This window comes from Staphylococcus pseudintermedius (genome assembly GCF_034042775.1).
In the GTDB taxonomy this organism is placed as follows: Bacteria; Bacillota; Bacilli; order Staphylococcales; family Staphylococcaceae; genus Staphylococcus; species Staphylococcus pseudintermedius.
Window position 1 is genome coordinate 689292 of sequence record NZ_CP120150.1, and the last position, 115343, is coordinate 804634.

Consider the following 115343-nt stretch of genomic DNA (forward strand, 5'->3'; position numbering starts at 1 on the left):
GAACTAGATCAAGCCGGAGAAAATTATATAGAAAGCATCTTCTTCGAAAATGAACAAGATGCTGAAATTTATATTACGTTAGTATTAAAAGGTAATAAAAGTTTTGCTGGCATCGCAAAAGATATTGGCGTAATCGAATAATAAATCACCCCGCCTGCAATAGGTGGGGTTAATGATAGTTATGTAACAAGCGCGACATTAGTAGTCCCGTTTATATTTATGTGGCTGTCTAAATCAAAACGTAATAAAGCAATTGGGCGTGCCTCAGTTGTACCTACATTTTTCGGTGTAAATGAACCTATTTTATTTGGTGCACCCATCGTATTAAATCCTATATTCTTTATACCATTTATCATGGCACCCATTATTAATGTGTGGATTTTTAAGTTTTTTGTTGATGTCATTGGTATGAATAGTTTTAGTGTGTTCTTACCTTGGACGACTCCAGGTCCATTAGGAATCGTGATGGGGACAGGATTTGGTGTGTGGTCATTTGTTTTAGCAATGACTTTAATCGTTGTTGATACTTTCATTTACTATCCATTCTTCAAAGTCTATGATAATCAAATTTTAGATGATGAGTTGAAAGGTATTGACAGTACGAACGAATTACATGCAAAAGTGGGAGAAAACTTTAATACGTCAAAAGCAGATGCTATTTTAAATGCGTCTACAAATCAATCCGTCGCTGATATGACTCAAGAAGCAAACAGTTCAAACCCTATTACTAAACCTATTAATGTACTTGTACTATGTGCTGGAGGAGGAACAAGTGGTTTACTAGCCAACGCTTTAAACCAAGCTGCTACGGAGTACGAAGCACCTGTTAAAGCTGCTGCAGATAGTTATGGCGCACATATGGATATTATGAAGGATTTCGATCTCGTCATTTTAGCCCCACAAGTTGCTTCAAACTATCAAGATATTAAACAAGATACAGATAGGCTCGGAATAAAGCTTGTTAAGACACAAGGTGGGGAATACATTAGCCTTACTCGTGATGGCCAAGCAGCTTTGAAATTTGTGCAAGATCATTTTAGATAAAAGGAGATCAAAATCTAATGAAAAAGTTACCAGAAGACTTTATTTTTGGTGGTGCTACAGCAGCATATCAAGCTGAAGGTGCGACAAATATAGATGGTAAAGGTAGAGTAGCGTGGGATACTTATTTAGAAAAAAATTATTGGTACACAGCAGAACCAGCTAGCGACTTTTATCATCGCTATCCTGTTGACTTAGAGTTAAGTGAAAAATTTGGTGTGAATGGAATACGAATATCAATCGCATGGTCACGTATTTTTCCTAAGGGCTATGGAGAGGTTAATCCTAAAGGTGTAGATTATTATCATCGTCTTTTTAAAGAATGCATGAAAAGGAACGTTGAACCTTTCGTAACATTACATCATTTTGATACACCAGAAGCTTTACATTCTAATGGTGACTTCTTAAACAGAGATAATATTCAACATTTTGTTGATTATGCTGAATTTTGTTTTAACGAGTTTAAAGAAGTGAATTATTGGACAACATTCAATGAAATCGGACCTATTGGGGATGGCCAGTATCTTGTAGGGAAATTCCCACCAGGTATTCAATATCATTTTGAAAAAGTGTTTCAATCACATCACAATATGATGGTTGCACATGCAAAAGCAGTTGCTTTATTCAAGGAACAAGGTCATCAAGGTGAAATCGGTGTTGTTCATGCCTTGCCTACAAAATATCCTTTTAACCCGGACGATCCTGAAGATGTTCGCGCGGCTGAATTAGAAGATATTATCCATAATAAGTTTATATTAGACGCAACGTATTTAGGGCATTACTCTAAAGAAACGATGGATGGCGTTAACCACATTTTGAGTATTAACGGTGGGGCACTGGATTTAAGACCAGAAGATTTTGAAATACTAGAAGTTGCCAAAGACTTAAATGATTTCTTAGGAATTAACTATTATATGAGTGATTGGATGCGTAGTTTTGAAGGTGAAAGTGAAATTACGCATAATTCTAAAGGTGACAAAGGCGGTTCAAAATACCAACTGAAAGGGATTGGGCAACGTGAATTTGATGTAGATGTCCCTAGAACAGATTGGGATTGGATGATTTATCCTCAAGGTTTGTATGATCAAATTATGCGTGTAAAAAAAGATTATCCTAATTACAAAAAAATTTATATTACAGAAAATGGATTAGGTTATAAAGACGAATTTATTAATGATACAGTTCAAGACGATGCACGTATTGATTATGTCAAACAACATTTAGAAGTGATTGCAGATGCGATTGAGGATGGAGCTAATGTAAAAGGTTATTTCATTTGGTCATTAATGGACGTGTTCTCATGGTCCAATGGCTATGAAAAACGTTATGGTTTATTCTATGTTGACTTTGAAACACAGCAACGCTATCCGAAAAAGAGTGCATATTGGTATAAGAAACTCGCAGAAACACGAATCATTGAATTATAGTATGAAAAACCGAGACTTTTAAACGGGTCTTGGTTTTTTGATATTAAAAAACCCCACTGACACAGTAGGGTGTTAATAAAATATTACATTGACGCTTTAAGCTTGTTTTAACTTAACTATGTTTATTTAGAAAGAAGTAAAAGCTTCAATGTAATAATATCATAAGTATTCACAATTATCAAATGATTTGCGATAATATTAATAAATAAATTAAATGGAGGTAAGTGTAATGGGTCGAAAACCTTATATTTTAAGTCTCGATATTGGTACGGGAAGCGTCGGATATGCGTGTATGGATAAAGGTTTTAATGTTTTAAAATACCATGATAAAGATGCGTTAGGTGTATATTTATTTGACGGTGCACTAACAGCTCAAGAACGGAGACAGTTTAGGACATCAAGAAGAAGAAAAAATCGTCGGATTAAACGTTTAGGACTACTTCAAGAATTATTAGCGCCATTAGTTCAAAACCCTAACTTTTATCAATTTCAAAGACAGTTTGCGTGGAAAAATGACAACATGGATTTTAAAAATAAGAGTCTTTCTGAGGTTTTAAGTTTCTTAGGCTATGAGTCAAAAAAATACCCAACGATTTATCATTTGCAAGAAGCACTTTTATTAAAAGACGAAAAATTTGACCCTGAACTTATCTATATGGCGTTATACCATTTAGTGAAATATAGAGGACATTTTCTTTTCGATCATTTGAAAATCGAGAATTTAACCAACAATGATAACATGCATGATTTTGTAGAACTGATTGAAACATATGAAAACCTTAATAATATCAAATTGAACCTTGATTACGAGAAGACAAAAGTCATCTATGAAATTTTAAAAGATAATGAAATGACTAAAAATGATCGAGCCAAACGTGTGAAAAATATGGAGAAAAAACTTGAGCAATTCTCAATCATGCTTTTAGGCCTTAAATTTAATGAAGGTAAGCTATTCAATCATGCTGATAATGCAGAGGAGTTAAAAGGAGCGAACCAATCGCATACTTTTGCTGATAATTATGAGGAAAACTTAACGCCATTTTTAACGGTAGAGCAATCGGAATTTATTGAGCGTACCAATAAAATTTACTTATCGTTGACACTTCAAGACATCTTAAAAGGTAAAAAATCGATGGCAATGTCAAAAGTAGCGGCTTACGATAAATTTAGAAATGAATTAAAACAAGTGAAAGACATTGTATATAAAGCGGATTCAACGAGAACACAGTTTAAAAAGATTTTTGTTTCGAGTAAGAAAAGTTTAAAACAATATGATGCGACTCCGAATGACCAAACCTTTAGTTCACTCTGTTTATTCGATCAATATTTAATTCGACCTAAAAAGCAATATTCATTATTAATTAAGGAACTCAAAAAAATCATCCCTCAAGATAGTGAATTATATTTTGAAGCGGAAAATGACACGTTGTTAAAAGTTTTAAATACAACAGATAACGCAAGTATTCCGATGCAAATCAATTTGTATGAAGCTGAAACCATTTTGAGAAACCAACAAAAGTACCATGCTGAAATTACTGATGAAATGATTGAAAAAGTTTTAAGTCTTATTCAATTTAGAATCCCTTATTATGTTGGACCGCTTGTTAACGATCATACAGCTTCCAAGTTTGGTTGGGTGGAACGAAAATCAAATGAAAGCATTAAGCCATGGAACTTTGACGAAGTTGTGGATCGTTCGAAAAGTGCTACTCAATTTATTAGACGGATGACGAACAAATGTTCATATTTAATAAATGAAGATGTATTGCCGAAAAATAGTTTGTTATATCAAGAAATGGAAGTATTAAACGAATTAAATGCGACCCAAATTAGACTCCAAACAGATCCAAAAAATCGCAAATACAGAATGATGCCTCAAATTAAATTGTTTGCAGTTGAACATATCTTCAAGAAGCATAAAACAGTTAGTCATAGTAAATTTTTAGAAATCATGTTGAATTCAAATCATCGCGAAAATTTTATGAATCACGGTGAAAAGCTGTCTATTTTTGGAACGCAAGATGATAAAAAGTTTGCTTCGAAATTATCTTCCTATCAAGATATGACTAAAATTTTTGGGGATATTGAAGGTAAAAGAGCACAAATTGAAGAAATCATTCAATGGATTACTATTTTTGAAGATAAAAAAATATTAGTCCAAAAATTGAAAGAGTGCTATCCAGAGTTAACGTCAAAACAAATCAATCAATTGAAAAAGTTGAATTACTCGGGGTGGGGAAGATTAAGTGAAAAACTATTAACGCACGCGTATCAAGGACACTCAATAATTGAATTGTTGAGACATTCTGATGAAAACTTTATGGAAATTTTAACAAATGATGTTTATGGCTTTCAGAATTTTATAAAAGAAGAAAATCAGGTACAATCAAACAAAATTCAACATCAAGATATTGCAAATTTAACAACTTCTCCAGCATTGAAAAAAGGTATTTGGTCAACAATTAAATTGGTGAGAGAATTGACTTCAATATTTGGTGAACCAGAAAAGATTATTATGGAATTTGCGACAGAAGATCAACAGAAAGGGAAGAAACAAAAAAGTCGGAAACAACTATGGGATGACAATATCAAGAAAAACAAATTAAAATCAGTGGATGAATACAAATATATTATTGACGTCGCTAATAAATTGAATAATGAACAGTTACAACAAGAAAAGTTATGGTTGTACTTATCTCAAAATGGGAAGTGTATGTATTCTGGACAAAGCATAGATTTAGATGCACTATTATCTCCAAATGCGACAAAACATTACGAAGTGGACCACATCTTCCCTAGAAGTTTTATTAAAGACGATTCAATCGATAATAAAGTGTTAGTCATTAAAAAAATGAACCAAACAAAAGGGGATCAAGTTCCGTTACAATTCATCCAACAACCTTATGAAAGAATCGCTTACTGGAAAAGTTTAAACAAAGCGGGATTAATCAGTGACAGTAAATTGCATAAATTAATGAAACCAGAATTTACTGCAATGGACAAAGAGGGATTTATCCAACGTCAGCTTGTCGAAACGCGGCAGATTTCTGTTCATGTGAGAGATTTTCTTAAAGAAGAATATCCGAATACGAAAGTGATACCAATGAAGGCTAAAATGGTGAGTGAATTTAGAAAGAAATTTGATATTCCTAAAATACGTCAAATGAACGATGCACATCACGCAATTGATGCTTATTTGAATGGGGTTGTATATCACGGAGCGCAACTTGCTTATCCTAATGTAGATTTATTTGATTTCAATTTTAAATGGGAGAAAGTAAGAGAGAAATGGAAAGCTTTAGGTGAGTTTAATACGAAGCAAAAGTCGAGAGAACTGTTCTTTTTTAAAAAGCTCGAAAAAATGGAAGTGAGCCAAGGTGAACGGCTTATTTCAAAAATCAAGTTAGATATGAATCATTTTAAAATCAATTATTCTAGAAAGTTAGCAAATATACCACAACAATTTTATAACCAGACAGCAGTATCACCAAAAACAGCAGAACTAAAGTATGAATCCAACAAAAGTAATGAAGTTGTTTATAAAGGACTCACGCCTTATCAAACTTATGTTGTTGCAATTAAAAGTGTGAATAAAAAGGGAAAAGAGAAAATGGAGTATCAAATGATTGATCATTACGTATTTGATTTTTATAAATTTCAAAACGGTAATGAAAAAGAATTAGCATTATACTTAGCACAACGTGAGAATAAGGACGAGGTATTAGATGCCCAGATTGTTTATTCACTAAATAAAGGTGATTTATTATACATTAATAATCATCCTTGCTATTTTGTTTCGAGAAAGGAAGTAATTAATGCAAAACAATTCGAGTTAACTGTTGAGCAACAACTTTCTTTATACAATGTGATGAATAATAAAGAGACAAATGTTGAAAAGTTACTCAAAGAATATGATTTTATAGCTGAAAAGGTAATTAACGAATATCACCATTATTTAAATAGTAAGTTAAAAGAGAAAAGAGTTCGGACGTTTTTTTCAGAATCTAATCAAACGCATGAAGATTTTATAAAAGCATTAGACGAATTATTTAAAGTCGTTACAGCATCCGCCACAAGATCAGATAAAATTGGAAGTCGAAAAAACAGTATGACTCATCGTGCATTTTTAGGAAAAGGAAAAGATGTTAAAATCGCATATACATCAATTTCAGGCTTGAAAACAACGAAACCTAAGTCATTGTTTAAATTAGCGGAGTCTAGAAATGAGCTTTAGAACAGTAATCATAACGAAAGAATCGAAATTGTCACTTAGAATGAATCAATTAATTGTTAAAAGTGAAAATTTAAACCGTATTCCTTTAAACGAAATTCTGTGTCTAGTCATTGAACATCCTAATGTGTCAATGACTGGGCATCTCATGAACGCATTAAGTGATCAAAAGATTGTAACGATTTTATGTAATACGAAACATTTGCCTAATACACTTTTATTACCCCTATACGGTCACCACAGACAAGCAAGACTTATCCAAAATCAAATGAATTGGAAAAACGAAAGAAAAGGTCAACTTTGGCAGTTATTAGTCAAGCATAAAATTTTAAACCAAAAGCAAGTAATTCAAGAGTGTTTTAAAGAAAGAGACAGTGAGTTATTTGACGCATTTGCAAATAATGTAGAGTTAGATGATAGTACCAATCGCGAAGGGCATGCGGCAAAAGTTTATTTTAATATCATATTAGATCCTGGGTATGCACGTGGTGATGACACGGCTCAAAATGCGGCTATGGATTATGGCTATCAAGTATTATTAGCAATTGTAGCAAGAACGATTGTAAGTAAGGGCTATCTTACTGAATTGGGCATTAAACACCATAATGAATTTAATATTTATAATTTAGCGTCTGACTTTATGGAGATTTTCAGGCCACTTATAGATTATTTGGTTTTAAAAAATGTAGAACAACAATTTGAAACCGAACAAAAAAGAGCAATATTGGATATTTTAAACAGAAAGCTCAAGATTGATAACAAAAAATATTATTTTCTGAATGCTGTAGAAATATATGTAGACAGTTTATTTAAATATTTGTCGAATGGGAATAGAGAGGTTATTAAAATACCAACTTGGACCTATTAAGACCATTTTATTCTAATTTATAAATACTATAGAACATTAAGGAGCTATGAGTTGAGGTGAGATATTTGAGATTAATTTTAATGTTTGATTTACCGGTAGAGACATCGAGTGAAAGACGAGCATACCGGCAATTTGTTAAATTCCTAACGAATGAAGGGTATGTGAGGCTCCAATTCTCAATATATTGTAAGTTGATTTTTAACAGTTCTACATTAAATTATCAAATCACCAAATTAAAAAGTGTGGTACCTTCAAATGGTATCGTCCAGACGTTAGTTGTGACAGAAAATCAGTTTTCAAATATGAAGTGTTTAGTTGGAAACCCTCCAAAAGGCCAGATAGGGTTAAGTTCTGAAAGAGTGATTGAATTATGAAAATTGCAAGCCATGTCACCGAGGTTCTCGAAATTAAAGAACAAAGTTTAAATATTATAACATTTGAAGATACCGATCTGTGTGGAATGTTTATACAAAATTTTATGGATTATATGACGAATAAACCAGTCGTAGAAAATCAGTTCGCACATTTTATATCAGATGACTATGAAACGATAAATTCTAAAAACTTTCATCCGATTATTTTAAATGGTGGAGATAGAGATGTATTAGGGCAAAAATTAATAGAAGAAAAGGTGTATCAAATTTTTGAAGAGCAGATCATTAAATGTGAAACAACAAACTATGAATTTTTAAAATTTGAACAAAGTCTAACCCATCTAATAAGCAGTTTAGGTATATATGACAGTGATTATCAAATAGAGTTGCAGTCATCAACATTTAAATTAAGGAAACTTTTGAAATTGTTTGGATTAGATTTTCACAACCAGCTGAAAGATTTAAATGAACTTAACAAGAGAAAAGCATTCATTGATTTACTCATTCATCCAACAAAAGAAAACATTTTAATTATATTATTTCCGGAATCACATCTTGGCATACACGATATTAAAAAGTTTATACACCTTATAAAGAGATATAAATTTACCACGATTATTTTCACTAATCATCCTTCTATCATTATTAACGAGGAAAACATATTTCTTTGTAAAAGTAATAAGAAGTGCCACGACATCGAAAAAATATATGAAGAATTAATGTTATTTGTGCCTGAAGAAGTAGTGAGTCATCAATTAGTTAACATGATTGCATATCACGAATTCGTTGGTGAAAACCTTTCCGAGTATGAGCGATATTTTAAGTTTATCAATCATTACAATTAGGCTATACTATATTTAACATTATATGATAGAGAAAAGTTGATCCAACGATGAAGTAATGACTATGTGACTTCATTCGTGATGAAGAGTGTTAACTTTATCATCGAGTATCATATCTGACTTCTTTTAATAGTGCTAAGCCTCAATTTTGAAAAGGATTGAGTTAATGTTTTTGGATTTGAGGTTTTAGCACTATGTTTATTTAGAAAGAGGTAAAACTTTACCTGATAATCCAATCTGTTGTCCTTGTTTTAGCACTATGTTTATTTAGAAAGAGGTAAAACTGCATGTACAAAATATACTGAATGCAACCTGTTTTAGCACTATGTTTATTTAGAAAGAGGTAAAACAAAACTGGTGTCAAACCCGTGATATTATAGTTTTAGCACTATGTTTATTTAGAAAGAGGTAAAACAAATCTTTGAATAACACATGTGAAAAGTTGTTTTAGCACTATGTTTATTTAGAAAGAGGTAAAACTAAAATCAGAAACGAAAGGGCAAGCAGTAGTTTTAGCACTATGTTTATTTAGAAAGAGGTAAAACCTTTAAACTTATTTCTTAAATCTAAATCAGTTTTAGCACTATGTTTATTTAGAAAGAGGTAAAACTGTCATTTGTTGAAAGTGTTGAGTACTTGCGTTTTAGCACTATGTTTATTTAGAAAGAGGTAAAACGAAGTATTGGGTTTATTGGCCGGTCCAATGTTTTAGCACTATGTTTATTTAGAAAGAGGTAAAACGAACTCTGTTAACACGTGAATGATGTAATCGTTTTAGCACTATGTTTATTTAGAAAGAGGTAAAACAAATAGATGAGGAAACTTTTAATAGTATCAGTTTTAGCACTATGTTTATTTAGAAAGAGGTAAAACATATTGAGCATATTCAATTTGTTTTTCAGTGTTTTAGCACTATGTTTATTTAGAAAGAAGTAAAACCTGTGGAATATTTTGAGTAACTTCTGTTGCGTTTTAGCACTATATTTATTTAGAAAGAAGTAAAACCAACGTGCCATTTGTCATGTTTTTACGCGTGTTTTAGCACTATGTTTATTTAGAAAACATCATCAACCTTCTTTATAATCGTACATCAACCTCACTATGCCTTCAAAATAAATAAGAGGCATTGTGGGCTTTTTGTGTTTATACGAAATGTTGTACGAATCTCTCGATTGTGCCACCATGTTATAATAGGTATAAATTGTTCATAAAATAAATAGAAAGCAGGGGAAATCTATGGAAGCAATTATTGCAACTCAACCGTTCCAATTAGCAGAAGGTCAAAAGTTTGAAAAAGTATCGCGTGAGCTCCCAACACCAGAGGCGCATGATATTTTAATCAAAGTGTACGCAACAGGGATCAATCCGGTTGATACGAAAATGCGGCAAGCCCCGTTAAATGCTGAGGCACGTGTCCTAGGTTTTGATGCGGCAGGTGTGGTTGAAGCGGTCGGCGATGCGGTTACGGATTTCAAACCGGGTGACCGAGTATATTATTCAGGATCGAATCAACGAGATGGCTCAAATCAGACGTATCAGCTCGTGAATGAAAATTATTTAGCGCATATGCCGAAAACATTGTCATTCGCTGAAGCGGCGGCGTTACCTTTAACAGCGATTACGGCTTACGAAACATTGTTCGATGTATTCAACATTTCTCCAAATCCTCAACAGAACCAAGGTAAGACGTTGTTCATCATTAACGGTGCAGGCGGTGTTGGAAGTATCGCCACGCAAATAGCGAAGACGTATGGTTTGACGGTGGTCACTACGGCATCTCGTCCAGAAACAAATGCTTGGTCTAAAAAGATGGGGGCAGATGTTGTGTTAAATCATAAAGAAGATTTAGCTAAACAATTTGATGATCAAAACTTGTCACGTCCCAATTACATTTTCTGTACATATGATACAGACCACTATTACGATGTGATGATTGACTTAGTACAGCCTAGAGGTCATATTGCGACGATTGTTGCGTTTAATAAGAATCAAGATTTGAATGCTTTGAAACAGAAAAGCATTACGTTTACGCATGAATTTATGTTTGCGCGTGCAATTCATGGTGTCGACGAAGGGATGTATCGCAAATATTTAGAAGATGTAACTGCAAAAGTCGATGCAGGTCAATATCAAACGACTTTAAATTCAGTCTTAACAGGTTTAACGCCGGAAAATGTATTGAAAGCGCATGAAATGATGGAAGCACAATCGCATATCGGCAAACTTGTCATTGAAATTGTTGAATAAATTGCACAGAAGAGGGAATATGACTGTTAACTAACGATTAAGGGGAAGTTAAAGTCATGAAACAAACAAAGAAAAAGAAACATGTGAGTCTCGTGTTTTGGATATCGTTACTGTTATGTAGTTTATTCGTCCTAGTTGGCGCAATTTTTCCAAAACAGATGGAAGAAACGACGCAATCGATCACTACTTGGATTGGCCAAAATTTTAGTTGGTACTATTTATTATTGTTATTGGCTATTTTCTTGATTTGCGTTTATTTACTTTTTTCGAGATACAGTCAGATTACATTAGGTGAAGAAGGGGAAGAGCCGGAATTTTCATTAAAATCATGGTTTGCGATGTTGTTTAGTGCAGGAATGGGGATTGGTTTAGTATTTTGGACGACAGCTGAACCTATTTCACATGCCTACACGGCGACACCTATTCATCAAGCTGGAACGCAAGCGGCTATTGATGACAGTTTACAATTCGCCTTTTTTCATTGGGGCATTCATGCATGGGCGGTCTACGCGATCGTTGCGTTGGCATTTGCATATTTCAACTTTCATAAAGGCTATCCTGGATTAGTGAGTGCGACGTTAACACCGCTGTTTGGTGAAAAACAGATGCAAGGACCGCTTGGCAAATTGTTAGACATACTTGCGGTTATTGCGACAGTAACAGGTGTATCGGCAACATTAGGTTTCGGTGCGCTTCAAATTAGTGAAGGTTTAAATTTCATATTTAATATTCCAGCCAACTTCACAACACAAATTTTGATCATCATTATGGCGACGGCGTTATTTATTTGGTCGACATGGTCTGGACTAAGTAAAGGAATTAAAATGTTAAGTAATATTAACATGATTCTTGCTTTTATCGTGCTCGTAGTTGTTTTTATCATTGGGCCGACGCTTTACATATTAAACATGTTTACGAATAGTTTAGGTCATTACATTGCACACTTTTTCGATATGAGTTTACGTTTAACGATTAACAATCCAGAAAAGTCACAATGGATTCAAAACTGGACGGTCTTTTATTGGGCATGGTGGATTTCATGGGCACCATTTGTAGGTATTTTCATCGCGCGTGTTTCAAGAGGGCGAACGATTAAAGAATTTATCATAGGTGTGTTATTCGTACCATCACTCGTCTGTTTCATTTTCTTTTCAGTATTTGGCGCATCAGCTATTTATTTACAGGATAATGGTATTGCGAATATTGCGGGTGAAGCGATTGAGACAGCCACGTTTGCGACGTTGGAACATTTTCCACTTGGCTTCGTCATGAGTATTGTCACACTCGTGGTCGTGATGATTTTCTTCGTGACATCAGCAGATTCAGCGACTTATGTGCTCGGTATGCTCAGTACAAATGGTGACAATTATCCAGGCAGTTGGGTGAAAGTCAGTTGGGGCATTATGCTCGCACTTTTTGCATTCATTATGTTACTGACAGGTGGAACGCAAGCTATTCAAAATTTATTAATTATTGCGGCGCTCCCTTTCTCATTTGTGATTATCTTTATGATTTGGTCATTATTCAAAGCCCTTGCTGCAGAACGACCACGATTAAGTAAAAGAAAATGATCACTAAACATTAAGAAGTGAAATTGTTAGATAACAGTTTCACTTCTTTTTTTAATGGTATCTAATTCTTAAAAAATGACGTGCAATTGATTGACTGCGATTCAATGATAACAATATCTTTTTCAATATTTCTTTTAAGCAAAAAAATGTAAACATAATTATATCGAAAAAACTTAGATACAAAATAACAAATAAATTTTTTGGAAATATGACAAAAATTTAGTTTTTCTGTTAAAAATGAGGGTATATACCTGATGTAAACAATTGAATAGGAGGTGGCATTTGATTATGACACGAATCAAAAATTTTATTCTTGGCTTGTTGATAGTCATTATCGTAGGTTTCTTGTTATTTATGTATATTGATTATCAGCCAATCAAAGAGTATCAAGATTACTTTTATCAGTTTAATTGGTTCCAACCCTTATTAATTGGTCTAGCTGGATTACTTATTCTTATCGGTTTGATTTTATTCTTAAGAGCTTTCAAACCCACATATCGTAAACCGGGGCTTTATAAAGATTATTCAGACGGCCATATTTATATTTCACGTAAGTCTATCGAAAACACGGTTTATGATACGCTTTCGAAATATGATGAGGTTCGTCAACCGAACGTCGTATCAAAACTTTATAACAAGAAAAAGAGCAGTTTCATTGATATTACAACAGATTTTATTGTTCCATCAGAATCGGCGAATGTTCCATCACTCGTTGAACAAGTAAGATTAGACATTAAAGAGAGCGTTGAACGTTTCTCAGAATTGCATGTCAAATCAGTTAAAGTCAATGTCCGTGACCAAAAAAGAGACAATGGTCCACGAGTCGTGTAAAGGAGGGGTCCTATGTCTAATGAAAATCGAAACGGTCAAAGTGAGCGAGATTCAGTAGAGCAATTTGCGAAGCTATTACAAAGCTACAAATGGCGTATCATTGGGTTTTTCTTCTTCCTCATTATTGCCATCTTGTTTTTAACACTTGGCTTTTGGAAAACGATTTTAATCATCGTATTATGTTTAATCGGTATTGGTGTGGGGTATATTAAAGACCGTACACAAGATTTCTTAAATTTACTTAATCGGTTAAGTTAATTCAATAATCATGGAAAAAGAAAAATAAAATAAATAATAAAGGAGTTTTTGAAATGACAGTTGAAAATAATAAAGTAAAAGAAAGTTACAATAGAGAAACAGGCGTGAATGAAAAAGAAAGACAACAACGTGAAGATAATCAAGGACAACAATTTTCAAATAGCTTAACTTTCTCTGATGAAGTTGTAGAAAAAATTGCAGGGATTGCAGCACGTGAAGTTCGTGGTATTTTAGATATGAAAGGCGGCTTTGTGGATAGCATTAGCGGTTCATTCTCAGGTGGCAACAATGTGACACAAGGTGTATCTGCTGAAGTTGGCGAAAAACAAGCAGCAATCGACTTGAAAGTTATTTTAGAATATGGTGAATCTGCGCCGAAAATCTTTCGTAAAGTAACAGAATTAATTAAAGAACAAGTGAAACACATTACTGGTTTAGACGTGGTTGAAGTTAACATGCAAGTGGATGACGTGATGACACGTAAAGAATGGCAACAAAAGCATGAGAAAAACAAAGATCAAAACGAGAACAAAGGTTTACAATAAGATATAAAAAAGGGAGGTATACGCTGGAATATGGCGTATACCTCCCTTTTTTATATCTTTGTTAATCAAGTCTAAGCGACGCGTTTTTTCTTCAACATTACGATAATGATAAAGCCGATGAAGCCAATACCGGCAGCGAAATAAATCGTCGCATGTAAATCGATATGTGACACGATTAAACCACCAAGTAAGGCACCAAAACCGATACCCGCATTCAACGCAGACATGTTCCAACTCATCACTTGACTGTTATCCCCTTCTACTTGATCAATGAGCCCGGATTGTACCGCTGGATTGGTACTCCACTGAATAATATGCCAAATGAATAAAGCAATCAGTAAAATAGTAGATGCTGTCCAAAGTTGATTTAAAACGAGCATGACGATGACAAAGGCTCCACCACTCACTAACAGCCATGTTTTAAATGACAGTTTATCTGTAAAGAACCCCCCCATGGATGTCCCCAGCATGCCCGCGATACCGATTATGAGTAGGGCGAGAGAGACAAATTGGATGTTATGTCCGCCAGATAAAATGAGTGGATTAATGTAAATATAAGCCACTGAATTTGCTGTTAATAATATAAAAGTAATCGATAGGAGTTTTGTCACTTCTCCTTTGTCTAAAATTCGGCTAGTATGATTTTGCGTAGGCTGTAGGGATGATTTTACTTCTTTTGGCAAATAAATCGTGAGCAGTACGCCTGCAATCAATCCGACTAAGATGATGAGCCCGAATGTAAAACGCCATCCTGCCCAATCGCCAATTAATGTACCAATCGGAACACCGAATACGTTGGATGCACTAAACCCTGTATACACAATGCCTAACATTTTACCACGGTTTTCAGGTCGCGCTAATACGACAGTTGTGGAAAGTATTTTAACGACGATCAATGCAGCGGCTGCTGACGAAATGATACGACCGATAATTAAAATCGTAAAGTTAGGGGAGAGTGCAATCATCAAATTTCCTATTACGAAAAAGGCAATCGCTGATAGTAACACACTTTTAGGTGAATATTTTTCGGTAAGTTTCACTAAAATAGGACCTGTTAAAGCAAAAGTAAAAGCATAAATCGTCACGAGTTGACCGATCCATGCTTCTGATATATTTAAATCTGCGCTCATCAGATTCATAATGCCAGCGACAACCATTTCAACCATTCCTACGATAAAAATACTTAACATAAACGTTAAGGTACGCATGATTGTCATAGTCATTCTCCTCAAATGTAATTTTTGTCTATAAGTTATTTTAATACAATTACATAGGATAAGAAATACTTTTGACTCAATCTTTAGTAGAAATATGTTATTGTGCTACTTTTAAATCAATGATTTTGAAAGTGGATTGTCGACTTTAATATATGTGTATTCATGTGCTTCATCCATTAACCGCATCGTTGTCACACATTTATAATCAATCTTTTCATTAAAGAATACGTTTTGCATGTGGGCTAAACGTTCTGGATTAATGTCAGCGGCTTCAAGCTTGTCAAAACATTGTTCGATTTGTTGACGAACGATAGACCATAACGTGTTTTCGAGTGCAACATCATCATAAAAGCGTGAGAGCACTGCGACGAGTTCACCGAGATGATTTTGAATCGTTGAGTAAAAGGCTTTGTTGAACACTGATGTTTGACTCTTCGTCAGTATTCGTGATTTTTCATGGAAATGAGACGTATCATAGCCCATTTGTGCTAACTGTTCTGCATCGATGCGTAAGCCTTCAAAGTCACGGATGAGCATATGTGAAAAGGCGCCAGTACTTGGCTCAAATACAGCAATCGTGTTTTGTAAATGTGCTTCTAATGCGATACCGTATTTCACTAATAGTGGCACGACGTAATCAATGAGTGAAGCGGCGTATGTTTTAAACCACTGTGCACGTACGTCGATGTCTGTTGTGGTGTCATTTGTTTGCCTAAAACGTTCAACCAATTCGACGATAAGTGGACACGCTGTTTCTGGATGTGTGACGACTAGACTTGATGGAATAACTGGCAAGCGCTCACTGTCAATCATGTCATAAATATTTTGTCTAAATAGCGTGCCTAACTGTTCGCTACGTCGTTCTTGTTCATCAGGGTGACTGTCTTTCGGTTGATAAAAATGAGCGCCGGCAATTTCTGGTACTGGTGAAGTTGAGACGTTGTTGAAAAGTGCATCTCGTGCTGAAATGTCGGTTAAAATGTTGGTCATTAAAGGTCCGTTATGCGTCGTCTGTTCTGACAGAGTACGGATCTCGCCAGTAATGTGCACATTAGTTGAAAGCTTAATATGGGGTGAAACGTCAGGCTTTTTAGGCATTAATGTGCGAAAAGACAATCCTGCATAATATGATTTTGTATAATCTAACGGGATGATTGCTTTTGTATCAAGTTCGTGTTGGTATTCTGTGCGAATAATATGTTCATATTGCCACGGATGAACGATCAAAGGCATATAATCTTCTAGTGGCGCATCCGAACCTATCGCTTGTAACGCAACTGACTTCAACCCGTCAAATGCATGATAGACCGCTTCTGCATATGTGCCATGTTGTGCCATTGTACGTGCGACATCATGATGAACAAGTATGAACTGCATCAGCATCGCGTGTTGATATTCTGAGGAGTAATCAATGGTTTCTTGTGCGGACATGCCTTTACGTAATTTTGCACCAGGATGTAACGGATGCCCTTCAACAACGAGTTGCTCAGAAGTTAAGTAAGGATCATCCTGTGCTTCTATATAATCAAGTAATGATGGCGCGTCTTTTAATGGATGTTGTGCTTGGTAACTCAGCGCCAGAGCCATATGTGCGGCACTATTCTCCATATCATCACGAAACTGTTCTGCGGCTGCTCCTTGATAGCGTGTGTCTTCATTAATGATGACATCAAGTACTTCGTTAGGATGCAATACGCGACGGTCCTCTCCATCTGCTGTTCTCCAATAAAACGGTCCTGTCACATCAACACGGTTAAATGCGTGATGACTGATGACACGGGCATATAACGTGAGCTGACCATATGTAAAGTGAATCATAAGTAGTTCGCCGGATGGAATAGCAGAGTGCGCAAACTGTTCTGCTTGTATAAACGTGCTATGGGTATAACTTCCAACCAAGTTTTCACGATACAGTGATGCCATCAGTCGTGCTGTGATTTTGTCACGACCTACTAAAACGTGGCGTTTAAATTGTGTAGCCCAGTTCGAATCAAATTGGAGAACTGCTTGATAATTTTCCATTTCATCTTTTGTAAAGTCTTTCTCCATCATACTCAGATGATTTTGTTCCGTTTTCATGACGACACCTCATTCATTTTATTTTACAAATACGAAAAGGATTCGTATAATCCATAATATCGGAAATGAGAATCATTATCAATTAAAGAAGGTGAATATTTTGGCAAAATGGTTTTTTCCGAGTACCTTTTTACTATTTTTAGGGAATTGGATTGGTCAGATTGCACTCAACTGGTATGCTTATCAACTCAATGAAAACCCAATGGACCTTGCACTCATCAACTTCTTTAGACTTGCACCGATTTTCATTTTAAGTTTATGGGCAGGCAGTATTGCTGATCGTTACCGTCGTTCAACGCTGATTAAAATGACTGTGACCAGTTCGATGGTCATTACAGGTACTTTAACGGTATGTGTATTGTTCATGAATGACATACCCATGTTTTATTTATACATATATGCCTGTTTGCGCGGTTGTATGAGTGCCATTGAAACACCGGTGAGACAAGCTGTGCTACCCGACATCTCCGAAAGACTTTCTGTTTCTAAAGCTGTTTCATATCATTCCTTTTTGTTAAATGTTTGTCGCTCAATCGGACCTGCTGTGGCGGGCTTTATCATTGCAGTGTATGATGTGCCGATTGCATTTGTCGTACAAACGATTTGTTATGCACTTGCACTCGTTTCAAGCCTTCCGTTAAAATTGGCAGTCGTTAAACCTGTTAAAAACAAGCAATTTTCAATAGCTGTCGCGATGCAATATTTTAAACTGCATTTGCAAGGGAGAAGAATTTTTATGACGTCGCTACTCATCATGGCGATGGGTTATTCTTATACCACAATGTTACCGATTTTAACAGACGAGGTATATCCTAATAGCGCATCGGTATTTGGTACAGCGATGACAGTGAGTGCAATAGGTGGTATATTAGCAACGCTCACGATTCCTTATGTACTACAAAAATTTTCAACTGACAATTGTTATTATCTCAGTTCGATACTGTTTGGTATTGCGTTACTTTTATTATACCCTCTTGGCGAAATAGGCTTATTTTTAATGATCTTTTTCGTTGGGCTCTTTGGTCAGTTTGCACGAACGACGAATCGCATTTACTTTCAAAATGATGTTGAACAAGAGAGTAGAGGTAAAATTTTAAGCGTCATTATGATGGATAGAGGGATGATTCCACTTGGCGCAATGTTGCTCAGTTATTTTACAGAGTTGATTGGTATTACGACGACCTTTTTAGTTATGGGTGGCGCGACGACCATCATTGCAATTTTAGGCTTTTTAACAAATTTTAAGATGAATGGAGGCAAGACAGTTCATGACACTCACGCATAAACTGAATGCAGATCAAAATATTCAATATCGGATTCTCATCGCATGTATGAAAGAACAATTATTTCCTGAAAAAACACAACTTCAATTCAAACAAAATCAAGTCATGATTCAGTATCATCAACATGTGTTAGCAGTTCAATATGAGACGATAAGTACGTTATACCAACTCGAATTGAGCGGTCCTATTGTTTATCGTGTTGGCACGGAGGACGTCACGATTGAAACAGTAGAACAATTGATAGAGATTTTAGGCACGCATTTTGGCATAACGTTTCACGATCAATTGGTTGAAGAGTTGCTACATAGTCGTCTCGGTCTTGAACTGAGCTATCAACAGCTGCGTCAACGTGAACGTGTGATGCGGCATTCGTTAAAATTTTCACGCATGCCAGACACGCTGAACTTTATTGCATGGTTAAATCATATGAATGGTGATGAATTATTTTCAGTACTTGGTTACACGGAAGGTATGGTTTGGGAAGGGCACCCGTCACATCCATTAACGAAGACGAAATTGCCACTCAATGCAGAAGAAATTCAACAATATGCGCCAGAATTTATGAAAATCATTCCATTAAAAATGGTACTCGTACGTAAAGCGATATTAAAAAGTACAACAATGACTGGTGAAGAGGATTTCGTATTGAGAAAGATGTTCCCAGATAAAGAAAGTCAATTAAGACAATGGATGCAAACATATGAGGGGACGTTGGATGATTATCGGATTATACTCGTTCATCCATGGCAATATACCAATGTGATTACGACGCGGTTTAAAACCATGATTGCGCAACACGACGTTATTCCAACCCCATTTACAGTAGATTCGAAAGCGACATTATCATTTAGAACGATGCGCTTACTGCATTACCCATATCATGTGAAATTACCTGTTAACGTTCAAGCAACGAGTGCTGTGCGTACTGTTTCGACTGTGACGACGGTCGATGGTCCTAAACTCAGTTATCAATTACAAGACATGTTAGACATTTATCCGACCTTGACTGTTGCAAGTGAACCGTATGGCGCGCATATTGATGTGGAAGCAGATTTAGCACGTCAGTTTGCGATGATTGTGCGTCATTCTCCTGAAGTGCATACACATGACTATACGCAACTTGTGACAGCTGTTCTGACGCAAGTAAATCCTGTCGATGGCCAAGTCGTCGTCGATAGTTTGATTGAGTATCTATACGGGGACATGAATGGGGAAACGATACAGCAGTTTATGCGTCAATACATGGAAGCACTGATTCCGCCACTCATTGCGTATATTCAACAATACGGTATCGCGTTAGAAGCACATCAACAAAATACAATTCTGCAAATGGATAAAGAAAATGAGACACTGTCCTTTATTGTACGTGACTTAGGAGGTTCGCGGATTTATCCTGAAACATTAAAACAAACGGTCCCTGATTTTGAAATTACGAACGACAGCTTAGTGAGTGATAAGATTGAAGCAGTCATCGCAAAGTTTCAGCATGCAGTTATTCAAAATCAACTCGGTACTTTGATTCATCATTTCCATCATAAACATCAAATTGACGAAGCGACATTGTATACTATCGCAGCAGCAGAAATCGAGGCATCCATTGATCCAACACGTCCACATGCAGATGCGCTAAAACGTATTTTATTCGGTGAGAAGATGACCGTTAAAGCGTTACTTAATATGAGAATGGAACAAAAAGTAAAACAATACGTGCAAATAGACATAAAAAATCCTTTAGAAAGAGAGCTGTAGTTTATGCCTCAAATACACATTAATCTGAGTAAAATTAAATATAATGCGATGGTTTTACAGCACATGCTTGCAGAACAAGGGATACGTATGATTCCAGTGACGAAGTGTATGGGTGGCGATCCCAAAGTGCGTCAACAGTTTCGTGAAATGGGTTTTAACACTTTGGCTGAATCACGGTTAACAGCGATGATGACGAATGAACAACATCCCACTGAACACGATATGATGATTAAAGGGGCACTGCCAAATGAAATCCACGATGTTGTTCGCTATAGTCAAATCAGCATCCAAACAGAACTGGAGACGATTCGCGCGCTCAGTGACGAAGCGGTTGCACAAGGCGTAAAACATCATATTTATTTAATGGTCGATTGGAAAGACGGGCGAGAAGGTGCACTCACATATGAAGTTGTGCCACTCATTAAAGAAATTATTCGCTTAAAAGGGGTCTATTTAAAGGGACTGTCATTTAACTTCATGTGTTTCCGTCAAATTCCACCGACTGAAGAAGATATTGTGTATATCAATTATTTTATAGAATCAGTTGAACGAGACACAGGCGTGAAATTCAAGACGATTTCAGGTGGGAATTCGAGCATGTTGACACTAGCAATGTATGCGGATCTCGGACGTATTAATGAATTACGAATCGGTGAAGCACTATTTAGAGGCTATGAGACGGCTTATAACATGCGCTTGCCGTATTTATTTGATAATGCAGTGACATTAAGTGGGCGTATTTTAGAGATTAAACCGCGCTTAAACCTTGAAACACGTCAATCTTATATGCAAGCTTTAGTCGATATTGGACAGCTCGACACCGTTATTGCTGGTATTCAACCTGTAGATCATCAGCTTAAAATTGTCGGTCACTCTAGCGATACACTCATGATGAATCTAGGACTTGCAGATTATTATCAACTTGGCGACAAGATTGAGTTCCACTTAGATTATAGCGCGCTCGCACATAGCATGCATATGCAACATATTCCGAGAAGTTATGAAGAAGATTTGGGCATTGAGCAATTGGTAAGGGGATTTGTCGATATCAAAAAGAATAATTTTATCAAACAGTATTGACATTGAGAATCGTTATCAACTATTATTAAAATGTATTTGAAAAACATAGTTCAAAGGAGTGGCAGAATAGTGAAAACAAAGAAATGGTGGGGGATTGTCGCCCTAATTGCTGTAATGATCATTGTTGCAGCTTGTGGCAATGTAAGTGATACTGACAAGTCAAAAGAGAAGTCAGAAGGTACAAAAAGTGTTGAAATTAAGCACGACGGTGGCACAACTAAAATTGACAAAGAGCCTAAAAGAGTTGTCGCTTTAGAATATTCATTTGTGGATGCTTTAGTCGCATTAGGTGTGAAACCAGTGGGGATCGCGGATGATGGTAAAAAATCAAACCTTATCGATCCACTTCGCGATAAAGTGGGTGATTACAAATCAGTAGGTGCACGTAAACAACCTAACTTAGAAGTCATTAGTGAACTTAAACCTGATTTAATTATTGCGGATAATAACCGTCATAAAGGGAACTATGAGCAATTAAGTAAAATTGCACCAACTATTTTATTACCAAGTCTAGATTCTGACTACAAAGACAATATCGAAGCGTTCAAAACTATCGCCAAAGCATTATCTAAAGAAGATCAAGCTGACAAACGATTAAAAGAACATGAAGAAAAAATTGATAAGTACACGAAACAAGTTACAATGGATAAAGACAAAAAAGTTTTACCAGCTGTAATTTCTCAATCAGGTTTTTTAGCACACTCTGACAAATCATATGTTGGTCAATTTTTGCGTGACCTTGGTTTCAAAGAAGCATTAACTAAAGAAGTTGCAGATCAATTACCTGAATACTTAAACGCACCATACTTAAATATGAACTCAGAACAATTAGCTGAAGTGAACCCTGAGCGTATGTTTATTATGGTGAATGGCGAAAATGATCCATATTACGCTAAAATGAAAAAAGACCCAGTTTGGAGTCAAATCGAAGCGGTTAAAAATAATCGCGTTCATGTTGTTGATCGTCAAACATGGGCAAAATCAAGAGGATTAATCTCTTCAGAAGAAATTGCAAAAGAACTTGTTGAAATTTCTAAAAAGGAAAGCAACGACAAGTAGGAGTTCGATAGGGATAGAAAAATTAACGCATTAAGTGAGTTCGTTCAATGTACGATTCTAATGAGTTTACGTGCATGATAGATGAACGGGCTAAAATGTAAGTATCCCAAGCTCATGTCATTGAATATAAAAGGTGATTTGTTATGTCAAAGTTAAATACAAAATTAAATGATGAACATCACCAAAGAAGACGCACTACGCTTACGTTTATTGTAAGCGTGTGCTTTCTTATTTTTGCAGTTTATTTAAATCTTGCAATCGGTTCATCAAAAATTTCTTTTCAATCGATGTTAGATTATTTCTTTCATCTGAAAACAACAAAAGCAACATTTTTAATACATAACGTACGAATGCCAAGGATGATTGCAAGTGCGATGATTGGCGCCGCATTGGCTGTTGCAGGGGTACTAATGCAAGCGATTACACGCAATCCACTTGCTTCCCCACAAATTTTCGGTGTCAATGCGGGCGCTTCGTTTATAGTCGTCCTCATTACTGTTTTTCTCCCTGCATTAGCTGATAATACTGTAGTGTTTGCCTTTGTCGGTGCATTTATCGGAGGCTTTACCGTTTATACACTTGCTGATACGACTAAAGGAATGACGCCCGTAAAATTAGCACTTGCAGGGATGACGATCCACTTATTTTTCACAAGCTTAACGCAAGGTATCATATTGTTAAATGAAGATGCTACGACAACAGTGATGTTTTGGCTTGTCGGTGCGTTGCATACGATTAAATGGCCGCAAATATTCCAAGTTTTACCGTGGATCATCGGTGGACTTATCGCCGCACTGTTACTAGGGCGTCAACTTGCGATTTTAAATCTAGGGGATCAGTTGGCAACAGGTCTCGGCCAAAATACGAAACGCATTCGTGCCTTAGCTGGACTACTCGTCATCATTTTAGCAGGTGCGAGTGTGTCTATTGCAGGCCCTATAGGTTTCGTTGGTCTCATCGTGCCACATATCGTCAAACATTATTTGAACCGGAATTATTTTTTAATCATTACATTGTCTATGATTATGGGGGCTAATTTATTATTGATTTCTGACGTCATTAGCCGTTTAATTGCCTTTCCATTCGAATCACCAGTCGGCATCGTAACATCCTTTGTCGGCGCGTTATACTTCTTATGGATTACAATGAGAGGAGTGAAAACACGATGAATATTCATTTTGGTAGACGCTATAGTTTAATCATCGGACTTCTTATTGTGGGCGCCATCCTAAGTTTAAGTGCAGGTGCGGTTTGGATTTCACCGATTGCGGTAATAAAAGAAGTATGGTCAGGTGACAACTTTATATTAAGTGAATTTAGAGTACCCCGTATGTTACTCGGTATATTAGTCGGAGCGGCATTAGCGATTTCGGGTGCAGTCATTCAAGGTGTCATTCGAAATCCTCTTGCGTCACCGGATGTTATTGGGATTACGAAAGGGGCAAGTTTAGCGGCGGTTATTGTCATTATTGTGTTCCCGACTGCGCCTTTATTTGTGCTTCCAGTTGCTTCATTTATTGGGGCATTAGTCATCAGTCTCATTTTATCCCTGTTGATTAGTTGGCAGGGGATTAAAGGTTCACAACTGGCGCTGATCGGGATGGCAATTGGTGCTGTTGCGATGGCGTTAGTACAATACTTACTCATCCGTAACCCTATGGAAGCCAACATTGCACTTGTATGGTTAACCGGCAGTCTTTTCGGTCGTTCGATGGACCATGTGTTGACTATTTTACCTTGGCTGATTGTAGCGATTCCTGTCATTTTCTTATATGCGAGAAAGCTCGATATTTTACATTTAGGAGAAGAAGTTGCGACGGCGTTGGGTACGCATGTACAACGCACGAAAATGATTTTACTCTTCACATCCGTGATGTTGGCAGGTGCAGCAATTTCTGTAGTTGGTGGATTAAGCTTTTTAGGACTCATTGCGCCACACATTGCAAGAAGTCTTGTTGGTCACCAACACCGTCATATCGTTGCGATGTCAGGATTAGTAGGTGCATTATTAATGGTTATTGCGGATGGTTTGGCACGTATCATTGCACCGCCTATTGATATACCAGTCGGCGTGTTGATTGCGATTATTGGTGCACCATATTTCCTTTATGTGTTACGAAAAATGTAACGGATAAACTTGCAATAAAACCGTTTGTGTTTGATTGAATATTGCATATATATAGGAGATTTTGTATAATTTATATCAATTGTTGAACTGTCTGATACTAAGGGGAGAAGGCGGGAGGAAATGGAAGATTTGAATCAGAAAGAAAAAAATACAGGGAGATTGAAATTTATTGTTCTTTCACTCATTGGAATTGTGCTGTTTTTAATTCCACTCCCTGTGATAGAAGATGGGAAACGTACGACAACGTTACCTATTGCATTTTTAGCAAAACAATTTCAAGCGATACTCGGACCAGCGATTCCATGGATCATTTTGCTGATTATTATCGTTTCAGGGATTTTGACGATATTATGTAGTACCGTTTTAAAGCATCGTATACCGAAGAATAGCTTTAGAGCGAATGCATTTATTGTGACATGGCCATGGTTTGTCATTCGGATGCTGGCGATCATTATCGTTTGTATGACATTTTTAAACAAAGGATTTTCATGGGTATATTCAGAAGATACGGGAGGTCTTATTTTTACAGGATTGCTCCCAACGCTAGTCGCAGTATTCTTCTTTGCGGCAATCTTTTTACCATTATTGCTTGAATACGGTTTACTAGAGTTTTTAGGTCCGATTTTCAGACCTGTTATGCGACCGTTGTTTACACTTCCAGGACGTTCAACTGTAGACAACCTCGCATCATTTATCGGTGATGGCACAGTCGGCGTGATGATTACGAGCAAACAATATGATGAAGGGTATTATACACGACGAGAAGCTACAGTCATTGCGACGACGTTCAGTGTCGTTTCATTAACATTTGCGATTGTAATAGTAGAAACGATTGGCTTAATTCATCGTTTCGCACTTTTTTATGGGACAGTCGTGTTAGCCTGTTTCATCGCAGCACTCATTATGCCTAGAATTTGGCCTTTGCGCTATGTAGAAGACCGTTATTCAGATGGTGCAACAGCTGAAGAAAGACCAGAAAAGCAATACAGTTACAAAGAATCATTCCGTCGAGGTTATGAAGATGCACTGTTGACAGCATATCGTGCGCCTGGATTTAAACAATACATGGTTACAGCCTTTAAAACGGTGATGGACATGTGGCTTGTCGTCATTCCTGTCGTGATGACTGTCGGTACATTAGCAACTATTTTGGCGACGTACACACCGATATTCACATGGATTGGATTACCATTTGTACCGCTTTTAGAGCTGTTACAAGTACCAGAAGCACAAGCGGCCTCTGAAACAATGATTATCGGCTTTGCGGACATGTTTTTACCATCTATCTTAATCGAAAGTGTCGAAAATTCAATGACACAATTCATTGTCGGTGTATTAAGTGTCTGTCAATTGATTTATTTATCAGAAGTCGGTGGCGTTATTTTAGGATCAAAAATTCCAGTTGGATTAGGAAAACTTTTTGCAATCTTTTTAATCCGTACATTGATTACGTTACCAATTATTGTGTTAGTGGCACATTTATTTTTCTAAAACAAAGCGCAATCAAAAGAAAACAGGCGAGGACACAACCTTTGCAAATTTTTCTATTGGTATTGATGTGATTGCCCTTTTGAATTCGCGTTCCCAAGGGATTTGTCTTAACTAAATTTGGTTCGATTAAAGTGTACATAGGGTGGGAGCCAAATTGGATTTTCGTCAGTGAGTTGAAGGACCCACCCATAGGAAAGCCATGATGTCAATCACAAACCACAAGTTATGGGGAGGGCAATTAGAACAAACATAATGCATCAATCGCATCAAAAATTTTTTATGTCCCATCCCCGTTTCCTACGATTTGTCAAGGGTTCAATAATTAAAATTGACATTACTGAACTAGACCGTCCAATTTTTACTTTTTTGAATAAGGTGTTATGATGTATATGATTATATGGTTGCGTTAGTGTGGTGCTTTCTGATAATCATATAATTTATTATTGACTATCAAGTAGTGAATGGTCTTTAATAAGCGATTGATACTCGCTATTACGGCAGTCTTGTGGGTTTTCCCATGAGGCTGCTCTCTTAATTTATAATAATAATCCACAATATGGCTTTGATAATGATTTCTTCCCCTAATAATGTTCATAATGATTAAGTACAATAAACGTCTTGCTTTTTTATTTCCTCTTTTGTTGATCGTATCCCTACTTTTTGAAGTTCCTGATTGATACCGTTTAATATCAATACCTACAAATGCATTCAATTGTTTATTTGTTTTAAATTCTCTAATATTACCAAGTTCCCCAATAAGCAATGCACCTGTGAGTTCTCCGATGCCAGGAATTGAAATAATGTTTTCAAACTCAGTTGTATTTTTAGCTAAGTCAATCATTTCCTGATCAAATTCTTTCATTTCTTCTATCCCAATAAGCAGTTTGTCGCATAAGTATTGGACTTTTTGTAGGAGGAAAGAAGACTTGTCCACATTCGGAAAACTATTATTCTTGATCTCAATTAATTTTTGGACATACTTGTGAGCTTTATTAACTGAAATGCCTTTATCAGTTGAATGAAGTACTTTTTCCACCAATTCATCATGAGTCAAAGTACTTACAAAATCAGGATGAGGAAATGCTTTAGCTATATTTAATGCGATTTTTGAATATCTGTTAGTAAATAGCTTTTCTAACCCTGGAAATGTTTGATGTAGTGTTTCGACTAACTCAACTTTGAGACGATTTTGGTTTATCTCCATTTCTAAGTGAAAGCGCGCACGTTCTCTCAGTTCAAAGTATATCTCTTCAGACTGACGTTGTACCTTTGAATCTTTCATTCTAAAGGCAAGAAGTGCAAGTTTATGTGCGTCTGACTTATCTGTTTTCCATGATCTTAATGAGCTCGTTTTGAACTTGGCTTCTAGGGGATTCATTTCTAAGTAATCTATTTTGTGAATTTCACAAAAGCGTTTCATGCCTCTTGAATAAATACCTGTTGATTCAAAGAGGATAAATAGAGAATCAAGATGCTTGATGTAATTTTTAAGATAACGATAGCCATTTTGATTATTTTGAATGACCATTTCTTTAACCAAAACTTCATCCTTATAATGTGCGACCACACTTTCTGACTTACTTATATCAATACCTAAACAGTTGATAAAAATCATACCTTTCTTTATTGAATTGAGAAATCTTTAACTTTACTTAGCCTTTTTCATTTCATTTTCCTATACACGGTTTCTAGAACCCAACATACTTCAATCGAATTTCAAAAGGAGAGTAAAGCTGATCAGTTTTTTTACGGATTCAAAGATCCACGGGACTGCGCGATCTACTTCTCTCTACAACTATAAAAAATAGCTGTGAAGAAATCTATCGTCATAAATTTCTTCACAGCTAATCTTAGTATGTTTTAAATTTTTGTGCCAAACTCAATCGTTTTTATTGAATGATTGGGTATTGATAAATGTTGCTAATAAAAAGGAAACAGGTTACGGGTTTTTAATTCCCAACTTGTTTCCTTTTTGTATGATTCCTTATTCATATAAACACGTAAAAAAATGGGACAGCGTGAGCCATCCCATTTCATAACTTTAAGTATTACTTCGTCACTTCATTGTATACTTTTTTATCATTAAACGTATAAATAATGTATTGTTGTTTGTTTGTGTCGATAATCACACGGTTTGTTTTACCAAATGTAGAACCAATACGATAAACTTTTTTTGCATCTACTTCAGGTACTGCATGAATATCTTGATCTTCACTCACATTTAGGATTTCGTCATTAGGAATGTGAATATCTGCTACTCTCCATTGAATATGAATTTCTTCTTCATTTTTCTTTACTGTCATTGCCATTACAAAACACATCCTTTATTTCTATTTGTAGATTCATTGTAACTGATTGAAACCGCTTTTTCAAATAAAATGAGTTACAGAAAGTTAAATGTGTCATACTATTTGAGGATTGATGGGATATACGAAAATATGTTCGTGTTTTTGTACGTTTTATGGTATAATCCACACATCAATAGAAAGGTGGTTAACATGACCGGCAAAACACACTCTGCTGCAGGTATTCTTATTGGAGCTGCAGTGGGCATACATTTCCAATTAGATATTTTTGAAATGGCCACATGCATTGTTGTATCTGGTTTAGCGAGTATTTTTCCTGACATATGCCATACGCGGAGTAAGATTGGACAACGGCTGCCTATCATCAGTCTGATTATCAAACATCTGTTTGGCCATCGTACTTTTACACATTCTTTACTCTTTATGCTCGTGGTTTACTATGCATTACATATGATTGAAACACCAATTTACTATATGATTGGTATAATTTGTGGTATGCTTTCACATGTGATATTAGATATGTTAACACCGAGAGGCGTACATTTATTTTTTCCGATACCGATTCGCATACGTTTCCCAATTCACTTTAAAACAGGTGGTACTATAGATTTATCACTTGCGACTACTTTTAGTTTTGTCACATTGTATTTGTTGTTTGAGTCGACAATGAAACAAATTTTAAATTACTTTTTGCAATAGTGATTAAATTATATGAAGTGATGTGTTAATGAAATTGAGTCACAGCTTTATTAAAGGAGCGTACAATTTATTATGTTAGAAAGCCATAAACTTGAAAAATATAATCAATCACATTTAACAGAATATGAAAAGCTTATGAGTACGAACGAGAAAGAGCGACTGAACGACAAAATTGCTCAACTAGATTTAGGAGAAATTCAATCACTCTATCAGCAAGTTTATGTGAACCGTCAAACGATTGATGATGTTTCAGACGTCCAAGAAGTGAACTATGAAACAACTGCACATATGACGGACGAAACGATAGAATTTTATCGGCAACTCGGTTTACAAGCCATTCAAGAAGGTCAATTCGCTGTATTGTTAATGGCGGGCGGTCAAGGAACACGTTTAGGTTATAAAGGGCCTAAAGGTTCATTTGAAATTGAAGGTGTGAGCTTGTTTGAATTGCAAGCACGCCAATTAAAGGCTTTAAAAGAAAAAACAGGTCATTTTGTCGATTGGTACATTATGACAAGTGATATTAATGATGAGGCTACACGTGCATTTTTTCAAGAGCATAATCATTTCGATTATAATGCTGAACATATTTACTTTTTTAAACAAGACAATATCGTGGCGTTAAATGAACAAGGACAATTGATATTAGATAAAAACGGTAGCATTATGGAAACACCGAATGGTAATGGTGGTATTTTCAAATCGTTGAAAAAGGCGGGTTACCTTGATCAAATGGCTGAACGTCATAATGAGTATATTTTCGTGAATAATATTGATAATGTTCTTGTCAAAGTATTGGATCCATTATTCGCTGGTTTCACTGTACATCACCATAAAGATGTGACGTCTAAATCTATTGCACCACTTGTAGGCGAGAAGGTAGGCCGTCTAGCAGTTCGAAGTGGTAAAGACACAGTGTTAGAATATTCAGAGCTTGATCCTGAAGTAGCGAATCAATTTAACAATGCCAATATCGGTATTCATGCGTTTCGTCGCACATTTATTGAAAATGCAGTAGACAAATCACTTCCTTATCATCTTGCTATTAAAGAGCTTGAGCAATTAGATGAAGATTTTGGTGTTGTGAAAAAGCCGACATTAAAGTTTGAACTGTTTTATTTTGATATTTTTCAATACGCTACTTCATTTGTGACGCTACAAGTTGCTCGAGATGAGGAATTTAGTCCGTTGAAAAATAAAGAAGGCCAAGACAGTATCGAAACTGCAACAAATGATTTGAAACGTATGAACATGATTGAATAGAGGTAATAATATGACCAAAAGTGCTACAAAGAAAAAAACGACGTTAGAAACATTTAAAGAAATGAGCCCTTTGTCTTTTGGAGAAGAAGTTGGTAATAGCGTCTCGCACGGTGTCGCAGCATTCATCATGTTATTGACCTTACCTTATGCGGCTGTATACAGTTATGCACATCACGGCGTATTGATGTCTGTCAGTGTGTCTGTATTTGTCATTAGCATCTTTTTGATGTTCATTTCATCAACGGTTTATCACACGATGCAACAAGCGTCTCCTCATAAATATGTGATGCGCATCATTGATCACAGTATGATTTATGTTGCAATCACTGGTACATATACGCCTGTCTCACTTGTACTCGTAGGTGGTTGGCTTGGTTGGTCCATTATGATTATCCTTTGGGGTACGACGATTTGGGGGATTTTATATAAAGCCATTGCAACGAAAGTGAATCCTAAGTTGAGCTTGATGATTTATCTCATTATGGGATGGGTCGGTGTGATTTACTTACCTATCATCATCAGCCAATCCAAATGGCTATTCTTTATTTTTATTTTATTAGGCGGTTTGGCTTATACGATAGGGGCATGGTTTTACGCACAAAAAAACAGACCATACTTTCATATGATCTGGCATATATTTATACTCATTGCTTCATTATTTCATTTCATAGGTATTTTATATTTTATGTAGGTGGGTGTTTGGATGAAGCCGCATTATAAGCTATTCATGTTTGCACTAATGGTTTTATTGCTGTTTCAAGTGTATTTCGCATATTATTACTTGTTGGGAGATGGGGCGTTAACAGCATCGCCACTCCTAGGTTTGGTATCATTAGGCTTAGGTATCCTCATTGTCATTATCATGATTTCTGTACACCGGCAACATAAAAAGAACATGTAATCATCATATAAAGAGACTGTTCCGAGACATCAATCGTTCGTGTAGCGAGGATTGATGACACTATAACAGTCTCTTGTCTTGTATAGATAGTAAATGATGTTTTAAGAAAAGGAACATCGGAAAATTTTGACCTTAATTTATTCATAGACTTATGATTCATTAATGATTATAAAACAGTTGGAAAATGAGAGTGAATGGGATACAAAAATGGATTCTATTGCTTTCTTTAATACATAAAGTTTGATTTTATCGCTTATCAAATTCACAATAAGTAGAGATAATGAAAATGAACGGTTTTAAACTTTACATAAAAGCAAGGTGTTAAATATTCGTCCAATGTGCTGTGATGGACGAATGTGTGAGTCTTACGCTTCATCTTGATGTGAACGGTCTCTTTATTGAAAGATGAGAGCGTTTGAAAGCATTTTTTTCATTTTCAGCTGAGTTGAACTTTTTAATAGGGCAAAGGTGATTAAATTGCGATGTTAAGATAGGTTTACTTCACAAACCTTATGTCTGCAATAATAAATATTTTATGGAAAGGTAGAAAAGTATGAATTTAAAGCGAGTTAGTATTATTTGCTCACTAGTCTTAACCATGTTTATGGCAGCTATCGAAACGTCGATTGTGTCGTTAGCGTTACCGACGATGCGTGCTGATCTACATGCAACACAGCCCATTTCACTCGTGTTTACAGTGTATTTTGTAGGAATTGTGTTATCTATTCCTATTTTAAGTGAATTAATGTCACGGATTAAAATCATCTATGTGACGATGTTAGGACTAATTTTATTTTTAGTCGGTAGTTTTTTATCAGGGATGAGTTCCCATTTTGAAATGCTCGTGTTTGCCCGCTTACTTCAAGGTGTCGGCGCTGGGGTAAACATGTCATTAGTACAAATCGTCCCGAAACTCGCATTTGAGATTCCATTTCGTTATAAAGTGATGGGGATTGTCGGCAGTGTCTGGGGCATCTCGAGTATTCTCGGACCATTTCTCGGTGGCTTTATTTTAGAAGTTTCTTCATGGCATTGGCTATTTTACATTAATATTCCTATTGCTGTCGTCGTGATGGTGCTTGTGTTAACTTCATATCATTTTGAAAGTGAATCAACGTCTAAACATAAAGTTGATTTTGTCGGCATGGGCTTATTTTATGTGTTACTAGCATTACTCATGGCGAGTGTGCTCATCACAGGTCATATTTGGATGAATGTCGTTTGCTTAGTTTTATTTGTCATCTTTTTTGGCGTCACAATCAAGCGTTCAAAAAAAGTGTCATTGTCCTTTATTCCAACGAAAGAATTTGGCTCTAAAGTACGTTTAGCATTTTTTACTGATTTTTTCATTGCAGTAACGTTAATTGGCTTTAATGTCTTTATTCCATCTTATTTACAAGATCATTTAGGTTTAACCCCGTTGCAAAGTGGACTTATCATTTTCCCTCTGTCAATCGGCTGGTTGTTGATTAACTTCACTTTAGAAAAAATTGAAGCGAACCGTACTGTTCGAGGTTTATATTTGCTCGCAATAGGTATTTTAATTGTAGGAAGTATCAGTGTATTGATTGGTGCATTTCATCCTATCGTTGTTGCTGTGACATTGTTCTTTTTGGGTATGAGCTTTGGGACGGCTTATACGAAAGATAGTGTGATGGTACAAGAAGAAACATCTCCAGAAAGTATGAAAAAGATGATGTCACTCTTTACACTGACTCGTAATATGGGGAATTCGATTGGATCAGCAATTATTGGATACATTTATGCGATGGATGTGGTTATCTTTAAAACGAGCATCCAAAATGTTATGGTATTTTGTATCATAGTATTAGTAGGTTTGTGGGTAGTTTGGTTTACACGTAAAGATAAAAGTTTAAGTACAGTTTCTGATAAATAATTAAAGATATGGGGAGGTTTGATTGGTGAAAGGTAAGTTTAATTTGTTTAACTTTGTCACTTTGTTAATCATCCTCTCCATTTTTGTCATTTCTGGTGCTATCTTTTTAACGTTACTCGGTTTTGGCTTATTCGGCTTAAGTCGCTTACTGATCTACTTTCGCCTTGGCATGTTTACTTATAATGAAGGATTTTATGACAATTTAATTTATTACGGCAGCTATATTATCCTCGGTTACTTTGTGATTTTTGGTGTCGAGTATTTGATGGACTGGCTCCAAAAGAAATTATATCCGAACCCTTACCTCGAGGGTTTCACATTTCATTTGATTTCGTATGCGATGATGATTACAATGTTTTATTTTGTGATTCATATTCATTATCAATATATTCAAATCGACTATTGGGTGTTGATGTTAATCATTGCGTTTCTCTACATTTGTAAAGAAGTATTTTATCCAGATGCTGAGAATTTAAATCGAAAATAAGAGTTGTCATGTCGCGCTTTTAAAGAGAAATCAAAAACTTTGCCAAGCTAACTTTTTGGTCGTAAAATAAACCATTGGTATAGAAATGTAAGAGGAGGAAAGTGTATGCACAGAGGTGTTCATGTAGATAAAACACAAAGAAATATCATCGTTGCTGTTATTTTGATCAGTGCCTTTATTGCAATTTTAAACCAAACATTATTGAATACTGCACTTCCTAGTATTATGAGAGGTCTGGACATTCATGAAAGCACTTCTCAATGGTTAGTTACAGGGTTTATGCTAGTGAATGGTATTATGATTCCATTAACGGCATATTTAATGGATAGAGTACCTACAAGAACGTTGTATTTAACAGCGATGGGGACTTTTGTTGTCGGTTCTATCACTGCTGCGTTAGCGCCGTCATTCTCAATATTGATGACTGCACGTGTCATTCAAGCGTTGGGGGCAGGTGTGATTATGCCGCTCAGTCAGTTTACGCTATTTACGTTATTTCCCAAAAATCAACGGGGATTTGCAATGGGATTATCAGGGCTTGTCATTCAGTTCGCTCCAGCCATTGGACCTACATTGTCGGGGGTACTCGTTGACAATTATTCATGGCGTTCACCGTTATTCGTTGTGGTAGTTGTTTCAATTATCGGCTTGATTTTCGGTTGGCGTTATATGCGTAACTTTAGTGATACAAAAGAAGTTGTTCTAGATAAAGCATCTGTTGTCCTCTCAACACTCGGTTTTGGTATTATGTTGTACGGCTTTAGTATTGCAGGTGCGCGTGGGTTCGATGATTTAATCGTATTGATCAGTTTGATTGTTGGTATTGCTATTGTGGCTTTATTTATTATCCGTCAAATACGTATTGACAACCCCATACTCAGATTATCTGCTTTTCGTACAAGAACATTCACATTAACGTCCATTTCATCTATGATTGTCTTTACGTCAATGGTTGGTCCAGCGTTGTTAATTCCAATTTATATTCAAAATTCACTCGGTCTATCAGCGTTACTATCAGGACTTGTTGTATTACCTGGTGCGGTCATTAACGGTGTCATGTCGGTCGTGAACGGTCGTTTATATGATAAAGTAGGTGCGAGAGTACTTGTCATTCCAGGATTTGCATTACTCTTGATTACGACATTGATGATGGCTCAATTGACAGCACATACATCTTATACGTATGTGATTATCATCTTTACGATTCGTTTATTCTCAGTGTCGTTATTGATGATGCCGCTCAACACAGCTGGAATTAACTCATTACCAAATGATATGGTGTCACATGGTACAGCAATCATGAATACGTTACGAACAATTTCAGGATCTATGGGCACGGCGCTGATGGTTACATTAATGAGCTTAGGAGCAGGACTTTATCAACCAGATGCGTCTGTATCAAAAACAATGATTCAACGTGAAGCAATGGCACACGGTGTCGATCTAGCATTTTACGTTACTTCAGGCTTCTTATTAATCGGGTTTATTCTCAGTTTCTTTATTCACGATAGAGGGAAAAAAGAACGTGGTAATCAACGCCACGTCGTACGATAATGTGATGATAAAAGATAAAAGATGAAACATCAAACAGCATGACGTTGTTTGATGTTTTTTTATGCATACATGGAGGCTGAGTGAATTAATAAACATTGAACATATTAGATTTCATATTCAAAATGAAGCAAAAATTATGATGAGGAAGCGAACTAAAATAAAGACAATGAGTATGACTAAACACTTGTATTTGTAAAAAGCTTGAACTGATGAGTGAGAAACGCAATTTTTATGGATAGGTGGAGTTTTTACCTTATGCAACAGTGTAAAAGTTTGTTAAAATGAGGAATAAAGCGTATACAAAAGGAGATGTTGGAAGTGTTAACAGTCGAACAGGTGAAACAACTTATTGGAGAAATTAACGATCCAATAATTAATGTACCTCTTAAAGAAACTGAAGGGGTTGTAGAGGTGACCATCAAAGAAGAAAAAGCACATGTTAGCGTCAAAGTTGCAATGGCTCAATTGGGAGGACAGCCACAACTTGAATTACAAATGGCGATTGTGGAAAAACTAAAAGAAAATGGTGCGAAAACAGTAGGCATTCGTTTTGAAACCCTTCCTGAAGAAAAGGTAAAACAATATGCAGGGGCGCAACAACAAGAAGAACAAACAATTGAAGGTGCGCTAGCGAAAGGGAATCATTTAGAATTTATTGCCATTGCTTCTGGTAAAGGTGGCGTTGGGAAATCAACAGTCGCAGTCAATTTAGCAGTCTCATTAGCACGAGAAGGGAAACGTGTCGGTTTAATTGATGCGGATATTTACGGGTTCAGTGTACCGGACATGATGGGGATTGATGAAAAGCCAGGTATCGAAGGTAAAACAGTCATCCCTGTTGAGCGTCACGGTGTTAAAGTGATTTCAATGGCATTCTTTGTTGAAGAGAATGCGCCTGTGATTTGGCGTGGTCCGATGTTAGGTAAAATGTTGACGAACTTTTTTACTGAAGTGAAATGGGGAGACTTAGATTACTTACTATTAGATTTACCGCCAGGCACAGGAGATGTGGCACTTGATGTACATACGATGTTGCCATCAAGTAAAGAAATTATCGTGACAACACCACATCCAACAGCGGCATTTGTAGCAGCGCGTGCAGGTGCAATGGCGAAACATACGGATCATTCCATTTTAGGTGTCATCGAGAACATGTCTTATTTTGAAAGTAAAGAAACAGGGAATAAAGAATACATTTTCGGTAAAGGCGGTGGTCAAAAGCTTGCTGATGAATTACAAAGTGACTTACTTGGTCAATTGCCATTAGAGCAACCGTCATGGAAACCTGTCGACTTTTCACCTTCAATATACCAACCAGAAGATCGTTTAGGACAGATTTATAAAGAGATCGCTCAGAAAATCATTGCTAAAACAAATCAATAAAGATTATTGCCGAGTAGGAAGGAGATGTTATGCCTTTTTACTCGGTATCATTTTAGGGGGGACATGAGTTAAAAAGTGGATAGATGAATAGGGTGTCCAAGCTTGAATTAAATTCCTGTAAAAAGTTTAAAAAAAGACTTGCATTTTCAGGTCGACCTGTATACAATATATTCTTGTGAGCGAAATAAAGCGCTCATTTAAAATAAGAAATAAAAAGTTTAAATTTCTTATTGACAACTTATCACAGTGGTGATAAGATGTAAAAGTCGTTAAAAACGGCAAACAAATTTAATTCAAAAATATTTCAATGGTGTAAAATTTACTATTGCAAATGTTGAGGATTGAGTTTAGAATAATAAAGGTCTTGTTAATTAAGTGAAGATATAGTAAACTTGATTAACAAACGTAGTGAACATTGAAAACTGAATGACAATATGTCAACGTTAATTCCAATAATTTGAGTACTTCAAAAGTACTTTCGAGAGTGATTGACTTAAACAATCAACGAGCTATATCAAGCTTACTTCTTTTATGGAGAGTTTGATCCTGGCTCAGGATGAACGCTGGCGGCGTGCCTAATACATGCAAGTCGAGCGAACAGATAAGGAGCTTGCTCCTTTGACGTTAGCGGCGGACGGGTGAGTAACACGTGGGTAACCTACCTATAAGACTGGAATAACTCCGGGAAACCGGGGCTAATGCCGGATAACATGTTGAACCGCATGGTTCTACAGTGAAAGACGGTCTTGCTGTCACTTATAGATGGACCCGCGCCGTATTAGCTAGTTGGTGGGGTAACGGCCTACCAAGGCGACGATACGTAGCCGACCTGAGAGGGTGATCGGCCACACTGGAACTGAGACACGGTCCAGACTCCTACGGGAGGCAGCAGTAGGGAATCTTCCGCAATGGGCGAAAGCCTGACGGAGCAACGCCGCGTGAGTGATGAAGGTCTTCGGATCGTAAAGCTCTGTTGTTAGGGAAGAACAAATGTGTAAGTAACTGTGCACATCTTGACGGTACCTAACCAGAAAGCCACGGCTAACTACGTGCCAGCAGCCGCGGTAATACGTAGGTGGCAAGCGTTATCCGGAATTATTGGGCGTAAAGCGCGCGTAGGCGGTTTTTTAAGTCTGATGTGAAAGCCCACGGCTCAACCGTGGAGGGTCATTGGAAACTGGAAAACTTGAGTGCAGAAGAGGAAAGTGGAATTCCATGTGTAGCGGTGAAATGCGCAGAGATATGGAGGAACACCAGTGGCGAAGGCGGCTTTCTGGTCTGCAACTGACGCTGATGTGCGAAAGCGTGGGGATCAAACAGGATTAGATACCCTGGTAGTCCACGCCGTAAACGATGAGTGCTAAGTGTTAGGGGGTTTCCGCCCCTTAGTGCTGCAGCTAACGCATTAAGCACTCCGCCTGGGGAGTACGGTCGCAAGACTGAAACTCAAAGGAATTGACGGGGACCCGCACAAGCGGTGGAGCATGTGGTTTAATTCGAAGCAACGCGAAGAACCTTACCAAATCTTGACATCCTTTGACCGCTCTAGAGATAGAGTTTTCCTCTTCGGAGGACAAAGTGACAGGTGGTGCATGGTTGTCGTCAGCTCGTGTCGTGAGATGTTGGGTTAAGTCCCGCAACGAGCGCAACCCTTGAACTTAGTTGCCATCATTCAGTTGGGCACTCTAAGTTGACTGCCGGTGACAAACCGGAGGAAGGTGGGGATGACGTCAAATCATCATGCCCCTTATGATTTGGGCTACACACGTGCTACAATGGACAATACAAAGGGCAGCGAAACCGCGAGGTCAAGCAAATCCCATAAAGTTGTTCTCAGTTCGGATTGTAGTCTGCAACTCGACTACATGAAGCTGGAATCGCTAGTAATCGTAGATCAGCATGCTACGGTGAATACGTTCCCGGGTCTTGTACACACCGCCCGTCACACCACGAGAGTTTGTAACACCCGAAGCCGGTGGAGTAACCATTTTGGAGCTAGCCGTCGAAGGTGGGACAAATGATTGGGGTGAAGTCGTAACAAGGTAGCCGTATCGGAAGGTGCGGCTGGATCACCTCCTTTCTAAGGATAATATACGGAATATCACCATCAGGTGATAAGCGAATTAACGTGACATATTGTATTCAGTTTTGAATGCTCATTCATTGAGGATTCAGAATGAATTGTACATTGAAAACTAGATAAGTAAGTATAGATTTTACCAAGCAAAACCGAGTGACAAGCGTTTAAAAGCTTGAAACAAAAAATTATCGCTAGTCGTCAAATGACGACTCACATAATTAATAACTGGTGATTTTGGAAAAGATTGTATTTCGGTAGACGACATGATGTTTTGAAAACGTTTGTCAGTCTATGAATCACAAGCATGAGCGAAGGCGCTTACTGCACGTAAGTAACTGAGTGAATGTGAAGTGATGAAGCCGAATGCGAACGTTTGCCAAAATATCATATAGATTAAGTTATTAAGGGCGCACGGTGGATGCCTTGGCACTAGAAGCCGACGAAGGACGTTACTAACGACGATATGCTTTGGGGAGCTGTAAGTAAGCTTTGATCCAGAGATTTCCGAATGGGGAAACCCAGCACGAGTTATGTCGTGTTATCTGCATGTGAATACATAGCATGCAAGAAGGCAGACCCGGAGAACTGAAACATCTTAGTACCCGGAGGAAGAGAAAGAAAAATCGATTCCCTGAGTAGCGGCGAGCGAAACGGGAAGAGCCCAAACCAATAAGCTTGCTTATTGGGGTTGTAGGACACTCTGTACGGAGTTACAAAAGAATTTGTTAGACGAATAACCTGGAAAGGTTAATCAGAGAAGGTAATAATCCTGTAGTCGAAAGCGAATTCTCTCTTGAGTGGATCCTGAGTACGACGGAGCACGTGAAATTCCGTCGGAATCTGGGAGGACCATCTCCTAAGGCTAAATACTCTCTAGTGACCGATAGTGAACCAGTACCGTGAGGGAAAGGTGAAAAGTACCCCGGAAGGGGAGTGAAAGAGAACTTGAAACCGTGTGCTTACAAGTAGTCAGAGCCCGTTAATGGGTGATGGCGTGCCTTTTGTAGAATGAACCGGCGAGTTACGATCTGATGCAAGGTTAAGCAGAAAATGTGGAGCCGTAGCGAAAGCGAGTCTGAATAGGGCGAATGAGTATTTGGTCGTAGACCCGAAACCAGGTGATCTACCCTTGGTCAGGTTGAAGTTCAGGTAACACTGAATGGAGGACCGAACCGACTTACGTTGAAAAGTGAGCGGATGAACTGAGGGTAGCGGAGAAATTCCAATCGAACTTGGAGATAGCTGGTTCTCTCCGAAATAGCTTTAGGGCTAGCCTCAAGTGATGATTATTGGAGGTAGAGCACTGTTTGGACGAGGGGCCCCTCTCGGGTTACCGAATTCAGACAAACTCCGAATGCCAAATAATTTAACTTGGGAGTCAGAATGTGGGTGATAAGGTCCATATTCGAAAGGGAAACAGCCCAGACCACCAGCTAAGGTCCCAAAATATATGTTAAGTGGAAAAGGATGTGGCGTTGCCCAGACAACTAGGATGTTGGCTTAGAAGCAGCCATCATTTAAAGAGTGCGTAATAGCTCACTAGTCGAGTGACACTGCGCCGAAAATGTACCGGGGCTAAACATATTACCGAAGCTGTGGATTGTCCTTTGGACAATGGTAGGAGAGCGTTCTAAGGGCGTTGAAGCATGATCGCAAGGACATGTGGAGCGCTTAGAAGTGAGAATGCCGGTGTGAGTAGCGAAAGACGGGTGAGAATCCCGTCCACCGATTGACTAAGGTTTCCAGAGGAAGGCTCGTCCGCTCTGGGTTAGTCGGGTCCTAAGCTGAGGCCGACAGGCGTAGGCGATGGATAACAGGTTGATATTCCTGTACCACCATTATTCGTTTTAAGCGATGGGGGGACGCAGTAGGATAGGCGAAGCGTGCTGTTGGAGTGCACGTCCAAGCAGTGAGATTGAGTGTTAGGCAAATCCGGCACTCTTAAGATTGAGCTGTGATGGGGAGAGGAACTTGTTCCTCGAGTCGTTGATTTCACACTGCCGAGAAAAGCCTCTAGCTAGAATAACGGTGCCCGTACCGCAAACCGACACAGGTAGTCAAGATGAGAATTCTAAGGTGAGCGAGCGAACTCTCGTTAAGGAACTCGGCAAAATGACCCCGTAACTTCGGGAGAAGGGGTGCTCTTTGAGGTTCACGCTTCGAAGAGCCGCAGTGAATAGGCCCAAGCGACTGTTTATCAAAAACACAGGTCTCTGCTAAACCGTAAGGTGACGTATAGGGGCTGACGCCTGCCCGGTGCTGGAAGGTTAAGAGGAGTGGTTAGCGCAAGCGAAGCTACGAATCGAAGCCCCAGTAAACGGCGGCCGTAACTATAACGGTCCTAAGGTAGCGAAATTCCTTGTCGGGTAAGTTCCGACCCGCACGAAAGGCGTAACGATTTGGGCACTGTCTCAACGAGAGACTCGGTGAAATCATAGTACCGGTGAAGATGCCGGTTACCCGCGACAGGACGGAAAGACCCCGTGGAGCTTTACTGTAGCCTGATATTGAAATTCGGTACAGTTTGTACAGGATAGGTAGGAGCCTTAGAAGCGTGAGCGCTAGCTTACGTGGAGGCATTGGTGGGATACTACCCTAATTGTATTGGATTTCTAACCCGCAGCACTTATCGTGCTGGGAGACAGTGTCAGGCGGGCAGTTTGACTGGGGCGGTCGCCTCCTAAAGAGTAACGGAGGCGCTCAAAGGTTCCCTCAGAATGGTTGGAAATCATTCATAGAGTGTAAAGGCATAAGGGAGCTTGACTGCGAGACCTACAAGTCGAGCAGGGTCGAAAGACGGACTTAGTGATCCGGTGGTTCCGCATGGAAGGGCCATCGCTCAACGGATAAAAGCTACCCCGGGGATAACAGGCTTATCTCCCCCAAGAGTTCACATCGACGGGGAGGTTTGGCACCTCGATGTCGGCTCATCGCATCCTGGGGCTGTAGTCGGTCCCAAGGGTTGGGCTGTTCGCCCATTAAAGCGGTACGCGAGCTGGGTTCAGAACGTCGTGAGACAGTTCGGTCCCTATCCGTCGTGGGCGTAGGAAATTTGAGAGGAGCTGTCCTTAGTACGAGAGGACCGGGATGGACATACCTCTGGTGTACCAGTTGTCGTGCCAACGGCATAGCTGGGTAGCTATGTATGGACGGGATAAGTGCTGAAAGCATCTAAGCATGAAGCCCCCCTCGAGATGAGATTTCCCAACTTCGGTTATAAGATCCCTCAAAGATGATGAGGTGAATAGGTTCGAGGTGGAAGCGTAGCGATACGTGGAGCTGACGAATACTAATCGATCGAAGACTTAATCAACATAATTGTTCATAAGGTAATGCTTGTGATAAATATACTTACTATCTAGTTTTGAATGTATAACATTCAACAACTTAATCTGGTGCCAATGGCAAAGAGGTCACACCTGTTCCCATGCCGAACACAGAAGTTAAGCTCTTTAGCGCCGATGGTAGTCGGACTTACGTTCCGCGAGAGTAGGACGGTGCCAGGTTAAGATTGATCCACAGTAGCTCAGTGGTAGAGCTATCGGCTGTTAACCGATCGGTCGTAGGTTCGAGTCCTACCTGTGGAGCCATGGCCCCTTGGTCAAGCGGTTAAGACACCGCCCTTTCACGGCGGTAACACGGGTTCGAGTCCCGTAGGGGTCATTGATATATGGAGAATTAGCTCAGCTGGGAGAGCATCTGCCTTACAAGCAGAGGGTCGGCGGTTCGAACCCGTCATTCTCCACCATTTTTAATTGCATACATATCGGAGGGGTAGCGAAGTGGCTAAACGCGGCGGACTGTAAATCCGCTCCTTCGGGTTCGGCAGTTCGAATCTGCCCCCCTCCACCATCGATGGGCTATAGCCAAGCGGTAAGGCAACGGACTTTGACTCCGTCACTCGCTGGTTCGAATCCAGCTAGCCCAGCCATAAGAGCCATTAGCTCAGTTGGTAGAGCATCTGACTTTTAATCAGAGGGTCAGAGGTTCGAATCCTCTATGGCTCACTTTCAAACCTTATTCCAAATGGGATAGGGTTTTTATTTTGGGTTCTAGCCCTTTTCTCCTCCTGCTATTAGCAACGCCACATCCAGTACGTGCATCTCGAACACCGCTCAGCTCGGTGCTCTTTTTCTAACAAAATTTAAAATGAATAAAATCTACAGTTTCATTCATATCCAATCGTCGTACACATAGTTTATAGTTATAAAAATTCATTAAAGCACATATAGTTAAATCCTATACGACTTCTACATAATTACAGCACTTGAATTCAACGGTCTAAACAACTATTCTGAAATTGTATGCATATTCAATTGATTTAAAGGGGCAATTGAGATGCAGACATTGTTAAATGAATCATTAAAAAAAGGGGAGACAACAAATGAATAAAATTATAGAACTCATCGGTGCACCCACTACATTTGGGCAGAAAAAGCTAGGTGTTAATTTGGGGCCAGATGCTATTCGATATGCTGGGGTGTTACCTCGTTTAAAACGTATCGGTCATGAGGTCATTGACACAGGGAACGTTGACGTTCCTCCTGTGGATATTGAGAAATTCATGTCTCAACAAGAGGGTTTACAAAATTATGAAGAGATTCTCGCTTTCTCAAAATCATTAAAGGAAAAAGTGTCGGACAGTATTCGTCAACAACATTTCCCCGTTATTTTAGGGGGTGACCATTCGTTAGCTATTGGTTCGATCTCGGGTGTTGCAGAGCATTATGATCACTTAGGTGTCATTTGGTATGACGCACATGGTGATCTGAATGTACCAGAAGAATCGCCATCCGGTAATATGCACGGGATGCCATTACGTATTTTGGCGGGTGAAGGGGATGAAAAGCTCGTTCAACTTGGTGGCTTTGCACCTAAAGTGAAACCAGAAAATATTGTGCTAATCGGTATGCGTGATTTAGATTTTGGTGAACGTGAATATATTAAGAAACATCAAATTCGTACATATACGATGGCTGATATTGATGAGCGGGGTATTCGTTCAGTCATTGAAGAAAGTATTGCATATTTAAAAGATAAGACTGATGGTGTGCATTTATCATTAGATGTCGATGCTTTAGATCCTAATGAAACACCGGGTACAGGTACGAAAGTTTCAGGTGGCTTAACCTATCGTGAGAGTCATTATGCATTAGAATTACTCAATCAATCCGGCATGATTACATCAATGGATATTGTTGAAGTGAATCCACTTTTAGATGTAGAAAATCATACTGCAGAACAAGCCGTTGCTCTGTTAGGTTCATTTTTTGGCGAAACATTGTTATAAAGTATCATTTAAAATATGAATGTTAAATATTGAAACGAGGTAAGGCGCAAGTATGTCATCTTTATCTCGTTTTTGATTTGTTGTTCAGTTGAATTCATCCTATTTTACATAAAACGATTGAATATATCGAATGAAATATTTAAAAGTGATTTATTTTTACTCTGATATGACAAACGCTTATGAACATTGGTATAATAAGGAACATGGGAATAGATTACCGGAGGAGATACTATGCAAATTTCACACCTCTTTGAAAATTTAAGCACGCTTGAGGTCATCACAGGTATTCTAGATTTATTAATTGTATGGTATGTCATTTATTTACTGATTACAGTCTTTAAAGGGACGAAAGCAATTCAATTATTAAAAGGGATATTATTTATACTTGTAGGGAAAGCAATCAGTGAATACTTACAACTGACAACGACTTCGAGACTTTTTGATTTGGTATTACAATGGGGGTTCTTAGCCATTATTGTAATTTTCCAACCTGAAATTAGACGTGCGTTAGAACAACTTGGGAGAGGGAGCTTGTTCAAACGCTATGCCACGACGTCTACAGTAGAAGTGCCCAAATTAGTGGATTCAGTCTCTAAAGCCGTGCAGTATATGGCCAAGCGACGGATAGGTGCGTTAATTGTCTTTGAAAAAGAAACCGGTTTACAGGATTACATCGAAACGGGTATACCGATGCATTCTGACATTTCACAAGAATTATTGACGAACGTCTTTATTCCGAACACGCCATTACATGATGGCGCGATGATTATTCAAGGTGACAAAATTGCAACAGCGGCCAGTTATTTACCGTTGTCAGATAGTCCGAAAATCGCGAAAAGTCTCGGCACACGTCATCGTGCAGCAGTTGGAATTTCAGAAGTTTCTGATGCCTTTACCGTCGTTGTGTCTGAAGAGACGGGATCAGTTTCTGTCACATTTGATGGGAAATTGAGAAAAGATATATCACCTGAAGTGTTTGAAGAACTATTAACAGAGCATTGGTTTGGCTCACACTTTGGAAAGAAAGGTGTGAATTAGATGTTAGAATCAAAATGGGGCTTACGTTTTACTGCTTTCATTTTAGCATTGCTCTTATTTTTATCAGTCAATCACGTGCTCGGTGATTCGTTTAATACAGACAGTGTTTCCAATGATGGGAATAAAACGATTAAAAATGCACCGGTTGAAGTGATTAACAACGATAAAAGTCTTTATATCTCTGGCGCGCCTGATACGGTTGATGTCGAGTTGAATGGACCGCAATCTAAAGTGTTACGCGCACAAAAAACAGAAGATTTTAAAGTTGTGTTAGATGCGTCAAACATTCAACTAGGTGAATATTCGCTAGACTTCCAAGTGCGTGGCTTAGATAAAGATATTAACTATCGTGTTTATCCGAAAGATGTCACAGTCTCAGTTGAGAAAAAGGAAACGAGAACATATCATATTGAGCCGAATGTGAGTCCATATGTGATTGATCCCAATTTCAAGATTACAGATACATCGGTGTCACCAGATACGGTAAAAATCACAGGGGGCAAGGCACAATTAGACCGCATCGCATTTGTGAAAGCAAGTTTCCGTAATGAGAACAATATTTCAGAAAAGACCACGGGAGAAGCGAATATTTCAGTTTTTGATAAGAACATGAATAAACTGGATGTGCAAGTCGATCATCCGACAGTTGATTTAACTGCAGAAGTGGAACCTTATTCCAAAAAAGTTAAATTAGACGTGTCGACAAAAGGAACCCCTGCAGATGGTATCAATATATCGAGTATTGATCTGGAGTCAGATGCGATAGAAATATTTGGAAACCGTCATGATTTAGAGAAGATCAATGAAATTAGTGGTGAAATTGATGTGAAAGGTGTTTCATCTGATACAGAACGGGAAGTAAAGCTAGACTTACCGAAAAATGTGACGAAAACATCACCAGAAAAATTAAAAGCAAAAATAAATGTAGAATGATGAATGAAATAAAAGGAGATTTGATTTATGGGTAAATATTTTGGGACAGATGGTGTAAGAGGCGTTGCGAACAAAGAACTCACACCTGAGCTCGCTTTCAAGTTAGGTCGTTATGGGGGATATGTTTTAGCACATAACGAAGATAAAAAACATCCACGTGTCCTTGTAGGTAAAGATACACGTGTTTCAGGTGACATGTTAGAACATGCATTAATTGCAGGTTTAGTTTCTATTGGTGCTGAAGTCATGCGTTTAGGTGTCATTTCTACTCCAGGTGTGGCTTATTTAACAAGAGAAATGGGTGCAGAGTTAGGTGTGATGATTTCAGCTTCACATAACCCTGTTGCGGATAATGGTATTAAGTTCTTTGGTTCAGATGGCTTCAAATTGTCAGATGCGCAAGAGAATGAAATTGAGGCATTATTGGATCAAGAAAATCCTGATTTACCACGTCCAACAGGTAAAGATATTGTGCACACATCGGATTATTTCGAAGGCGCACAAAAATATTTAAGTTATTTAAAATCAACTATCGAAGTGAATTTAGAAGGCTTAAAAATTGCATTAGACGGTGCACACGGTTCAACAGCAGCACTAGCACCATTTTTATTCGGTGACCTTGAAGCAGATACAGTGACAATTGGCTGTAATCCAGATGGTTACAATATTAATGATGAGACAGGTTCGACACACCCACAAGCGTTAGCACAAAAAGTCGTCGATAATGAATGTGACTTTGGCTTAGCATTTGATGGTGATGGTGACCGATTAATCGCAGTCGATGAAAAAGGTCAAATTGTCGATGGTGATCAAATTATGTTTGTTATCGGACAAGAGATGGCGAAAAATCAAGAATTGAACGATAATATGATTGTGTCAACAGTGATGAGTAACTTAGGTTTCTACAAAGCATTAGAAGCAGAAGGTATTCAATCTGATAAAACAAAAGTCGGTGATCGCTATGTTGTGGAAGAAATGCGTCGTGGTCACTACAATTTAGGTGGCGAGCAATCAGGTCATATCGTTATGATGGATTACAATACAACAGGGGACGGTTTATTAACTGGTGTACATTTGGCAGCAGTTGTGAAACGTTCAGGTAAAAAGTTGAGTGAACTTGCAGGTCAAATGAAGAAATATCCGCAATCACTTGTGAATGTTCGTGTAACGGATAAATATGGCGTAGAAGACAATCAAGACGTCAAAGCTGTAATGGATGAAGTTGAAGCAGAAATGAATGGTGAAGGTCGAATTTTAGTTCGCCCATCAGGTACAGAACCACTCGTACGTGTCATGGTAGAAGCTAAAACTGACGAAGATGCACATGGCTTTGCAGAACGTATTGCAAAAGTAGTAGAAGAAAAAATGGGCTTAGACGCTTAAAAATAATGCCCCCTCTAACAAGTGTCATGTGTACCTTGTTAAGAGGGGGAGGTTTTTGTTTGAGAAATTGAGACCAAACAATTGATAAAAAAGCTGGGATGCGCAATTCCCGGCTTTTTTTAATGTTATGATAATTTTTGATATTTGTTCGCAATAGCATGTGCTAATTGGTCATCTAATTCAGCATGTTCTTGTAAAAACGTTTCAACACCGACTGCTTGAATCCGTTCTTCTTTTTGAACAGCTTCTGGATCTTGTGCATCTTTGTACACGAGGGCATAAGCTGCAAGTTGTGTTAACGCATCATGTGGTTCATTGGCTGCATATAGTGCTTTCAATGGTTTCATAATACGGTCTTGTGGACCTAGTTTTCTTAAAACACCGCGTCCGACACGTTGAATGTCATCTGACAAATATTTATTGTGGTATCTGTCGATGATTTTTTGACGATATGCGGCTTGTTCTTCTACAGAAAAGTCAAATGTGTTGGTAATATAACGACTTGTTTCTGTTAATGTAAGTTCTAATGCTTTTACAATTTTGACATCTTTAACCGCTTCTAAAATCGTTTGATGACCGAAATACTGACCTGCATAAGCAAGGTAAGCATGACCTGTATTCACTGTCAGCAATTTACGTTCGATATAAGGTGTGAGCGCATCTACATATTTCACACCGTCTAATTGTTGACCGTGCCAAGTGTCTTGTTCGATTACCCACTCGTAAAATGGTTCTACTGTTACATCTAAAATATTGACATTGCGTTGCATAGGGACGATACGGTCTACGGCAGCATTAGAGAAATGAATGTTGGCATCTAATGTATCTACTTCATCTAAAATTGCTGCTTTCAATGCATCTGTCGCATTAATCGCATTTTCACAAGCAACGATGTTCACAGGTGTTGTACGCGTTTTTAAAATCGGTGCTAATGATTTTGCGATGATTGGTAAAATGTTGACACCTACTGCAGTTGTAATCAAATCTGCTTCTAAAATCGCATTTTTAAGTGCTTCTGGTTCTTCAGCAGAATGAATGGCATTGACGTTTTGAATTGTCGTCTTCGTTTGTGTCTCATCAGCGAGTGTCACTTCATAAGCTTGTTCTGCTTTAAGGGTATTGACGATATCTGTATTAACATCCGCAAATGTCACGTCAAACTGGTTGTCTGCAAGGATAAAGCCAATAAAACCACGACCGATATTACCCGCTCCAAAATGAAGTGCTTTCATTATGCATCCGCCTCCTCGAACACTTGACGAATTGCTTGTGGAGATGCAGCATTAACAATTTTGTGTATATTCTCTTCTTCACTGAATGTCATTGCAATTTGTGATAATAAGTCTAAATGTTCGCCATCTTTACCAGCAATACCAATGACCACTTTCACTTCTTCACCGTTCCAGAGTAAGCCTTCAGGAATTTGTAATAATGATAAACCTGATGCGATCACTTCATTTTTCGCTTCATCTGTGCCGTGTGGAATAGCTAAAGCGTTACCCATAAATGTTGATACAATTTGTTCACGGTCTTTCATCGCTTGTACATAACCTGCTTTAACGACACCACTGTCTACAAGTAGTTGTCCTGCTTTTTCAATTGCTTCTTCTTGTGTTGAAATAGATTGGTTTAATAAAATATTTTCATCTCTTAATAAGTTTTCCATAATCAAATCGCTCCTTGTTATTGTTGACTCAATGTGATAATACTTTGCTTAATCCATTGTTCAATGTGTTCTGCGTCGGTCAGTGCGTCATTATGCTCATCTAAAGCAAGCGACAGCTGACTATAGATTTCACTGACGAGAGGTTGAAGGTGTGTATCTTCCGGTAAAAAGACACAGAATAACGTGTCGACAGTGAGTCCTTCATCAAAGTCGTAGGGTGTCGCTAAGTGCCATACGCCGATGTAAGGTATTTCGACGTGTGCACTTATAAAATGTGGAATCGCGACTCGAAATGGGGATAATACAAAAGATTGCTTATCATGACGTTCTTTCAAAAGTTGTTGTACAGCTATTAAATCGTGCGTAATCTTTTTGTGATAAAGATGTTGCGCGATATCATATGACCAATCCGTCAGATCTGTATGGAATACTTCAAATGCATCTAACAGTTGTAAACTTTCGCGCATCGCATCAATTTTTCTGTTCACTTTTGTCGCATCAATCGTAGCCGTTACAGTAGGTGATGTGTCCGGATTATTTAAACCCAGATGGTCTACTGCCATTTGCGGTAGTTGTTGGTGCAAAAATGCAGAAGTTTTCGCAATTTCATGTTCGGGTAGTAGGGGGCTCACCGTTAAATACGGTTGCTCTAAATCTAGCTCTACAGTAGAAATAATCGCGTCATACTGTGTGAGGTCATGCGATTTCAAATCACTCACAGACATTTGTGTCGTACGGTCAATCATGGGAAATGTTTCTTCTAAGCGATTGGCCAAAATACGACTTGTGCCGACACCACTACTACATACGACAAGTACAGATGATGCATGTTTGCGTTTTTGTATAGCGCCACCAAAATGTAAGACTAAAAAAGCAATTTCATGGTCTGGAAAATGAAGGTGTGGCCATAAATCATTGACGGCATGTTGTACCGCTTGAAATAGTGACGGATAAGCGCTTTGAATGCGTATCGTCATCGGATTGTAAGTTTCGATTTTGGCGTGTATCCGATTTAAAGCAGGCGTGAGATGTAACAACAAACCTTCTTGCAGTTCATTGATATTGTTAAACTTCAGACGAGTCTCTGTTGCGACCATGTCAATTAACGCAGCAACTTGTGGTACATTTTGTGATAATTGTTGATCCTCTTTATCATTTTTTCGCTTTGACCCTCGTAAATGAATCGTAATAAAGGCAACTTCAGCTGGGTTGAACTTAATGCCATAATGCTGTCCGAGGCGAGCTGAAATTTTACAAGCAATGTGATATTCATCAGTCGTTTGAACTTCTGCCATAGTGTCGACGTTAATAGAGACATATTGTTCGTGACGCATACGCTCAATACTTAATACGATGTGAACAATGAGTGCCAAATAACTTGATTCTGTCAATGCATACGGCAAGTGATCCAAATCATCCATAAGCAATCGTTCAACTTGAAAAATTTCTTTCATATCGACCATAGGCAGTCGGTTATGATTTAACGATTGAAAGACAAAATGGTTTTCAATGACGGAATACACACTTGTACTATCTAAGCGTTCCATCATCAATTGGCTTAACAGTTCACGTTTATGCATTTCGCTACCGAGGATTGAAATTCCGACACCGCGTTTTCGAATGAGCTTAATTTTGAACTGATTCAAATCTTGTTCGAGTTCATCCAACACTTTGCTCAGTTGTTGCAGTGATGCACCAATTTCCGAAGCGAGTCCGACTTGTTTTACGGGTTCATTAGACTGAATTAAAGCATATAAAATAATAACTTTTTGTTCTTCTGTACTTAAATCAATGACAGTGTCTTGACCGAGTTCTTGTTGTAATCGGCTAATATCATCATGAGCACCTACCAAGAGGAGTCCTTGATTTTTAGGACGTTGAATGGTGATTTCAAAAGGTGCGAGGGTCGCATCGAGATCGTTCAGTTCTCGATGCACCGTTCGCGAAGACACCCCTAATTGTTGAGCGATATCATATCTAGAAATAGGTAACCCTTGATTTTTCAGGAGTATTTCTAATATGTCACGCTCCCGACGTTTGATATACATGAAGTAATCACATCCCCATTACGCGATTTCTTATTTTTTATTCTCTTTTTCTTTAATGTTTTTAATTAACTCTTCATAGCGTGGTGAGTTTAAGAAATTATCTACAGAAAGATGAATCGCATTAGGTACTTGTTTAATCGCACGGTCTGTTAATGTTTTTTGAGTAATGACAAGTTGCGACTCACCAGGAAGTTGGTTGATTGCTGTATTTGTCACCTCTACATTGTCGATACCAGCTTTTTGGAATTTTTTACGTAACATACTTGCACCCATTGCACTCGAACCCATACCAGCATCACAAGCGAAAATAATGTGGTCGATATGGCTATAATCATGTGCTTCAACATTTTCAGTGTCATATTTGTCTAACAATACTTCTGGATCTTCTTCTACAAGTAATGCGTTGTCAGTTGTTGCAGATGACGATTCACCAGTTGTAGTTGTAGCTGCTTCATCTTCTTGAATGAATGTGTCGCGAACACGAGATTTTTTACCTTTTGTCGCTTCCATTTTCGCTGTTGCATCAGCAAGACTTGTTTTAGCATCTCTAGAAAATTTCAAAATGGCAGATGCGACGATGAATGTCACTAATGTTGATAAGAAAATGCTGAGTAACATTACCCAGTAACTGCCTTTAGGTGTCACCGCAAAGTAAGCAAGGATTGAACCTGGTGACGCTGGACCTGTTAAGCCAAAGTTAAATAAGCTAAAAGTTGCAACACCTGTCATACCACCCGCCATTGCTGCAAAGATTAACAACGGACGTGCAAGAACGTAAGGGAAGTAAATTTCATGAATACCACCGATAAAGTGGATGAATGCTGCCCCGTATGATGTTGCTTTTTCAGTGCCTTTACCAAAAATCATATAAGCAAGTAAAATACCTAAACCAGGTCCAGGGTTAGACTCTAATGTGTAAAGAATCGAACGACCTGCTTGGCTCACTTGTTCTGATGCGAGCGGTGTAAGCACACCATGATTAATCGCATTGTTTAAAAAGACAACTTTTGCAGGTTCAATAATGATACTTACAAGTGGAAGTAAGTGGTGTGAAACTAGGAAATCTACACCTGCACCGAGAATTTTCATTAAACCTTCAACAATAGGTCCTAAAATTTTAAAACCGAGAATAGTCATGAAGAATGCAAGGAAACCTGCTGAAAAGTTATTGAATAGCATTTCTAAGCCGTTTGGTGTGCGTGGTTGTATAAACTGATCCACTTTTTTCATCAGCCAACCGACTAATGGACCCATAATCATCGCACCGATTAACATAGGTGTATCTGGGAATGCAGCGATGATACCCATTGTTGCAGTCGCACCAACAATCCCACCACGTAAATCATGGACAAGACGACCCCCACTAAATGAGATGAGTAATGGAATTAAAAACTTGATCATCGGGTCGACCATTTTGGCAAGTTCCTCATTTGGAAGCCAGCCATCAGGAATGAATAATGCAGTAATCAAACCCCAAGCAATGAACGCACCGATATTCGGCATGATCATACTACTTAAAAATGAGCCGAATGCTTGAATGCGACGTTGAATCTGTTCTTTCATCGGCTTTTGTTCTGCTTTTTCTTGATTTGCCATCTATTTGACACCCCTTATTAAAAAATTGGTTTGTGTGTACATCTTAAAGTGTTATTTAGTCGTTTACAATAAATAGAAAATGCCAACTTGTCACGTTGAAAATGACAAAATACATTTAGTGATATAAATTATAGAAGGAACGCGATGGCGATGAAGAAATGGTTTAGAAAACAATAACCAAAAATTTTGCGACAATAGTAAAAAGAAATGAAGCGGCTTCGTGCTGTGTTTAAGATGAGACGTGAAATGGCGTGTAAAATGACAAATGATGTCTCGATGTTACTTTTTAGAAAGGACTATTGAGAGAGAAAAATGACAAATGGTGTTAATGAGGACAAACTAATGCATAACTTAAAGTGAAAGCGATTTTAAAAGATAGATGAGGGAATTGCATTGACCATTGTGCGCAAATAATGATTAATGATTTTAATGTAACAGCATTGAATATCAAAAATATATAATTAAGTAAAAAAGCACAGTATATCAGACTCAAACATTTAACAATAATTTTCGGAAATATTGTACTTTTATTTGCAAAGAAAGTTTCACTCATTGTACAATAGGTTATATTCTGATGGAGGAGGGTAGAGGTAGTCGGTATTACAAAGCGCCAGCGCAAGTACACACTATAGATTGTTGACCTACATACTAAAGCAGAGTGTGTAGCAGATGTATAGGTTGTAGTTGTGGACGAGGAGGATAGTGATCGAATATGATCGGCGGATGCTATCCCGGATGTGGCTCATTCGTTAGCTTATTAATCAAATCAACAGGGTAACTTGTTGGACAAAGTTAGTAAGATCGCCAATAGCAAAATAATAATTAGAGAACGATGCTAATGCAATTTTCATTATTGAGGCATGAAAACAGCATGTACCAATATGTGAAAACATGTACAATGGCACCGTTATTTCAATGTGGAGGAATTTATTTATGTGCGGAATTGTTGGTTATATTGGATATCAAAATTCAAAAGAGATTTTATTAAAAGGTTTAGAAAAGTTAGAGTATCGTGGTTATGACTCAGCGGGGATTGCAACACGCAATGACAATGAAGTGACTGTTACAAAAGCGAAAGGGCGTATTGCTGAATTACGCCGTGAAGCAGACAACGAGATTGACGGTCAAACAGGTATCGGTCATACACGTTGGGCGACCCATGGTATTCCTAACTATGAAAATTCACATCCACATCAGTCAACAAGTGAACGTTTTACACTAGTACACAATGGTGTGATTGAAAACTATGAAGAATTAAAAGAAGAATATATTCCTAATGTGACACTTGTATCAGATACAGATACTGAAGTTATTGTACAATTAGTTGAGCATTTTTCAGAAACTGGTTTATCAACTGAAGAAGCATTTACAAAAGTGGTGAGTTTATTACACGGTTCATATGCATTAGGTTTATTAGACCGCGAAGATAGCGAAACAATCTATGTCGCTAAAAACAAATCACCATTATTAGTCGGTATCGGTGAAAAATTCAACGTTATCGCTTCAGATGCATTAGCGATGATTCAAGTGACAAGCGAGTATAAAGAATTGAAAGACCAAGAAATCGTACTTGTTAAACGTGATGATGTCATCATTAAAAACTTAGATGGTGAAGTTGTTGAACGTGAAAGCTATATTGCTGAAATCGACGCTTCGGATGCTGAAAAAGGCATTTACGAACACTATATGTTAAAAGAAATTCACGAACAACCTGCCGTAATGCGCCGTATTATTCAAGAATATCAAGACGACCAAGGTGAGTTGAAAATCGACCCTGAAATTGTGAAAGATGTAAAAGAAGCTGACCGCATTTACATCATTGCAGCAGGTACAAGTTATCACGCAGGTTTAGTTGGTAAAGAATACATTGAAAAATGGGCAGGTATTCCGACAGAGGTACATGTGTCATCAGAATTTGTATACAACATGCCATTATTATCTGAAAAACCATTGTTTATCTACATTTCTCAATCAGGTGAAACTGCGGACAGCCGTGCCGTATTAGTAGAAACAACAAAACTCGGTCACAAGTCACTTACAATTACAAATGTTGCAGGTTCAACATTGTCACGTGAAGCGGATCACACATTATTGTTACATGCAGGTCCTGAGATTGCGGTAGCGTCAACTAAAGCGTATACAGCACAAATTGCGGTATTATCTATCCTTTCTCAAGTCGTAGCAACAGAACGTGGTCGTAAAGCAGACATCGACTTATTACGTGAATTAGCCAAAGTCACAACTGCAATCGAAACTATTGTAGACGATGCACCGAAAATGGAACAAATTGCGACAGACTTTTTAGAAACAACACGCAATGCATTCTTTATTGGACGTACAATTGACTACAACGTCAGCTTAGAAGGTGCATTGAAATTGAAAGAGATTTCATACATTCAAGCTGAAGGTTTTGCGGGCGGAGAATTAAAGCACGGTACGATTGCATTAATTGAAGAAGGGACACCAATCGTAGCATTAGCCACACAAGAAGGCGTGAACCTTTCAATTCGTGGTAACGTGAAAGAGGTTGTTGCGCGTGGTGCACATCCATGTATCATCGCAATGGAAGGCCTTGAAAAACCAGGCGACACGTATGTGATTCCTCACGTTCACGAGTTATTAACACCACTCGTATCAGTTGTGACATTACAATTGATTTCATACTATGCCGCATTACACCGTGGCCTAGACGTAGATAAGCCACGTAACTTAGCAAAATCAGTAACAGTGGAATAGTGATTGCGTGCAATTAATTTGTAAGCGATATTGATAGATTTTTAAGGGGCTAGGAACAAACTCAATTCCTGGCCTCTTTTTTTCATATAGAAAGCTATCGCATTTTTTAGAGATGTCATAATTTGAATAACTTCAATTAATGAATGCATATGAGGGTATATGATAAGTAATAATATGAATCAAACTGATGATAGAGGTGCTTTGGATGACGCAATACATTAACAACTATTATTTTTCACTCGTTTACACAACGTTGCTCGTATTTTTTTCATTGCCACTCACTCACATTTATACGCAAAATGTGTTGCTGTACGGACTCATGACTTTCGTGATTTTACTCAGTACTGTGGTCGTTGAAATGACGTTAAACCGAACACACGATTTAAAAACGAAAGCGAAACGGATGTTATGGACGATTGTACCAATTAACGTGATTGTTTTTTCAATATTTATCTTCTTTATTTTTAAGTAAGGCTGGGAAGTGTTTCCTGGCCTTTTTCAGCGACTTTTCCCCACGCTATTGGTACAAACCTGAAATTTTGCTATGATAAAACTAATATGCAACATGGGGGTGGGCACATGTTATTTTCTATACAACAAGGTGTGAAACGTAAAAGTGGGCGAACGTTATTATCCGACATTAACTGGCAAGTGAACGAGGGAGAATGTTGGTTAGTATATGGCTTGAACGGTGCAGGTAAGACGACATTACTGAATATGATTAATGCTTACGACTTTTTAACAGCGGGTGAGATTCAATTATTTGGCATGGTTCCAGGTCAGCGTGGCTATTCGGCACATCATGTTCGTGAGCATATCGGTTATGTGTCTGGTTTATTACGAGATCGCTTTTCAGCAGGTGAAATTGTACGAGATGTCGTGTTGAGTGGTATTTTTAAATCAGTCGGACTCTATGAACAACCGACTGAGACACAGGTCGCATTGGCGCGAGAGATGTTGGCATTACTCAATATGCAAGCATTTGAAACACAATATTTCGGGTTATTATCTACAGGAGAGCAGCAACGTGTTTTATTCGCGCGTGCTTTGATGAATGAACCTTCATTATTAATTTTAGATGAGCCAGCAAATGGTTTAGATTTTGTTGGACGAGAACAATTGATGGCAACTTTATCACAGATTCGTCAACATTTTCCACAAACGGCAGTCATTTATGTATCACACTTTATTGAAGAAGTGACCGAAGATTTTACACACGCACTTTTACTTAAGCAAGGGACAATACAAAATCAAGGGCGCATAGAGGCGGTATTAACAAATCATACATTGTCTCAACTTTTTGATATACCTGTCGCATTGTATCAACATCACGGTCGATATCAAATTGTGAAAGTCTAGCGAGTTGATTGTTGCACCATATCTTTTTTGGTGACACAATGAACATATAATTTATGAATGAAAGGAAAGTAACTATGCAAAACGTGAAAGCGATCTTTTTAGATATGGATGGCACGATTCTCCGTAGTAACAACAGAGCTTCTGAAGAAACAGCACAGATTTTGAATCAATTGCGCGAAGAGGGATATAAAGTGTTCTTGGCGACAGGACGTGCGTATGAAGAAATTCACTTACTCATTCCAGATGATTTATCGTTTGATGGCATTATTTCTTCCAATGGAACACTCGGACATATTGGAGAATCAGTGTTGTTTGAACATGACTTGAATGTTGAAGCCGTGAACAGCATTGTCACAGCTGCGCAACAAGATGGAATATATTATGAAGTATTTCCATTTCATGACCCGCGATTTGCTTTAGAACAAGACAAAGCGTGGATGCTGAAAATGATAGACGGTGACAAACCAGAAGCTGTACATCAAAGTGAGTGGCTTTCTCGACATGAAGCGATTGAAGGCAAGTTAACATGGCGCGCTGATATTCCAGCTGATGTAGGGTATTCAAAAATTTATTTATTTCATCCTGATTTAGCCCATATTCAACAATTTCGCGAAAAGATGATGGCGCAAACAGAAGAATGGAATATTGAAGTGTCGAATTCAACACCGAACAATGTTGAAACGATGGCATATCACATCAATAAAGGTACAGGTATTGAAGAAATGTGCGCGCATTACAATATCGCAATATCGGATACGTTAGTCATTGGAGATAGCGATAACGATCGGACGATGTTTGAAAAAGGTGCTGTAACTGTAGCGATGACTAACGCTGCACCACACATTAAAGCAATGACAGATTATGAAACAGATGTCGATAACAATGCAGACGGGGCAGCACAATTTCTCAAAAAGCATTTATTAAAATAACGATGTCAAAAAACAATTCAAATATGAAAAACCATCAAACAACAAGACAACAATGTTTGATGGTTTTTTTACATAAAAAGAGCCTGAGATACAAAAACATCTCAGCCCCTTTCAAAAATTTAATGTATGTTAACGATAACAAATGATAAAAGATTTTGTTTATCGGTATACAATTTTTAATGCATTGATTATATAAATGATACTGTTGGCTTCAAACACTACACGATTTTGTAGTGTTGTTATGATTCGATTGCCAAAATGGATGAGACTCCCGAGGGATCAGACGCAGCCGAAAATCCAATTTGGCTTCTATCAAGTGAACACTTCAATCAAGCCAAATTTAGTTGAGGCAAGTCCCCTGGGAACGCGAATCCATATTAGCAATCCTCAAAAAATTAAATTTTAAACATGCGTTTCTTTACGTCCGCGTCGCACAAAATATTGAACAGCCGTGCCAATAATCAATAAATAAACAACATAACGAAGCAATAAGAAGACAACGTTTAAAACCATCATTAAATAATACGCCAAGTTTTGCGACATATGTGCCAAACTTTGTTGAATTAAGAAATTAATCGGCTCATTTAAAATAATAAAGATTAAGTTCAATAATAAAATACCGATAAAAAAGCGTAAAAATGTTCGATTGCCATTTTTAAAGCCAGACCCTGCTTCTTTAAAATGTGATTTGATCGTTCTTGAAGCATCTTCATTCACTGATACAGCAATGTTTATAATGTAAAGCGCTGCAAACCAAACGACGATGCTTAATACGAATGAAATCAGTACAATCAGGATGCTGACGATGAATTGTAAAACGCCTTGTCCCAGTCCTGTGCCGCTCACCCAGTTGAAAATCTGTTGAATGAGAAATGTCATTCCTGCATTCACCAAGGCATAAATAATGGCCGTAACGACGATAAAGAGCAATGTTAAAATACCAAGAATAACCGTTTTGCCCCAAACGCCTTTTTTGAATGCACGGAATAAATCTTTCCAGCGTGCTTTTGTCGTATTTAAAATGCTATGATGAATGGCACTAATGACACCGACAAAAAATGGGAAAATCAGCATTGCGAATAAAAAAATCGTTAATAGTATTGCGCCAACCATCATTAAAATTAAGGTTGTTAAATTTTGTTGCCCTGTCAACATCGACATTTGCCATACTTGTAGTAAAAGATTGTATGGCGACATGGCTAATATTGTCAGTAATAATAATATTGCAAAACCAATGAAAGCAATTCCGAATAACCTAGCTTTTTGATTTTGCGTATTGTGCCAAAATAGTTTCGTAAATGTAAACAACTGTGAGCACTCCTTTCGCATATACACAACATTATCAAAAATCGGTATCGTTTGAAAACAAAAAAGGGCAAAAATGGATTCAATTTTGGTTTAAAATGTAAAATGATTGTCAAGCATGCACACAATATTCAAGTGAAAGCGCTACTTTTTTGATAAAATAATGTCGAAGGGTTGTGGAGCCGTAAATGAAGATTTCAAATCAAAAAATATATGAGCAAATTGCAGACATTTTGATCCAACAAATTGAAGAGGGCGTGTTAAAAGAGGGCGACCGTTTACCTTCAATTCAAAAGTTGGCAGCAGAGTATGGGGTGAGTAATGCGTCGATACGTGAAGCGCTGAATGCTTTACGAATCATCGGATTGATTGATATTAAACATGGATATGGCACTTTCGTTAAGCAAAAACAGCCGTTACTTTTTGACTTTACCTCGCAAGCACTTACACAAAAAAGGGTGCGTGAAATCTTAGAATTGCGTGAAGTGGTAGAAGTTGCGACGGCGAAATTGGCCGCTTCAAGACGAACAGAAGAAGAAATTCTAGTGATGGAAGAAGCTTTAGATGAGATGAATGGGGCTATTGAACGCCATCAATCTGGAGAAGAAGCAGATTTGAAATTTCATCTAGCTATCGCGAAAGCGTCGGATAATCATTTGTTGTATGAGTTGTTGAATAATATCGCGGACTTGATTCAACAGACGATGAAAGGGACGCGACACATTTATATTTACAGTCGACAAAAGACGATGGAAAAATTAATGGAAGAGCATAGTGTCATTTTAGAAGCGATTAAAAATAAAGACAGTGTGGCATCTGCAAACTTGATGACGGCACACTTAGCTGAAATTCGTCAAACGCTCGTTGAAAACTATATCGTCAATGAGCATTAATGATGAGAAAATTTGCGTGTAAAAACAACGTAGCGATATAATAGAAAATAATATATCCGATATGAATGGTAAAGTGCTTTGAATTTTAGAAAGCTGTACACTTTCTAAAATCTGAAGCGCTTTTATTTTAGATGTGTTACAATGACAATAGATTAATGTGCTATTTTGTTGAGTCATCGCATCGATGGCCTGGTGCGCAACAGAACCCTTTTAAGTTTTACAGGAGTCGCTGATAGCGCAATTGAAATCGTGTTAACATTTGAGTTGATTTCAATTTAAGTTATCCAAATCGGGATGGCACGATGAAATCTATGCATATATATGATTTCTATGTCACGCCCACAAATCATATCTGACATACATAATGAATATGAGCAAACTATGAAAGAATGAGAGGTGATCCCCAATGCCATTAATACTCGAACCAGTGTTTCAAGAAAGAATTTGGGGTGGAACAAATCTCGCACAATTTGGTTATGATTTACCGAGTGACCATACTGGGGAAGTATGGGGAATTTCAGCTCATCCACATGGTGCGAACCGCATTTTGAATGGCCCTTTTAAAGGACAGACATTAGATGAGGTGTGGGAAAATCAACCGAAATTGTTCGGTGAATTTCCGACTAAGAAATTTCCATTATTAACAAAAATATTAGATGCGACAGAGAAGCTATCTGTCCAAGTGCATCCAGATGATACGTATGCATACGAACATGAAAATGGTGAATATGGCAAAACGGAATGTTGGTATATTCTTGATGCCAAACAAGGTGCTGAAATTATTTATGGCACACACGCAGACTCGCACGAAGCGTTAAATGAGATGTTAGAGCGCCGTGAATTTGAGCGTTTGTTTAAGCGTGTTCCTGTACATAAAGGTGATTTTTTCTTTGTACCTGCTGGAACGGTGCACGGTATTGGTGATGGCATTATGATTTTAGAGACACAACAGTCATCGGATACGACTTATCGTATTTATGATTATGATCGCGTGGATAAAGAGGGAAAGAAGCGCGAACTCCATCTTGAAAAATGTAAGGACGTCATTCAAATTGGTGATGAAAGCCCGAATGTCATTCCACAAACGGAAGTCATCGAAAATCACAAATGCACGATTTTTGTACAAAATCACTTTTTTACAGTCGCGAAATGGGAAATTAGTGGAACATTGAATTATATGAAGCCTCGAGAGTTTGTGTTAGTTTCTGTGCTTGAAGGGCAAGGGCAACTCATTTCTGATGGCGAAATTTATGATATTCAAAAAGGGAATCATTTAATTTTAACAGCAGAAGATTTAGATAACGTTTTTGAAGGCGATTTTACGCTGATGGTGAGTTACGTCTAAAGAATAGGAGATTGTTATGAAAATTGGACTGTATATCGCATTAATTTGTGGCGTCGTGGCAGGTGCAACGATTTTCTTTCAAGCGCCGCTATTTCCGTCTCTGATTTTTCCGATTATCATTGGAATGGTAGGAATCATTGCGACGTTATGGACTTTACCTCAAAGTGACATTAGCCCAATGTTAAAGCTCGGCGGTATCATGATTAATTTATTTCCAGTAGTTGCTGGCATTTTTCAACTCATGAACGGATAAAAAAAGCATTGTTGTTTGATGACAATACTTTTATAATAAATGAGATAAAATAATTAAAAAGGAGATACATTGTTACCATGACAGCAGAAACGAATTATTTTTGGCTGAATTGTGGTTATAATCGATGGAATCACAATGAACCACTCGTTGGACAAAAAACAGTATTTGAATCAGGAGCACAGTTTAATCCAACACAAGGGTTTCGTGCTTTTAAACAAGCCAAAGTCGGTGATAGAGTCATCTTCTACCAAGTGCAAACAGATGCCGGTTTACTCGGTTGGGGTGAGATTACCAATGTTCAAACAGGGGCGCAAAATAAAATACATGTTGAGTTCAAATTTGTTGAAACATTTAAAGCATTAACGACAGATTATCTGAAAAGAAGTGAGCCGCTAGAATTTCGTATGAATAATATGAAAGAAACATTGTTCAATAAGATTTCTTATGATGAATTCGAATTGATTAAAGGGCTAGGTAGCGGTGATATATCTATTCCACGATACTTTTTTATGGCGGAAACTGAAAACTTTGAGTCAGATGAAACGTATACAATCTATACACATACGATTAATGGGATTAAAAGAAATGGCTATCATCATTACACACAATTAGAAGTCGGTGATCAGGTTGTCATCTATAACCGTTATTCTAACCAATCTGTCATTGGTCGTGCAGAAGTCGCTCATCATATTCATACGAGACCACCAGAAGCGGGAAGAACAAACAGCACAGCGATTGAAATTCGTTACATAGAAGATATTCCGCCTGTCAGTTTGATGACATTAAATAAGCATCCTAAACTTAAAAATCTGTACTTCTTACAAGAAAATGCGAAACAAGCCATTGCAAGTCTGACACCAACACAATTCGATGCGATTATGGAAATGAGCGAAAATGACGGTTTAAAAGGGCAATTCGAAGCCGTGACACATACAGAAGAAGGTCAACAAGTCGATGATATTAAACCGTTCATTTTATTATTAGCGCACGATAAAGCAGAAGGGTTAGCATCAGCTAAAACGCTTGTTGAAAAAGCCAATGCTACGCCAGTCATTACAGTGGGACATCCTGACTTTTCTGAAGAGATGTTGTACGGCAGATACTTACCTAATGAAGCGGGTGCACTGTATTATAGAGAAGGTTTTATTACAGAGCTCATGCCTAAAACAGATCGCCAATTTTTAGTCATTGATCAATTCGAACGTATCGATGCAGATATTTTTCAAACGTACATTAACGTCATAGAAGGGCATGAAGTGACGTTACCACGTTATAATAAAAATGGTTCAATGGTGAAATGGAGTAGGGAGAAAGACTCATTTTATCGGTTTAATCCGAACTGGCATATTGTAGGTGTGACTTATTTGACAGCGCAAGAAGTGAAGGAGAAATATCCGTCTCAGTTTTTAAAATATGCACGTATTGTACAAGTGAAGCATTAATGAAAAAAGACATTCGGTTAAGAAGCTGAATGTCTTTTTTCATTTTTACATTGTCAGAGTCATACAAAGGTGACTTTCATCGTACTGCCTATTCTAAAACGTTGTAATAATAGGTAATGCTTCCCAGCATTAAAAAATACCTTCACTACTCTAAAAAATAGCGAGGGTATAGGTGTATAAAGTGCCTACGCGTCTTCATTAACCCTACTATAGTATTGTAATGTTAATGTGTCGCAAAACTATCCCAAAATATTATTATATGCCTTTTTGGATTTAGCGTTTTATGCGAATCACGTGATAAACTATCCAAAAGATGAGCACCCAAATAAATCCAAAACTTTTATAACTACCTGGTAAGTAAAATACAGTAAGTAAAATCAAAGGTACAAAAATAAATAAGAGTCCAAAATATATCTTCCAATCTATTTTGTGTTGACGTGCCAATAAATCCTCACCTCCTTTGAATAGTTGTTTCAATTGTATCAAAGCGCTCTTAAGTGTCCAATGAGTAAAAAATAAACGTACCATTATGCCTTGGTGAATAGTTATTACATCTCCAACAACGTTTCTAACACATTTAAAATGAAACCGCTTTCTAAATGGATGGAAAAATGTGTATAATGACTTTTAAGGAAAAGCGAAAAATAATATTGAAGAATTCCTAGTGCTTATCGTATTATATTTATACATATTAATGAATAAATATAATTTCGAGGGGAGAGGGATTCAAATGGAAAAGAAAGTCAAATTTAAAAAAGATATCAATGTGTGGTACGCCTTGTTAACACTTACGATTATGATTAGTGCGATGCTATACACAGTCGTTAAGCTCCAACAGCCACCCCATCTACCTTTACTGATTGGAACATCTGTTGCGATTATTATTACAATGGCGCACGGTTATCGTTGGGAAGAAGTTGAAGAAATGATGTATAAAGGGATTCGTCATGCTTTGCCAGCTGTCGTCATTATTATGCTCGTCGGTTTGATTATCGGGGCATGGATTGGCAGTGGTGTCGTTGCGGCAATGATTTACTACGGTTTAAAATTGATTTCCCCTACATATTTCTTAGCTGTGGTCGTGGTCATTTGTGGTATCGTATCGTTAGCTATTGGTAGTAGTTGGTCTACGATGGCGACGGTCGGTGTGGCATCAATGGGTATTGGTATGAGTATGGGTTTGTCACCAGGTATGGTTGCAGGTGCTGTGATATCGGGTTCATATTTTGGTGATAAAATGAGCCCACTTTCAGATACGACGAACCTTGCTTCAGGGTTAACGAATGTCGATTTATTTGAACATATTCGTCATATGTTTTATACGACAATTCCAGGTTTGGTTATTTCATTGATTATTTTCTTTGTGATGGGACAAATGTATGGCAGTGATCACTTAGAACAACAAAAAATTGATACGATTATGAACGGAATTCAAGATGCATTTGTCATTTCACCATGGTTGTTGTTAATACCCCTTATTGTCATCATTGCTGTTGCTTTCAGAGTGCCAGCCATTCCAGCAATTGTTTTAGGGATTGTGTTAGGATTCTTTACGCAAATTTTTGTACAAGGTGATACACTCGTTAACGCGGTAAAAGTGTTACAGACAGGCTTTACAATCGATTCAGGTAATAAAACGATTGACGAACTGTTTAATCGTGGGGGCCTCGAATCAATGTTCTATACGATTTCACTGACATTGGTTGCGATGACGTTCGGTGGCTTACTGGAATATTCTGGCATGTTAAAAGCGCTGATTTCTGTCGTATTAAAGTTTGCGAAAAATACAGGTTCATTGATTGCATGTGTCATCATTTCATGTGTAGGGACAAACTTATCTTGTTCTGAACAATATATTTCTATTATCGTGCCGTCTCGGATGTATGTCGCAACATTTATTGATAAAGGACTCCACCCTAAAAATTTGTCGCGTGCTTTAGAAGATGGCGGAACGTTGACATCTGTATTTGTCCCTTGGAATACGTGTGGTGTGTTTATCTTTACTACATTAGGTGTGTCTGTCAGTCAATATGGCCCATTTGCGATATTGAATTTTATTGTGCCAATTATTTCGATTATTTACGGCTTTACAGGTTTTAAAATTGATAAATTGTCACCAGCTGAAAAAACGTATTATCAACAACAAGAAGCAACAAATTAAGCAAACACTGCAAAATGATAAATATAATGAAAAATGGGTATAATAACTAGAAAGAGGTGATGATATGCCAATCGTTTATTACGATGATCGTTGTATTTATTGTTATAATTATGCCATTTGGTTAATACGTCACGGACTTTCTAGAAGTTATCAGTTTGTGCCGTTAAAAAGTCCAGCAGGGGAGGCGTTGAAAAAAGCGCACCCTGAAGTGTTGGAATATAATAGTGTGGTTCTCCAAGAAGGGGACCATCTCACATTTCAATCTACAGCGATTGCGAAATTGATTTTTACGTTAGATGGTTATAAATGGTTAGCTGCATTACTGTGGCTCGTTCCAAAACCGTTGCGTAATTTAGGATATCAATTGTTTGCGGATAACCGTGATAAAATGTGGAAAACGACTTGGGCCAAAGCCAATGCCTATGAGCAGTCCTTTTTTAAACAAACCCAGGTTCCTACAAAAGAATAACTCAACGTGCAAAAACCCCGATAACGGCTGTAATGGTTATCGGGGCTAGTTTCATTTCTGTTTATGTTGGCATTAGATAACAAAAGTAATGGTTGTGTAATTAGCTCGAAAGGCAAGCCCCTCATACCAATTGTGCAACTTTCAAAAGGGTTATCCATGAGAAATCTTTGCCATTAAATGAATACGCACTAAAACAATGAAAATTTTAGTTCCATGCCTTGTTTCATCATTATTCAGCGATTTCTAATGCGACTTCCATCATTTGTGTAAATGAATTTTGACGTTCTTCTGCTGTTGTTGCTTCATCGCGAAGTAAATGGTCACTCACTGTGAAAATACCCAATGCTTTTTTGCCTGCTTTAGTCGCATTTAAATATAAACCCGCAGATTCCATTTCAACACCTAAAATGCCCATTTCAATCCATTTTTGGTTGAAGTCTGGGTTCGCATTGTAGAATGTGTCTGACGATAAAATGTTACCTACGTGGGCACGTGCACCAATTGCATCTGCTTTTTCTTTCGCTTTCACGACTAAATCAAAGTCAGCGAGTGGTGAGAAGTGACCTGGAATTTGGAATTGATCAACGTAATCAGAGTTTGTGGATGCCCCTTGGCCGATAATAATATCGTAAAGTTGAATATCTTCTTGCATTGCGCCACAAGAACCGATACGAATAATCGTGTCTACATCAAAGAAATTGTATAGCTCGTATGAATAAATACCGATACTTGGAATCCCCATACCTGATCCCATAACAGAGATTTCTTTGCCTTTATATGTACCTGTATAGCCAAACATGTTACGTACGTCGTTAAACTGCTCAACGTTTTCTAAAAAGTTTTCAGCAATAAACTTTGCACGTAATGGATCACCTGGCATTAAGACAGTTTTTGCAATTTTTTTACCATTAGGTTGAATGTGTGGTGTGCCTTGAGTCATCTAAAACATCTCCTTAATTCGTTATTATCACTTTAAAGATAACAGATGTATCGCTAAATGTCGACGAAGTTTTGAAGGGACACATGAATGAAAGTTGATGAATTGACAAATAATGAGGAATTCTTTCGTTTCACCAATCGCAGACATTCGTATATAATAAAAGCGTATACAACAATATGGTAACTATAAAATGATATAGAAAAGAGGGAATAGCCATGAGAATGGTGGATATTATTGCTAAAAAAAGGGATGGGCATGCTTTAACGAAAGAAGAAATTGAATTTGTTGTCAATGGTTATACAAATGATGACATTCCTGATTATCAAATGTCTAGTTTAGCAATGGCAATTTTTTTCCAAGATATGACTGATGAAGAACGTGCATACTTAACGATGGCAATGGTGGAATCAGGTGACCAAATCGACCTTTCTAACATTGAAGGGATTAAAGTCGACAAGCACTCAACAGGTGGTGTAGGTGATACAACGACACTTGTTCTTGCGCCATTAGTTGCAGCATTAGATGTCCCTGTTGCGAAAATGAGTGGTCGTGGTTTAGGCCATACTGGTGGAACGATAGATAAATTAGAATCAGTAGAAGGCTTCCATGTTGAAATTTCAGAAGAAGCGTTCGTGAAGCTAGTGAATGAAGATAAAGTGGCGGTTATCGGTCAAACAGGTAATTTAACGCCTGCAGACAAAAAGATTTATGCGCTTCGTGATGTCACTGCGACAGTAAACTCTATTCCATTAATTGCGTCATCGATTATGAGTAAAAAAATTGCTGCCGGCGCTGATGCAATCGTATTAGACGTTAAAACAGGTAACGGCGCATTTATGAAAACAGTTGATGATGCTGAGCAATTGGCACATGCAATGGTTAAAATTGGTAACCAAGTTGGACGTCAAACGATGGCGATTATTTCTGATATGAGTCAGCCACTCGGTCGTGCGATTGGTAATGCGCTTGAATTACAAGAAGCGATCGATACATTGAAAGGTGAAGGTCCTGAAGATTTAACAGAACTTGTATTAACTTTAGGTTCTCAAATGGTCGTACTTGCTCAAAAAGCGAAAGATTTAGATGAAGCACGTGGTATGTTACAAGAAGTGATTGATAACGGTAAGGCGCTTGAAAAATTCAAAACGTTTTTAAGCAACCAAGGTGGAGACGCATCTGTTGTCGATGATCCATCAAAATTACCTACAGCACAATATCAATTCGAATTACCAGCAAAACGAAGCGGTGTTGTTTCAGAAATGATTGCCAATGAAATCGGTATTGCTTCCATGATGTTAGGTGCAGGTCGTCAAACAAAAGAAGATGTCATTGACTTAGCAGTAGGTCTTGTATTGAATAAAAAAGTCGGTGATCGTGTTGAAGAAGGCGAATCATTATTGACAATTTATGCGAATAGTGAAGATGTAGAACAAGTCAAACAAAAATTGTATGATAACATTACGATTTCAGACCACGCAGAACAGCCACAGCTTATTCATACAATCATTACTGAATAAAGGGTGATAGGATGAAACAATTAGGTCGCATTGTATTAGGTCTCGCATTTATGGCTATTGGTGTCTTGCATTTCACGAAAGAGCGCCAATTTAGAAATATTGTGCCAACGTATTTACCTTTACGTAAGACAGCTGTACTTGTGACAGGAGTGTGCGAAATTGTGATTGGTGCGTTATTAGTGTTGCGACGCCCGTCAGACGCATTGAAAAATTGGATTAATGCATTTTTACTTGCCGTTTTTCCAGCCAACATTTACATGGCACGTAAAAAATTGCCGTTAGGTGACAAACCATTATCAGATACTGCGAGATATGGACGTCTCCCAATGCAATTTGTACTCATGTATATCATTAAGAAATTATAATGAAAAATAAACCGAGGAACCACACATTGAAAGTCGTGTCGTTGCTCGGTTTTTTGAATATTTATTTACCTGTACCAAAGACATCATGCCATTGGTCACGTTTATCTAAAAAGGCTTGTGCGATTTCTTTTGCGCCTTCTAATGAGTGTGAAGCAGCCCAACCGCATTGAACTTCATTGCACGCAGGGACTTCATCAGCGGCTAAAACATCTTGTAACGTTTGTTCGACAATGTTTAATACATCATCATAATCGGTATGGTTAATGAAAGAGACGTAGAACCCTGTTTGGCAACCCATTGGACTTAAATCGACAACCTTGTCTGAATGGTTACGAATGTTTTCAGCCATTAAATGTTCTAAAGAATGGAGTCCAGGCATTTCCATATGTTCTTTGTTCGGTTGTTTGAAACGAATATCATATTTGTAAATGTCATCTCCATTGAGCCCTTGCATTTTACCAGCAAGACGAATATATGGTGCAACCACTTTCGTATGATCTAAGTTAAAACTTTCAACGTTCATTTTTGGCATTGGTATGACCTCCTTCATGTTTAAATCCATTTTAACATATTCCAATTAAGATGAAAGGGGGGACAAAGTGTTTAAATGCCGATATAATAGGGAAAGGAGCTTTAAACCTATTATTACGAGTGGTTTAATAGGGATTATTGTTTTTAAAAAATTTTTTGTAAGATAGCATAAAGGCGTCTCGAAATGAAAATGTATTGCAAAAAGGGTAAAATATAGTATGAAAATTTTGAAGAGTGTTAAAAATGACATGACAAAGTACGGAAAGTTCGTTAAAATAATTACAAAATTGAATCAATATTTATCAAGAGTGGTGGAGGGAATTGGCCCGATGAAACCCAGCAACCTCATCTAACGGCGATAAAGGTGCGAATTCCAACAGTGTAAATGCTGAAAGATAAATGAAGGCAAAGATGTTATCACATATATACATCAGTCACACTTATCAATATTTGTGTTGGGTGTAAATGGGGATAACATTTTTTGTTTAAGGAGGAGTAACACGGTGACAACAGTAGAGCAACGTATTTTAGATTATATCGATCAACATAGATGGGCTTATATAGATATGAGTCATCAAATTCACGGACGTCCAGAACTCGGTAACGAAGAAATTTTTGCATCGCGTTTGCTGATTGAAAATTTAAAAGAACACAATTTTGAAGTTGAGCGTGACATTGCTGGGCATTCTACAGGTTTTATTGCCACATATGACTCAGAAATTGAGGGGCCGACCATTAGTTATCTCGCTGAATATGATGCATTGCCAGGTTTAGGGCATGCTTGTGGTCATAATATTATCGGTACATCAAGTATGTTAGCAGCGATTGCATTAAAACAAGTAGTAGATGACATTGGAGGTAAAGTTATACTGTTCGGTTGTCCGGCAGAAGAAGGTGGCGAAAATGGGAGTGCGAAGGCATCATACGTACGAGAAGGGCTCTTTGATGACGTCGATGTTGCCTTAATGATTCATCCGGGTAATGAAACTTATCCGACCATTCCAACACTTGCTGTAGACGTTCTAGATATTAAGTTTTATGGTCAAAGTGCGCACGCTTCAGAAAATGCTGAAGAAGCACGCAACGCTTTAGATGCGATGTTGAGCTATTTTAATGGGGTCGCACAACTCCGTCAACATATTAAAAAGACTGAACGTGTGCATGGCGTCATTTTAGATGGCGGTCAAGCAGCGAACATTATTCCTGACTTTACACATGCGCGCTTTTATACACGTGCAACAACAAGAAAAGACTTGGATGTTCTCACTTCAAGAGTGCATGATATTGCCCGTGGTGCGGCAATACAAACAGGATGTGAATTTGAATTTGAACCGATTCAAAACGGTGTGAATGAATTCATTAAATCACCATTGTTAGATCAATTATTTGAACATTACGCAACGGAACTCGGTGAAGAAGTCAGTCATGATGATTTTGGTTACGGCTCGACTGATACGGGGAATGTCAGTCATGTCGTGCCAACGATACATCCACACGTCAAAATTGGGCCAAGAAGTTTAGTCGGTCATACCCACCGTTTTCGTGAAGCGGCCGCAAGTCCAATGGGGGATGATGCACTCATTAAAGGCGCGAAAATGATCGCATTAATGGGGGCTAAATTAATACAAGATCAAACGTTATTAGCAGAAATACAAAAGGAGCATCAACATAAAAGGGAGAAATGACAATGGCACACAATATTCAATATCGAAGTCAATTAACAATGGGAGAAATTTATGATACGAACATCGTTTACTCGTCAAGACCCTCATATGTTTCGAATCCCTGGCTCGCACCAGATGAGCATCAATCCAACTTTTTAACAGGGCGTGAATTGCTGATTGCACAATTGCCAATCATCGTTCATGAAGCGAGTGTCACCGACAAATTACAACAGTTATTCCAACTCATAGGGCGAGACATTCCAGAAAATGTCATTACGTTTCAAGACCAAGCAAGTTATGAACAGACATTAAAACAACTGACAGAAGAGCAATCACGTTTAATTTATTTCCAATATGTCCATGGAGATAATATTGTTGACGCGAAGCACTATGCGATGGACAAACAGTTATTCAAAGACTTAAATAATAAATCATTAATTCCGAAATGGACAGGCGGTCAATATATACCTAAGCGTGAAATTGTCGCATTTCAAGACTTCAAAACAGCAGTCCGACAATGGGAGTTGCCACTCGTCATTAAACCAGGAGATGACTTGCCGACTGCAGGGGGCTATGGCGTCATGATTTGTTATAACGAGGATGATTTGGAGAAAGCTATCGCACGTGTCGAACAAGCAGAAGCAGCGACAGACACGTTAATTATCGAACAATGTGTCGAAGCTGTCGACAACTATTGTGTCCAGTTTGCATGGCACCCCGAAGACGGCATCGTGTACTTAGGTTCAGCCAAACAATTGACGAATGCATATGGTTTTTATAACGGCAACATCAATGCAATCAATGTGCCAGAACAAGTCATTCAAGCAGGCTACGAAATTATGGACATCGCAGTAAAGGAAGGGTTTATTGGCATCGCGGGCTTTGATTTGCTCGTCGATCAACAGGGTGTTGTCTATGCAATTGATTTGAATTTTAGACAAAACGGCTCGACAAGCATGTTGTTGCTCAAAGATGCACTTACAGGGTCATATCACAAATTTTATAGTTATTTTGCGAACGGTGACAACGAGCGATTTTTCGAGGCCGTGCGTCATTTCGTGGAACAAGGCGTCCTTTATCCACTCTCATATTATGATGGGGATTGGTATCAAGAAGCGCACGTCAATTCGAGATTTGGGTGTATTTGGCATGCCGACAGTCCAGAACAAATTGAAGCATATGAAAAACAATTTATAGCCCGAGCAGGCTTATAAAACACGATCCACTGAGGTATGTTATAGTTGAAAGAGAACATATCATCGAAATTTGACGAATAGCGATGTCTGGTTTATATTTGTCATTGATTTTGATTGGAAAAAGGAGCAGAGTCATGTCATACAAGAATGAGCGTTTTTATAAAGATATACTTACAAACGAACAATTTTTTATTGCTGTCAAAGATAAAAAAATGATTAAGCACCGTCATAATGACAAATTGTTATTTTGCTTTTGGACACGTGAATCTTTAGCCAAAGCGTATTTAGATAATTTGAATATTGAATACGACAAAATTAAAACAATGGATATTGACCGTTTTGCGACTTATGAATTGGACGAAATGTTTGATGAAGAAGACGAAGCATTGGTAAACGTGACAAATGATGCAGAAGGTCACGAAATTAAAATTGTAGAAGCTACAAATGATTTGATGACTGATCTAGACAATATTCGTATTCGCGAGTTTGTACAAGATGTGGCGAAAACAGATACCGTTTATGGTTTAAGTCAAAAAGGCGACCGTCAATTTATGATTGTTTATGATGAAAACGACAACTTTGATCAGTCGCATTTTATGCCAGTTTGGAGCTTGCGTAAACGTGCTGAAAAAGTAGCGGAAGAAGATTTTGAAACATTTGAATTAATTGATGTAGAAGGCGAAGTATTTGCGGATTGGTTAGATGAATTGCGTGATGACAATCGCTATGTCGCAATTGATGTGAAACCAGGCGTAGTGGGCACCATCGTCTCAGCACAAAAACTCGCCAATGAATTAACGTTTTAAATAGAATGAGGCGTATTACATTGGGAAACAGCTGATTTCGGGGGTAGTCACTCAAAAGATGTAAATTCAAGGTAATATGGTAAGCTGTTTGATGATGAGAGGTTGAGATGATGTGATCTCAGCCTTTTTATTTCAGATGAGGAATGTAATGAAAGAAAGCATAAATAAAAGGGGAATTACATCTCTTTATAATGACTTTTGAAACGTTGAATAGAATGGCAATTGAGGTGGATTACATAAAAAATGGATTATCTTCATATTAAAAGATTGCCTCATTCCTACGATTAAAGCATATGAAAAAGCTAGGAACGTATCCATTGCGCCTAGCTTTTTAACTGTTTGATAGAGATGAACGATATAATGCAAAATCTAATAAAGCGTCATCTCTATACAAAGATTTAAAATGATTTTATAAATATAGCGACCCTAATGCACCTGAAAAAGCACCATTTTGTAAATAATGCGGCTTAAATCCTCTTAAAATCGTATAATCTGTCACAACCTTTTGAAGCAATGGATTATCTTGGAATGACGACCCAATATACACTACATCTTCCACTTGATGTTCTCTCGCTACATGAATCGCTACAGTCGTCACACTTTCACCGACAACCCCGATGACAGAAGCGATTTTGTCAGCATTTGTAAATGTTTTGTCCATATTAAGCAACACATGGCCGAAGTTTGCTGCTGTCAATTCTCCAGAAATAGGAGGTGTGTCATTTTTATAAATATGTTTCACCTTTAAATCAATAATTTCACGATCACCTTGTTGCGCCATCTCTGTCAACTTTTGGTAATCCGTAATACCCGTTAATAAATAACCGAGGCCCTGAATCATGCCGCCACCTGTACCAATGCCGCCGACACGTTTTTGCCCCTCATTGTCAGAAAAATGAAGTGATGTCCCAGTACCGACATTTGTGAAAATATATTGCTGAATATGAATATTTTGTTCTTCTAGTAAAATCTGTACGCCCTTTGCAGCTGCATCGAATTCAATGAAAAGTTGTGGTTCGCAATCGAGTAATTCGCTTAAAACTTTCGCATTGCCCCCTGTCATATGAATATCTTCGCACGCTTGTTGATTCAACCAGTTTGCTACAGTTTCTAGTGATGTTGTGGGATAAGTTTTAAAAGTACGCTCACCGTCTTGTTCAATCACAACTTTGATTAACGTCCCACCTGCATCGATACCTATTCGCATATCTGTCACCTCAAAATAATTGTTTATCACCAATATATACTATATGATAATGACGAAATTACAAGACTAAATTTGATAACAAATGAAGGTGTATGATGTAATTAAGTCCATATATCATCCGTGATGTGGAAGAAGTAGCACAATTTTATCAAAAGACATTTGGTCGGGTGCTGAAATGTTTAAACGAGCATGAGGGAAAGCTGCTTCATGCAGAGTTAGAAATTACAGCGCAACATTACGTTGATCTTCAAATTATGGAAAATCGATTGACCGTCAAGGCGACCATTTAATTTTAACTTTTGACCAATTAGAGGAACAACAGCGGATTTATGAGGCGTTAAGTGAAGCGGGGGACCCCATATGCCGCTCCAAAAAACATTCTTCGGTGCTATACATGGTCAAGTCATCGATCGCTACGGCATCAACTGGGTCATGAACTATTTTGAATAAAGATAAAAAGGGATAGAATATAAAAATGTTTGGTACTATAGATACAATCTGTTTGTTGAACTTGCCTTTCCTATGATTTGTGATTTTTGATTGCCTTCAAGGCTTCGCTTTCCGATGGGTTGCTCCTTCAACTCATTAGAACTTAATTAAACGGTTACATTTGCCGAGGCATTAGTGGATTTTGGGAGCATAGTAGAAATCTCATGTGCAACAAAGATTTCGTCTTACTGTCCCCGCAAGGCTGACTCGACTTCTTAAAAAGCGCATGCATTGAGAAGTCAGACAGCTACTGCGATAAACAGTAACCATTATTAAAGTAAAGAAGTCACTCTAAGGGGTATGCACACATTCCCTCAGGAGACTCAACTTTCAGGGCAATCTACATCACATACAGTCACTTAGGGCAAGTTTCTAAAATGAAGACACCCAATAGCGTCCATGTTTTTACGTCCAAGTCCTCCTCATTTTTCGACAGTTTAATCATCATTAATGGATATCAGCCCATAAAGAAAAAAGAGACTGAGAAAACTAATGTCCCAGTCCCTCCCTAATATTTAAATTAAAAGTAGATGTTGAAATGATGATGCGTGAATAGGTTCGCCTATCACATCTCATTATCGCGCTCACGTTCTTCAATGGTACGAGAAAAGTCCTTTTCATCATCAATATGCGTCATTTTAAAATGCTTCGTATGCTCACGTCTCAACGCATTCATCAATGAAAAAATCATCAATAATAAGATAATCGAAAATGGTAATCCAGTTACGACTGATGCGGTTTGTAAACTTGTGAGGCCACCAGCAACAGTTAATGCAACAGAAATGGCACCGATTAAAATACCCCATACCATTTTGTGTTTACGCTTAGGATTTTCAACGCCACCTGTCGCCATACCTGATACGATATGTGTGGTTGAGTCCGCACTCGTCACGATAAAAGTAAAAATTAAAATAATGGCTAAAGCACTTGTCAATTCGTATAACGGAAACTTGCTTAATAATTCAAATAGCGCTACCGTATAATCTTGATCGACAATTTTTTCAATTCCATCTTGATGATGTAATGCCCAGTTAATAGCAGTCCCTCCAAAACCTGAAATCCATAAAAATGAAATACAAGGTGGAATAATTAAGACGCCGACGACAAATTCGCGAATCGTCCGTCCTCTTGAGACACGAGCAACAAAACCACCAATAAATGGCGACCACGAAATGACCCATGCCCAATAGAACACAGTCCATTTTTGAATCCATGAATTGTCACCCGTATAAGGATCCATACGTAAACTATACTGTATGAAATGTGTCAAATAGTCCCCAATTGAAACGGTGAATGTTTCGACGATAAATCGTAAATCCCCGAAAATAAAAATAAACAACAATAACAATGCACCAATCATAATATTTATGTTACTTAGCCACTTCACGCCACGATTGATACCTGTTAATGCAGAACCGAGGAAAATGAGTGTCATGAGTAACGTAATCAAAATTAATGTGAGCGACGTGTTCGGAACTTTAAAGACATGGTTTAAACCACCAGCAATTTGTAAAATACCAAGACCGATAGAAGTCGCAATCCCCATAACTGTTGCAATGATGGCCAAAATATCAATGACGTTACGAAATGGGCGTCGATACGTTTCGCCAAAAACGGGTTCCATTGCAGTAGAAATCAGACCATCCCGATTTTTCCGGAATTGGAAATAGGCGACGATTAAACCGCTCATTGCGAAAATCGACCATTGCGAAATTCCCCAATGAAAAAAAGTATAACCCATCGCAAGGCGCGCAGATTCTACCGATTGACCGTCGACCGATTTTGGAAACGGTGAATGCAAGTAATGGGTTAACGGTTCAGCCACGCCCCAAAAGACAATGCCGACACCTAAGCCAGCCGAAAAAAGCATACCGATCCACGACATAAATGAAAATTCTGGCTCTTCATCATCGCGGCCTAATTTGAATCGGCCATATCTCGAAAGTGCTAAGAAAATTAAGAAAATGTCGAGTACAAAAACGATAATTAAAAAGAGCCAGCCAAAGTTTAAAGCTAACGCATCATATGTATTTTGGGCATATGCGCCAAATGTTTTAGGAAAGATGGCTGCTAATAAAGTGAGAATTAAAATGATACTGAACGAAATGGTGTAAACAATATTGCGATTCTTTTTCTTTAAATTGTTGTGCTTGTTCATGTGAACCCCTTTCTTAATGCCACGAAATTGAGAGATAATAGTAGTTGAAGATAACAATAAGGTCGCTAATGATAAAAGTTCTAAATTATCTCTATAAATAATTGTTTGAAACCCTTTAATTATGTCAACATTGTATATGGAGAATAAAAAATAAAGGGATGGTCAAAACAATGACAACAAAAATTAAACGCTTTGATGATATTACTATACAATTATATGATAAGCAATACCGTGATGCGTTATATCAATTCGAATTAAATGAGCGACAACGTATCTATTCTTCATTACCCAAAGAAGTCTTGGATGATGCATTAAACGATGACAATAGAGTCGCAAACATCGTACTAAATGATCAAGATGAAGTAATTGGATTTTTCGTACTGCATGAACATTATCAACACGAGGGCTATGACACACCGTATGAAGTGGTGTACATACGTTCGTTATCCATTAATGAAGCGTATCAAGGGAATGGCTACGGCACGAAAATTATGATGACATTACCAGAATATGTGCAAATGATTTTTCCGGATTTTAATCATTTGTACTTAGTCGTGGATGCAGAAAATGAATCGGCTTGGAATGTGTATGAGCGTGCAGGTTTTATGCATACGGCAACGAAAGAAGAAGGACCCATCGGCAAAGAGCGTCTCTATTACCTCGATTTGGACCATAAATATGTATCCTCATTAAAACTTATAAAGAGCGAGGGTTCGAAAGCAGGCCCGATTGAAATTGTTAACTTCATTTTAGATGGAGAAAAAGTAGGATTTTTAGCGATTGAAGCATTTAACGAACGGCTGATTATTCGTGCACTTTACGTTGATGATGCACATAGAGATACAGGCATTGCGCAAAATGCACTGCGTCAATTGGCGACCTATGTACGAAAAGAAAATCATGATACGAAAGTGATTGAAGTCACATTGTTTGGACCTAATCATCAACTGACACCGCTGTTTGTTAAAAGTAATTTTGTGGAGACATTGACGACGGATGATTATGTCACATTAGAAAAATATATTAATTATTAGTCGGGTGATTCGTCATTCATACATGTACCAATCCGCAAACCATTTCATATGGCTTCGAAAAATCTCGCTGAAAACATTGCGAAATCATCAGCAGTGATTTATAATTTAATTTTGTTAAAGTCGATGTTTAAATCGCATCTATCACGCAATAGATGTGTATGAATGTAGCGCAACATAATCAAAAGGTGACGGTCATACGCACCTATTTTTTACAAATTGAAATATCCGAATGAACAGAAATGTTAACCTTTGAAAGGAAGATGTGCTGATGAAATTACAAGATTACACACAAGAAATGGTTGATGAAAAATCATTTATTGATATGGCTTATACGCTTTTAAGTGAACAAAATGCAACGATGAACCTTTATGATATTATTGATGAGTTTAAACGTATTGGTCATTACGAAGATGCACAAATTGAAGACCGTATCGTTCAATTCTACACAGATTTAAATACGGATGGTCGTTTTTTAAGTGTAGGTGATAACGTTTGGGGACTTCGCGATTGGTATTCAGTAGACGATATTGAAGAAAAAATCGCACCAACCATTCAAAAATTCGATATTCTTGATGAAGACGATGAAGAAGATAAAAACTTAACATTATTAGGTGAAGATGATTTAGATGGCGATGACAACATTCCAAATCGTACTGATGATCAAGAAGATTTAGATGATCCTGAAGATGAACGTGTTGAAGATGAAATTGAAGAGTCAGACCTCGTAGTTGAAGAAGACGAAGAAGACATCGATGAAACATACGATGAAGACGATGAACTTGAAGAAGAGGAAGAAGAAGAAACATTTTAATTTCTGATTTCTAAATAAAGTTTGTTGACTTTTTACGACAACATGATAGAATTTTATTCGGGCTCCTTTAATTAGGACGGATAAATAAATGAAAACGATAGAAAGTAGTGATGGCTCCGAAATGACGAGTCTCATCTATCGTTAAGGTTCCCCTTACAATCATGATATTGTGAGTGGGAACTTTTTTTAATTTTATGAAACATTGCGGACGTTAAGTGATTCTAAGACGATAAAAGTGGCCGTATGTTCATTAATGCGAAGTGTTGGCCATACAATCTTCATCGCACTGCAACGACGACAACTTTTTGAAATTGAGAATACAGTCTTGCACATAATCAATGATTGGCATACAAATTCACCCCTACATTTTGAAAGGTACTTCAGACAACAAACGAGGAGGAAATTGAATTATGACTAAATTTATTTTCGTAACTGGTGGCGTGGTTTCATCATTAGGTAAAGGGATTACAGCCGCTTCACTAGGACGCTTATTAAAGGATAGAGGATTAAAGGTGACGATCCAAAAATTTGATCCTTATTTAAATGTGGATCCAGGTACAATGAGTCCATATCAACACGGGGAAGTTTTCGTGACAGATGATGGTGCTGAAACGGACTTGGACTTAGGTCATTATGAACGTTTTATCGACATTAACTTAAACCAATACTCTAACGTAACAGCTGGGAAAGTGTACTCACACGTGCTACAAAAAGAGCGTCGTGGTGACTACTTAGGTGGGACAGTCCAAGTCATTCCACATATTACAAACGAAATTAAGTCACGTTTGTTACTCGCTGGTGAAAGTACAAATGCAGATGTTGTCATTACTGAAATCGGTGGGACAACAGGTGATATCGAATCGTTACCATTTATTGAAGCGATTCGCCAAATTAAGAGTGACTTAGGCCGCGACAACGTGATGTATGTACACTGTACTTTATTACCGTACATTAAAGCAGCAGGTGAAATGAAAACGAAACCGACACAACATAGTGTGAAAGAATTACGTGGTTTAGGGATTCAACCTGATTTAATCGTTGTGCGTACAGAATATGAAATGACGCAAGACTTAAAAGACAAAATTGCATTATTCTGTGACATTGATAAAGAAAGCGTCATCGAATGTCGTGATGCAGAATCACTTTATGAAATTCCGTTACAATTAAGCCATCAAAACATGGACGATATTGTCATCGAACGTTTAGGACTTCAAGTGGATCGCGATACACAACTCGATGAATGGAATCATTTATTACGTGTCGTGAATAACTTAGAAGGTAAAGTGACAATTGGTCTTGTCGGTAAATATGTGTCACTTCAAGATGCGTACTTGTCAGTGGCTGAGTCACTTAAACATGCGGGTTACCAATTTATGAAAGATATCGAAATTCGTTGGATTGATTCAAGTGAGGTTAATGATGACAACGCTGCAGAATATTTATCAGATGTCGACGGCATCCTTGTTCCAGGTGGTTTCGGTTTCCGTGCAAGTGAAGGTAAAATTTCAGCGATTAAATATGCACGTGAACAACAGATTCCGTTCTTCGGTATTTGTTTAGGGATGCAACTTGCGACAGTGGAATATGCACGTCACGTCGTTGGTTTAGAAGGTGCACATTCAGCTGAATTAGATCCGAATACACCATACCCAGTGATCGATTTATTACCAGAACAAAAAGATATCGAAGACTTAGGCGGTACATTACGTTTAGGTTTATACCCATGTACAATTCAAGAAGGCACATTAGCTGAAAAAATTTACGGAAAAACAGAAGTGGAAGAACGTCATCGTCATCGCTATGAGTTCAACAATGAATATAGAGAACAACTTGAAGCAGCAGGTATGATCTTCTCAGGTACAAGCCCAGACGGTCGTTTAGTTGAAATGGTGGAGTTAAAAGAACATCCATTCTTTATCGCATGCCAATTCCACCCAGAGTTTTTATCAAGACCGAACCGCCCGCAACCGATCTTCAAATCATTCATTGAAGCGGCATTGTTACAACAAAATAAAACGAAATAATAAACATTGCAGTCCTATGGAACTTTTCATAGGGCTGTTTTTTGATTTTATAGGTGAAAAATCATTGTTAAAACCGCCCCTTAAATGATGAGCGGTACATTAGAAAATAAAACGAATGATTTCTCCTGAAAATGACAGGCTACATTAACATTCTCGCTATCTTCTGCTACATTTAAAATGACGATAATATTTAAGGTGAAATTTAAAAAATGGCAATCGAACAAGTTGTGGAATAAGCAACACTCATGGCAAGCAATTTGTAGCTTAATGATGAAATAACGCCTATGCTTTAAAGTGCATCAAGTTAACGTGACTGAAGTAGAACTCAATCTTATAATGGAAACCCTTACAAAAATGTAGAAATGCGATTGACAAACTTTGTGACAATGCATAAAATTTACATGAAATTAATATTTAATTAATAATCAAGGGGAGGATACATATGTTTAAGTTTTTAAAACCGCCTGTAGCTGCGGCACCTGTACCAGAAAGTCAGCAAGATGAAACGTATAAAAAATTAAGGCTACAAGTGTTTATCGGTATCTTTTTAGGCTATGCAGGTTATTATTTGTTGCGTAAAAACTTTTCAATCGCGATGCCGTACTTAGCGGATATGGGTTTTTCAAAGGCAGAACTCGGGTTTGCGTTATCCGCGATTTCGATTGCTTACGGTTTTAGTAAGTTTGTCATGGGGACGGTCAGTGATAGAAGTAACGCCCGTATCTTTTTAACGTTAGGACTTGTGTTAACAGCTATCGTCAATTTACTGATGGGCTTCATTCCTGCGTTAACATCAAGTGTCACGATCATGTTCATCATGTTATTCCTCAATGGTTGGTTCCAAGGTATGGGCTGGCCGCCGTCAGGTCGTGTGCTCGTGCATTGGTTTAGTGTGAGTGAACGTGGAAGTAAAACGGCGATTTGGAACGTCGCGCATAACGTCGGTGGTGGTTTAATGGCACCAATCGCATTGTTTGGGATTTATTTAACAGGTTCATTGAGCTTTGGTTATTTACAAGGCTTTGAAGGGGCATTTATTTATCCTGCGTTACTTGCGATTGTCATTGCGATTGCGTCATACGTTTTAGTGCGTGATACACCGCAATCAGTCGGTTTACCATCAATCGAAGCGTATCGTGATGACTATCCAACACAAAAGAAAGAGACATTCGAAACAGAATTGACGACGAAAGAGATTTTATTCAAATACGTCCTTAACAACAAATGGGTGTGGATTATTGCGATTGCGAATATTTTCGTCTACTTTGTCCGATATGGTGTGTTAGACTGGGCGCCGCTCTATTTAAGTGAAGTGAAAAGCTTTGATATGAAAGAATCAGGCTGGGCCTATTTCTTATACGAATGGGCAGGTATTCCAGGTACACTTATCTGTGGTTGGTTATCAGATAAAGTATTTAAAGGTCGTCGTGGTCCAGCAGGCTTTATCTTTATGATTGGTGTAACGATTGCGGTTGTCGTATACTGGCTCAACCCACCTGGCAATCCACTCATTGACAACCTTGCATTAATTACAATTGGCTTTTTAATATATGGTCCAGTAATGTTGATTGGTTTACAAGCATTGGATTATGTGCCGAAAAAAGCAGCGGGGACTGCAGCCGGTTTAACAGGTTTATTCGGTTACCTCGGTGGCGCTGTCATGGCGAACATTGTCATGGGTGCGATTGTAGATCATATGGGTTGGAGTGCAGGCTTCATCTTATTAACAATCATTAGTGTCTTAGCAATGATTAGCTTCCTCTTCACGTGGAATAAACGTGGACAAGAAATCGTACATTAGAATAGATGAGAGGCAAGTATCTTTTAATTCAAAAGAGGTACTTGTCTTTTTAGTATGTTATTATCAAATTATATTTTTATATATTTAAGATAAGTGATAAAACGTGTGGAAAGTGGAGGGGTATCACAATGCAATTTTGGCTTAAATTCATTTGTTTTATCATTGCATCTATTTTAATCGCGCACTTTATTTGGAACGAAATGAGGATTGCGTCTCTTATTATCAGTATCATCACTTTAATCGCTTTTTCTATCATTGAGTATGTGTTCAAAAAGAAAGAGAAGGAATAGAATTGCGGTCTTACTTGATATAGAAGTTACACACTGGAAAGGTCATCAATAAGTAGAGACGTTTTCAGTGTGTAAAATTGGACTGTGAGTAGGGAGAGGGACATTTAGTTTTCCCAGTCCCTATCTTATGAATACTATTCTAAATCTAAATCACGCATCATTTCAACCATTTGCGTATAAATTTCATAATACACATAATTCAACGCCATGAGATGCGGTTGTACGACTTTATCATAATCTTCTGTGTAAACAATCGGTCTCGGTGTTGACAAATTAATAAAATGCATTAAATGATCCGGTAATTCAACTTCTTTAGGTTTATTCGTAATCACGACAACATCGCGATCATCCGCAATTAATTGTTCCAAATCACGAGCCATCTCCTCGCTATACTCCGCTCCGAACAGTAACACTCTATCTGTCGTGTCTAACACGTCAAACGAGGGATAATCGTCTAGCGCCAAACTTGAATGCAATTTCTCAAAACTCGTTAAGATGTAGGATTCAAAGCATTTTAAATCACCATAACCTTTAATGTAAACATGACCTTCGCCACCCATCGCTTGAATTAAACTTTGTGCAGCCATTTGAATATCCAACTCTTGCTGATCGAGTCGATTAAATATACCTGTTAATTGTGTTGTGAGCATTTTTGACATGCATGTTGCCTCCTTTTTGGTCAATTTTTTGTATATATATAAAATTAAATTTTTGGTTTTTTAACAGCTGTTAATGCTACGAAATTCAAAATTCATTTTATAAAATAATCGTGTTAGAATCAATTCACAGCAATGGTTGCGCTTACATGATAAATTACGATATTTTTCACAAATTTAGTGCGATTTTGCGGTGCATATTAACAATGACTTTGCTATACTGTATTTATAAATATTCGTGCGACATGCACGCAAGGAGGAACTTTCATGCCTTTAGTTTCAATGAAAGAAATGTTAATCGACGCAAAAGAAAATGGTTATGCTGTAGGTCAATATAACCTAAATAACTTGGAGTTCACACAAGCGATTTTACAAGCGTCTCAAGAAGAGAATGCGCCTGTAATTCTTGGTGTATCTGAAGGGGCAGCAAGATACATGGGTGGCTTCTACACTGTAGTTAAAATGGTAGAGGGACTATTACACGACTACGAAATCACAATTCCTGTTGCGATTCATTTAGACCATGGTTCAAGCTTTGAAAAATGTAAAGAAGCGATTGATGCTGGTTTCACATCTGTTATGATTGATGCATCACACGAGCCATATGAAGATAACGTGAAAATTACGAAAAAGGTTGTAGAATACGCGCACGAACGCGGTGTATCTGTTGAGGCTGAATTAGGCACTGTTGGTGGTCAAGAAGATGACGTTGTTGCTGAAGGCGTTATCTACGCTAACCCAACTGAATGTCAAAACTTAGTTAAAGCTACAGGTATCGATGCATTAGCGCCTGCTTTAGGTTCAGTTCACGGACCATACAAAGGTGAACCAAACTTAGGTTTTAAAGAAATGGAAGAAATCGGTGCTTCAACTGGATTGCCATTAGTATTACACGGTGGTACAGGCATCCCTACTCACGACATTAAAAAAGCGATTTCATTCGGAACGGCTAAAATCAATGTTAATACTGAGAACCAAATTGCTTCAGCTAAACGTGTTCGTGAAGTATTGGATCAAGACAAAGAAGTTTACGATCCACGTAAATATTTAGGACCAGCTCGTGAAGCGATTAAAGAAACTGTAATTGGAAAAATTAGAGAGTTCGGTACTTCAGGTAAAGCAGCAAACATTAAAGGTTAATCTATTTTAAGAGATGTCACACACGTATCACATGTTTGTGCAGTGTCAACATCATTAAATTCAAAAGAGGGTAGCATGATCACAAGTTGTGAGTCGGTTACTCTCTTTTTCATATTTTGATAATCGTGATGACGCTCTATAGTGAAAACGTGTAGGAAATGCTTGATGCAAAGGTAGGCAAAGTCGTTCAATCGCTATCATATTTACAAAAATTGAACGCAAAGTAGGGCTAAACATCTCAAAGCGTCATTTTTTCATTTTGCAATTTGAAAAAATTTACTTTATAATGCTTTTAATATAGTATTATAAGGTTAAAATGAACAAGGGAAAAGGAGTTCAATGACATGGCACAAGAAGTGATAAAAATAAGAGGTGGCCAAACTTTAAAAGGGAGTGTTGAAATTAATGGTGCGAAAAACAGTTCAGTTGCCATAATACCTGCAACATTAATGGCAGAAGCACCGGTAACATTAGATGGCTTGCCACAAATTTCTGATGTTGAAACGCTGGTTAGCTTATTGGGAGATTTAAACATTAAGACTGAACTTAACGGCACAACTTTAGTAGTAGACCCGACACATATTGAAAACGCCCCTTTGCCAAACAATAAAGTTGAATCTTTGCGTGCTTCTTATTATATGATGGGGGCTATGCTCGGTCGCTTTAAAAAGTGCGTCATTGGTTTACCTGGAGGATGTCCGCTTGGGCCGAGACCGATTGATCAACATATTAAAGGGTTTAAGGCTTTAGGTGCAACAGTAGATGAGTCGAGCCTCACATCAATGAAAATTGAGGCAGAACGTTTGGTAGGCGCGAACATTTATTTAGATATTGTCAGTGTAGGTGCAACGATTAATATTATGCTTGCTGCGACACGTGCGGAAGGGCAAACGATTATCGAAAATGCAGCAAAAGAACCTGAAGTGGTCGATGTTGCCAACTTTTTAAATAGTATGGGCGCAAAGGTCACAGGTGCAGGGACAAGTTCGATTAAAATTGTCGGTGTGCCTCATTTACATGGTAGCCGCCATTCAATCATACCGGATCGTATCGAAGCTGGAACGTACATGTGTATTGCGGCCGCTTGTGGTGAGTCGGTACATATTGACAACATTATTCCAAAACATATGGAAGCACTCACTGTGAAATTGAAAGAGTTAGGTGTTACAATAGAGACAGGCGATGACTACATGATAGTCCAATCTTCTGCACCTTATAAAAGTGTCGATATCAAAACGCTTGTGTACCCCGGTTTTGCAACGGATTTACAGCAACCTATTACACCTTTACTCTTCTTAGCAAATGGACCTAGTTTTGTCACTGAAACGATTTATCCAGAGCGCTTCAGACATGTGAAAGAGTTACAAAAAATGAATGGATTGATAACAGCAGACCAAAATACTGCGACAGTGAAGCCATCGAAATTAACAGGCACCGAAGTGTACGCAAGTGACTTACGTGCAGGTGCATGCTTAATCGTAGCTGGATTGTTAGCAGAAGGTGTGACAACGATTTATAATGTGAAGCATATCTACCGAGGTTATACAGATATTGTGAAAACACTTAAAGCGTTAGGTGCTGATATTTGGACGGAACAAGTTAAAGCTTAATCCGATTAATGTTGTTATCACAAATTTAAAATTGAGAGGTGATAACTATGGAAGTATGTCCATATTTAGAAGAAACATTTAAAATTTTAGGACGCAGTTGGAACGGTTTGATTTTGCATTACCTTTCGACTTGCGATGGATATAAAGCGCATTTCTCAGAGATGAAAAGACATTTACGTCCAATTACTAATAGAGCCTTGTCTATGAAAGTGGCTGAGTTGGCTGATGCAGAGTTATTAACGAAAGAAGTTATTTCGACAAATCCGCCGTCAGTTTGTTACCATTTAACAGAAAAAGGTGTAGCATTGGCACGTGCATTAGAACCGCTCGAAACTTGGGCGCATGACTATATTGATTTAGAAGAAAAAGCGCTATAAGCATTCAAAGAAAATAATAAAAGAGTAAGACGACGCGAACGATTGGTGTATGTGCTTACTCTTTTATTGTTTATCAAGTTAATGTAATGACAGAAAAAATTTGATTTGTAGGGTCAGGTTTAAAAAGGAATAAACTTGGCAATACAAAGTGTATGACATTAAATGAAGGAGTGTTTGTTCATGAGAGATCAAACAAAACAATATATTAATGGTGAATGGGTTGAAAGTCATAGTGGCGAAACGATAGCAGTCATTAACCCAGCCACAGAAGAAGTATTTGGTCATATCGCAAAAGGGAATAAAGCAGATGTAGACCAAGCAGTTCAAGCTGCTCATGACGTGTATCTTTCATTTCGTAACTCGTCTGTCAAAGAACGACAAGACTTGTTAGATCGTATTGTTAAAGAATATGAAAATCGTAAAGATGATTTAATAGAAGCAATGACATTAGAGCTAGGTGCACCTGTGACACAATCAGAAAAAGTGCATTATCAAATGGGCTTAAACCATTTTAAAGCTGCACGTGACGCATTGAATGATTTCCAATTTGAAGAACGTCGCGGAGATAACTTAATCGTGAAAGAAGCAATTGGTGTTGCAGGACTTGTCACACCTTGGAACTTCCCAACGAACCAAACATCACTTAAATTAGCGGCAGCATTTGCGGCAGGAAGTCCGGTTGTCCTCAAACCATCTGAATTGACGCCATATGCAGCGATTATTTTAGCTGAAATTTTCGATAAAGTTGGTGTACCCAAAGGTGTATTTAACCTTGTCAATGGCGATGGTGAAGGTGTCGGTACACCGTTAACTCAACATCCTGATGTCCGCATGGTGTCATTTACAGGTTCTGGTGGCACAGGTTCAAAAATTATGGAAGCGGCGAGCAAAGACTTCAAAAAAGTATCATTGGAACTCGGCGGGAAATCTCCATTTATCATTTTAGATGATGCGAATCTTGAAGAAGCGGCTAAAGCGGCAGTGAAGAAAGTTGTTAACAATACAGGGCAAGTATGTACAGCAGGCACACGTACATTAGTGCCGGAAAGTATTAAAGACGATTTTCTTAAAGAAGTAAAAAAACAAATGGCGAACGTGAAAGTCGGCGATCCACAAAATACTGAAACACAAATGGGTCCTATTGTGAGTGAAAAACAATACAATCAAGTACAAGACTACATTCAAAAAGGCATCGATGAAGGCGCTGAACTATTATACGGGGGTACAGGTAAACCGGATGGTCTAGATAAAGGGTATTTCGCGAAACCTACAATCTTTACAAATGTGAATAATCAAATGACAATCGCGCAAGAAGAAATTTTTGGACCTGTTATGTCAATTATTACGTATAAAGATTTAGACGAAGCGATTGAAATTGCTAACGATACAAAATACGGACTTGCCGGCTATGTTTTCGGTCAAAACAAAGAAAACCTTATCCGTGTTGCACGTTCTATTGAAGCAGGTACTATCGAAATTAACGAAGCTGGACGTGCGTCAGACTTACCATTCGGTGGTTATAAACAATCAGGTATTGGCCGTGAATGGGGCGACTTCGGTATTGAAGAATTTTTAGAAGTGAAATCTATTGCAGGTTATTACAAAGGTGAATAACTGTTTGAAATAGTGTGTGAAAACATGCGTATCAAAAGAAAGCGAAGAGGCTGGGAATTAAGTTTTCCCAGCCTTAATGTTTTCATAGATTTATGTTTCATTAATGATTAAAAATTGTTGGAAAATGTGAGTGAACGGGATAAAAATGATACTATAGTCTTGTTGGATTTCAAAAACTTGTCCAAAGTTGTTGCATATGATGTAAGTTTGCCCAGAAGATTGAGACTCCATAGGGAATGCATGCATACTGCTGACAGCGACCGCTTTTCTTTGATAATGGCTACGCTTTATCACAGTAGCTGTCTGGCTTCTAAATGTTTACACTTTTGAGAAGCCGAGTCAGCCTTGCGGAGATAGCACGACGAAATCTGTGTTGCAGATGAGATTTCTGTACTGCTCCCAAAATGCACTAACGCCTCAACGAATGAAATAGTTTAATCAAGCGTTAGTGAGTTGAAAAATCAGCCCCTAGTAAAGGTCATCCATGAAGGCAATCAAAAACACAAATCATTGTAGTAGGGCGAGTTCAACAAGAATATTGTATCAATAGCATCAAAATCTTTTGTCTCCCAGTCCTTTTTTTAATTATTTTAAAGAAAATTTGAGTATTGAAATAAAGTCAAAAATGGCTAAACTGAGTGGGAAAATTAGGATTTCTTTATTTTATGGACAAGCCAATTTTCTATGATTTTCTGAACTTATAAAAATGAGTAAAATTGATGACAGATATTGAAAAAATGATGATGTATCAAATCTGAATTTTTCCTGTCATTTCCATTGATATTTTGTCATTGAGCCCATTATTTGATATAGTAAGGTTTAATCGTAACATTTGCGATTAAATAGAATTTAAAATGAAATGAGTGTTTAACATGTCAAGGGAACGAACATCTCCGCAATATGAATCTTTTCATGAATTATACAAGAATTATACAACAAAGGCCCTCACTGAAAAGGCAAAATCTCTTAAACTTGTTAACTATAGTAAATTAAATAAAAAAGAACTCGTACTTGCAATCATGGAAGCGCAAATGGAACAAGATGGAAACTACTATATGGAAGGCATCCTCGATGATATCCAACAAGATGGTTATGGGTTTTTACGAACGGTTAACTTCTCCAAAGGTGAAAAAGATATCTACATTTCTGCTAGCCAAATTCGTCGATTCGAAATTAAATTAGGCGATAAAGTAACCGGAAAAGTTCGAAAACCGAAAGAAAACGAAAAATATTATGGATTACTACAAGTTGACTTTGTGAACGATCACAATGCAGAAGAAGTCAAAAAACGCCCTCACTTCCAAGCTCTTACACCTTTATATCCAGATGAACGGATTAAATTAGAAACAGAACCTCGAAACTATTCAACACGTGTAATGGACTTAATTACACCTATTGGTTTAGGACAACGCGGCTTAATTGTTGCACCACCTAAAGCAGGGAAAACCACTTTACTAAAAGAAATTGCCAATGCGATTGTTACGAACAAACCGAATGCTAAACTTTTCATTTTACTCATCGGTGAACGACCAGAAGAGGTAACTGACATTGAACGTTCAGTTGATGAAGCAGAAGTAGTACATTCTACGTTTGATGAGCATCCAAAACATCACGTAAAAGTTGCTGAATTGTTGCTCGAGCGTGCAAAGCGTCTCGTCGAAATTGGTGAAGATGTCATTATTTTAATGGATTCACTGACTCGTTTAGCCCGTGCGTATAACCTCGTTGTACCGCCGAGTGGTCGTACATTATCGGGTGGTTTAGATCCAGCGTCATTACATGGTCCTAAAACATTTTTTGGTGCTGCCAGAAATATCGAAGCAGGTGGCAGTTTAACAATTTTAGCCACTACGCTCGTTGATACAGGTTCTCGTATGGATGATATGATTTATGAGGAATTTAAAGGGACAGGGAATATGGAGCTCCATTTAGATCGACGCCTTTCTGAACGTCGTATTTATCCAGCGATTGATATTTCTAGAAGTTCGACGCGTAAAGAAGAACTCCTTGTTCCGAAAAACGAATTGGATAGCTTGTGGCAATTACGCAATATGTTTTCAAATTCACCTGACTTCACAGAGCGTTTCATTCGTAAGTTGAAGAAAACGAAATCCAATGCTGAATTCTTTGAACTTTTACAACAAAGTGCGGCTGAAAGTAGTAAAACAGGTAAACCGATTATTTAATCAGAATAATTTTAGATGTAGGGTTGCAATTTCATCATGCGGCCTATATAATGTTTAAGTATTGGGTAAAAACTCAGAAATAACTCTGTTCCGGATGGTTCAGGGCAAAGGAGCTGAAAATTATGAAACAAGGGATTCATCCAGAATACCGTAAAGTCATCTTTTTAGATACGACAACTGATTACAAATTTTTAAGCGGTTCTACTAAATTTTCTAACGAAACAATGGAATGGGAAGATGGTAACGAGTACCCAGTTATTCGTTTAGATATTTCTTCTGATTCACATCCATTCTACACAGGACGTCAAAAATTTGCTGCGGCAGATGGTCGTGTGGAACGTTTCAACAAAAAATTTGGTCTCAAATCAGACAACTAAGACAACATTGGCTTGGGTGGATAGCTGTCCTCTCAAACTGTGTGCTTAATGAAATGTGAATAAAATGTACGTCAACACGTTTTCTTTGATACTGTATCATAAGGAAACGTGTTGTGCGTTGTAGTGGGTCAACGGAATCTAAACCTTTAGATTGTGTACCCACTTTTTTATTATCTGCTTTGCTAGGGCTTTACCTCATTTATCACATTCTGAAAGTTTAAAGGGGGATTTTAAATCAAATAAACAAGAATTTAATGAATTTTGATATACATACGAATTACATCAACGAATACGTATATTTTATGATATAATGAATTGATTTTGTTTTGAAAAAGGTGGAAAGAATCATGTATGAAGCGTACCATTCAGGTTGGATAGAATGCATTACTGGAAGCATGTTTAGTGGCAAGTCAGAAGAGCTCATCAGACGCTTACGCCGAGGTGTCTATGCAAAGCAAAAAGTGGTTGTATTTAAACCAACAATTGATGACCGCTACCATAAAGAAAAAATTGTTTCTCATAACGGTAATGAAATAGAAGCGATTAACATTTCTAAAGCAAGTGAGATATGGCGCCATGACTTAAATGGTGTGGATATTATCGGTATTGATGAGATTCAATTTTTTGATCGAGATATTGTAGACATTGCACAAACGCTTGCCGAAAGAGGGTACCGTGTAATTACTGCAGGTCTTGATATGGATTTTAAAGGCGAACCTTTTCACCCTGTTCCTGAAATGCTAGCGGTGAGTGAACATATTACAAAATTACAAGCGGTCTGTGCGGTTTGTGGGGCATCATCGAGTCGTACGCAACGATTGATTGATGGTAAACCTGCAAAAGTGGATGATCCGATTATACTTGTAGGTGCAAATGAAAGTTATGAGCCGCGTTGTCGTGCACATCATATCGTAGCACCGAGTGAAAATGATAAGGAGGCGTTGGAATAATGTTTGATCAATTAGACATTGTTGAAGAACGTTATGAACAACTGAATGAATTGTTAAGCGATCCAGAAGTTGTGAGTGATTCAAATCTTCTTAGAAAATATTCTAAAGAACAATCAGAATTACAAAAAACGGTAGAAGTGTACCGTCAATATAAACAAGTGAAAGAAGATGCTGAGGAAATTGAATTAATGCTTGCTGAAACAGATGACGCTGATGAAGTGGAAATGTTAAAAGAAGAAGCAAGTGCATTGAAAGCAGAAGTGCCAGAACTAGAAGAGCAGTTAAAATTATTGCTCATTCCAAAAGATCCGAATGACGAAAAAGATGTTATTGTGGAAATTCGTGGGGCTGCAGGTGGCGATGAAGCGGCTATTTTTGCTGGTGATTTATTCCGTATGTATTCTAAGTTCGCTGAGTCACATCGTTTTAAACTTGAAATTGTAGAAGCGACAGAAAGTGACCACGGTGGTTATAAAGAGATCAGTTTTTCAGTTTCTGGCGACGGTGCTTACAGTAAATTGAAATATGAAAATGGTGCGCACCGTGTTCAACGTGTTCCTGAAACAGAATCAGGTGGCCGTATTCATACGTCAACAGCCACAGTTGCAGTCCTACCAGAAGTAGAAGATGTAGAAATCGAAATCCGCAACGAAGACTTGAAAATCGATACGTATCGTTCAAGTGGTGCAGGTGGACAGCACGTTAATACAACGGACTCTGCCGTACGTATTACTCACATTCCAACTGGGGTCATTGCGACATCTTCAGAAAAATCGCAAATTCAAAACCGTGAAAAAGCGATGAAAGTGTTAAAAGCACGTTTATATGATATGAAGTTGCAAGAAGAACAACAAAAATATGCAGCGCAACGTAAGTCAGCGGTGGGTACAGGTGACCGTTCTGAACGTATCCGTACATATAACTATCCGCAAAGTCGTGTGACGGACCACCGTATTGGTTTAACATTACAAAAATTAGATCAAATTATGGAAGGCAAGTTAGACGAAATTGTGGATGCGTTAACGATGCATGAACAAACTGAAAAATTGAAAGAGCTTAATACTGGTGAATTATAAAGAGTGGCGACAACAGGCTGAGCAGCAAATGGTGGTGAAAGGATATGAGCCGAATGCCATCCAATGGTTTATGATGGATACGTTGCAATGGTCGAGAACTTCACTCATTTTGAATGAAATGACGCCAATAGCTGAATCAACGCTTAAACAATTGAATGACGGTTTATCACAACTGCTCACGGGGATGCCAGTGCAATACGTTGTCGGTCAATCGGAATTTTACGGTCGCCAATTTAAAGTGAATTCGGATGTCCTCATTCCTAGACCCGAGACAGAAGAAGTGGTGCATTATTTTTTAACACAGTTGGCAGCTGCTAAAGTTGTTGCTGACATTGGTGTGGGAAGTGGTGCGATTGCCATCACTTTAAAAGCTGAACGACCTGAATTGCGTGTTATTGCGACAGATATTTCATTTCAAGCGTTAGCGGTCGCACGAGAAAATGCTCAGCGCCTGCAACGAGACATCACCTTTTTACAAGGAAATGCGTTACAACCATTGATTGATCAGGACGTTCGATTGGACGGTTTAATTTCTAATCCACCCTACATTGGTGAGCATGAACGCACATTAATGGATAACAGTGTGATTCAATATGAACCGCATGTGGCTCTTTTTGCAGCCCAAGAAGGCTATCAAGTTTATGCAGCGATATTACGTGATTTGCCTCATGTCATGCAAGACGGTGCGCCGGTTGTCTTTGAAATTGGCTTTCAACAAGGTGCACAGTTAACGCGCATGATGCAACAGTTGTATCCGCATATTACGCCAGAAGTCATAAACGACATCAACGGTCATGCACGAATTTTTCATTTTAAATGGACTCAGCCATAGTCGCTTTGTCTGTGAAGCAATGAAAATTTCGCGAATGAGCGTCAATATAACAGCAATTAAAAATGGATGCACGACAGTAAAATCTAAGACGTATTCTTACGATTGAAGTCATGCACCCATTTTTATTTTTGTAGTAAAATAGAAGAGAAGGAGAGGTGGACGTTAATGTCAGAAACGAAAATTTGGGATGTTCGAGATTATACAACACGATTAGAAGAATATCCAAAATTACCAGAAATTGTAAAAACTTTACAAGATGGCGGTCTTGTCGTGCTACCGACAGAAACAGTGTACGGTTTAGGTGGAAATGCGAAAGACGATACGGCCATTCGTAAAATTTATGAAGCAAAAGGGCGTCCTTCCGATAACCCTTTAATTGTGCACATTCATGATACGGATCAGCTTGACGATTTTGTAGCAGATATTTCGGAGTCGACACGTAAGTTAATGGAAGCTTTTTGGCCGGGGCCGATTACCTTTATATTACCGTTAAAACAAGGATTTTTATGTGATCGGGTGACAGGTGGATTGAATTCTGTGGCAGTGCGTATGCCGAGTCACCCTGTAGCATTAGCATTATTAAAAGCAGTCGATTTGCCGATTGCAGCACCGAGTGCAAATTTAAGTGGACGACCTTCCCCAACAACGTTTGAACATGCGTTTCATGATTTGAATCATCGGGTGGAGGGCATCATGCGATCGACGCAAAGTGATGCAGGACTTGAAAGTACAGTTGTAGATTGTACATCATTTCCATTTCGCATTGCGCGACCTGGTACGATAACGCGCAACATGTTGAATGATATTTTACCACAATCTGTCGAAGTTCACAGTCCACTAGCTACTGAAAAACCGATTGCGCCAGGGATGAAATATCGTCATTATGCGCCGTCAACGCCTCTTAAAATGATAACGCAACTCAATGCACCGATTCACGAAGACGCACATGAAGACTGGTCGAAAATCGCATTTATCGTCCCTGAAACGAAGAAAAAGTTTTTGCCAGCAAGTGCGCAAGTCATTGTCATAAGTGAAAGTGAATCCGATATTCAAGGTGCAAACCATAATCTATATGACGTGTTACATCAACTGGACCAACTCAATGATGTCGACATGGCATACATTTATGGATTTGAAGATAACTTTGACACTGAAGCGTTGAGAAATCGGATGCTTAAAGCGGTCAGTCAACAAGTCGTAAAGGATGAGTCGTTATGAAAATCGTATTTGTATGTACGGGCAACACGTGTCGTAGTCCATTAGCCGAAAGTATTGCGAAACAATTAATGCCAGACTTTGAAATTGTTTCAAGAGGGCTGATGGCACAAGAAGGGCAACCGATATCGTCACATAGTCGCGAATTATTACGACGTCATGAATTACCGATACCGAAGGGTGCACAATTGTTTGATGCAGGGGATGCTGAAGCGGATTTGATTTTAACGATGACGACTGCACATCGCCAAATGATTCAAGCGATGTATGGCCCGCAAGTGAATGTGTATGCATTAAACGATTATGTGGATGAAGATTTGCCAGTAGAAGATCCTTATGGCGGGCAGTATGAAACGTATGAACAAGTCTTTGAACAGTTGACACGGATGATCGACAAGTTAAAGTCTAAATTAGTGACAGAATAATTGTATAATCAGTATAAGTTAAAGAAAAAATAAGTTATAATAAAGGACGTATAGCATGTTTCGTAGTCCTTTCATTATTGTTTTTTTGACTCATCCGATGAACAAGGGGGTAACGGTATGCAGGATTTAAATCAATTATTAGAAGAACTTAAAGCCCAATCGTTTTTTAATGAAGGTGAGATATGTGTCATAGGTTGTTCGACTTCTGAAGTTCAAGGGGAGCGTATAGGGACGACTGGCTCGATAGATGTCGCTCAGGAAATTTTCGAAGCACTTGTTAAGATTCAACAGGAGACAGGTGTTTCATTTGCATTTCAAGGTTGTGAACATATCAATCGTGCCATTACTATTGAACGTAAAGACTTTGATCCATACGTGATGACTGAAGTCTCTGTCGTTCCAGATGTGCATGCTGGGGGTTCTTTATCAACGCATGCGTATCGTCATATGGAAGCACCCATGGTAGTCGAACATATTCGAGCTGACAAAGGTATTGATATCGGTCAAACATTGATTGGTATGCATCTGAAGCATGTGGCAGTACCTGTTCGGACTACAGTGAAACAAGTTGGCCAAGCAATTGTGACTGTAGCAACATCTCGACCGAAAAAAATCGGGGGCGAACGTGCTAAATATCAACTTTAACAGAAAAGAGGGAATTGTCTATGTCATTTCTTGCTAAACAAGATAAGTCTGTATTTGAAAGTATTCAAAAAGAGTTTCATCGTCAAAACACAAGCATTGAGTTAATTGCATCTGAGAACTTTGTTTCTGAAGCAGTCATGGAAGCACAAGGTTCAGTCATGACGAATAAATATGCTGAAGGTTATCCTGGACGCCGTTACTATGGGGGATGCGTATTTGTAGACCAAACGGAACAGCTTGCAATTGATAGAGCAAAAGCACTTTTCAATGCTGAACATGTCAATGTCCAACCGCATTCTGGTTCACAAGCGAATATGGCTGTATATCTTGTTGCACTTGAACATGGTGACACAGTACTCGGTATGAATTTAAGTCATGGCGGTCACTTAACGCACGGTTCACCAGTTAATTTTAGTGGTAAGTTCTACAACTTTGTGGAATATGGTGTAACTAAAGACGAAGAGCATATTGACTATGAAGAAGTTCGTAAGTTAGCAAAAGAACACAAGCCTAAATTAATCGTAGCGGGTGCATCTGCTTATTCACGTTCAATCGACTTCAAGAAATTTAAAGAAATTGCTGATGAAGTTGGTGCGAAGTTAATGGTAGATATGGCGCATATTGCAGGGCTTGTTGCAGCGGGTCTTCACCAAAACCCAGTTGAATTTGCGGATTTCGTTACAACAACAACGCATAAAACGTTACGTGGTCCTCGTGGCGGTATGATTTTATGCAAAGAAGAATATAAAAAAGAGATTGATAAAACAATTTTCCCTGGCATTCAAGGTGGTCCACTTGAGCATGTGATCGCTGCGAAAGCTGTTGCATTTGGAGAAGCATTACAACCAGAATTTAAAACGTATCAACAACAAGTGATTAAAAATGCGCAAATGCTTGCAAAAACTTTAAAAGATAATGGCTTTAGAATTGTATCTGGTGGTACAGATAACCATCTTGTATCAGTAGATGTTAAAGGTTCCGTAGGCATTACAGGTAAAGTAGCAGAAGAGGCACTTGATGAAATTGGTATCACATGTAACAAAAATACGATTCCATTCGATCAAGAAAAACCTTTTGTTACAAGCGGTATCCGTTTAGGTACTCCAGCTGCAACAACACGTGGTTTTGATGAAAATGCTTTTGAAGAGGTTGGTCGTATTATAAGCGACGTTCTTAAAAACCATGAAGACCAGAAAGTTTTAGCAGATGCGAAGTCACGTGTTCAAGCGTTGACTGAAAAATTCCCTTTATATCAATAAACCAATTATTTTAGAACAAACGGAGGCAATATCATGGGTAAAGTACATGTATTTGATCACCCTTTAATCCAACATAAGTTAAGCTTTATTCGAGATGTGAATACTGGTACAAAAGCATTTCGTGAATTAGTTGATGAAGTAGGCATGTTAATGGCTTATGAAGTGACACGTGATTTAGAGCTTCAAGAGGTTGAAATCGAAACACCTGTTACGAAAGCGATTGCGAAACGCTTATCAGGTAAAAAGCTCGCTTTTGTTCCAATTTTACGCGCGGGTCTTGGTATGACAACAGGTATTTTAAACCTTGTCCCTGCAGCAAGAATAGGTCATGTAGGTTTATATCGTGACCCTGAAACACTTGAAGCGATCGAATATTTTGTGAAACTACCACAAGATATTGAAGAACGCGAAATCATCGTAGTCGACCCAATGCTTGCAACGGGTGCATCAGCGATCGAAGCAATTAACTCATTGAAAAAGCGAGGCGCGAAACATATTCGCTTTATGTGTTTAATTGCCGCTCCAGAAGGCGTGGAAAAACTTCAAGCAGCACATGAAGATGTGGATATTTTTATTGCCGCATTGGATGAAAAGTTAGATGACAATGCTTATATCATCCCTGGTCTCGGCGATGCTGGAGACCGTCTATTCGGTACAAAATAATTCATACAAGGAGCGCATTGACATGAAAAGGATAATGACGATTTTTGGTACAAGGCCTGAAGCGATTAAAATGGCACCGCTCGTTTTACAGCTCAAAAAAGATGAAGCATTAGAACCGATAGTCGTGGTCACTGCACAACACCGTGAAATGTTAGATTCTGTATTAGATACGTTTGGAATTGAACCTGATTATGATTTAAACGTGATGAAACAGGGGCAGACGTTATCAGAAGTGACATCACGCGTGTTACTCGGGTTAGAAGATGTCATCAAAAAGGCACAACCAGATATGATATTGGTCCATGGAGATACGACAACAACTTTTGCAGGAAGTCTCGCTGCATTTTACAACGAGATTAGCATTGGCCACGTTGAAGCCGGGTTACGAACTTGGAATAAGTATTCTCCATTCCCAGAAGAAATGAATCGTCAAATGACCGGTATTATGGCTGATTTACATTTTGCACCGACTGAACAGGCACAAGCAAACTTATTGCAAGAAAACAAAGACCCTGAAAAGGTTGTTGTAACGGGTAACACAGCGATTGACGCTATGCATACGACTGTCGATCCACAATACCAATCAGACATCATTCAACGTCATCAAGATAAGCGTATTATCTTACTCACTGCGCACCGTCGCGAAAATATTGGTGAACCTATGCATCATATTTTTAAAGCGGCTAGACGCATTGTTGAGGAATTTGAAGATGCGGTCATCGTCTACCCAATGCATAAAAATCCTAAAGTACGTGAAATTGCTTATAAACATTTAAGTAATCATGAACGTATTGAATTAATTGAACCACTCGAAGTTGTTGATTTTCATAACTTTGCACATCAAGCGCACTTTATTTTGACAGATTCAGGTGGTGTACAAGAAGAAGCACCTTCACTCGGCAAGCCTGTGCTCGTATTAAGAGATACAACAGAGCGTCCAGAAGGCGTGGAAGCGGGGACACTCCGACTCGTCGGTACTGAAGAAGCGGATGTTTACGAAGCAACTAAAGCTTTATTAACTGATGAAGCGTTGTATGAAGCGATGAGTGTCGCACAAAATCCGTATGGTGATGGGCAAGCGTCACAACGTATTTGTGAAAATATTAAATACTTTTACGGTTTAATCGATCAAAAACCCGCTCCATTTCGAGTGGACAAGTAAAGTGACATTTTAATAGGGACGAATGTGTCAAATATGTGACAATTCAATTTATAAAAATTGACCCTTTTAATTGTGCAATTGACACACTTTTCGCCCTATATTATTATGAAAGTTGTATGTATGGAACGGCTTTCAGAATTGTGTCTTAAGGCAGAAAAGAGGCTCAATATGAATCGTTTTTATAAAATGTTTCAGCCGTTTTTAACATATTACGCTACGATTTTAGCAGGGCTATTAATCCTCTATTCTTTAGACGTGCAACAACCGATTGTACTTGGGCTTATCGTAGGGATAATAGCATCTATAGTGAATACGTGCATTTTTGAATATTATTTATGGCGGGCAAAGCGTTTCTCAGCAGAACCTATTTCAACTGGGAATGGTTGGCGCTATCTCGTCGCTATATTGGCATGTGTCATATGGGTACTATTTCAAGCGCAAATACATATACTCGGCGTGCTCATAGGATTGATGGTTTCATATGTGTTAATGGTTTTTCGTCCTTTGTTAAAGAAGGAATCGTGATTGAATTATATTTTGAAAAGAGGTGAAATCTAGAATGGATCACAAACATCCCGTGGTGACTTGGCATTTTCTCGGAGTAGATATTAATTTCAACTTATCTACTATTATGATGTTATTAGTAACAGCAGTGATAGTATTTGTTATTGCAGTCTTATGTACGCGCAACCTCCAGAAAAGACCAAAAGGCGCACAAAACTTCATCGAATGGGTTTTTGACTTTGTCCGTGGCATCATCGAAAGTAATATGGCCTGGTCAAAAGGTGGACAATTTCACTTCTTAGCCGTCACTTTAATTTTATTCATTTTTGTGGCGAATATGCTAGGGCTTCCATTGCAGTTTGTGAACGGTCATACACTATGGTGGAAGTCACCAACTGCTGATGCACATGTGACTTTGACACTCGCAACGATGATGGTCCTTTTAACCCATTACTATGGTGTTAAAATGCGAGGTCCTAAAGCTTATCTTAAAGGCTACAGTAAACCGTATTTGGCACTACTTCCTATTAATGTCTTTGAAGAGTTTGCATCGACATTGACGTTAGGTCTACGTCTGTACGGTAACATTTATGCCGGTGAGATTTTATTAGGGTTACTTTCAAAAGTGACTTTAACAGTAGCATTTGGTTTTATTATTGGTATTCCTGGATTGATTATTTGGCAAGGTTTTTCAATTTTCGTAGGCTCAATCCAAGCCTATATCTTTATCATGTTATCAATGGTGTATATGTCACATAAAGTAGCAGACAACCATTAAAATAAAAATTAAAATTTAAAAACAATTAGGAGGATTTATATAATGAATTTAATCGCAGCAGCAATCGCAATCGGTTTATCAGCATTAGGTGCAGGTATTGGTAACGGTTTAATCGTTTCTAGAACAGTTGAAGGTGTGGCACGTCAACCAGAAGCTCGTACACAATTAATGTCAATTATGTTCATCGGTATTGGTTTAGTAGAGGCACTTCCTATCATCGGTGTAGTTATCACATTCATCGTATTATTCATTTAATCGAAGCTAATCAGTTAGGAAGCATGACGTAATAAAGACATTTGTTAATTTCTTATTTTTACATATGAAAAACATTTGTCAGGGCGAGGTCTAGTACAGATTAGGCTTTCGCCATTCGTTTTTATTATTTGAACAGATGAAATGGTTGAAAGGAGTGTACATCATAGTGACTGCTAATTTATTTACCCTTGCAGCAGCAGGTGGTGGCGTGAACATTGGGGATATTATTGTAACAGTAGTAACTTTCCTCATTTTACTCGCACTACTTAGAAAGTTTGCTTGGGGACCGCTTAAAAAAGTCATGGACGATCGTGAGCGTTCAATTAATCAAGACATTGATGATGCAGAACGTGCAAAATTGAATGCGCAACGTTTAGAAGAAGAAAATAGACAAAAACTTAAAGAAACACAAGATGAAGTTCATAAAATTCTTGAAGATGCCAAGTTACAAGCAAGACGTCAACAAGAAGAAATCCTTCATGAAGCAAATCAACGTGCCAATGGTATGCTTGAAACGGCACAAAGTGAAATTAAGAGTGAAAAAGAACGTGCATTAGCAGAAATTAATAATCAAGTTTCGGAACTCTCAGTACTGATTGCATCAAAAGTATTACGTAAAGAAATCTCTGAACAAGATCAAAAAGCTTTAATAGAGAAGTACGTTAAAGAGGTAGGGGATAAGTAATGGCTAACGTTGCTCAAAAATATGCCCAAGCACTGTATGATGTTACATTATCACACAATATCTTATCCGAGGTATATGATGAATTTACAGAAATCAATACAGCTGTTGAAAGTCAAATCGATTACTTAAAAGGCATCGATTATGAACCAAAAATTACAATAGCGGATAGACGTCATATTGTAGATAATGTTTTTGCAGGAACACAACCTTATTTGATGAATACGTTAAAAATTGTTGCGGGACACCGTAATTTACATTTAATACCTGCTATTTTCAAAGCATTTGAAGCGCAGTATTATCAATTCCACGGTCTGGCAGATGCTTATGTTGAATCAGCTTCAACTTTAAATGAAGATGAATTAATGCAAGTGACAAACGCATTGTTAGATCGTACAGGACTTAAAGATTTAATCATTCATTCTACTGTAAACGAAGAACTGATCGGTGGCGTACGCGTGAAAATCGGTACAAAAGTATATGACGGTAGTGTACAAAATGATTTAAATCAACTCGTTAAGAAATTTAACAGAGTACATTAATTAGATTAAATGGAGGAGTGACATAGATGGCCATAAAAGCTGAAGAAATTAGTGCATTACTTCGCTCACAAATTGAAAACTATGAGTCAGAAATGTCTGTAACGGATGTAGGTACAGTTATTCAAATTGGTGACGGTATTGCATTAGTTCACGGATTGAACGACGTTATGGCTGGTGAGTTATTAGAATTCCATAACGGCGTACTTGGACTGGCACAAAACTTAGAAGAAACAAACGTGGGTGTTGTTATTTTAGGTCCTTATGATGAAATTAAAGAAGGCGACGAAGTGAAACGTACGGGTCGTATCATGGAAGTGCCAGTAGGTGAAGAACTAATCGGTCGTGTTGTGAACTCATTAGGTCAACCTATTGATGGACAAGGCCCTTTAAATACAACAAAAACACGTCCTATCGAGAAAAAAGCAACAGGTGTTATGGCGCGTAAATCTGTTGATGAACCTTTACAAACAGGGATCAAAGCAATCGATGCCTTAGTGCCAATCGGCCGTGGTCAACGTGAGTTAATCATCGGTGACCGTCAAACAGGTAAAACAACTGTAGCGATTGATACGATTTTAAACCAAAAAGATCAAGATATGATTTGTATCTATGTCGCAATTGGTCAGAAAGAATCAACTGTTCGTGCAGCAGTTGAAAAATTACGTCAAGCGGGTGCATTAGATTACACAATCGTTGTATCTGCATCAGCAGCACAACCAGCGCCAATGTTATATATCGCGCCATATGCAGGTGTAACGATGGCAGAAGAATTTATGTTCAATGGTAAGCACGTTTTAATTGTATATGATGATTTAACAAAACAAGCTGCAGCATACCGTGAGTTATCATTATTATTACGTCGTCCACCAGGTCGTGAAGCATACCCAGGTGATGTATTCTACTTACATAGTCGTTTATTAGAGCGTGCGGCGAAATTAAATGATGATTTAGGTGGCGGTTCGATTACTGCATTACCATTTGTTGAAACACAAGCCGGGGATATCTCAGCATATGTGCCGACAAACGTAATCTCAATTACTGATGGTCAAATCTTCTTACAATCAGACTTATTCTTCTCTGGTATTCGTCCAGCGATTAATGCGGGTCTTTCAGTATCACGTGTAGGGGGATCAGCACAAATTAAAGCGATGAAGAAAGTTGCAGGGACATTACGTTTAGACTTAGCTTCATATCGTGAACTTGAATCATTTGCGCAATTTGGTTCTGACCTTGATGAAGCAACAGCAAGCAAATTAGAACGTGGTAAACGTACGGTTGAAGTATTAAAACAAGACCAAAACAAACCACTTCCTGTTGAACACCAAGTATTGATTATTTATGCATTAACACGTGGTTATTTAGATGACATTCCTGTTGTTGATATTACGCGTTTCGAAGCTGAAATTATCGAATGGACAAAATCTAACGCAAACGAAATCTTTACTGAAATTCGCGAAACAGGTGGCCTTCCTGCAGACGAAAAATTTGAATCAGCAATCAATGAATTCAAAAAAGGTTTTAAAGCTTCAGAAGAATAATTGAACAGATGATTAAAATAGATAAGGTGGTGAGATGGTGGCTTCATTAAAAGAAATTGATTCACGTATAAAATCGACGAAAAAGACGAAGCAGATTACGAATGCAATGAACATGGTATCAAGTTCTAAATTACGTAAAGCTGAGAAGAATGCGATGACATTTCGTCCTTATATGGAAAAAATGAAAGACGCAATTACAGCAATCGCAGGGTCGAATAGAGTTTCATCACATCCGATGTTGAACGAACGTCCTGTGAAACGTGTAGGTTATATGGTCATTACGAGCGATCGTGGACTTGCGGGTGCTTATAGCGCGAACGTGTTAAAGAAAATGATTCGTGATATCGAACAACGTCATAACAGTCCAGAAGAGTATCGTATTATCGTACTTGGACAAATCGGTGCGACATTTTTACAAAACCGTGGCTATCAACTTGAAAATACGTTAACTGACATCCCGGATCAGCCTGCATTCAAAACAATTCAGGCAATCGGAAAACGTGCCATCGATTTATACGTAGATGAACAAATTGATGAATTACACATCTACTATAGCCATTACGTAAGTGTAATCGAGAATAAGCCTAGCAGTAAAAAATTATTACCATTATCTCCAGAGGACTCTAGCTTAGGTCACGGTGCAATGGCCACTTATGAATTTGAGCCAGACAAAGATGCCATTCTGAAAATATTATTACCTCAATATATTGAGAGTTTAATTTATGGTACGATTCTTGATGCAAAAGCAAGTGAACATGCGTCACGTATGAATGCAATGAAGAATGCCTCAGATAATGCAACAGAAATGATTGACGATTTATCATTACAATATAACCGAGCGCGACAAGCAGCCATTACACAACAAATTACTGAAATTGTTGGTGGTTCAGCAGCGTTAGAATAATTTTGATTATAAGGAGGAAGAAACATGGGATTAGGCCGTGTAACTCAGGTCATGGGGCCAGTAATTGACGTGCGTTTTGAACATAACGAAATTCCAAACATTAACAACGCACTGCTTATTGATGTGTCAAGAGACGGTGAGACTGAGAGCTTAACATTAGAAGTTGCCCTTCACTTAGGCGATGATGTTGTACGCACAATCGCAATGGACTCTACTGACGGTGTTCAACGTGGTGCGGAAGTAAGAGATACAGGAGCAGCAATCAGTGTCCCTGTCGGCGATGCTACATTAGGACGCGTATTTAATGTATTAGGTGAACATATAGACTTAGAAGAGCCAATTGATGCCGCTGTACGTCGTGACCCAATTCATCGTGAAGCGCCTAAATTTGATGAACTCTCTACAGAAGTAGAAATTTTAGAAACAGGTATTAAAGTTGTTGACTTATTAGCACCATACATTAAAGGTGGTAAAATCGGTTTATTCGGTGGTGCCGGTGTAGGTAAAACTGTATTAATCCAAGAGCTGATCAATAACATCGCACAAGAACACGGTGGTATTTCAGTATTTGCCGGTGTAGGTGAACGTACACGTGAAGGTAACGACTTGTACTATGAAATGAAAGACAGTGGTGTTATTGCGAAAACTGCGATGGTATTTGGTCAAATGAACGAGCCACCAGGTGCGCGTATGCGTGTTGCACTTTCTGGTTTAACAATGGCTGAATATTTCCGTGATGAACAAGGTCAAGACGTGTTATTGTTCATTGACAACATCTTCCGTTTCACACAAGCAGGTTCTGAGGTATCGGCATTATTAGGTCGTATGCCATCAGCAGTAGGTTACCAACCAACACTTGCAACAGAAATGGGTCAACTACAAGAACGTATTACATCTACAAACAAAGGATCTGTTACGTCAATCCAAGCTGTATTCGTACCTGCCGATGACTATACTGACCCGGCACCAGCAACAGCTTTTGCTCACTTAGATGCGACAACAAACTTAGAGCGTAAATTAAGTGAAATGGGTATTTACCCAGCGGTGGATCCATTGGCTTCAACGTCACGTGCTTTAGAGCCAACAATTGTCGGACAAGAGCATTATGATGTTGCACGTCAAGTTCAATCGACGTTACAAAAATATCGAGAATTGCAAGATATTATCGCAATCTTAGGTATGGATGAGTTATCAGAAGAAGATAAGAAAACAGTTGAACGTGCGCGTCGTATTCAATTCTTCTTATCACAAAACTTCCACGTCGCTGAGCAATTTACTGGTCAAAAAGGTTCATATGTACCAGTTAAACAAACAGTTCAAGACTTTAAAGCCATTTTAGATGGTAAATACGACCACATTCCAGAAGATGCATTCCGCTTAGTGGGCGGCATTGATGATGTGATCGCTAAAGCTAAAGACATGGGTGTAGAAGTTTAATACAAATTAGGAGGCTTGGATAATGAACACATTAACCTTAGATATCGTCACTCCTAATGGTTCTGTTTATAAAGAAGACAATGTCGAAATTGTTGTCTTACAAACGACAGCAGGCGAGATGGGTGTGATGTACGGTCACATTCCGACGGTTACACCATTGCGTATTGGTCATGTGAAAGTGACTAAAGATGGCAAATCGGATTATATAGCTGTAACAGAAGGGTTTGCTGAAATTCGTCACGAAAAAGTGAACATTCTAGCTCAAGCTGCAGAGTCAGCAGATGATATTGACTTAGAGCGTGCGAAATCAGCGAAACAACGTGCAACATTCTACCTTGAAGGCGATCGTGATGATACGGATTTAAGACGTGCTGAACGTGCATTGAAGCGCGCTGAAAATCGTATCGAAGTTGCGAAATATAAATAATCATATGCACATCAAAAAGCTCGGTATGTCCCTCGTGGCAGACCGAGCTTTTTGGCGTTATTCAAGGCGACAAGGTAACGGTCGACATTGAAGCAACCTGTAAAATTTCCTTAGACACATTTGAGTAGATGTAGACATATCGACTGACTTTGTAAATATAGTAAGACGACTCTCAAGGTGATAACGCTTACATTTTACATGCTGAAAAGTTGGCACATGCTTTGCAAAAATTCTATACAAAAACTATGAAAGCCAGTAAAATGTAAATTGCTTGTCATTAAGCATTATAATGTGAAAAATTGTGTTTCTTTAAGTTGCTTATAGTATGATTTGGGCTTTAAATCATGTAAAATTAGTAAAAGAGATTATATGTGAAGGAGCAATATCAATTAATGGATTATTTAGGACAATTTGCGATAGCACATATTATAATGCATGTTTTATGCATTTGTGTCGCCTATTGGGGATTAAACGCCGTTCGTTTAGACCAGTTTTTCAAAAAGGGATTTCCATTACAAGTACAAGTCATCATGATATTTTTGGCAATAGTGATTGGCACAAGTGTGAGTAATTTTATCATTGATTTATTACAATTTTCAACTCAGATTAAATACTTATTTTAATTGTTAAGATGTTTAAAGTGTATAAAATAAGTTAATACGTTATGGGTAGATAGACTTATTTTCAGAGCAAAAATAGAATAGAGCTGTAAGCATAGTGGAGGATTAATAAGATGGATAGAATTATTGTTAAAGGTGGAAATACACTTAAAGGTGAAGTCGGAGTAGAAGGAGCGAAAAATGCAGTTTTGCCGATTCTTACAGCGTCTTTGTTAGCAAGTGATGGTAAAAGTGAACTTGTCAACGTTCCGGCGTTAAGTGATGTGGAAACTATTAATAATGTATTGAGCGTATTAAATGCAAAAATTAAATATAACGAAAAACAACAATCAGTAACTGTTGATGCGTCGAAAGATTTAAGTGAAGAAGCGCCATATGAATATGTGAGTAAGATGAGAGCGAGTATTTTAGTTATGGGGCCGTTATTGGCGCGTTTAGGACGAGCTAAAGTCGCATTACCAGGAGGATGTGCGATTGGTTCACGTCCGATTGAACAACATTTGAAAGGATTAGAAGCGCTTGGTGCTGAAATTCATCAAGAAGCAGGATATATTTACGCAGAGGCACCTCAAGGACTAGTTGGTAATGAAATTCATTTCGACTTTCCAAGTGTCGGTGCAACACAGAACATCATGATGGCAGCTTCGTTAGCAAAAGGGCGTACAGTGATTGAAAATGTTGCGAGAGAGCCAGAAATTGTGGATTTAGCGAACTATATCAATGAAATGGGCGGCGATATCAAAGGTGCCGGTACCGATACCGTAATCATTAATGGTGTTGAATCATTAAAAGGGGTGAAGCATGCTATCATTCCTGACCGTATTGAAGCCGGTACATTGATGATCGCAGCTGCCATTACACGCGGTGATGTGCTCGTCAAAGGTGCGATTAAAGAGCACATGACAAGTCTCGTATATAAATTAGAAGAAATGGGTGTCGAATTAGATTATACAGAAGAGGGCATTCGAGTGACTGCACCGAAAAAATTACAGCCTGTCGATATTAAAACATTGCCACATCCTGGTTTCCCAACAGATATGCAGTCCCAAATGATGGCGTTACTCCTCACAGCAGAAGGGCATAAAGTGGTGACTGAAACCGTATTTGAAAACCGTTTTATGCATGTGGCGGAATTCAAACGTATGAACGCACAAATTTCAGTTGAAGGTCGTAGCGCTAAAATCGAAGGGAAAAGTGCGTTGCAAGGGGCACAAGTGAAAGCGACCGATTTACGTGCTGCCGCAGCATTAATTTTAGCTGGACTTGTAGCTGATGGTGAAACGATTGTCACTGAGTTAAAACACCTTGACCGTGGTTATGTTGACTTTCATGGAAAGCTTAAATCTTTAGGTGCCAATATTGAAAGAATTAATGACTAAATGGAGATATGGGCTACAAACATTAATGGATTCAACCAGTTTTAAATTAACTTTATTTGTTTTTATCGCAATCATGATGTTTGTAGTCGGTTTAATGACAGGCTTTATTATCAACCATGATAACGTGTTGAATACATTTAATTTAAGGTTTTGGCAACATATCATCGAAACAATTGGAGGACATCACTAATGGAAACAATCTTTAATTATAATGAAATAAAAAACATCATCCCGCACAGACAACCATTTTTATTGATTGATAAAGTGGTTGAATACGAACCAGGTCAGCGTTGTGTAGGCATTAAACAAGTCTCTGGTAATGAACCGTTTTTCCAAGGACATTTTCCAGATTATGCGGTTATGCCGGGCGTTTTAATTACTGAAGCGTTGGCTCAAACGGGTGCAGTAGCAATGTTAAATAGTGAAGAAAACAAAGGAAAGCTCGCTTTATTTGCAGGAATTGATAAATGTCGATTTAAAAAGCAAGTGGTGCCTGGCGATACTTTAGTGTTAGAAGTTGAAATTACAAAAATCAAGGGGCCGATTGGTAAAGGTACTGCAAAAGCAACTGTTGATGGTCAAATTGCATGTAGTTGTGAATTGACTTTTGCATTACAAGATCCAAACGCATAAATCAAATATAAAAAAACCACCTCGTCTTCATAATGAGGTGTTTTTTTATGGGTTGCTTTGTAAATCATTTTCACGATTCAATTTGAACATAGTACATGTATGTAAGTCTCATATCTTATTGTCGTTCGTCTTTAAGGCGTGGTTTAGATTTCATCATGCGATTGAACGTTGTGATGAGCTCTTGACCTTGCATGCCTTCATTGACCAATTGCTCGAGTAAATTTTCCGCATAAACTTGTCGCAATGTATAAATATGACATTCAAATACAACTGAAATGCTGCCATTTAAAGGTGTAATATGCTTGATTGTTGCATCAAATAGTGCAGGATCATTAGACGGTCGCGTAATGACAACACGAATATCTAAAAGTGTTTCTGCCTCCATGTACGCTTGCATCTGTTCTTGATGTATATCTGAAATAACGATTTCTAACACCCAACCCGTACCGCTATTCTCTTTATTAATAATTACACCGTCTAGGAGTTCATATTCAGCCACGCTACTATTTTCAGAAACGATTTGAAAACGAACAGCTTTAAACGTCTTCATTGGAGCCACCTCCATATCATTTAAAAAACTTTACGAAATTTCTATGGTACTTTTCATTATAACGCAATTTTTAAAATAATTCTCGATAAGGCTTAAATATACCTCGATACATACTTTAATTTTATATGAATTTGCATTTTGCCATTTCACAATGAAACGTTTATATTACGGGTACAGGAGGTGAACAACATTAACCATTTTCAAGCAGTAGGTATCATTAACCGCCCGCCCAGTTTTTACGAAAAAGAAGAGAGTTACTTTGTTACCTTTACCGTTGCTGTCACGCGAGAGTATTTAAGTAAAAAACAAAAGCCCATCACTGATTACTTAAATTGTAAAGCGTTCGGTAACATTGCTCTTCAAATTCACGAAACGATCCAAGAGGGGATAACTGTAGCCATAAGCGGGCAAATCCAAACTAGACGTTATGTTCATAATGATGAAAAACGTTATGCTACAGAATTACTCGTTTCACAAATCTCTCCAATTGGTGCAGTAACGATAGAGTCAAATACAGATGAGTTCAACGATGAATAGCAAAGCAACAAGCAAAGATTTTCCAATATTTGATCATCCCACCTATTTTTATTAACCCTTCTCAAAGTATATACTCCGATTGAAATAATTCGATTTATCTCACACCATTACTTTTATCTTCAACATATTGACTTGAGCTCTAGTGATATTTGGTATATAACCTGCTACCTAAATTGTCTATCTATCAACCTTAAAATGAGGTGTATTGGCTATTAAATACGTGCATGTATTTAGTGGCCAATCACCACTTTTATTCTCATTAATATTTATCGAATGATTCATAAGAAATGTAAAATAATCTAATAGAGTCATTTGTTTTGTTAAATTATACATATATTTCGCAATTTGTTTAGTGCTTTTACATAATTGAACTTGCGTTAGGTTTCTGATACATTAAAGGTAACTAAAAAATGAAGGACTACTAGGGGTGCCGATTTGTGGCTGAGATGAATGGATATTCAGACCCTCTGAACCTGATTTGGATGAAACCAACGTAGGGAAGTAGCACATGGACACGCATGCTTTAGTGTGTGAACAAGGCTACTTTTAACGTAGTCTTTTTTCATATTAAAGGAGAATGAAGATGCGTTTTTCTGAACAAATTAAACAAGAAGCTCAACCCATTATTGAACAAATTTATCATGATGGTTTTATACAAGGTATGCTTAACGGGGACATAGCGACAGAATCAGTTAAACATTATTTACGCGCAGACTCACGTTACTTGAATGAATTTGCTAAAATATATGCACTGCTGATCCCTAAAGTGGATACGAAAGATGAAATTCAATTTTTAACAGAACAAATTCAGTTTGCGAGTTCTGGAGAGGTAGAGGCGCATCATATTTTAGCGGACTATGTCGGTGAAGATTATCAAAGTATCATTCAACGAGGGGATTGGTATCCATCTGCCGACCATTATATTAAACATATGTATTATAACGCATATGCTTTTGACAATGTCGCTTTTACCATTGCTGCAATGGCGCCATGTCCATATGTGTACCAACGATTAGGTAAAATGGCGATTGAAAATCATCACTTTGAAGCCAATCATCCATTAAAAGGGTGGTTCGATTTTTACAATAGAGAAATGGATACGTTGTTGTCCTATATTGATCGTTGGCTTGATTCATATGCAGAAGTGAGTTCCGAAAAAGTTCAACAACAATTAAGACAAAACTTTCTACAAAGCACGGTTCATGAGCGAAACTTTTTCAATATGGCCGATCAACTTGAAAAATGGGAATTTGGAGGAGAAAAATGATGAAAAAACCAAAAATTGCGCTAACGATTGCAGGCACAGATCCAAGTGGTGGTGCAGGGGCGATGGCAGACTTGAAATCTTTCCATTCTTGTGGTGTCTATGGTATGGCTGCAGTGACAAGTATCGTGGCTCAAAATTCAATGGGTGTACAACATATTCATAATTTAGAAGCAAGTTGGTTAGAAGAACAATTAGCCAGTGTCTTTAATGATGAAATGCCACATGCGTTAAAGACAGGTATGATTCCGACACCAGAGATGATGGAAGTGATTGCGTCAAATTTGAAAAAGGTGGATATTCCATATGTGATTGACCCAGTTATGGTTGCTAAAAGTGGTGATTCTTTAATGGACCAAAAAGTGCGAAATCGTCTTAAAGAAACACTGTTACCTTATGCAGATGTAGCAACACCTAATGTTCCAGAAGCTGAAGAAATCGCTGGTGTTACAATCGATTCGGTGGAAAAAATTCATCAAGTTGGTCGCTTTTTCATTCATGATATTGGTTCAAAAGGGGTCATTATTAAAGGTGGCCATTTAGAAGGTGATGCCATCGATCACTTATTTACGCAAGAGGGTCATTACGAGTTTAAAAGTGAACGTTTTTCAACGCAACATACACACGGCACAGGATGTACATTTTCAGCCGTCATCACAGCCGAATTAGCTAAAGGAAAATCAGTTTATGACGCCGTAGCTAAAGCAAAAAAATACATCTCATTAGCGATTCAACATACACCAGAAATTGGTAAAGGTCGAGGTCCAGTGAATCACTTTGCATATGAAAAATTAAATGGGTGGGATTAACATGAATTATTTAGCAGCAGTCAGAAAGCAACAACCCCTTGTCGTTTGTTATACAAATGATGTCGTCAAAAATTTTACTGCCAATGGTTTGTTGAGTATGGGGGCAAGTCCGGCAATGAGTGAAGCACCAGAAGAAGCAGTAGATTTTTTCAAGGTAACACAAGGCTTATTAATCAATATAGGTACGTTAACCACGAGAAATAGTGAAGACATGCTTACCATTGCTAAGTCTGCGAATCAAATGGGTGTACCCATTGTTTTTGACCCTGTTGCAGTAGGCGCATCGCAATTCCGTAAAGATTTTTGTCAACGCTTTTTAGAAGAAATTGATGTGGCTGTCATTAAAGGCAATGCATCTGAAATATTGACATTAGTGGATACAGCGACGACGATGAAAGGAACAGATAGTGCTTCTGATATTGATGTGGTCAGCATTGCACAACAAGCTTACGAAAAGTATCAAACCGCGATTGTCCTCTCAGGTAAAGAGGATGTCATTGTACACGATGGTAAGGTGGTCATCTTATCAAATGGTTCTCCATTGTTGACAAAAATTACCGGAGCAGGTTGTTTATTAGGCGCGGTGGTGGCAAGTTTTCTATTAGGTGAAACAAAACCATCTATCGACCAACTCATCGAAGCCGTTTCGTACTATAACATTTCAGCAGAACAAGCTGAATTACGTGAAGGTGCAGATTTACCGGGTACATTTTTAGTCGCTTTTATCGATGCATTAAACCAAACTTTAGCTGAGTCCTATTTATTGGAGATTAAAAAGAGAGAAGTGAGTGAAAATGACATTTAATCGAAAACAATTACGTGTGTATTTTATTGCAGGTACACAAGATGTCAAACAAGGTAGCCTAAATGGTATTTTAAAAGAAGCGTTAGAAGCGGGTATTACGATGTATCAATTTCGTGAAAAAGGCTCTTCATCTTTACAAGGTGAGGAGAAAACTGCAATGGCCGTTCGTTTAAGAGACTTGTGTCGCCATTATCAAGTACCCTTCATTGTTAATGATGATGTTGATTTAGCGATTGAAATTGATGCAGATGGTATACATGTTGGCCAAGAAGATGCGAAAGTACAGTCATTTCAACATTTATTAGAAGATAAAATTATCGGCCTCAGCGTCGGAAGTTTTGAAGAATATGATCAGTCTGACCTTACCAATGTCGATTATATTGGTGTGGGCCCTGTATATGAAACAAGTTCTAAGTTAGATGCAAGTAAACCAGGTGGCATCCGTTTAATTCGACGTATGCGAGAATACGATGAAAACATTCCGATGGTCGCTATTGGTGGAATTACTGAAGAAAATGTGGCGCCACTTCTTAAAAACGGCGCTGATGGTATTGCGACGATTTCATCAATTACACACAGTACAGATATTGAAAAATCTGTGAAACGTTACTTACAATATTTTAAATAAAGTTCAATTTATGCCGGAATATGTTTCCACCGCGTCTATTTCTATGATAAAATATCATTTATGTGAATATATCATTAGAGGTGGAAAAATGAAGAACAAAGCGTTAATGACAATGCTTGCAGGTGTAGTTTTACTTCTAGCGGGTTGTGACTATAGTAAACCGAGTAATCGAGACGGATTCTTTTTCAATACGTTTGTTCAACCAATGGACAGATTGATTCACTGGTTAGGGGATCATTTAAATAATAACTATGGTTTAGCCATTATTATCATCGTATTGGTTGTACGTATCGTCTTATTACCTTTCATGTTATCAAATTACAAAAACATGCATATGATGCGTGAAAAAATGAAAATTGCGAAACCTGAAATTACAGAAGCGCAAGAAAAAGTAAAACGTGCACGTACACAAGAAGACAAAATGGCAGCGAACCAAGAAATGATGCAAGTATACAAAAAATATAACATGAATCCAATGGCAAGTATGTTAGGCTGTTTACCGCTTATACTTCAAATGCCAATCATCATGGGATTATTCTTCGTCTTAAAATATCCGTCTGGTGGCGGAATCACGAAGTACTCAGATTTCTTATGGTTCCATTTAGATAAACCGGATATTTGGATTACTATCATTGCGGGTGTCCTTTACTTCATCCAAGCCTATGTGTCAAGTTTTAATATGCCTCAAGAACAACGTCAAATGGGTTATATGATGATGATTATCTCACCAATTATGATTGTGTGGATTTCATTCAGCTCTGCGGCGGCGTTAGGTTTATATTGGTCAGTATCAGCAGCTTTCCTTGTAGTTCAAACTTATATTGCCAATGTGGTATATGGTAAAAAAGCAAAAGAAGAAGTGGCGCCATTAATTAAAAAGTTTGAAGCAGAAAAAAATGGCAACAAAACAGGTAAAAACACACAAGTTGTAAGTAAAAAGAACAAAAAGAAATAATCATATTGCACATACTTAAAGGCTGGGATGCTAAGTTCCCAGCCTTTTCCTATTCATGACCGTTTGATTTCAGTGTCCCATTCAGCAAAAAATTGTTGTAAAAAACTTTCCATAAAATCATGACGTTGTTGCGCCATGTCTTTTGCTACAGGTGTATTCATTAAATCTTTTAATTTGAGTAGCTTTTCAAAGAAGTGTTTGATTGCTGATGGTGGTACCGCGTCTATGTCTGACAGTTGATACATTTCGGTTAACCGATGTGTCCCTGTCCACATCGGTTCGTTAAAGTGACCAGCAAATTGAAATGTACGTGCAATGCCAATCGCGCCGATAGCATCAAGTCTGTCAGCATCTTGGACAATTTGTGCTTCAATTGTTTTCAGTGTACCGACTTTTTTAGTTTTTCGAAAGCTCATATGGTCAATAATGTAAATAATGGCTTCTTGATCCATTACTGATACACCTTGTTCCTTAAAAAATGCAAATAATGCTTGACGGCTACTTTTGACGTCTACCAATTTGTCATCAACAGTGTCATGGAGGAGTGATGCCATTTCGATATGGTAAGGGTCAGCTGATGGATAGTGTTGTGCGATTTCAAGGGCGCGCTTTCTAACACGTAACACATGCGCGATGTCGTGTCCACTACTATCATGTTGATGTGTCTTTCTCATATATTGTTCTGCTGCTTGAATATGCTGTTGTTTCATTTTGTTAGTCATTCCTTAAGTTATAAAATAGGGGAGAGCAATTGACTGACGGACTCTTTAAATTTGATCCATAAGCTGCGTTGGGCATAGCGTTCTTTTGTCAATTCGCTACATACTTTTAAGTCTTCTTCAAAACTTTCGCGTACTTCTCTCGCTAATTCTTCATTATATACAAATGCATTCACTTCAAAATTTAAGGTAAAACTCCGATTATCCATATTTGTTGTACCTACACTCGTAATTTCATCATCAATGGTTAATGTTTTCGCGTGTAAAAAGCCGTTATCATAAAGGTAGACACGTGCGCCGGCCTCGAGTAAACTCGCGACATTTTTAAAAGTGGCCCAGTAAACAAATGGGTGATCAGGTTTCGATGGAATCATAATATTAACGTTAACGCCACCTAAAGCTGCAATTTTAAGCGCATCCATAAAAGCTTCATCAGGCACGAAGTAAGGTGTTTGAATGTAAATATCATTTTTCGCCATCGAAATCATTTTTAAATAACCATATTTGACTTGTTCCCAAAATTCGTCTGGACCACTTGAAGCAATTTGAACCCCAATATTACCATTATGCGTCTGTTGCGGTTTTGGGAAATATTGACTACTATAGGTAATGTTGTCACG

At 38.0% G+C, this 115343-nt stretch carries 100 protein-coding genes, 6 tRNA genes, 3 rRNA genes, 1 pseudogene, 1 CRISPR repeat array and 2 riboswitches (2 of these 113 cut by a window edge); of the genes and pseudogenes, 93 read left to right on the forward strand and 17 right to left on the reverse strand.

Translation table 11 applies throughout. The features are described from left to right. The 12 genes and pseudogenes from P3U61_RS03085 to P3U61_RS03140 all read left to right on the forward strand — a co-directional run. Nucleotides 1–141 carry the 3' portion of a hypothetical protein gene (locus P3U61_RS03085; RefSeq protein WP_199576802.1) on the forward strand. It extends 258 nt beyond the left edge of the window, so the window shows 141 of its 399 coding nt (coding positions 259–399); its start codon lies beyond the left edge, outside the window; the stop codon is at nucleotides 139–141. A gap of 45 nt (nucleotides 142–186) precedes the next feature. Then, nucleotides 187–1044, forward strand: a pseudogene (locus P3U61_RS03090) (PTS lactose transporter subunit IIBC); the annotation flags it as partial. Nucleotides 1045–1061: 17 nt separating this feature from the next. Then, on the forward strand, nucleotides 1062–2468 hold the full coding sequence (gene lacG / locus P3U61_RS03095; RefSeq protein WP_099997489.1) for a 6-phospho-beta-galactosidase: 1407 nt from the start codon (nucleotides 1062–1064) through the stop codon (nucleotides 2466–2468). A gap of 229 nt (nucleotides 2469–2697) precedes the next feature. Further along, nucleotides 2698–6702: a type II CRISPR RNA-guided endonuclease Cas9 gene (cas9, locus tag P3U61_RS03100; RefSeq protein WP_199613447.1), complete on the forward strand. Its 4005-nt coding sequence runs from the start codon at nucleotides 2698–2700 to the stop codon at nucleotides 6700–6702. Continuing rightward, nucleotides 6692–7567 carry a type II CRISPR-associated endonuclease Cas1 gene (gene cas1 / locus P3U61_RS03105; protein ID WP_199613448.1) on the forward strand — a complete coding sequence of 292 codons (876 nt, stop codon included), beginning with the start codon at nucleotides 6692–6694 and terminating at the stop codon, nucleotides 7565–7567. The genes cas9 and cas1 overlap by 11 nt, the downstream gene beginning before the upstream one ends. 80 nt (nucleotides 7568–7647) lie before the next feature. Continuing rightward, a complete protein-coding gene (gene cas2, locus P3U61_RS03110; RefSeq protein ID WP_014613261.1) occupies nucleotides 7648–7941 on the forward strand; it encodes a CRISPR-associated endonuclease Cas2 in 294 nt (97 codons plus the stop codon). Next, nucleotides 7938–8786, forward strand: coding sequence for a hypothetical protein (locus P3U61_RS03115; RefSeq protein WP_187530761.1), 849 nt, complete (start codon nucleotides 7938–7940; stop codon nucleotides 8784–8786). Before cas2 ends, P3U61_RS03115 begins: the two co-directional genes overlap by 4 nt. Nucleotides 8787–8966: 180 nt before the next feature. Then, nucleotides 8967–9788: a CRISPR direct-repeat array (repeat unit 36 nt; unit sequence GTTTTAGCACTATGTTTATTTAGAAAGAGGTAAAAC). A gap of 231 nt (nucleotides 9789–10019) precedes the next feature. Continuing rightward, complete coding sequence (locus tag P3U61_RS03120) at nucleotides 10020–11030, forward strand: zinc-binding alcohol dehydrogenase family protein (protein ID WP_020220315.1); 1011 nt, start codon at nucleotides 10020–10022, stop codon at nucleotides 11028–11030. Nucleotides 11031–11086: 56 nt separating this feature from the next. Continuing rightward, a complete protein-coding gene (locus P3U61_RS03125) occupies nucleotides 11087–12601 on the forward strand; it encodes a BCCT family transporter (RefSeq protein ID WP_199613449.1) in 1515 nt (504 codons plus the stop codon). Between the two features lie 288 nt (nucleotides 12602–12889). Further along, nucleotides 12890–13432 (forward strand): alkaline shock response membrane anchor protein AmaP, encoded by a 543-nt coding sequence (gene amaP / locus P3U61_RS03130; protein ID WP_037542471.1) that lies wholly within the window; start codon nucleotides 12890–12892, stop codon nucleotides 13430–13432. Nucleotides 13433–13444: 12 nt separating this feature from the next. After that, complete coding sequence (locus P3U61_RS03135; protein ID WP_015729488.1) at nucleotides 13445–13690, forward strand: DUF2273 domain-containing protein; 246 nt, start codon at nucleotides 13445–13447, stop codon at nucleotides 13688–13690. 53 nt (nucleotides 13691–13743) lie between these two features. After that, nucleotides 13744–14235: an Asp23/Gls24 family envelope stress response protein gene (locus tag P3U61_RS03140; protein WP_014613267.1), complete on the forward strand. Its 492-nt coding sequence runs from the start codon at nucleotides 13744–13746 to the stop codon at nucleotides 14233–14235. 71 nt (nucleotides 14236–14306) lie between these two features. Here the strand turns inward: P3U61_RS03140 and P3U61_RS03145 are convergent, their stop codons facing one another. Further along, on the reverse strand, nucleotides 14307–15452 hold the full coding sequence (locus tag P3U61_RS03145) for an MFS transporter (protein ID WP_014613268.1): 1146 nt from the start codon (nucleotides 15450–15452) through the stop codon (nucleotides 14307–14309). A 111-nt stretch (nucleotides 15453–15563) separates the two neighbouring features. After that, on the reverse strand, nucleotides 15564–17531 hold the full coding sequence (locus P3U61_RS03150; protein ID WP_199613450.1) for an IucA/IucC family protein: 1968 nt from the start codon (nucleotides 17529–17531) through the stop codon (nucleotides 15564–15566). A gap of 100 nt (nucleotides 17532–17631) precedes the next feature. Between P3U61_RS03150 and P3U61_RS03155 the strand changes: the two genes are divergently transcribed. The 7 genes from P3U61_RS03155 to P3U61_RS03185 all read left to right on the forward strand — a co-directional run bounded on the left by P3U61_RS03155 (nucleotide 17632) and on the right by P3U61_RS03185 (nucleotide 26321). Next, nucleotides 17632–18816 carry an MFS transporter gene (locus P3U61_RS03155; RefSeq protein ID WP_065520400.1) on the forward strand — a complete coding sequence of 395 codons (1185 nt, stop codon included), beginning with the start codon at nucleotides 17632–17634 and terminating at the stop codon, nucleotides 18814–18816. Beyond that, complete coding sequence (locus tag P3U61_RS03160) at nucleotides 18800–20563, forward strand: IucA/IucC family protein (protein WP_187525906.1); 1764 nt, start codon at nucleotides 18800–18802, stop codon at nucleotides 20561–20563. Before P3U61_RS03155 ends, P3U61_RS03160 begins: the two co-directional genes overlap by 17 nt. Nucleotides 20564–20566: 3 nt before the next feature. After that, entirely contained in the window at nucleotides 20567–21643 is a 1077-nt protein-coding gene (locus P3U61_RS03165; RefSeq protein ID WP_015729484.1) for an alanine racemase, read from the forward strand. A gap of 69 nt (nucleotides 21644–21712) precedes the next feature. Further along, nucleotides 21713–22702, forward strand: coding sequence for an ABC transporter substrate-binding protein (locus P3U61_RS03170; RefSeq protein WP_014613273.1), 990 nt, complete (start codon nucleotides 21713–21715; stop codon nucleotides 22700–22702). 143 nt (nucleotides 22703–22845) lie between these two features. Further along, nucleotides 22846–23871, forward strand: a complete 1026-nt coding sequence (locus P3U61_RS03175; protein WP_014613274.1) for a FecCD family ABC transporter permease — start codon at nucleotides 22846–22848, stop codon at nucleotides 23869–23871. Continuing rightward, nucleotides 23868–24830: a FecCD family ABC transporter permease gene (locus P3U61_RS03180; RefSeq protein ID WP_014613275.1), complete on the forward strand. Its 963-nt coding sequence runs from the start codon at nucleotides 23868–23870 to the stop codon at nucleotides 24828–24830. The genes P3U61_RS03175 and P3U61_RS03180 overlap by 4 nt, the downstream gene beginning before the upstream one ends. A 120-nt stretch (nucleotides 24831–24950) precedes the next feature. After that, the gene (locus tag P3U61_RS03185; RefSeq protein WP_199613451.1) at nucleotides 24951–26321 is read left to right on the forward strand and encodes a YjiH family protein; all 1371 of its coding nucleotides are present in this window, start codon (nucleotides 24951–24953) and stop codon (nucleotides 26319–26321) included. Between the two features lie 406 nt (nucleotides 26322–26727). On the opposite strand, the gene P3U61_RS03190 is transcribed toward P3U61_RS03185, so the two are convergent. Next, the gene (locus tag P3U61_RS03190; RefSeq protein ID WP_320327912.1) at nucleotides 26728–27927 is read right to left on the reverse strand and encodes an IS110 family RNA-guided transposase; all 1200 of its coding nucleotides are present in this window, start codon (nucleotides 27925–27927) and stop codon (nucleotides 26728–26730) included. Nucleotides 27928–28369: 442 nt separating this feature from the next. Then, complete coding sequence (locus P3U61_RS03195) at nucleotides 28370–28630, reverse strand: SunI/YnzG family protein (RefSeq protein ID WP_014613277.1); 261 nt, start codon at nucleotides 28628–28630, stop codon at nucleotides 28370–28372. A 189-nt stretch (nucleotides 28631–28819) separates the two neighbouring features. Between P3U61_RS03195 and P3U61_RS03200 the strand changes: the two genes are divergently transcribed. The 21 genes from P3U61_RS03200 (at nucleotide 28820) to glmM (ending at nucleotide 47535) form a co-directional block, all read left to right on the forward strand. Continuing rightward, a complete protein-coding gene (locus P3U61_RS03200; protein ID WP_015729479.1) occupies nucleotides 28820–29326 on the forward strand; it encodes a metal-dependent hydrolase in 507 nt (168 codons plus the stop codon). A gap of 72 nt (nucleotides 29327–29398) precedes the next feature. Further along, complete coding sequence (locus P3U61_RS03205; RefSeq protein ID WP_014613279.1) at nucleotides 29399–30589, forward strand: UTP--glucose-1-phosphate uridylyltransferase; 1191 nt, start codon at nucleotides 29399–29401, stop codon at nucleotides 30587–30589. 10 nt (nucleotides 30590–30599) lie between these two features. Next, complete coding sequence (gene trhA, locus P3U61_RS03210) at nucleotides 30600–31280, forward strand: PAQR family membrane homeostasis protein TrhA (protein ID WP_014613280.1); 681 nt, start codon at nucleotides 30600–30602, stop codon at nucleotides 31278–31280. Nucleotides 31281–31292: 12 nt separating this feature from the next. Further along, complete coding sequence (locus P3U61_RS03215) at nucleotides 31293–31490, forward strand: hypothetical protein (protein WP_020220309.1); 198 nt, start codon at nucleotides 31293–31295, stop codon at nucleotides 31488–31490. A 553-nt stretch (nucleotides 31491–32043) separates the two neighbouring features. Beyond that, the gene (gene sdrM / locus P3U61_RS03220; protein ID WP_065520405.1) at nucleotides 32044–33387 is read left to right on the forward strand and encodes a multidrug efflux MFS transporter SdrM; all 1344 of its coding nucleotides are present in this window, start codon (nucleotides 32044–32046) and stop codon (nucleotides 33385–33387) included. Nucleotides 33388–33412: 25 nt separating this feature from the next. Continuing rightward, a complete protein-coding gene (locus P3U61_RS03225) occupies nucleotides 33413–33874 on the forward strand; it encodes a SepA family multidrug efflux transporter (protein WP_014613283.1) in 462 nt (153 codons plus the stop codon). 105 nt (nucleotides 33875–33979) lie between these two features. Next, the gene (locus P3U61_RS03230) at nucleotides 33980–35428 is read left to right on the forward strand and encodes an MDR family MFS transporter (RefSeq protein ID WP_014613284.1); all 1449 of its coding nucleotides are present in this window, start codon (nucleotides 33980–33982) and stop codon (nucleotides 35426–35428) included. Between the two features lie 318 nt (nucleotides 35429–35746). Beyond that, nucleotides 35747–36811: an Mrp/NBP35 family ATP-binding protein gene (locus P3U61_RS03235; RefSeq protein WP_020220310.1), complete on the forward strand. Its 1065-nt coding sequence runs from the start codon at nucleotides 35747–35749 to the stop codon at nucleotides 36809–36811. A 528-nt stretch (nucleotides 36812–37339) separates the two neighbouring features. Continuing rightward, nucleotides 37340–38891: ribosomal RNA gene (locus P3U61_RS03240) — 16S ribosomal RNA — on the forward strand. Between the two features lie 391 nt (nucleotides 38892–39282). Next, a 23S ribosomal RNA gene (locus P3U61_RS03245) occupies nucleotides 39283–42204 on the forward strand. 78 nt (nucleotides 42205–42282) lie between these two features. After that, a 5S ribosomal RNA gene (rrf, locus tag P3U61_RS03250) occupies nucleotides 42283–42397 on the forward strand. Together the 16S, 23S and 5S rRNA genes with 6 tRNA genes alongside form the textbook arrangement of a ribosomal RNA operon. 9 nt (nucleotides 42398–42406) lie before the next feature. Then, a tRNA-Asn gene (locus P3U61_RS03255) sits at nucleotides 42407–42481 on the forward strand. A gap of 1 nt (nucleotide 42482) precedes the next feature. Next, nucleotides 42483–42554 (forward strand) — tRNA-Glu (locus tag P3U61_RS03260). 9 nt (nucleotides 42555–42563) lie between these two features. Then, nucleotides 42564–42639: transfer RNA gene (locus tag P3U61_RS03265), tRNA-Val, on the forward strand. Nucleotides 42640–42659: 20 nt separating this feature from the next. Next, nucleotides 42660–42743, forward strand: a tRNA-Tyr gene (locus tag P3U61_RS03270). Nucleotides 42744–42747: 4 nt separating this feature from the next. Continuing rightward, nucleotides 42748–42822, forward strand: a tRNA-Gln gene (locus P3U61_RS03275). Between the two features lie 3 nt (nucleotides 42823–42825). Next, nucleotides 42826–42898 (forward strand) — tRNA-Lys (locus tag P3U61_RS03280). 377 nt (nucleotides 42899–43275) lie between these two features. Further along, the gene (rocF, locus tag P3U61_RS03285; RefSeq protein WP_014613286.1) at nucleotides 43276–44181 is read left to right on the forward strand and encodes an arginase; all 906 of its coding nucleotides are present in this window, start codon (nucleotides 43276–43278) and stop codon (nucleotides 44179–44181) included. Between the two features lie 231 nt (nucleotides 44182–44412). After that, nucleotides 44413–45219: a diadenylate cyclase CdaA gene (cdaA, locus tag P3U61_RS03290; protein ID WP_014613287.1), complete on the forward strand. Its 807-nt coding sequence runs from the start codon at nucleotides 44413–44415 to the stop codon at nucleotides 45217–45219. Beyond that, nucleotides 45220–46152 (forward strand): CdaR family protein, encoded by a 933-nt coding sequence (locus P3U61_RS03295; protein WP_014613288.1) that lies wholly within the window; start codon nucleotides 45220–45222, stop codon nucleotides 46150–46152. A gap of 27 nt (nucleotides 46153–46179) precedes the next feature. Beyond that, a complete protein-coding gene (glmM, locus tag P3U61_RS03300; protein ID WP_014613289.1) occupies nucleotides 46180–47535 on the forward strand; it encodes a phosphoglucosamine mutase in 1356 nt (451 codons plus the stop codon). Nucleotides 47536–47660: 125 nt separating this feature from the next. On the opposite strand, the gene P3U61_RS03305 is transcribed toward glmM, so the two are convergent. Genes P3U61_RS03305 through P3U61_RS03320 form a run of 4 tightly spaced genes read right to left on the reverse strand, consistent with a single transcriptional unit; the run spans nucleotide 47661 to nucleotide 52845 of the window. Next, complete coding sequence (locus P3U61_RS03305) at nucleotides 47661–48767, reverse strand: mannitol-1-phosphate 5-dehydrogenase (RefSeq protein ID WP_037542489.1); 1107 nt, start codon at nucleotides 48765–48767, stop codon at nucleotides 47661–47663. Further along, the gene (locus tag P3U61_RS03310; RefSeq protein ID WP_015729468.1) at nucleotides 48767–49201 is read right to left on the reverse strand and encodes a PTS mannitol transporter subunit IIA; all 435 of its coding nucleotides are present in this window, start codon (nucleotides 49199–49201) and stop codon (nucleotides 48767–48769) included. Before P3U61_RS03310 ends, P3U61_RS03305 begins: the two co-directional genes overlap by 1 nt. Nucleotides 49202–49218: 17 nt before the next feature. Beyond that, complete coding sequence (locus P3U61_RS03315; RefSeq protein WP_037542492.1) at nucleotides 49219–51249, reverse strand: BglG family transcription antiterminator; 2031 nt, start codon at nucleotides 51247–51249, stop codon at nucleotides 49219–49221. A 30-nt stretch (nucleotides 51250–51279) separates the two neighbouring features. Further along, nucleotides 51280–52845, reverse strand: a complete 1566-nt coding sequence (locus P3U61_RS03320) for a PTS mannitol transporter subunit IIBC (RefSeq protein WP_037542494.1) — start codon at nucleotides 52843–52845, stop codon at nucleotides 51280–51282. A 933-nt stretch (nucleotides 52846–53778) separates the two neighbouring features. On the opposite strand from P3U61_RS03320, the gene glmS reads away from it, so the two are divergent. The 4 genes from glmS (at nucleotide 53779) to P3U61_RS03340 (ending at nucleotide 57869) form a co-directional block, all read left to right on the forward strand. Continuing rightward, nucleotides 53779–55581: a glutamine--fructose-6-phosphate transaminase (isomerizing) gene (gene glmS / locus P3U61_RS03325; protein ID WP_099992015.1), complete on the forward strand. Its 1803-nt coding sequence runs from the start codon at nucleotides 53779–53781 to the stop codon at nucleotides 55579–55581. Between the two features lie 205 nt (nucleotides 55582–55786). Then, complete coding sequence (locus P3U61_RS03330) at nucleotides 55787–56053, forward strand: hypothetical protein (RefSeq protein ID WP_037542499.1); 267 nt, start codon at nucleotides 55787–55789, stop codon at nucleotides 56051–56053. A 107-nt stretch (nucleotides 56054–56160) separates the two neighbouring features. Further along, nucleotides 56161–56940, forward strand: coding sequence for an ABC transporter ATP-binding protein (locus P3U61_RS03335; protein WP_099992017.1), 780 nt, complete (start codon nucleotides 56161–56163; stop codon nucleotides 56938–56940). Between the two features lie 74 nt (nucleotides 56941–57014). Continuing rightward, nucleotides 57015–57869, forward strand: a complete 855-nt coding sequence (locus P3U61_RS03340) for a Cof-type HAD-IIB family hydrolase (protein ID WP_014613299.1) — start codon at nucleotides 57015–57017, stop codon at nucleotides 57867–57869. A gap of 402 nt (nucleotides 57870–58271) precedes the next feature. Here P3U61_RS03340 and P3U61_RS03345 read toward each other — a convergent pair whose 3' ends face one another. Beyond that, nucleotides 58272–59177: a lytic transglycosylase gene (locus tag P3U61_RS03345; protein ID WP_014613300.1), complete on the reverse strand. Its 906-nt coding sequence runs from the start codon at nucleotides 59175–59177 to the stop codon at nucleotides 58272–58274. A 185-nt stretch (nucleotides 59178–59362) separates the two neighbouring features. Here P3U61_RS03345 and P3U61_RS03350 point away from each other — a divergent pair, with 185 nt between their 5' ends. The 6 genes from P3U61_RS03350 to P3U61_RS03375 all read left to right on the forward strand — a co-directional run bounded on the left by P3U61_RS03350 (nucleotide 59363) and on the right by P3U61_RS03375 (nucleotide 65737). Beyond that, nucleotides 59363–60067 carry a FadR/GntR family transcriptional regulator gene (locus tag P3U61_RS03350; RefSeq protein ID WP_014613301.1) on the forward strand — a complete coding sequence of 235 codons (705 nt, stop codon included), beginning with the start codon at nucleotides 59363–59365 and terminating at the stop codon, nucleotides 60065–60067. Nucleotides 60068–60473: 406 nt separating this feature from the next. Then, a complete protein-coding gene (manA, locus tag P3U61_RS03355; protein ID WP_014613302.1) occupies nucleotides 60474–61412 on the forward strand; it encodes a mannose-6-phosphate isomerase, class I in 939 nt (312 codons plus the stop codon). 16 nt (nucleotides 61413–61428) lie between these two features. Continuing rightward, entirely contained in the window at nucleotides 61429–61665 is a 237-nt protein-coding gene (locus tag P3U61_RS03360) for a hypothetical protein (RefSeq protein ID WP_014613303.1), read from the forward strand. A 77-nt stretch (nucleotides 61666–61742) separates the two neighbouring features. Further along, complete coding sequence (locus P3U61_RS03365) at nucleotides 61743–63107, forward strand: EVE domain-containing protein (protein WP_014613304.1); 1365 nt, start codon at nucleotides 61743–61745, stop codon at nucleotides 63105–63107. 730 nt (nucleotides 63108–63837) lie between these two features. After that, nucleotides 63838–65268, forward strand: coding sequence for a Na+/H+ antiporter NhaC (gene nhaC, locus P3U61_RS03370; protein ID WP_140240571.1), 1431 nt, complete (start codon nucleotides 63838–63840; stop codon nucleotides 65266–65268). Between the two features lie 64 nt (nucleotides 65269–65332). Next, complete coding sequence (locus tag P3U61_RS03375; RefSeq protein ID WP_014613306.1) at nucleotides 65333–65737, forward strand: thiol-disulfide oxidoreductase DCC family protein; 405 nt, start codon at nucleotides 65333–65335, stop codon at nucleotides 65735–65737. Between the two features lie 229 nt (nucleotides 65738–65966). Here P3U61_RS03375 and deoD read toward each other — a convergent pair whose 3' ends face one another. Further along, nucleotides 65967–66677 (reverse strand): purine-nucleoside phosphorylase, encoded by a 711-nt coding sequence (gene deoD / locus P3U61_RS03380; protein WP_015729454.1) that lies wholly within the window; start codon nucleotides 66675–66677, stop codon nucleotides 65967–65969. Between the two features lie 215 nt (nucleotides 66678–66892). On the opposite strand from deoD, the gene P3U61_RS03385 reads away from it, so the two are divergent. Continuing rightward, on the forward strand, nucleotides 66893–68194 hold the full coding sequence (locus P3U61_RS03385) for a pyrimidine-nucleoside phosphorylase (RefSeq protein ID WP_096536383.1): 1302 nt from the start codon (nucleotides 66893–66895) through the stop codon (nucleotides 68192–68194). An 11-nt stretch (nucleotides 68195–68205) separates the two neighbouring features. Next, complete coding sequence (locus P3U61_RS03390) at nucleotides 68206–68559, forward strand: DoxX family protein (protein ID WP_014613309.1); 354 nt, start codon at nucleotides 68206–68208, stop codon at nucleotides 68557–68559. 61 nt (nucleotides 68560–68620) lie between these two features. Here the strand turns inward: P3U61_RS03390 and P3U61_RS03395 are convergent, their stop codons facing one another. Next, nucleotides 68621–69091, reverse strand: coding sequence for an S-ribosylhomocysteine lyase (locus P3U61_RS03395; RefSeq protein WP_014613310.1), 471 nt, complete (start codon nucleotides 69089–69091; stop codon nucleotides 68621–68623). Nucleotides 69092–69386: 295 nt separating this feature from the next. After that, nucleotides 69387–69492: riboswitch (SAM riboswitch) on the forward strand. 164 nt (nucleotides 69493–69656) lie between these two features. Here P3U61_RS03395 and P3U61_RS03400 point away from each other — a divergent pair. The 3 genes from P3U61_RS03400 (at nucleotide 69657) to P3U61_RS03410 (ending at nucleotide 72756) form a co-directional block, all read left to right on the forward strand. Next, complete coding sequence (locus P3U61_RS03400) at nucleotides 69657–70775, forward strand: M20 family metallopeptidase (RefSeq protein WP_051144746.1); 1119 nt, start codon at nucleotides 69657–69659, stop codon at nucleotides 70773–70775. Between the two features lie 2 nt (nucleotides 70776–70777). Continuing rightward, entirely contained in the window at nucleotides 70778–71968 is a 1191-nt protein-coding gene (ldmS, locus tag P3U61_RS03405) for an L-aspartate--L-methionine ligase LdmS (RefSeq protein ID WP_014613312.1), read from the forward strand. A 116-nt stretch (nucleotides 71969–72084) separates the two neighbouring features. Continuing rightward, on the forward strand, nucleotides 72085–72756 hold the full coding sequence (locus tag P3U61_RS03410; protein ID WP_014613313.1) for a DUF2750 domain-containing protein: 672 nt from the start codon (nucleotides 72085–72087) through the stop codon (nucleotides 72754–72756). 409 nt (nucleotides 72757–73165) lie between these two features. On the opposite strand, the gene coaW is transcribed toward P3U61_RS03410, so the two are convergent. After that, complete coding sequence (coaW, locus tag P3U61_RS03415) at nucleotides 73166–73963, reverse strand: type II pantothenate kinase (RefSeq protein WP_014613315.1); 798 nt, start codon at nucleotides 73961–73963, stop codon at nucleotides 73166–73168. Nucleotides 73964–75017: 1054 nt separating this feature from the next. Next, the gene (locus tag P3U61_RS03420) at nucleotides 75018–76610 is read right to left on the reverse strand and encodes a BCCT family transporter (protein WP_014613317.1); all 1593 of its coding nucleotides are present in this window, start codon (nucleotides 76608–76610) and stop codon (nucleotides 75018–75020) included. A 170-nt stretch (nucleotides 76611–76780) separates the two neighbouring features. Between P3U61_RS03420 and P3U61_RS03425 the strand changes: the two genes are divergently transcribed. The 4 genes from P3U61_RS03425 to glpT all read left to right on the forward strand — a co-directional run bounded on the left by P3U61_RS03425 (nucleotide 76781) and on the right by glpT (nucleotide 82280). Beyond that, a complete protein-coding gene (locus tag P3U61_RS03425) occupies nucleotides 76781–77644 on the forward strand; it encodes a GNAT family N-acetyltransferase (protein ID WP_014613318.1) in 864 nt (287 codons plus the stop codon). A gap of 268 nt (nucleotides 77645–77912) precedes the next feature. Further along, nucleotides 77913–78455, forward strand: a complete 543-nt coding sequence (gene rpoE, locus P3U61_RS03430; protein WP_014613320.1) for a DNA-directed RNA polymerase subunit delta — start codon at nucleotides 77913–77915, stop codon at nucleotides 78453–78455. Between the two features lie 410 nt (nucleotides 78456–78865). Next, entirely contained in the window at nucleotides 78866–80479 is a 1614-nt protein-coding gene (locus tag P3U61_RS03435; RefSeq protein WP_014613321.1) for a CTP synthase, read from the forward strand. A 442-nt stretch (nucleotides 80480–80921) separates the two neighbouring features. Continuing rightward, nucleotides 80922–82280, forward strand: a complete 1359-nt coding sequence (glpT, locus tag P3U61_RS03440; RefSeq protein WP_065354115.1) for a glycerol-3-phosphate transporter — start codon at nucleotides 80922–80924, stop codon at nucleotides 82278–82280. Between the two features lie 424 nt (nucleotides 82281–82704). Here glpT and P3U61_RS03445 read toward each other — a convergent pair whose 3' ends face one another. After that, nucleotides 82705–83229 carry a DUF2529 family protein gene (locus P3U61_RS03445; protein ID WP_014613324.1) on the reverse strand — a complete coding sequence of 175 codons (525 nt, stop codon included), beginning with the start codon at nucleotides 83227–83229 and terminating at the stop codon, nucleotides 82705–82707. A gap of 264 nt (nucleotides 83230–83493) precedes the next feature. Between P3U61_RS03445 and fdaB the strand changes: the two genes are divergently transcribed. The 28 genes from fdaB to fabZ all read left to right on the forward strand — a co-directional run bounded on the left by fdaB (nucleotide 83494) and on the right by fabZ (nucleotide 108456). Next, nucleotides 83494–84366: a class IIb fructose-bisphosphate aldolase FdaB gene (gene fdaB / locus P3U61_RS03450; RefSeq protein WP_015729446.1), complete on the forward strand. Its 873-nt coding sequence runs from the start codon at nucleotides 83494–83496 to the stop codon at nucleotides 84364–84366. A 344-nt stretch (nucleotides 84367–84710) separates the two neighbouring features. Further along, nucleotides 84711–85976 carry a UDP-N-acetylglucosamine 1-carboxyvinyltransferase gene (locus P3U61_RS03455; RefSeq protein WP_014613326.1) on the forward strand — a complete coding sequence of 422 codons (1266 nt, stop codon included), beginning with the start codon at nucleotides 84711–84713 and terminating at the stop codon, nucleotides 85974–85976. A 47-nt stretch (nucleotides 85977–86023) separates the two neighbouring features. Then, nucleotides 86024–86353 carry a winged helix-turn-helix transcriptional regulator gene (locus tag P3U61_RS03460; RefSeq protein ID WP_014613327.1) on the forward strand — a complete coding sequence of 110 codons (330 nt, stop codon included), beginning with the start codon at nucleotides 86024–86026 and terminating at the stop codon, nucleotides 86351–86353. Between the two features lie 180 nt (nucleotides 86354–86533). Then, on the forward strand, nucleotides 86534–87967 hold the full coding sequence (locus P3U61_RS03465; RefSeq protein ID WP_014613328.1) for an aldehyde dehydrogenase family protein: 1434 nt from the start codon (nucleotides 86534–86536) through the stop codon (nucleotides 87965–87967). A gap of 872 nt (nucleotides 87968–88839) precedes the next feature. Then, complete coding sequence (gene rho / locus P3U61_RS03470; RefSeq protein ID WP_014613330.1) at nucleotides 88840–90153, forward strand: transcription termination factor Rho; 1314 nt, start codon at nucleotides 88840–88842, stop codon at nucleotides 90151–90153. Nucleotides 90154–90275: 122 nt separating this feature from the next. Further along, complete coding sequence (locus P3U61_RS03475; RefSeq protein WP_014613331.1) at nucleotides 90276–90530, forward strand: type B 50S ribosomal protein L31; 255 nt, start codon at nucleotides 90276–90278, stop codon at nucleotides 90528–90530. Nucleotides 90531–90877: 347 nt separating this feature from the next. Next, entirely contained in the window at nucleotides 90878–91480 is a 603-nt protein-coding gene (locus P3U61_RS03480) for a thymidine kinase (RefSeq protein WP_015729444.1), read from the forward strand. Then, nucleotides 91480–92556: a peptide chain release factor 1 gene (prfA, locus tag P3U61_RS03485; RefSeq protein ID WP_015729443.1), complete on the forward strand. Its 1077-nt coding sequence runs from the start codon at nucleotides 91480–91482 to the stop codon at nucleotides 92554–92556. Before P3U61_RS03480 ends, prfA begins: the two co-directional genes overlap by 1 nt. Next, nucleotides 92546–93388, forward strand: a complete 843-nt coding sequence (prmC, locus tag P3U61_RS03490) for a peptide chain release factor N(5)-glutamine methyltransferase (protein WP_014613334.1) — start codon at nucleotides 92546–92548, stop codon at nucleotides 93386–93388. The genes prfA and prmC overlap by 11 nt, the downstream gene beginning before the upstream one ends. Nucleotides 93389–93553: 165 nt before the next feature. Further along, entirely contained in the window at nucleotides 93554–94606 is a 1053-nt protein-coding gene (locus tag P3U61_RS03495; RefSeq protein WP_014613335.1) for an L-threonylcarbamoyladenylate synthase, read from the forward strand. Then, entirely contained in the window at nucleotides 94603–95028 is a 426-nt protein-coding gene (locus tag P3U61_RS03500) for a low molecular weight protein arginine phosphatase (RefSeq protein WP_099986635.1), read from the forward strand. The genes P3U61_RS03495 and P3U61_RS03500 overlap by 4 nt, the downstream gene beginning before the upstream one ends. 117 nt (nucleotides 95029–95145) lie before the next feature. Then, nucleotides 95146–95673, forward strand: coding sequence for a TIGR01440 family protein (locus P3U61_RS03505; RefSeq protein WP_014613337.1), 528 nt, complete (start codon nucleotides 95146–95148; stop codon nucleotides 95671–95673). A 20-nt stretch (nucleotides 95674–95693) separates the two neighbouring features. Further along, nucleotides 95694–96932 (forward strand): serine hydroxymethyltransferase, encoded by a 1239-nt coding sequence (locus tag P3U61_RS03510; protein WP_014613338.1) that lies wholly within the window; start codon nucleotides 95694–95696, stop codon nucleotides 96930–96932. Between the two features lie 33 nt (nucleotides 96933–96965). After that, nucleotides 96966–97595 (forward strand): uracil phosphoribosyltransferase, encoded by a 630-nt coding sequence (gene upp, locus P3U61_RS03515; protein WP_014613339.1) that lies wholly within the window; start codon nucleotides 96966–96968, stop codon nucleotides 97593–97595. Nucleotides 97596–97617: 22 nt separating this feature from the next. Further along, on the forward strand, nucleotides 97618–98757 hold the full coding sequence (gene wecB / locus P3U61_RS03520) for a non-hydrolyzing UDP-N-acetylglucosamine 2-epimerase (RefSeq protein ID WP_015729441.1): 1140 nt from the start codon (nucleotides 97618–97620) through the stop codon (nucleotides 98755–98757). Nucleotides 98758–98925: 168 nt separating this feature from the next. Further along, nucleotides 98926–99282, forward strand: a complete 357-nt coding sequence (locus P3U61_RS03525) for an ATP synthase subunit I (protein ID WP_014613341.1) — start codon at nucleotides 98926–98928, stop codon at nucleotides 99280–99282. Nucleotides 99283–99316: 34 nt separating this feature from the next. Further along, a complete protein-coding gene (gene atpB, locus P3U61_RS03530; RefSeq protein ID WP_037542529.1) occupies nucleotides 99317–100039 on the forward strand; it encodes a F0F1 ATP synthase subunit A in 723 nt (240 codons plus the stop codon). Between the two features lie 42 nt (nucleotides 100040–100081). After that, nucleotides 100082–100294 (forward strand): F0F1 ATP synthase subunit C, encoded by a 213-nt coding sequence (gene atpE, locus P3U61_RS03535; RefSeq protein WP_014613343.1) that lies wholly within the window; start codon nucleotides 100082–100084, stop codon nucleotides 100292–100294. Nucleotides 100295–100454: 160 nt separating this feature from the next. After that, nucleotides 100455–100979, forward strand: a complete 525-nt coding sequence (locus P3U61_RS03540; RefSeq protein WP_096534009.1) for a F0F1 ATP synthase subunit B — start codon at nucleotides 100455–100457, stop codon at nucleotides 100977–100979. Further along, a complete protein-coding gene (locus P3U61_RS03545) occupies nucleotides 100979–101518 on the forward strand; it encodes a F0F1 ATP synthase subunit delta (protein ID WP_037542533.1) in 540 nt (179 codons plus the stop codon). Before P3U61_RS03540 ends, P3U61_RS03545 begins: the two co-directional genes overlap by 1 nt. 26 nt (nucleotides 101519–101544) lie before the next feature. Continuing rightward, entirely contained in the window at nucleotides 101545–103056 is a 1512-nt protein-coding gene (gene atpA, locus P3U61_RS03550; protein ID WP_014613346.1) for a F0F1 ATP synthase subunit alpha, read from the forward strand. Nucleotides 103057–103093: 37 nt separating this feature from the next. Then, complete coding sequence (gene atpG, locus P3U61_RS03555) at nucleotides 103094–103960, forward strand: ATP synthase F1 subunit gamma (protein ID WP_026067008.1); 867 nt, start codon at nucleotides 103094–103096, stop codon at nucleotides 103958–103960. Nucleotides 103961–103984: 24 nt separating this feature from the next. Continuing rightward, nucleotides 103985–105397 (forward strand): F0F1 ATP synthase subunit beta, encoded by a 1413-nt coding sequence (atpD, locus tag P3U61_RS03560; RefSeq protein WP_014613348.1) that lies wholly within the window; start codon nucleotides 103985–103987, stop codon nucleotides 105395–105397. A gap of 22 nt (nucleotides 105398–105419) precedes the next feature. Continuing rightward, complete coding sequence (locus tag P3U61_RS03565; protein WP_014613349.1) at nucleotides 105420–105824, forward strand: F0F1 ATP synthase subunit epsilon; 405 nt, start codon at nucleotides 105420–105422, stop codon at nucleotides 105822–105824. Nucleotides 105825–106216: 392 nt separating this feature from the next. Beyond that, nucleotides 106217–106447: a DUF1146 family protein gene (locus P3U61_RS03570; protein ID WP_014613350.1), complete on the forward strand. Its 231-nt coding sequence runs from the start codon at nucleotides 106217–106219 to the stop codon at nucleotides 106445–106447. Between the two features lie 110 nt (nucleotides 106448–106557). Then, nucleotides 106558–107823, forward strand: coding sequence for a UDP-N-acetylglucosamine 1-carboxyvinyltransferase (gene murA / locus P3U61_RS03575; protein WP_099986637.1), 1266 nt, complete (start codon nucleotides 106558–106560; stop codon nucleotides 107821–107823). Continuing rightward, nucleotides 107795–108013: a DNA-directed RNA polymerase subunit beta gene (locus P3U61_RS03580; protein ID WP_230493221.1), complete on the forward strand. Its 219-nt coding sequence runs from the start codon at nucleotides 107795–107797 to the stop codon at nucleotides 108011–108013. Before murA ends, P3U61_RS03580 begins: the two co-directional genes overlap by 29 nt. Then, entirely contained in the window at nucleotides 108013–108456 is a 444-nt protein-coding gene (gene fabZ, locus P3U61_RS03585; RefSeq protein WP_014613353.1) for a 3-hydroxyacyl-ACP dehydratase FabZ, read from the forward strand. The genes P3U61_RS03580 and fabZ overlap by 1 nt, the downstream gene beginning before the upstream one ends. A gap of 115 nt (nucleotides 108457–108571) precedes the next feature. On the opposite strand, the gene P3U61_RS03590 is transcribed toward fabZ, so the two are convergent. Then, the gene (locus tag P3U61_RS03590) at nucleotides 108572–109006 is read right to left on the reverse strand and encodes a YwpF-like family protein (RefSeq protein WP_014613354.1); all 435 of its coding nucleotides are present in this window, start codon (nucleotides 109004–109006) and stop codon (nucleotides 108572–108574) included. Between the two features lie 180 nt (nucleotides 109007–109186). Between P3U61_RS03590 and P3U61_RS03595 the strand changes: the two genes are divergently transcribed. The 6 genes from P3U61_RS03595 (at nucleotide 109187) to yidC (ending at nucleotide 114004) form a co-directional block, all read left to right on the forward strand. Then, on the forward strand, nucleotides 109187–109543 hold the full coding sequence (locus P3U61_RS03595) for a single-stranded DNA-binding protein (protein WP_015729436.1): 357 nt from the start codon (nucleotides 109187–109189) through the stop codon (nucleotides 109541–109543). Between the two features lie 413 nt (nucleotides 109544–109956). Beyond that, nucleotides 109957–110060: riboswitch (TPP riboswitch) on the forward strand. A 66-nt stretch (nucleotides 110061–110126) separates the two neighbouring features. Then, nucleotides 110127–110810 carry a thiaminase II gene (tenA, locus tag P3U61_RS03600; RefSeq protein WP_014613356.1) on the forward strand — a complete coding sequence of 228 codons (684 nt, stop codon included), beginning with the start codon at nucleotides 110127–110129 and terminating at the stop codon, nucleotides 110808–110810. Next, nucleotides 110810–111616 (forward strand): bifunctional hydroxymethylpyrimidine kinase/phosphomethylpyrimidine kinase, encoded by an 807-nt coding sequence (gene thiD / locus P3U61_RS03605; RefSeq protein WP_014613357.1) that lies wholly within the window; start codon nucleotides 110810–110812, stop codon nucleotides 111614–111616. Before tenA ends, thiD begins: the two co-directional genes overlap by 1 nt. 1 nt (nucleotide 111617) lies before the next feature. Then, nucleotides 111618–112421, forward strand: a complete 804-nt coding sequence (gene thiM, locus P3U61_RS03610; protein WP_014613358.1) for a hydroxyethylthiazole kinase — start codon at nucleotides 111618–111620, stop codon at nucleotides 112419–112421. Continuing rightward, nucleotides 112411–113049, forward strand: a complete 639-nt coding sequence (gene thiE / locus P3U61_RS03615; protein WP_063284943.1) for a thiamine phosphate synthase — start codon at nucleotides 112411–112413, stop codon at nucleotides 113047–113049. Before thiM ends, thiE begins: the two co-directional genes overlap by 11 nt. Before the next feature lie 88 nt (nucleotides 113050–113137). Next, nucleotides 113138–114004 (forward strand): membrane protein insertase YidC, encoded by an 867-nt coding sequence (gene yidC / locus P3U61_RS03620; RefSeq protein WP_014613360.1) that lies wholly within the window; start codon nucleotides 113138–113140, stop codon nucleotides 114002–114004. 53 nt (nucleotides 114005–114057) lie between these two features. On the opposite strand, the gene P3U61_RS03625 is transcribed toward yidC, so the two are convergent. After that, nucleotides 114058–114714 carry an HD domain-containing protein gene (locus P3U61_RS03625; RefSeq protein ID WP_014613361.1) on the reverse strand — a complete coding sequence of 219 codons (657 nt, stop codon included), beginning with the start codon at nucleotides 114712–114714 and terminating at the stop codon, nucleotides 114058–114060. 20 nt (nucleotides 114715–114734) lie between these two features. Continuing rightward, nucleotides 114735–115343, reverse strand: partial view of a cardiolipin synthase gene (cls, locus tag P3U61_RS03630; RefSeq protein ID WP_099986639.1) — the end only. The gene runs 882 nt beyond the window's last position; the window shows 609 of its 1491 coding nt (coding positions 883–1491); its start codon lies beyond the right edge, outside the window — the gene reads right to left on this strand; it ends in the stop codon at nucleotides 114735–114737.

Coding starts and splice junctions, on each gene's coding strand:
- ldmS (WP_014613312.1), top strand. CDS start 70,778: ATGGCACACAATATTCAATATCGAAGTCAATTAACAATGGGAGAAATT.
- glmM (WP_014613289.1), top strand. CDS start 46,180: ATGGGTAAATATTTTGGGACAGATGGTGTAAGAGGCGTTGCGAACAAA.
- P3U61_RS03305 (WP_037542489.1), bottom strand. CDS start 48,767: ATGAAAGCACTTCATTTTGGAGCGGGTAATATCGGTCGTGGTTTTATT.
- cas1 (WP_199613448.1), top strand. CDS start 6,692: ATGAGCTTTAGAACAGTAATCATAACGAAAGAATCGAAATTGTCACTT.
- P3U61_RS03350 (WP_014613301.1), top strand. CDS start 59,363: ATGAAGATTTCAAATCAAAAAATATATGAGCAAATTGCAGACATTTTG.
- P3U61_RS03340 (WP_014613299.1), top strand. CDS start 57,015: ATGCAAAACGTGAAAGCGATCTTTTTAGATATGGATGGCACGATTCTC.
- P3U61_RS03295 (WP_014613288.1), top strand. CDS start 45,220: ATGTTAGAATCAAAATGGGGCTTACGTTTTACTGCTTTCATTTTAGCA.
- P3U61_RS03160 (WP_187525906.1), top strand. CDS start 18,800: ATGACACTCACGCATAAACTGAATGCAGATCAAAATATTCAATATCGG.
- P3U61_RS03625 (WP_014613361.1), bottom strand. CDS start 114,714: ATGAAACAACAGCATATTCAAGCAGCAGAACAATATATGAGAAAGACA.
- P3U61_RS03365 (WP_014613304.1), top strand. CDS start 61,743: ATGACAGCAGAAACGAATTATTTTTGGCTGAATTGTGGTTATAATCGA.
- P3U61_RS03510 (WP_014613338.1), top strand. CDS start 95,694: ATGTCATTTCTTGCTAAACAAGATAAGTCTGTATTTGAAAGTATTCAA.
- P3U61_RS03445 (WP_014613324.1), bottom strand. CDS start 83,229: ATGTCAAAAATGCTCACAACACAATTAACAGGTATATTTAATCGACTC.
- P3U61_RS03425 (WP_014613318.1), top strand. CDS start 76,781: ATGACAACAAAAATTAAACGCTTTGATGATATTACTATACAATTATAT.
- atpD (WP_014613348.1), top strand. CDS start 103,985: ATGGGATTAGGCCGTGTAACTCAGGTCATGGGGCCAGTAATTGACGTG.
- P3U61_RS03385 (WP_096536383.1), top strand. CDS start 66,893: ATGAGAATGGTGGATATTATTGCTAAAAAAAGGGATGGGCATGCTTTA.
- P3U61_RS03390 (WP_014613309.1), top strand. CDS start 68,206: ATGAAACAATTAGGTCGCATTGTATTAGGTCTCGCATTTATGGCTATT.
- P3U61_RS03420 (WP_014613317.1), bottom strand. CDS start 76,610: ATGAACAAGCACAACAATTTAAAGAAAAAGAATCGCAATATTGTTTAC.
- murA (WP_099986637.1), top strand. CDS start 106,558: ATGGATAGAATTATTGTTAAAGGTGGAAATACACTTAAAGGTGAAGTC.
- atpA (WP_014613346.1), top strand. CDS start 101,545: ATGGCCATAAAAGCTGAAGAAATTAGTGCATTACTTCGCTCACAAATT.
- rpoE (WP_014613320.1), top strand. CDS start 77,913: ATGAAATTACAAGATTACACACAAGAAATGGTTGATGAAAAATCATTT.
- P3U61_RS03480 (WP_015729444.1), top strand. CDS start 90,878: ATGTATGAAGCGTACCATTCAGGTTGGATAGAATGCATTACTGGAAGC.
- P3U61_RS03215 (WP_020220309.1), top strand. CDS start 31,293: ATGAAGCCGCATTATAAGCTATTCATGTTTGCACTAATGGTTTTATTG.
- P3U61_RS03545 (WP_037542533.1), top strand. CDS start 100,979: ATGGCTAACGTTGCTCAAAAATATGCCCAAGCACTGTATGATGTTACA.
- wecB (WP_015729441.1), top strand. CDS start 97,618: ATGAAAAGGATAATGACGATTTTTGGTACAAGGCCTGAAGCGATTAAA.
- P3U61_RS03135 (WP_015729488.1), top strand. CDS start 13,445: ATGTCTAATGAAAATCGAAACGGTCAAAGTGAGCGAGATTCAGTAGAG.
- atpE (WP_014613343.1), top strand. CDS start 100,082: ATGAATTTAATCGCAGCAGCAATCGCAATCGGTTTATCAGCATTAGGT.
- P3U61_RS03495 (WP_014613335.1), top strand. CDS start 93,554: ATGTCAGAAACGAAAATTTGGGATGTTCGAGATTATACAACACGATTA.
- deoD (WP_015729454.1), bottom strand. CDS start 66,677: ATGACTCAAGGCACACCACACATTCAACCTAATGGTAAAAAAATTGCA.
- P3U61_RS03410 (WP_014613313.1), top strand. CDS start 72,085: ATGTCATACAAGAATGAGCGTTTTTATAAAGATATACTTACAAACGAA.
- thiM (WP_014613358.1), top strand. CDS start 111,618: ATGAATTATTTAGCAGCAGTCAGAAAGCAACAACCCCTTGTCGTTTGT.
- rho (WP_014613330.1), top strand. CDS start 88,840: ATGTCAAGGGAACGAACATCTCCGCAATATGAATCTTTTCATGAATTA.
- thiE (WP_063284943.1), top strand. CDS start 112,411: ATGACATTTAATCGAAAACAATTACGTGTGTATTTTATTGCAGGTACA.
- trhA (WP_014613280.1), top strand. CDS start 30,600: ATGACCAAAAGTGCTACAAAGAAAAAAACGACGTTAGAAACATTTAAA.
- P3U61_RS03120 (WP_020220315.1), top strand. CDS start 10,020: ATGGAAGCAATTATTGCAACTCAACCGTTCCAATTAGCAGAAGGTCAA.
- P3U61_RS03525 (WP_014613341.1), top strand. CDS start 98,926: ATGAATCGTTTTTATAAAATGTTTCAGCCGTTTTTAACATATTACGCT.
- prfA (WP_015729443.1), top strand. CDS start 91,480: ATGTTTGATCAATTAGACATTGTTGAAGAACGTTATGAACAACTGAAT.
- cas9 (WP_199613447.1), top strand. CDS start 2,698: ATGGGTCGAAAACCTTATATTTTAAGTCTCGATATTGGTACGGGAAGC.
- coaW (WP_014613315.1), bottom strand. CDS start 73,963: ATGCGAATAGGTATCGATGCAGGTGGGACGTTAATCAAAGTTGTGATT.
- P3U61_RS03335 (WP_099992017.1), top strand. CDS start 56,161: ATGTTATTTTCTATACAACAAGGTGTGAAACGTAAAAGTGGGCGAACG.
- P3U61_RS03310 (WP_015729468.1), bottom strand. CDS start 49,201: ATGGAAAACTTATTAAGAGATGAAAATATTTTATTAAACCAATCTATT.
- P3U61_RS03180 (WP_014613275.1), top strand. CDS start 23,868: ATGAATATTCATTTTGGTAGACGCTATAGTTTAATCATCGGACTTCTT.
- P3U61_RS03455 (WP_014613326.1), top strand. CDS start 84,711: ATGGCACAAGAAGTGATAAAAATAAGAGGTGGCCAAACTTTAAAAGGG.
- cas2 (WP_014613261.1), top strand. CDS start 7,648: ATGTTTGATTTACCGGTAGAGACATCGAGTGAAAGACGAGCATACCGG.
- P3U61_RS03230 (WP_014613284.1), top strand. CDS start 33,980: ATGCACAGAGGTGTTCATGTAGATAAAACACAAAGAAATATCATCGTT.
- amaP (WP_037542471.1), top strand. CDS start 12,890: ATGACACGAATCAAAAATTTTATTCTTGGCTTGTTGATAGTCATTATC.
- P3U61_RS03375 (WP_014613306.1), top strand. CDS start 65,333: ATGCCAATCGTTTATTACGATGATCGTTGTATTTATTGTTATAATTAT.
- P3U61_RS03400 (WP_051144746.1), top strand. CDS start 69,657: ATGAGTCATCAAATTCACGGACGTCCAGAACTCGGTAACGAAGAAATT.
- P3U61_RS03200 (WP_015729479.1), top strand. CDS start 28,820: ATGACCGGCAAAACACACTCTGCTGCAGGTATTCTTATTGGAGCTGCA.
- nhaC (WP_140240571.1), top strand. CDS start 63,838: ATGGAAAAGAAAGTCAAATTTAAAAAAGATATCAATGTGTGGTACGCC.
- thiD (WP_014613357.1), top strand. CDS start 110,810: ATGAAAAAACCAAAAATTGCGCTAACGATTGCAGGCACAGATCCAAGT.
- P3U61_RS03145 (WP_014613268.1), bottom strand. CDS start 15,452: ATGACAATCATGCGTACCTTAACGTTTATGTTAAGTATTTTTATCGTA.
- fabZ (WP_014613353.1), top strand. CDS start 108,013: ATGGAAACAATCTTTAATTATAATGAAATAAAAAACATCATCCCGCAC.
- P3U61_RS03590 (WP_014613354.1), bottom strand. CDS start 109,006: ATGAAGACGTTTAAAGCTGTTCGTTTTCAAATCGTTTCTGAAAATAGT.
- lacG (WP_099997489.1), top strand. CDS start 1,062: ATGAAAAAGTTACCAGAAGACTTTATTTTTGGTGGTGCTACAGCAGCA.
- P3U61_RS03330 (WP_037542499.1), top strand. CDS start 55,787: ATGACGCAATACATTAACAACTATTATTTTTCACTCGTTTACACAACG.
- P3U61_RS03360 (WP_014613303.1), top strand. CDS start 61,429: ATGAAAATTGGACTGTATATCGCATTAATTTGTGGCGTCGTGGCAGGT.
- P3U61_RS03570 (WP_014613350.1), top strand. CDS start 106,217: ATGGATTATTTAGGACAATTTGCGATAGCACATATTATAATGCATGTT.
- P3U61_RS03175 (WP_014613274.1), top strand. CDS start 22,846: ATGTCAAAGTTAAATACAAAATTAAATGATGAACATCACCAAAGAAGA.
- P3U61_RS03505 (WP_014613337.1), top strand. CDS start 95,146: ATGCAGGATTTAAATCAATTATTAGAAGAACTTAAAGCCCAATCGTTT.
- P3U61_RS03195 (WP_014613277.1), bottom strand. CDS start 28,630: ATGGCAATGACAGTAAAGAAAAATGAAGAAGAAATTCATATTCAATGG.
- P3U61_RS03150 (WP_199613450.1), bottom strand. CDS start 17,531: ATGAAAACGGAACAAAATCATCTGAGTATGATGGAGAAAGACTTTACA.
- P3U61_RS03500 (WP_099986635.1), top strand. CDS start 94,603: ATGAAAATCGTATTTGTATGTACGGGCAACACGTGTCGTAGTCCATTA.
- P3U61_RS03125 (WP_199613449.1), top strand. CDS start 11,087: ATGAAACAAACAAAGAAAAAGAAACATGTGAGTCTCGTGTTTTGGATA.
- glmS (WP_099992015.1), top strand. CDS start 53,779: ATGTGCGGAATTGTTGGTTATATTGGATATCAAAATTCAAAAGAGATT.
- P3U61_RS03565 (WP_014613349.1), top strand. CDS start 105,420: ATGAACACATTAACCTTAGATATCGTCACTCCTAATGGTTCTGTTTAT.
- glpT (WP_065354115.1), top strand. CDS start 80,922: ATGTTTAAGTTTTTAAAACCGCCTGTAGCTGCGGCACCTGTACCAGAA.
- P3U61_RS03185 (WP_199613451.1), top strand. CDS start 24,951: ATGGAAGATTTGAATCAGAAAGAAAAAAATACAGGGAGATTGAAATTT.
- P3U61_RS03115 (WP_187530761.1), top strand. CDS start 7,938: ATGAAAATTGCAAGCCATGTCACCGAGGTTCTCGAAATTAAAGAACAA.
- P3U61_RS03320 (WP_037542494.1), bottom strand. CDS start 52,845: ATGGCAAATCAAGAAAAAGCAGAACAAAAGCCGATGAAAGAACAGATT.
- P3U61_RS03465 (WP_014613328.1), top strand. CDS start 86,534: ATGAGAGATCAAACAAAACAATATATTAATGGTGAATGGGTTGAAAGT.
- P3U61_RS03165 (WP_015729484.1), top strand. CDS start 20,567: ATGCCTCAAATACACATTAATCTGAGTAAAATTAAATATAATGCGATG.
- P3U61_RS03395 (WP_014613310.1), bottom strand. CDS start 69,091: ATGCCAAAAATGAACGTTGAAAGTTTTAACTTAGATCATACGAAAGTG.
- fdaB (WP_015729446.1), top strand. CDS start 83,494: ATGCCTTTAGTTTCAATGAAAGAAATGTTAATCGACGCAAAAGAAAAT.
- P3U61_RS03315 (WP_037542492.1), bottom strand. CDS start 51,249: ATGTATATCAAACGTCGGGAGCGTGACATATTAGAAATACTCCTGAAA.
- P3U61_RS03140 (WP_014613267.1), top strand. CDS start 13,744: ATGACAGTTGAAAATAATAAAGTAAAAGAAAGTTACAATAGAGAAACA.
- P3U61_RS03460 (WP_014613327.1), top strand. CDS start 86,024: ATGGAAGTATGTCCATATTTAGAAGAAACATTTAAAATTTTAGGACGC.
- cdaA (WP_014613287.1), top strand. CDS start 44,413: ATGCAAATTTCACACCTCTTTGAAAATTTAAGCACGCTTGAGGTCATC.
- P3U61_RS03205 (WP_014613279.1), top strand. CDS start 29,399: ATGTTAGAAAGCCATAAACTTGAAAAATATAATCAATCACATTTAACA.
- P3U61_RS03435 (WP_014613321.1), top strand. CDS start 78,866: ATGACTAAATTTATTTTCGTAACTGGTGGCGTGGTTTCATCATTAGGT.
- manA (WP_014613302.1), top strand. CDS start 60,474: ATGCCATTAATACTCGAACCAGTGTTTCAAGAAAGAATTTGGGGTGGA.
- sdrM (WP_065520405.1), top strand. CDS start 32,044: ATGAATTTAAAGCGAGTTAGTATTATTTGCTCACTAGTCTTAACCATG.
- atpB (WP_037542529.1), top strand. CDS start 99,317: ATGGATCACAAACATCCCGTGGTGACTTGGCATTTTCTCGGAGTAGAT.
- tenA (WP_014613356.1), top strand. CDS start 110,127: ATGCGTTTTTCTGAACAAATTAAACAAGAAGCTCAACCCATTATTGAA.
- yidC (WP_014613360.1), top strand. CDS start 113,138: ATGAAGAACAAAGCGTTAATGACAATGCTTGCAGGTGTAGTTTTACTT.
- rocF (WP_014613286.1), top strand. CDS start 43,276: ATGAATAAAATTATAGAACTCATCGGTGCACCCACTACATTTGGGCAG.
- upp (WP_014613339.1), top strand. CDS start 96,966: ATGGGTAAAGTACATGTATTTGATCACCCTTTAATCCAACATAAGTTA.
- P3U61_RS03475 (WP_014613331.1), top strand. CDS start 90,276: ATGAAACAAGGGATTCATCCAGAATACCGTAAAGTCATCTTTTTAGAT.